Raw genomic sequence first — 84970 nt, 5'->3', positions numbered from 1 at the left:
ACCATCACCATGACTGTCAGCGATGTCCCGAGACATATGTGTCAACGATGTCCCGAGACACCACAGTTCGCTGAGCGCTCCAAAACGCGCCGAAATCGCGGTCAGGGGAGGACGGGGAGCAGTAGCCGCGACGACGAGTGCACGGTGTTCAGGCTGCTGGTGCCGACGCTGGCGTGTCGAAAGTTCATGATCGCAGGCACGTCGGGGTTCTGGTCGTCGCTCGTGATCATCAACTGGATGCGGTGTCCCTTGGCGAAGCGGCGGGCGTTGGGCACCAACGGGATTCTGTACTCCACGTCCTCGCCGATCGGCACGGCAGTCGCCGTCCGGCACGGCAGCACGGGGTCGCCGGGGGTGCTGGCATCCTCGTCGACCTCGCGCAGAGTGGCGCGCAGCCAGCCCGCCGTCACCTCGGTGATCTCGCCGTCGGGAGTGACGTCCTGCAGCGTCACGATCCACGCGGTGTCGGCGGCGGTGGCCGCGGCGATCAGCCGCACCTCGATCGCACCGACGACGTCGAGATCCGCATCCAGCGGGGGACCGGTCCAGGTGAGCATCGCGGGCGGGTCGATCGAACTGGCGCCTGCGCGATTGAGGCCCGCGCCCAGCACCATGTAGTCACGCGCGCCCGGCTCTCCCTCGTCATCGTCGAGTACGCCGTCGGCGCGCAATGCGAGTTCGCGATGGGTTGCCGCGGGCGGCCACGTCGCGCTGGTGTGCCACTCCTCGGCGCCGGGCAGTGCATACCGGATCGGGTCGCCGTCGGTGATACCGGTGTCGCGCCCCTTGAGCCAGTGGTCGAACCACGCGAGCGCCTCAGTGTGCAGGCTCTCCCACGGCCACGTCATGCCGTATTTGTCGAGCAAGCCCATGCGCACGTTGGGGTTGTGCGCCAACGCCTTCCACGCGATGAACGTCGACGGTAGGTGCAGCGGGACGTTCTCCCAGCCGCAACCGAGGTACACCGGGATGTCGATGTTCTTCAGCAGCGGCGTGAGATCCCTGTCGTCCCACCACTCGTCGCGGGTGGGGTGCTTCACGGCGACGTCGAGCCAGAGATCGTCCCAGGGGTGCGGATCATGGGGGAGCTTGAGCAGTTGCCGCATCATCGTGAGCGAGGCCTCGCCGTTCATCGTGGCGAACTTGCGGTGCAGCGGCGGTGCCTGCAGCACCTTGCGGGCCAGCTCCAGCGGACGGCTGCGCCAGAAACCGTCGCTGCGTGCGGCCGTCAGGCCGACCATCGAGAGAAACGGCGTGATGAACGAAGAACTCACCAGCCCGTGGTGGGTGGCCGCCTCATAGAGGTCGGCGGTGGCCGCCACCGGGAAGATCGCCTTGAGGTGCGGTGGTCGCTCGACGGCGGCCTCCAGCTGGGTCATGGCGAAGTAGCTGATGCCGATCATGCCGACGGTGCCGTCGCACCAGGGCTGCGCGGCGGCCCATTCGACCAGGTCGTACATGTCCTGGCGCTCCTGGGCGTCGAAGAACCCGAAGGTGCCGCCCGAGCCGCCGGTGCCCCGCACGTTGGCGATGACGTGGCCGTAGCCGCGTGGCACCCAGTAGTCGGTGACGCCGGCCTCGATGAAGCCCATCGGGGCGCCGAGGTCCTGGATCTGGCGGGGGTAGGGCGAGGCGGCGATCAGGGCGGGGAAGCGACCGCTCGCGTCTGGGCGGTGGACGTCGGCCATGAGCGAGACGCCGTCACGCACGGGAACCGCGACGTTGATGTCGTGTCGGACGCCGTGCTCCGGCGCGCTGAGATTGCGGTACTCGCGGCCGGTGGTCTGAGGCCCGTTCAGGATGTTCCGCGACATGAGTCTCACGGTAGGTTGAAACTAGTCTCAACGCAACGTGAGACTTCTGCTAGGGTCTGCACATGCCGAAGAGGTCGCCTCCCGGTCCGCGTGACGAACGCGGCGTGCTGTCGGCGCGCATCCTCACCTCGGCGCGAAGCGAGTTTGCCCACCATGGCTGGGCCGGCACGACGATTCGGGCGATCGCGCGCGGCGCCGGCGTTGACCCCGCGCTCGTCTACCACTACTTCGGGTCGAAGGAAGCGTTGCTCGACGCCGCGACCGAGCCACCGCAGCGGTGGCTCGACAGTGTCGCTGCGACCTGGTCGACCCCGCAAGGCGAGTTGGGTGCGGCACTGCTGCGACTCATGTTGGGCGCCTGGGCCGATGAGGAGATCGGGCCCGTCCTGCGGTCGGTGCTGCTGACCGCGGCGCATGACGAGTCGACGCGGGGGAAGCTCCGTCGCATCGTCGAGGCCGGCTTGATGGGTGTCTCGGAGCTCGGTGTGGACGAGCGGGACCGATTGGTTCGCAGCGGGCTGATCTCGTCGCAGATCATGGGCCTGGCGATGATGCGCTATGTGTGGGCAATCGAGCCAATCGCGTCGATGAGCGACGACGAACTCGTTGCAGCGGTCGCGCCGAACCTGCAGCGCTACGTCGAGGGCGACCTTGGCTGAGCATTCCGACACTGTCGATCGCCGAGGTACTGCGGGTGCAGCGCGAACGCCCACGTAGACTCGACGCTCTGACTTCGCAGTAGACAAGAAGAGGTATCAACTGCATGAGCGGCCATTCCAAGTGGGCGACCACCAAGCACCAGAAGGCCGTCAAGGATGCGCGACGCGGCAAGGAATTCGCCCGACTGATCAAGAACATCGAGGTGGCGGCGCGTACCGGCGGCGGCGACCCGACGGGCAACCCCACGCTGTACGACGCCATTCAGAAGGCCAAGAAGACGTCGGTGCCCAACGACAACATCGAGCGCGCCCGCAAACGCGGTGCCGGTGAAGAGGCTGGCGGCGCGGACTGGCAGACCATCACATACGAGGGTTACGGCCCCAACGGCGTCGCGATCCTCGTCGAGTGCCTCACCGATAACCGCAACCGCGCAGCCGGTGAGGTCCGCGTGGCGATGACCCGCAACGGCGGCAACATGGCCGACCCGGGATCGGTGGCCTACCTGTTCACCCGCAAGGGCGTCGTGACGCTGCAGAAGAACGGCCTGACCGAGGATGACGTGCTCACCGCGGTCCTCGAGGCCGGCGCCGAGGACGTCAACGATCTCGGCGAGGCCTTCGAGATCATCTCCGAGCCCACCGATCTGGTGGCGGTGCGAACTGCGCTGCAGGACGCCGGTATCGACTATGACTCCGCCGACGCCAGCTTCCAGCCCTCGGTCACTGTGCCCGTCGATCTCGAGGGCGCCCGCAAGGTGCTCAAGCTGATCGACGCGCTCGAGGACAGCGATGATGTGCAGGACGTCTTCTCCAACGTAGACATCCCCGACGACGTCGCCGCTCAACTCGACGAGGACTGAACTTCCCGCAGGGTCACCGGTGACCGCCCATGTGGTGCAGCAGAACCGGGCCGCCGAACAGGAACGAAAACTGCGGTGCGTAGGACACCTTCGGTGGTGTCGCCGTCAACTGCGTTTGGTTCAGCGTTGCGAACCGGCTCATGGGTTATCTCACGTTGCGAGAGGCCGCTTTTCACGTGACGCGGTCAGGAATGCGCCGATCTCGCGGGCGGTCTGCTCGGGCTGATCGAGCATGATCAGCACCTTCGCGTCGTCGACATAGCGCAGCGTCCCGCCGGTGAGATCCGCCAGCCGAGACGCGTGTGCCTGCGGCATCACCCGATTGTGGCTCCACAACACGAGCACGTCACCGTCGAAGTCGGCGAGCCTCTCGGTCGCGCGGATGAGGTCGTGCTTCACGATCTTCGTGCGTGAGTACTTCAGCAGGTCGCGCCGGATCCGCACGTCGGCGATGCCAGGTGCCGTCCACGCCTCCATCACGTCCTGGGGGATCGGCTTGGCCGCCATCATGCCCCACATGAAGAACCGGTTGCGCAGCCAGCCGATGCGCATCTGCCCCAACGCCAGCCTCACGGTGCCCGTGGTCCGGGTGCCCACCCAGACGACCTTGCCGGGGAGGCCCGGCGGGAAGTTGTCGAATGCCTCCGACGGGCAGATCACCATTCGGCCGACGCGGTCGTCGCGGCCGAGGTCGGTGAGGAATATCGGGCCACCCCAGTCCGTCACCACCAGAGTGACATCGGTGAGGTCGAGGGCATCGAGGAAGTCGGCCAGGATGTGAACCATGCCGGGCATCGTCAGGTCGGCGTCATCGTTCATCGGCATTCGATGACCGCCAATCGGCAGCACCGGGAGCACGTAGCGGAACCCCTCCGGTAACAGCGGCAGCGCTCGGCTCCACTGCGACTCATTCATCAGCAGGCCGTGCAGCAGGACCACCGGCGGGCCAGCCGAATCGCCCGCCTCGAAATACTCAACCGGGCCTGCCGCGACATCGACGGATCTCATCTAACCTCCATTAGAACCAGTATTCTAGAACGTATGCTCTAGTGTGTCTTCAGGAGGCGACGATGGCAAGGTCCACCAGGGAAGCGATCCTGACCGCGACGGCGGAACTGATGCGTCACCGTGGTTACGCGGCCGTCGGCATGAAGGACGTCGTTGCGGCGGCCGGTGCCCCGATCGGCTCGCTCTATCACCACTTTCCCGGTGGCAAGCTCCAGATCGCGCGCGAAGCGCTGATCAACGCGGGTGTGGCGTACGGACTGCTGATCCCCACGCTCGTCGACCCACACGACGATCTCGGTGAGGCGATCGACGCCGTCTTCGTCCAGGCCGCCGAGGACATGTCGACGACGGGCTACGCCAACATGTGTCCGGTGGCCAGCGTCGCGGCCGAGATCGCCGACACCGTCGAGGAACTGCGGGCCGCCTCGGCGGGAATCTTCACGGCATGGCTCGACGGCGGCACCGAGTACTTCGTCGCCCGGGGTCTCGACCGTGATATGGCTCGGCAGGTCACGGTCGCGCTGGTGAGCGGCCTGGAGGGCGCTTTCGTGCTGGCGCGCACCCTGCGCGACACCGAACCACTGCTGGCTGTCGGGCGCACGCTTGCCGTGCCGTACCGCGGCGTCGCACTGGGTGCCCGTGCCTCGGCGCCGGTTGGCGGCTGACGTCAGCCGCGCCCGTTGGACCTGACCAGGTCGTCCTCGACGTCATCGGCGTGCTCATCGAACGCCTTCGCGCGCTCGTCGGCCTCGGGGCTTCCGGAGAACAGGCTCGAGCCAACGCGTTTCGTCTCGCCAACGCGTTTCGTCTCACCGCCGTTGCGCCGGATCTGTGGCTCGGCCGCCGGTGTCGAGGGTTCGATGCGCTGCGTGGGCACGACGCCGCCCGTGCGCTGCACCCAATCGACCATGCCCTCACGCACCTCGCATCGAAGATCGAACAACGCGCCCGCGTTCGGGGCGCTGACCACGATCCGCACGCGCACCACACCGCCGACGGCGTCGGTCACCTGCAGCACGCCGCGCCGGCCGTCCCACTGGTCGCTCGAGGCAAGCAGTCGGTCGAGTTCGGCGCGCATATCGTGGAAAGGGACCGAGAAGTCGACATCGAACTCGACGGTGCCCATGATCTCGGTGGCGCTGCGCGTCCAGTTCTCGAACGGTGTGGTGGTGAAGTAGGTGCACGGGAGGACCAGTCGCCGCTCATCCCACAGCCTGACGACGACGTAGGTCAGCGTGATCTCCTCGATGCGGCCCCACCAGCGGCCCTCCTCGAGTTCGACGACATCGCCCACCCGGATCGCGCCCGAGAACGCGATCTGCATGCCGGCGAACACCGCTCCGAGCGAGGTCTGCGCGGCAAGGCCGGCAACCACTGACAACACACCGGCTGAGGCGAACAGCGTGGTGCCGATATCGGAGAAAGCCGGGAACGTCATGAAGATCGCCGCAATGCCGAGCACCACCACGATGGCGGTGGCAAGACGTCGCAGCACCGTCACCTGGGTCCGCAGCCGTCGCCACTGGCGGTCGGCGTCGGTGATCTCGGCGTTGTCACCGCCGCCGTATCGGGTGATGATCCGGCGCTCGGCGACCTCGACCAGGCTGATCAGCAGCCAGGTCATGGTCGCGATGAGGAGGATCAGCAGGCTGTGATCCACCCATCCGCGCCAGCTATCCACCGGGTCGGAGGTGCGCTGAACGGCAATCGTGGCGGCGAACACCATGAGCGCGGCGCGCAGCGGTCTGCGCGTCAGCTCTGCGATATCGCGTACCAGCGCGCTGCGGCGCCCGAGGCGGATGAGCACCCAGGTGACAATCAGTCCCAGCAGGTAGGCGGCCGCCGCGGCACCGCAGACCCAGGCCAGCGTGACGGCGAGATTCGTTGCGGACTCGAGATCGGTCTCGGCGGGCATCGAGTGAGTTCAGCTCCAGGGATCGGGGTCGGGTCCCCATCGACGGTAGCCGCGTCCGCAGCCGACGTCACATCGGCACGGTGGTGGCGTGTCCCTGCCCGGCACCGTCGCCCCCGACGGTTACGCTATCGAACAGCTGTTCTAGAGACGGAGGAGATCGCGTGCGTGTGATGGGCGTCGACCCGGGCCTGACCCGTTGCGGGCTGTCCGTCATCGAGAGTGGGCGCGGGCGACAGGTCACCGCTCTCGACGTCGACGTGGTCCGCACTCCATCCGATCAGCCGCTGCACAAGCGCCTGCTCACCATCAGCGACACCGTCGAGCACTGGATGGACACCCACCTGCCCGACGTCGTCGCTATTGAGCGGGTTTTCGCGAACCAGAACGCGCCCACTGCGATGGGTACCGCGCAGGCCGGGGGAGTGATCGCGCTCGCCGCCGCCAAGCGGGATATCGACGTGCACTTCCACACGCCGAGCGAGGTGAAGGCCGCGGTTACCGGCAACGGGCGGGCTGACAAGGATCAGGTCACCACGATGGTGACGAGAATCCTTGCGCTACAGAGCAAACCGACACCGGCCGACGCTGCCGACGCGCTGGCGCTGGCGATCTGTCACTGTTGGAGGGCGCCGATGATCGCGCGGATGGCGGCGGCGGAGGCCATGGCCGCCGAGCAGAAACGCAAGTACAAGGCCAAGCTCAAGGCCGCTCCCGCGCGGATGTCAGGGAGCGCGACGTGATCGCCTCGGTGCGTGGTGAGGTCGTTGACATCGCCCTCGACCACGCGGTGATCGAGGCCGCGGGCGTCGGCTACAAGGTCATGGCGACACCGTCCACACTGGCCACGCTGCGGCGTGGAACCGAGGCCAGGCTCATCATCGCGATGATCGTGCGCGAGGACTCGATGACGCTGTACGGCTTCGCGGACGGCGATGCCCGGGACCTGTTCAGCACACTTCTCGGCGTGTCCGGGGTGGGGCCGAAGATCGCGCTGGCGACGCTGGCGGTCTACGACGCGCAGGCCCTGCGGCAAGCCCTCGCCGATGGCGATGTCACGGCACTGACGCGGGTTCCGGGGATAGGCAAGCGCGGCGCCGAGCGCATGGTATTGGAGCTTCGCGACAAGATCGGCCCGGTGACGCCCGGTGGTGTCGCGCTGGCCGGGGGACGCGCCATTCGTGGTCCCGTTGTGGACGCGCTCATCGGGCTCGGCTTCGCCGCCAAGCAGGCCGAGGAGGCCACGGACAAGGTGCTGGCCGGTGATCCCGATGCGACGACCCAGAGCGCGCTGCGCGCCGCGCTATCGATGTTGGGCAGGAAATGAGTCGGTTCGACGGTGACGACGACGGCGCGACCGAGGATCTCGAGCGCGACGTCTCACCCGCGCTCACAGTGGGCGAGGGGGATATCGACGCGAGCCTGCGGCCCCGCTCACTGAATGAGTTCATCGGCCAGCCGCGCGTCCGCGAGCAGCTGCAACTCGTCCTTGAGGGCGCCAAGAATCGTGGTGGCACACCGGATCACATCCTGTTGTCGGGACCGCCGGGGCTGGGCAAGACATCGCTGGCGATGATCATCGCCGCCGAGTTGGGCACCGCCCTGCGCGTGACGTCGGGTCCGGCGCTGGAACGCGCAGGAGATCTGGCCGCGATGCTGTCCAACCTCGTCGAGCACGACGTCCTGTTCATCGACGAGATTCACCGCATCGCGCGCCCCGCCGAGGAAATGCTGTACCTCGCGATGGAGGACTTCCGTGTCGACGTCGTCGTCGGCAAGGGTCCGGGGGCGACGTCGATCCCGCTCGAGGTCGCCCCGTTCACACTCGTTGGCGCAACCACCCGCTCTGGCGCACTGACCGGTCCGCTGCGTGACCGGTTCGGATTCACCGCCCACATGGACTTCTATGAGCCAGTCGAACTCGAACGAGTGCTGCTGCGGTCGGCGGGCATCCTCGGCATCGAACTGGGTGCCGAGGCGGGTTCGGAGATCGCCCGACGCTCGCGGGGGACGCCGCGTATCGCCAACCGGCTGCTGCGCCGTGTCCGTGACTACGCCGAGGTACGTGCCGATGGCGTCATCACAACCGATATCGCGAAGTTGGCGCTCGAGGTGTACGACGTCGACGATCTCGGCCTGGACCGCCTGGACCGCGCAGTGCTGTCCGCCCTGATTCGCAGCTTCGGTGGCGGCCCGGTCGGGGTGTCGACCCTCGCGGTCGCCGTGGGCGAAGAGGCCACGACCGTCGAGGAGGTGTGCGAACCTTTCCTGGTGCGCGCCGGGATGATTGCTCGCACACCGCGCGGACGGGTCGCCACCAGCCAGGCCTGGCGGCACCTGGGACTGACACCGCCGAGCGGGGTCGGCGGGCTGGGGCAACCCGGTCTCTTCGAGTAGTCGGTCCCTTCGAGCGGTCGGCCGCTTCGAACACTAGGGAGTACCGGAATGGGTCTTGGGGCAATGGTTATCGCGGCGCTGGTGTTCGCATCGCTGGCGGCGGTGCTGCACGTCTATATCTTTGTGTTGGAGTCGTTCCGATGGACGGCGCCAAGCACCCGCGCGACGTTCGGCACCACAGTGGAGGAAGCCGAGACCACCAAACTCCTGGCGTTCAACCAGGGGTTCTACAACCTCTTCCTGGCGGTCGTCATCGGAGTGGGCGTGGGGTTCATGATCTCCGGCGGTATCCCGGTTGGCGCCGCCTTGGTCTTCGCGGGTGCCGGGTCGATGTTGGCAGCAGCACTCGTGCTGTTGGTGTCGGCACCCGACAAGCTGCGAGCCGTGATCGTCCAGGGGACATTTCCGTTGTTGGCCGTGGCACTCCTGGCCGTCGGGTTGTCCACGTAGGCGTCCTCGAGGTACGCATCGCGGTCCTGTCCGGCGACGCAAACCTGGTCGCCTCCAGCGCGTTTGGCGGTGTACATCGCTCGGTCCGCCGACTCGACGAGGCCCTGGATGAAGGCACGGACTCCGCCCTCGGGAACCCGGCGCGGGGCGGCTGTCGCCACACCGACGCTCGCCGTGACGTTCCAGGGCGTCTGCGCGATCTCGCGCCGCATTCGCTCGGCGAGACCCGATGCGGTCTGCGGACCGCCGATCAGGCCCACGACGAATTCCTCGCCACCGATGCGGCCGATGACGGAGTCTCCGCGGCGGGTTCGGCGGAGGATGTCGGCGACGGCGATCAGGGTCTGGTCACCGGCCGCGTGGCCCGCGGTGTCGTTCACCCGCTTGAAGGCGTCCAGGTCGATCATCACGACGCCCAGCACCGATGATCGGTTGTTCATCGACTCGCCGGCCAGCACCCTCATCGACCTGTAGAAGCCACGGCGGTTGGGTAGCTCTGTCAGCGGATCGGTGTCGGATTTCAGTGCGTCGCTGCCAAGGAAATGTACGAGAACTTGCGCAGAGTAAGGCACGGCCAAAAGGCCGACGGCAAGCACCAGCAATTTGCTGATCGCTCCGAACGGGTCCCAGTCGGCACCGATCTGGACGGCGCATATCGTGGCAGTCCCCAATGCCAGGACCAACGTGAACGCCAGTGCCCGACTGGTGTGAAAGAACGCTGCGTATCCGGCGAGCGCGGCGAACGCAGTGCATATCTGCAAACCGGAACTTGGCGAGGATTGGGCGAGACTCGAAACTGCGACGCAGACACTCGCCGTGGCGATGAACACGATGGACTGGCGCCGGGTGGGCCACTGGGTCGTCCACAGGACCGCCGTGATGGCGCACATCGCGGCCACGACTATTGACACAATCCGGGTCGTCGCATTCTGCGGGCCGGAAGGGCTCCACAGCATCAAGGTGGGTACGGCGCCGAGTGCCAGCACGCAGCCAGCCACCAAGAATTGGGTGAAGCGTTGCAGATCGCGAGCCGCGAGATAACCGGACAGCCATTCATGGTGGTCGGGTTGCCGCCACCAACGGCTAATCCATTCCACGTGATGTGCTCGCTCTTCGTTGATCGTCGACCCGACCGCTTCGGCGTGGCGGGCGAAAAACCCTGACCCCCGCAATGACATGACACAACGACACGAGGAGCCCCCTCCCGATAGTACAAAACGCCAAGTCTATTTGCTGGTCATCCTTGGAATTCAGCGGATGACAGGCAACACGCAACTGGGTGTTACGCGACCTGCCAATATCTCCACCGCCGCGGTCGGATCGGGTATGGCGATCAGCACGTCGCGCGTCGCCTCGACTGCCCCCGTCGACGGTCCGACACCTCCGACGGCGTCCACCAGGTCGAGCAGGTGCACGGTTGACTCCACCAGCGCGACATCGGCCACGGCCGCCAGGGTCGCGCTGCCGACCACGGGATAGGAGATCGTCGACTGACCGGGCAGCGTCATCGCCCGCGCGGCGCGGGCGCAGTCGTTGAATCTCGTGATGGCGTCCGCCGGGCGAAGCGTGACGGCCTCAGAGAGGGCCGTCTGCGCCAGATCGCCTGCAGTTGTGTGTGCGGCTCCGCCGGGGGCGTTGAAAGTCCGCAGCATCGAGGCGGCGTCGCTGACGGCCGCGTCGGCGTCGAGAAGATTGCGGTCGAGCAGGTCGAACAGGCTCAGGGCGGGGCAGACGTGTGCGACGAGTGCGTGGACGTCCCATGGCGCGCATCGGGTGGGTGTAGACCACTGCTCGGCGGTGAGTTCGGAGCATCGCTGTGCCCAGCGTTCCCAGCTATCGGCGAGGAGGTCTCGTGTCGTGTCGTTGATGGCGCGCACATTCTCAACGCTACCCACCAGCCCCGTAGCTGCCGCGCACCAAATCTGGTGGCAGGTTAGCGGTGCGCAGTGGATGGGTATGCCTTCGGAGACCAAGGAGGACCCATGAACGACCTCGACACGCCCCATCGGGGTGGACGTTTGCGGATGCGGCGTAGCCGCGGTGCGGTGAGTGGACTGCTGCTGATCGCTTTGGGAGCGTGGGGTGCGGCTGTGCCGTTCGTCGGCCCGACGTTCAACTTCTCCTACAGCCTCGGCCAGGACTGGACCGCGGGCCGAGGGTGGCTGCAGGTGCTACCGGGTGTGGTCGCCGCCATCGGTGGCGCGCTGCTTCTCGCGTCGCGCAACCGGGCCACCGCCATGCTCGGCGGGTGGCTGGCGGTCGTGGCAGGCGCGTGGCTCGTCGTCGGACGGGCGTTTGCGGGACCGCTTGGCCTCGGTGACGTGGGCACGCCCGTCGCCGCGACGGACACGCAACGGGTGTGGATGGAGCTGACGTGCTTCTACGGGCTGGGTGCGTTGATCGTCTTCCTTGGTGGACTTGCGCTGGGCCGGTTGTCGATTCAATCGGTACGCGACGTCGAGTACGGACGTCGGCCCATCGCAACCGCCGGCCGGACAGATGAGGCCAGCGATGTGCCGACCGACACCACCGGACCCCTCACCCGTGAGCCTTCTGAACGACCTGCCTCGGGGTGGCGTGCTCGCCTCGGCGGCCATCGCAGGCACCGGACGACAGCGGTCTAACTGCGGGCCTGCTCGGGGTCGAGTTCGTCGAGGAGTTCCTGCATCGTCGCGCACATGTGGGCGAAGTCTTGGGGACCCGTGACGGCGGCCCAGCGGCGTTCAATGTCGGCGACCCGGTCGCCGGCAGCGCCGAGCAGTGATCGGCCGCGGGCTGTCAGATCGATGAGCTTGGCTCGCCCGTCCGCAGGGTCGGGCCGTCGCGTCAGATAGTCCAGCGACTCGAGGTCGTTGACTAGTTCCGAGGTGGCGGCCAGGCTCAGCTGCGCGCGCGAAGCCAGCTCAGTCAGCCGGATTCCCCCCATCCGAATGTTGCCGAAGATTTGGTAGTGCGGCTCGCGGATATCGGAGTAGCCCTGCTGCGCTGCGGGAGCTGCGAGGTCGTCGCGGAATAGGCGTAGCAGGCGGACCAGAAGCTGCCCGATCGCGAGTCGGCCCGCGGGCAGATCACTTGACGTCGCCATGGCGCCGAAGGATACTACGGTTACCGAAGTTTCGGTTGCCGAAGTAAATTAGGGGGTCGGTCGACATGGCCGTTGCGTTCGTTGACACAGCCCTGGGGCGACTGCAAATCCGCCGCGCCGGCACCGGGTCGCCGGTCGTGCTGTGGCACAGCCTCTTCCTGGATTCGCGGTCGTGGTGTGGGCTGCCGGCGCATCTGGCCGAGCACCGCACCGTCATCGCTATCGACGGCCCGTCGCACGGGGGAAGCCAACCCGTCACCCGCGATTTCACCTTCGCCGAGTGCCTCGCGGCTGCGGAGCGGGTGCTCGACGAGTTGGGTCTTCGCGAACCTGTCGACTGGGTGGGTAACGCGTGGGGCGGCCACGTCGGAATCCAGCTTGCCGCGCACCGGCCCGAGCGCATACGCACGTTGACCACCATCGGCACCCCCGCGCACGGGTTGCGGCCGGGGGAGCGCTGGGCCAAGGTGTGGCCGCTGGTGCAGCTGTACCGGTTCACTGGACCCAACCGGCTGCTGCTCAAACCGCTGGCCGACGCCCTGGTCGGACCCGAATCGATTGCTGCACAGCCGGATTTGTCAGCAGAGGTAATGAGCGCCTTCACCGCGGCTCACCGCCGGGCGATGTTTCACGCCATGAGGTCGATGATGCTTCGACGGCCCGAGATGGCCACCGACATGGCGGCCATCACGACGCCGACGCTGGTCATCGCCGGCCGCGACGACTCGACGGGATGGCGGCCCTCGGATGCCCGGGCTGTGGCCGCGGGCATGCGTGATGCCCGCGTGGTCGCCGCCGCCGGCTCCGGGCACTCCTCACCGCTGATCGTCGACCTCGCGACCGTCGAGCGTGCGTTGGCGGAATTCTGGGAAGAGGTCCCTATCCCGTATAGACCATGACGTGCTTGATCCGGGTGTAGTCCTCGAGCCCGTACATCGACAGGTCCTTACCGTGGCCCGAGGACTTGAAGCCGCCGTGTGGCATCTCGGCGACAAGCGGGATGTGGGTGTTGATCCAGACGCAGCCGAAGTCCAGTGCGTTGGACATCCGGATCGCCCGTGACACGTCCTTGGTCCACACCGAGGACGCCAGGCCGTACTCGACACCGTTAGCCCACGTGAGTGCCTCGTCCTCATCGCTGAACGCCTGCACGGTGATGACCGGGCCAAAGATCTCGTTCTGAATCATCCGGTCGTCCTGGCGCAGACCGCCGACGACCGTCGGTTCGACGTAGAAACCCTTGTCGCCCTGACGGTTTCCACCGGCCGCCACCGTCGCATGCGCCGGTACGTCGGTGAAGAACGACAGGACGCGATCCAGCTGGTTGGCGTTGTTCACCGGCGGCACCCACGCGTCCTCGTCATCGGCTGCCCTGCCGAACGTCGTGGTCGCGCCCCTGGCCTGCTCGGCCAGCGCGGCGGTCAGGTCACCGACGATCGACGCGTGCGCGAGCACCCGGGTCGCCGCGGTGCAGTCCTGCCCGGCGTTGAAGTAGCCCGCGGTCGCGATGCCCTCGGCGGCCGAGGCGATATCGGCGTCGGCGAACACGACCACCGGGGCCTTACCGCCGAGTTCCAGATGTGTGCGCTTCAGGTGCCCGCCGGCACTGACCGCGACCGCCCGACCCGCCGCCACCGAACCGGTGATCGACACCATCTCCGGTGTGGGGTGCGCGACGACGGCCGCGCCCGTGACGCGGTCACCCGCCACGACGTTGAGCACGCCGGGCGGCAGGTGCCTGCCTGCGAGTTCGGCCAGCATCACCGTGGTGACCGGCGTCGTGTCGCTGGGCTTGATCACGACGGTGTTGCCTGCGGCGATGGCGGGACAGAACTTCCAGATCGCCATCATCATCGGGTAGTTCCACGGGGCCACCTGGCCGACCACGCCGACCGGTTCGCGCCGGATCCACGAGGTGTGGTCTGTCATGTACTCGCCGGCCGACTTGCCCTCGAGAACCCTTGCGGCACCGGCAAAGAAGCGGATCTGGTCGACCATAGGCGGGAGTTCCTCGGCCATGGTGACGTGATTGGGCTTGCCGGTGTTGCGGCCCTCGGCGGCGACGAGGTCGGCGGCGGCAGCCTCGACGTCGTCGGCGAAGGCGAGTAGCGCTTTCTGACGGGCGGCCGGGGTGGTGCGCTTCCAGTCCTTGAACGCCGTCGCCGCGGCCTCATAGGCGTTGTCGACATCCTGTGCGTTCGACACCGGTGCGGTGCCGTACGTCTCGCCGGTGGTCGGGTCGACAAGAGGCATCGTGGCTCCGCTGACGGAGTCGACGAGGTTCCCGCCGATGAAGTTCTGCACGGTGGTCATGAGATGTGAATCCCCTTCCGGGTGGGGTGATCAGAGATCGGACAGCAGCTGCGCCAAGATGTCGAGACCCTCGTTGAGAAGGTCGTCGCTGATGGCCAGCGGCGGGAGGAATCGCAGGACGTTTCCGTAGGTGCCGCACGACAGCACGATCACGCCCGCCGCGTGCGCGCCGGCGCACAACGCCTTGGTCAGCTCGGCGTCGGGTTCGAGGGTGCCCGGCTTGACCAGTTCGACGGCGATCATCGCGCCCCGACCGCGTACGTCACCGATCCGGTCGTCGTCGGCCTGCAGGGCATCGAGCCGGCCCTTCATGAGGGTCTCAATCTCCTTGGCGCGAGCGACCAACCCGTCGGACTCGATGGTCGCGATGGTCGCCAATGCCGCGGCACACGCGATGGGGTTGCCGCCGTAGGTGCCGCCGAGGCCACTGACATGCGGGGCGTCCATGATCTCGGCGCGACCGGTGACAGCCGACAATGGCAGGCCGTCGGCGATGCCCTTCGCGGTGACGATGAGATCCGGGTCGATGCCCTCGTGCTCGCAGGCGAACATCGCGCCCGTGCGGGCGAAACCGGTCTGCACCTCGTCGGCGATGAAGACAACGTCGTTGGCGCGACACCACTGCAGCAGGGTGGACAGGAAGCCCTCGGCGGGAACGATGAAGCCGCCCTCGCCCTGGATCGGCTCGATGATCAGCGCGGCCAGGTTGTCGGCGCCGACCTGCTTGTCGATGATGCTCAGGGCCCGGCGCGCGGCGAGTTCACCGTCGGTGGCCAGTTCCTTGCCGAACTCGGCGTCGCGGAACGGATAGGACAGCGGAGCCCGGTAGATCTCGGGCGCGAACGGGCCGAAGCCGTGCTTGTAGGGCATCGACTTAGCCGTCAGCGCCATGGTCAGGTTGGTGCGCCCGTGATACGCGTGATCGAACGACACCACGGCCTGCTTATGGGTGTACGCGCGGGCGATCTTGACCGCGTTCTCGACGGCCTCCGAGCCGGAGTTGAACAGCGCCGAACGCTTCTCGCCGGTCACCGGGGTCAGCCTGTTGAGGTGTTCGCAGACCGCGACGTACTCCTCATACGGCGTGACCATGAAGCAGGTGTGGGTGAAGTCGGCCGCCTGGGCGGAGACGGCTTCGACCACTCGGGGGGAGGCGTTGCCGATGGTGGTGACCGCGATCCCCGAGCCCAGATCGATCAATCGGTTGCCATCGACGTCCTCGACGATTCCGCCACCCGCACGCGCGGCGTAGACCGGCATCGTGGTGCCGACGCCCCTGGCAACGGCGGCGCCCTTGCGTTGGATGAGGGCGGAGGATTTCGGGCCGGGGATTGCGGTGGCGAGGTGACGGCTCTGTTGGACGGTGCTCACGTCTGATACTCCAGTTCGCAGTGCTCTTGCGAGGGGGGATTACGGGGAACGGTCGGTGCGCGGCCAAGGCGGCGGGCGCCCCGCGACGTCCGTGTGCCAGCCTAGTCGGCCAACCGCGATGCACAACCGTAATAGTCGTCATGAGTCGTCATCGGGTGCGGATCCGGTATCGAATCGCGTCGATCACCACGCATTCGGTTGTCGTGACGCGGCGAGGGGAGCGGGACCGGCGTGCGCGATTCTCTCCGGTGGTGTCGGATTCCGCTGGGATCTGCGGTGATGGCACACTAGAAGTTCAAGCGGGCCTGTGACTGTCTGTCAGGGCGCGACACGCATGACTGACACGAAAGACAATTCTGAGATGGACCTCGTCGTCTTCCTTCCGCTGCTCATCATCCTTGGCGCATTCATGTTCTTCGCCTCGCGCCGCCAGAAGAAGGCGATGCAGGCGACGATCGACCTGCACGAGTCGCTGACCGTGGGCGACCGCGTCCACACCACGTCTGGCCTGCAGGCCACCATCATCGATGTCTCCGACGACACCGTCGATCTCGAGATCGCGCCGGGTGTTGTGACCACCTGGATGAAGCTCGCCGTGCGCGACCGTATCGAGGCCGATGATGAGTACGACGAGGACGACACCGAGACCGATGAGTACGCCGATGACGTCGCAGATGTGACCACCGGCACCGAGGCCACGGCCGATCCGAATCAGATCAAGAAAGACTGACAGCGGAGCACTCAGCCCCACCACGTACCCTTTGCGGTGCTGACGCACGACCTGAGGAGATTCAAGCAACGTGGCATCGACTTCTTCGCCGGTGCACCCGTACCGCTACCTGACGCTCTTCCTGGTCCTTCTGATCGGTGCTTTCTCGCTGGTGTTCTTCACCGGTGACAAGCAGGCCAAGCCAAAGCTCGGCATCGATCTGCAGGGCGGGACCCGTGTCACGCTGACGGCGCGTACACCCGACGGCTCACCGCCCACTCGTGAGGCGCTGACCCAGGCCCAACAGATCATCGGCGACCGCGTCGACGGTCTGGGCGTCTCGGGTTCCGAGGTGGTTATCGACGGCGAGAACCTGGTCATCACCGTGCCCGGTGACGACAGCAGCGAGGCGCGCAACCTCGGACAGACGGCACGGCTCTACATTCGGCCCGTCATTCACGTGATCCCGGCGCAGGCGCAGGGTCCCACCCCTCCGCCCGCGGAGGCACCAGCCGGCGGAATCCCGGGTATGCCCGGAACCCCAGGCATGCCGGGAGCACCGGGAATGCCCGGTGCGCCGGGGGCGCCGCCGCTGTTCGCGCCGGCCGAACCGGAGGCACCGATCGTGCCGCCGCGACCAGGCGAACCGGTGCTGCCGGGCGCCGCTGAGGCGCCAGCACCCGCACCAGCACCAGCACCAGCACCGCAGCCGCGGCCTTTCCCCCAGGAGCCGGCGCCGACCCCGCCGCCGACACCAGCACCCGATGCCCCGCCGGCTGAGGCCCCGCCTGCCGGCAGCACGCCGCCTCCGGCAGCACCACCGGCACCACCTGCACCCGCACCGGGCTCACGGGAGGCGAAGGCGCAGCAGATCTCCGACGAGAAGGCGCTGCGTCAGAGCACCGAACAGCAGATCCAGCTGTTGGCGCTGCAGTTCCAGGCCACCCGGTGCAACGACGAGGATGTGCTGGCAGGCAACGACGATCCCAACCTGCCGCTGGTCACATGCTCGGAGGACCACACCCAGGTCTATCTCCTGGACAAGTCGATCATCAGCGGTGAGGGCATCAAGAACGCGAGTTCCGGCCTGGACACGCAGCGCGGCGAGTACGTCGTCGACCTCGAGTTCAAGAGTGACGCCGCCAACGTGTGGGCCGACTTCACCGCAGCCAACGTCGGCACCCAGACGGCGTTCACGCTCGACTCGCAGGTGGTCAGTGCACCCGCGATCAACGAGCCCATCCCCGGTGGCAACACCCAGATCACCGGCCAGTTCACCCAGGACTCGGCACGCGAACTCGCCAACGTCCTCAAGTACGGCTCGCTGCCGCTGTCATTCGAGTCCTCGGAGGCCGAAACCGTCTCCGCCACGCTCGGTTTGACGTCGCTGCGGGCTGGCCTGATCGCGGGTGCGATCGGCCTCGCGCTGGTGCTGGTGTACTCGTTGCTCTATTACCGAGTACTGGGCCTGCTCACGGCGTTGTCGCTCATCGCCGCAGGCGCGATGGTCTTCGCCATCCTGGTTCTGCTCGGCCGCTACATCAACTACACGCTGGACCTCGCGGGCATCGCGGGTCTGATCATCGGCATCGGCACCACCGCGGACTCGTTCGTGGTGTTCTTCGAGCGCATCAAGGACGAGATCCGAGAGGGTCGCTCCTACCGGTCGGCAGTGCCACGCGGTTGGGCACGCGCTCGCAAGACGATCCTTTCAGGCAACGCGGTGACCTTCATCGCCGCCGCGGTGCTCTACGTCCTGGCCGTCGGACAGGTGAAGGGCTTCGCGTTCACACTCGGCCTGACCACCATCCTCGACGTTGTCGTGGTGTTCCTGGTGACCTGGCCGCTGGTGTACCTGTCCTCGAAGACGGCGCTGCTCGCCAAGCCGTCGATGAACGGCCTTGGCGCGGTCCAAGTGATCGCGCGCGAACGACGGGCCGCGGCGGCATCGACGGGAGAGCGGTAACGACATGGCCAAACACGAGCAACCCCTGGACACGGACGCCGACGTCGTCTCGACGGGTGAGGAGCTGACGGCCGCGACGTCGACAGCGCCCCAGCACGGTTTCTTCGTCCGGCTCTACACCGGCACAGGCGCATTCGACGTCATCGGCAAGCGCAAGATGTGGTACGCGATAAGCGGCGCGATCATGGCCATCGCGCTCATCAGCATCGTGGTGCGCGGCTTCACCTTCGGCATCGACTTCGAGGGCGGCACCAAGGTGTCGATGCCCGCGCAGGGCGCACAAGGACCGGTGTCGACCGAACAGGTCGAGACCGTGTTCAGCAAGGCGATCGGCAACCCTCCCGAGTCGGTGGTCACCGTTGGCACTGGTGAATCCGCGACGGTGCAGATCCGTTCCGAGACGCTCACCAACGACCAGACCGAGGACCTGAGGACGGCATTATTCGACGCCTTCCAGCCCAAGGGAGCCGACGGACAGCCCAGCAAGCAGTCGATCAGCGACTCCGCGGTGTCGGAGACGTGGGGTGGCCAGATCACACAGAAGGCGCTCATCGCGCTGGTGGTCTTCCTGGCGATCGTCACGGTCTACATCACGCTGCGCTACGAGCGCTACATGGCGGCCGCAGCGATGGGGTCACTGGTCTTCGACCTCGTCGTCACGGCGGGCGTGTACTCGTTGGTCGGGTTCGAGGTCACGCCGGCCACGGTGATTGGGCTGTTGACCATCCTCGGCTTCTCGCTGTATGACACCGTCATCGTGTTCGACAAGGTGGAGGAGAACACCCACGGCTTCGAGCACACCACCAGGCGTACGTTCGCCGAGCACACCAACCTGGCGATCAACCAGACCTTCATGCGGTCGATCAACACCAGCGTTATCTCGGTGCTGCCGATCGTGGCACTCATGGTCGTCGCGGTCTGGCTGCTGGGCGTGGGGACCCTGCAGGACCTCGCCCTGGTGCAGTTGGTTGGTGTTGTCGTCGGAGCGTACTCGTCGATCTTCCTCGCGACGCCGCTCCTGGTGACGCTGCGTGAGCGGACCGAGCTGGTGCGCAACCACAATCGCAAGGTGATGAACCGGCGCAAGGGAGTGTCGGCGAAGGCCGCCGCCGCCGAGGAAAGCGGATCGCCGGAAGCGGTCACGGTGACGGCGTCCGCCCCCGCGGCCATTGCACCCGACAAGCCCGCACCCGGAGCCAAGCCGATCCGCCCCACCGGTCGACCGTCGGGTAAGCGGACTCCCAGGCAGTAGATCGCTATGACTGCCCGGTTCCGGCGACCCGCGATCCTGGCGGCAACGCTGTCGCTCGTCGCCGGACTGGCGCTGTCCGCGTGCTCGGGTAGTGCCGCAGAGGACATCGACTACGCCGTGGACGGCGCGCTGTCCACCTACAACACCAACACGGTTGTCGGAGCGGCATCGGGCGGCTCGCAGGCCTTCGCGCGGGCGCTCACCGGGTTCAACTATCACGGGCCGGACGGGCAGATCGTCGGCGATCGTGACTTCGGTTCGATCGCCGTGGTCGGGCGGTCCCCGCTGGTGCTCGACTACCAGATCAACGACAGTGCCGTGTACTCCGACGGCAAGCCGATCACCTGTGACGACATGGTGTTGGCCTGGGCCGCACAGTCGGGCCGCTTCCCGGCGTTCGACGCCGCCAACCGGGCCGGCTACATCGACATCGCGACCATCGACTGCGCACCTGGCCAGAAACGGGCCCGGGTGGCGTTCGCCCAGGACCGCGCCTTCGTCGACTTCGGGCAGCTGTTCTCGGCGACGTCGATGATGCCGTCGCACGTGCTGGCCGACGAGCTCGGCCTCGGCGACGGTGGAGTGACCAAAGCGCTGCAGACCGGCGATGCGCCGACCGTCGAACGCATCGCCGCGGCGTGGAATCAGACGTGGAACCTGGCCCCCGGTGTGGATCTGAAGAAGTTCCCGTCATCGGGCCCCTACAAGCTCGAAGAGGTGACAGATGCGGGCGCGGTCGTCCTGGTCGCCAACGACCGCTGGTGGGGCGCGAAGCCCGTCACCGCCAGGGTCACGGTGTGGCCCCGCGGCGCCGATATCCAGGATCGGGTCAACGAGGGCTTCTACGACGTCGTGGACATCGCCGCGGGATCGTCGGGCACGCTGACGCTGCCCAACGAGTACGTGCGCACGGACACCTCGTCGGCGGGTATCGAGCAGATCATCTTCGCCGCCGCTGGCCCACTGGCCGATCCGGCTGCCCGTCGTGCGGTGGCGCTGTGCACGCCGCGTGACGTCATCGCGCGCAACGCCGAGACGCCGATCGTCAACAACCGGCTCAACCCGGCGTCGGAGGACTCGCTCACCGCCTCTGAGAGCGGGCTGGACGCTGACCGATACAGCGTCGCCAACCCAGACGCCGCCCGCGATGCGATAGATGGCCGGCCACTGGCCGTGCGAATCGGGTATCAGAGTCCCAACGCGCGCCTGGCCGCCGTCGTGGGCACGATCGCGAAGTCCTGTGCCGCGGCGGGGATCACCGTGGTCGATGCCGCCGGTGCCGACGTCGGCCCACAATCCCTGCGCGACAACCAGATCGACGCGTTGGTCGCAAGCACCGGCGGGGCGACGGGTAGTGGTTCCACCGGGTCGTCCGCAATGGACGCCTACGACCTGCACAGCGGTAACGGCAACAATCTGTCGGGCTACTCCAATGAGCAGATCGACGGCATCATCGCCGCCCTCGCGGTGACGGCGGACCCCAAGGAGACCGCCCGGTTGTTGCGCGACGGCGCTCCGGTGCTGTGGGCCGATATGCCGACGCTGCCGCTGTACCGTCAGCAGCGGATCCTGCTGACCTCATCGAAGATGTTCGCTGTCAGCAGCAATCCGACACGCTGGGGTGCCGGCTGGAACATGGACAGGTGGGTACTGGAGACGTGACGGACGACGGCGGTACCTCCGAGGTTGCGCGCGTGATCTCGGCGCTGACGCGAAACGTCGCGGACTTCCCGGAACCGGGGATCCAGTTCAAGGACCTGACGCCGGTGCTGGCCGATGCCGTCGGGCTGGCCACCGTCACCAAGGCGTTGGCCGAGATCGCCGTGGGTTCCGACCTGGTCGCGGGTATCGACGCCCGCGGCTTCCTGCTGGGCGGGGCGGTCGCGACGCTGCTGGGCACCGGGGTGCTCGCAGTCCGCAAGGGAGGCAAGTTGCCGCCGCCGGTGTTTGGGGAGAGTTACGCCCTCGAGTACGGCGAGGCGATCCTCGAGATACCAGCCGACGGCATCGATATCGCAGGCCGTCGCGTCTTCCTCATCGACGATGTGCTGGCCACCGGAGGCACGCTGGCAGCGGCCGCGCGGCTGCTGGAGCGTGGCGGTGCCATCGTCACCGCAGCGGCGGTGGTTCTCGAACTGAGTGCTCTGGGCGGACGCGAACGGGTCCAACCGCTACCGGTCACGAGCCTCACTGTGGTGTGAGGGATATCCTCGACGGAGTGAGACGGTCAGGAGGTGGTGGGAATGGCTGACGATCATGCCCTGACCCAGACTCAGCCCCTGCCCGTCGTGCCCGCCGACGCGGTGACCCCCGAGGCACCGGCCGTCCCGGAGACGACGAAGACCACCTCGAGCGCATCGAGGCGGGTACGGGCCAGGCTGGCGCGCCGTATGACATCGCAGCGCAGCACTGTGAACCCGGTTCTCGAGCCGCTGGTCGCCGTGCACCGCGAGGTCTACCCCAAGGCTGACCTGGCTACCCTGCAGCGCGCATTCGACGTGGCCGAGAAGCGTCACGCCGATCAGCTGCGCCGCTCCGGTGACCCCTACATCACCCATCCGTTGGCAGTGGCCAACATCCTGGCCGAACTGGGCATGGACACCACCACGCTCGTCGCGGCGCTTCTGCATGACACAGTCGAGGACACCGGGTACACCCTGGAGGCCTTGATCACCGAGTTCGGCAGCGAGGTTGGCCACCTGGTCGACGGCGTCACCAAACTCGACAAGGTGGTCCTTGGCACCGCCGCCGAGGCCGAGACCATCCGCAAGATGATCACCGCGATGGCCCGGGACCCGCGGGTTTTGGTGATCAAGGTCGCCGACCGCCTGCACAATATGCGCACCATGCGTTTCCTGCCGCCGGAGAAGCAGGCGCGTAAGGCTCGCGAAACGCTGGAAGTCATTGCCCCACTTGCGCATCGGCTGGGCATGGCGACCGTGAAGTGGGAGCTGGAGGATCTGTCCTTCGCGATCCTGCACCCCAAGAAGTACGAGGAGATCGTGCGCCTGGTGGCCGACCGGGCGCCGTCCCGCGACACCTATCTGGCCAAGGTGCGCGCCGAGATCAACGCCTCACTCGCCGCGATGAAGATCAGCGCCGTCGTCGAGGGCAGACCAAAGCACTACTGGTCGATCTATCAGAAGATGATCGTCAAGGGCCGCGACTTCGACGATATCCATGACCTGGTTGGCGTGCGGATCCTGTGCGATGAGATCCGGGACTGCTACGCGGCCGTCGGCGTCGTTCACTCGTTGTGGCAGCCGATCGCCGGGCGGTTCAAGGACTACATCGCCCAACCGCGGTACGGCGTGTACCAGTCCCTGCACACCACGGTGGTGGGACCGGAGGGCAAGCCGCTCGAGGTGCAGATCCGCACCCGCGACATGCACAAGACCGCCGAGTACGGCATCGCGGCGCACTGGCGCTACAAGGAGGCCAAGGGCCGCAACGGCGTCCCCGCCGGCCACGCCACCGCCGAGATCGACGACATGGCGTGGATGCGCCAGCTGCTCGACTGGCAGCGGGAGGCCGCCGACCCCGGAGAGTTCCTGGAGTCGTTGCGTTACGACCTTGCGGTGCAGGAGATCTTCGTCTTCACCCCGAAGGGTGACGTCATCACCCTGCCGACCGGATCAACGCCCGTCGACTTCGCCTACGCGGTGCACACCGAGGTCGGCCACCGCTGTATCGGCGCGCGGGTGAACGGTCGACTCGTGGCTCTCGAACGCAAGCTCGAGAACGGCGAAGTGGTCGAGGTGTTCACGTCCAAGGCTCCCAACGCGGGGCCGTCGCGCGACTGGCAGACGTTCGTGGTGTCGCCGAGGGCGAAGGCCAAGATTCGGCAGTGGTTCGCCAAGGAGCGCCGCGAGGAGGCACTGGAGTCCGGTAAGGACTCGATTGCCCGCGAGGTGCGACGTGGTGGACTTCCGTTGCAGCGCTTGATGAGTGCGGACTCGATGGCCGCTCTCGCTCGCGAGCTTCGCTACCTCGACGTGTCAGCCCTTTACACCGCCGTGGGGGAGGGACACGTCTCCGCCCGGCACGTGGTGCAGCGGTTGCTCGCCCAGTTGGGTGGGGATGACGAGGCCGAGGACGAGATCGCCGAGCGGTCCACGCCTGCGACCATGCCGGTCCGCCAGCGCACCAGCGATGATGTCGGGGTCTCGGTGCCCGGCGCCGCGGGGGTGCTGACCAAGCTGGCCAAGTGCTGCACCCCGGTGCCCGGTGACAACATCATGGGCTTCGTCACCCGTGGCGGCGGGGTCAGTGTGCACCGCACCGACTGCACCAATGCCGAGTCGCTGCAACAACAATCGGAACGCATCATAGACGTCAAGTGGGCGCCGTCGCCGTCATCGGTGTTCCTGGTGGCAATCCAGGTCGAGGCTCTGGATCGGCACAGGTTGCTCTCCGATGTCACCCGAGTGCTCGCCGACGAGAAGGTGAACATCCTGTCGGCCTCGGTCACGACGTCCAACGACCGTGTTGCGATCAGCCGCTTCACATTCGAGATGGGCGACCCCAAGCATCTGGGTCACGTGCTCAACGTGGTGCGCAACGTCGAGGGCGTCTACGACGTCTACCGTGTGACATCGGCGGCGTGAGGCCTGCGCGGCTCACTCCGATGCGTGGACGGCGCGCCGTGTGTTGATGGCGCCGACCAGGGCTGCGGCCAGGCAGGCGGCGGCAACGGCCCCCGCGAACCAGGGGAAAACCGAACTCAGCGGCCATTGGGTGGCTGCCCACCCCGCGATGAGTGTGGGCACCGCCATCGCGGTGTAGGCCAGGAGGTAGTACGCCGACATCGTCGCGCCGCGGCGATCGGCGGGAACCACGTTCGACAGGTGCCGCAGTGAACCTCCGAAGCCCAGTCCGAACGTCGCGCCGAGAAGAGCGGCGGCAACCAGCACCAACGGCCAACTGTGCGTCATCAGAGCGGGGATCGTGAGGAGAAGGACGACGGCCATGCCGATGTCACCGATGATGGCCGCTCGCCGGGCGGGCACGCGGGCCCCGAACCACTGCGCCACCGCAGCCGCGAATGCCGTCGTTCCGACCACCGCGCCGCCGAACACCACGTTGTGGATCCCGGCCTGCTGTGCGGCAAGGGTGGGGTAGAGCGACAGCAGCACACCGAGAACCGACCACGATGCCATCACGCCCAGCCCGGAGAACCAGAAGTCGGAACGAATCTGTTGCGGGACAGACGGTCTGACGATCCGGATGCGGCCCGGTGACCGTGCGGTATGCGGTTCGCGCAGCGCGACGACACCGACGCCCACGATGGCGCAGACCACCGCAACGGCCGCATACGGCGTGCGCATCGGATGTGGCGCGTACTGGGCTAGCAGCGAGGAACCCACGATCGCAATCGTCAGCCCGATGTTGAAGCTGACACCGCTGAGCTGGCCGGTGCGCACGCCGCGCTCGGGACGCAGATCCAGCAGTGCCGCGGCGCCCGCGACGACGATCGAACCCACCGCCGCGCCGTGGATCGCGCGAGCCACGATCAGCAACAGCATGTTGTCCGCGATGAGGAAGACACCGAGGCCGACGATCATCGCCGCCAGCGCGCCCAGGAGCACCGGCTTGCGTCCGATGACGTCGGAGATCTGGCCTGCGACCAGCACTGCACCCAGGGCGGCGATGGCGTACACCGCGAAAACGATGGTGGTGGACAGGGGCGAGAGATGCCAGACCTCTTCGTACATTCGGTACAGCGGTGCAGGCAGACCGGAGACCCCAAGGGCGACACCCGACAGGACGAGCAGCAGCGAGTAGGCCCCACGCTGCGCATTGCCAGTCGATCGGCCGACCGCGAGCACCGTCACTGTCCCTCCAAAGCGTATTCAGGTTTGACGAACATCGAACTCGATCGAGGGTACGCTCGGGTTTGATGAGCATCAAACCGATTTCGGGGGAGTGTGGGCCGTGACACTGCGTCACGCTGACGGTGTCGGCACCGTCGACCAGGTCGAGGCCGTGGCCGTTGCCGGTGTGCATCAGATCCTCGCGGCCCTCGCCGATCCGGTTCGGTTGGAGATGATTCGCAGGCTGATGAACGCGGGCAGGCCGACGCAGTGCGCATTGCTCTACGACGGCATCAACAAGTCGACCGCGACGCATCATTTCAAGATCCTGCGAGAAGCAGGCCTCACCGAGCGGCTGGCGATCGACGGTCAGATACACCAGCGACTTCGGGTAGATGATGTCGAGGCCGCGGTGCCAGGCCTGCTGAAGTCCGTTGTGGGGAAGGCGAACCGCGAGGTCGCCGGCTGACCGAGCCGGCTCAGTCCAGACGCACCGATTCGATGGTCACCGCATTCGACGGCGGCCCGTCGTCGGTGCCGTTCGCGACTGCCGCGGCGGCGACATCGTCCACCACCGCCAGCCCCGTCTCGTCGATGGTGCCGAACACGGTGTACGTCGGCGGGAGCGCCGAGTCCTGGTAGACGAGGAAGAACTGGCTGCCGTTGGTGCCCGAGCCCGCGTTGGCCATCGCAAGTGTGCCGCGCGGGTACAGCATCGCCTGTTGCAGAGCTGGATCGCTCATCCGGTACTGGTTCGTCGGGTACTCGTTGGGGAAGCGGTAGCCGGGGCCGCCCGTGCCCTTGCCGGTGGGGTCGCCGCACTGCAGAACGCCCAGCATCTCCGACGTGGTCAGGCGGTGACAGGGGGTGTCATCGAAGTACCCCTGTTGCGCGAGGCTGACGAAGCTGTTGACCGTGCACGGTGATTTGGCGTTGTCCAGCTGCAGGCCGATCGTGCCGTCACTGGTGACAATGGTGGCGTCGACCGTCGCCGGGGTGGTTGGAACCTTGCCGGCGCGGGGCGGCTTTGTCGGCTTGCTGGCCGCCTCGGTTGTGGCGGGGTACTGACAGTTCGCGCCCAGCGTCGCCGGCGGGGCGAACGACGGCAGGGGCGTCTCCGGCAGCGGTGCCGCGGCGCCCGACGGGTAGTTAATGAAGAAATCGCCCGAATCTCCTGCGAGGCGAATCGCTAGCGCGGCCAGCACGACCACCACCACCATCGCGATGGCTGCGAACGCCGTGATCAGGTAGCTGATCACCAGCCCGGCGACCGCGAGACCATGGCCTCCCTCGGGACGGCCACCCTCGCCGCTGCGCCTGATCTGCGACAGCGAGATGTGGCCGAACAGAATGCCCAGCGGCGCAAACAGAAACGCGAAGACCATCGAGGCGATCGCCAGGCCGTTTGTCGGCTGGGGCCCTCCGTAGCCGCCGCCCGCCCCGTAGTGGGGCGGGGGCGGCGGGTAGTACTCGCCCGATGACGGCAGCGACGGGTACTCCTCGGGTGCCTGCGGCACCGTCATGTCAGCGTCATGTCAGTGGTTCGCCGCAGAAGTCGATCAGTCCAGCGCCACGGACTTGATCTGCACCGGCTGCGCAGGCGCGCCGTCGCCGGCACCGCCTTCGACACCGGCCGCGGCGATCTTGTCGAGGGTCGCCAGCCCGGTCTCGTCGATCGTGCCGAAGACCGTGTAGTTCGGCGGCAACTGCGAGTCCTGGTAGACCAGGAAGAACTGGCTGCCGTTGGTGCCTGGTCCGGCGTTGGCCATCGCCAACGTCCCGCGCGGATAGATCACGGGTTGCGACAGCGCTGGGTTGTCGGGCTGGTACTGGTTCGTCGGGTACTCGTTGGCGAACTCGTAGCCCGGGCCGCCGGTGCCCTTACCTGTCGGGTCACCGCACTGCAGGACGGCCAGACCGCCGGTGGTCAGGCGGTGGCACGGGGTGTCGTTGAAGTAGTTCTGCTGCGCGAGGCTGGCGAAGCTGTTGACCGTGCACGGGGCCTTGGCGTTGTCCAGCTGCAGGCCGATGTTGCCCTGATCGGTGGTCATGCTGGCGCTGACCTGTGCAGGATCGGTCGGGACCTTGCCGGTGCGCGGAGGGTTGACCTCCCTGCTCGCGGGCTCGGCGGCGGGGTACTGGCAGTCGGCGCCGAGGTCGGCGGGTGCGGCGAACGGGGGCAGCGGGGCAATCCCAGGGGGTGTGTCGGTCGCCGATGACGTCGCCGGGGTTGTGGTGGACGCTGACGCAGTGGTGCTGTCGGAGTCGCGATTGGTGACGATCACGGTCGCGACCACCGCCACGACCACCAGGATCGCGCCTACCGCCGAACCGACGATGGTGAAGAGACGCTTGCGCTTCTCCAGGGCCGCTCGGCGCTCCAGCTGCCGGTCGAGCTTGCGCTTTGCCGTCGCTCTCCGCTGTTCGTTGGTCGGCACCGCCGCACTCCATTCTCGTGGTGGTCATTCTCGTGTTGGCCTAGTCGCCGGTACGGCGACAGTGCTGAACCCGCCGTGTCGGCGACATCAGCGCATAGTCGGCACCGAGTGTGCCAGCAGATGCTGAGTGCGGGTGGCGCGACTCGCAAAAACAGGAGGTGGGAAACTGGGGATGTGTTTGTCACGGGTTTCCCGGCGGGGTGGTTGCAGTGCAACTGCTACGTGCTGGCGCCCGGCCAGGGGGCCGACGCGATCATCGTCGACCCCGGCCAGCGGGCGATGCCGCGGTTGCGCAAGATTCTCGACGACAACCGGCTGACCCCCGCGGCCGTACTGCTGACGCACGGACACATCGACCACATCTGGTCGGCGCAGAAGGTCGCGGACACCTACGGGTGCCCGGCCTTCATTCATCCCGAGGATCGGGCCATGCTGACCGACCCGATAAAGGGATTTGGTCCGCGGCTGGCGCAGTTCGCCGTCGGCTCGCTCTTCGGCGAGCCGCGTCAGGTGGTCGAACTCGACCGCGACGGCGACAAGGTCGAACTTGGCGGGATGACCGTCACCGTCGACCACACGCCGGGTCACACCAGGGGATCGGTGTGCTTCCGGGTGACGGACGGGCCCGTTGACCTGACGTTCACGGGTGACACGCTGTTCAAGGAGTCCATCGGCCGCACCGATCTCGACGGCGGCAGCGGCCGCGACCTCATCACCTCGATCGTCGAGAAACTGTTGGTGCTCGACGATGCCACCGTGGTACTACCGGGACACGGCCCGAAGACGACCATCGGCGCCGAACGCCGTTTGAACCCATTCCTCGAAGGTTTGTCCTAGATGACACAGTTTCAGGCGCCCAAGGGCGTTCCCGATTACCTGCCGCCCGAGTCCGCGCAGTTCGTGGCCGTGCGCGACGGTCTGCTCGACGCCGCCCGACTCGCGGGCTACGGCTACATCGAACTACCGATCTTCGAGGACACGGCGCTTTTCGCACGCGGTGTCGGCGAGTCCACCGACGTCGTCTCCAAGGAGATGTACACCTTCGCCGACCGCGGCGACCGGTCGGTGACGCTGCGGCCCGAGGGCACGGCCGGGGTGATGCGGGCGGTTATCGAGCACGGCGTGGACCGTGGCGCGCTGCCGGCCAAGCTCTGCTACTCGGGTCCCTTCTTCCGCTACGAACGGCCGCAGGCCGGGCGGTACCGCCAACTTCAGCAAGTGGGTGTCGAGGCCATCGGCGTTGACGATCCGGCTCTGGATGCCGAGGTTATCGCCATTGCGGACAGCGGATTTCGGTCGTTGGGGCTCGACGGTTTCCGGCTCGAGATCACCTCCCTGGGCGATGACACCTGCCGGCCGCAGTACCGGGAACTGTTGCAGGAGTTCCTGTTCACCCTCGATCTGGACGAGGACACTCGCAGGCGGGCCGAGATCAACCCGCTGCGGGTGCTCGACGACAAGCGTCCCCACGTGCGGGAGATGACCGCGAACGCGCCGTTGATGCTCGATCACCTGTCAGAGGTGGCCAAGGCGCACTTCGACACCGTGCTCGCACATCTCGACGCGCTCGGGGTGGCATATGTCATCAACCCGCGGATGGTGCGGGGGTTGGACTACTACACCAAGACCACATTCGAGTTCGTGCACGACGGGCTGGGCGCGCAGTCGGGCATCGGTGGCGGCGGTCGCTACGACGGGCTGATGAAGCAGCTGGGCGGACAGGATCTGTCGGGCATCGGATTCGGGCTGGGCGTCGACCGCACGGTGCTGGCGCTGAAGGCCGAGGGCAAGGTCGTCGGTGAGACGGCGCGCGTCGACGTGTTCGCGGTACCACTCGGATCCGCCGCCAAGCTCGAACTGGCCAAGCTGGCCGCACAACTGCGTGCGGCGGGTGTGCGGGTCGACCTCGCCTACGGTGACCGCGGGCTCAAGGGTGCGATGCGTGCCGCAGACCGTTCGGGTGCGTCGCTGGCGCTGGTGGCGGGGGACCGTGACATCGAGGCCGGCACCGTGGGCGTGAAGGATCTCACCAACGGTGAGCAGGTGGACGTCGCGACCGATGCTGCCGTCAGTGCCGTGCTGTCCCGGCTGGGAATGGTCCGCCTGGTCTAGGACGCGGTCCGGCCCTCTCTACTCGCCGAACGTTGGTTACCGCCACGCTCGAGCGAGGTTTCGCGTGACACAAGCCGACACTCGGCGAGTGTCGTGCTGTCCTTTTGAGCCTCGGTGGCCCAACTGAGCCTGTGCTCCGCCGCAGATGAATGGGTCACTCATTCCCGAATTCGACTCGGCTGACATAGGACTCTTGCATATCTAGGAATGCGGTCGCATTCAGTGGTACTCTACTGGGGTGCTGAGAGAGGGGGAGTCCATGGACCAGATTGAACTGCCAGGAAAGAAGCCAATCGCCGACGAGTTGTACGAATATCTCCGTCTGGCCATCATGCGAGGTGAGTTCGCAGCGGGAGAGCGGGTGGTTGAGGAGATCGTTGCCGCGCGGGCCGGTGTGAGCAGGACGCCTGCGGGGCAGGCGCTGCGCCGCCTCCAGTCGGTCGACCTTCTCCGCGCCTCGCCCCAGGGGCTGGTGGTCAACGAGCTTTCGATCGACGAGCTAGCCGAGGCATGCACGGTCCGCGACGCACTGGAGGCTCTTGCAGCACAATTGGCGGCCTCCTCGCGTTCCGAACTCGATCTCGGTCTGCTTGACGAACTCAACCGCCAATTCGAGTCGGCCATAGGTGGCGACATCGAGTACGTGCTCGAGCTGAATCACGCGTTCCACGACGCGGTATGGGATGCCGCCCGCAACAACTTCCTGAAGCGCAACCTGCTCCACACGCGGTCGATCATCGAGCGCCTGGACTCGACAACGCTTCGCACCGTCGAACGGCAGCGGGAGGCGCTCGCCGAGCACCAGGCGATTGCCGCGGCCATCGCTAGCAGGGACCCAGATGCCGCACACACGGCGGCGTTCGACCACTTCCGCAAGGCGACGTCGATTCGCATCATCTCCCAGCGCACATCCGTGTACCGCTCACGCGGCCAAAACTGAACCGGAGAACCACATGTCTGATCCCGCATCATCATCCACTGTCGTCGACGTCATCGTCGTCGGCACGGGCAACGCAGGATTTTGCGCCGCCCATGCTGCGGCCGAGGCCGGCGCCACCGTCCTGATGCTGGAGAAGGCGCCGGAAGCGCAGATCGGCGGTAACACGTACTACACGGCGGGCGCCATTCGCACCACTCATGCCGGTCCTGAGGATCTTGCCGCATTGATCGATGACGACCAGGGTTGTGGCCCAGTGGAAATCGAGCCGTACCCCGCGAGTGCATTCGCCGAGGACATGCGTAAGACGACACACGGGCGATGCGACAGCGAGCTGGTTGACGTGCTGGTGTCGCAGATCGCCGACACGCTGCGCTGGATGCGTGGACTGGGCATGCGGTTCTGCCTGCAGTACGAGCGTCAGTCCTACGAGATCGAAGGGCGACACCGCTTTTGGGGCAACCTCCCCCTGGCTGCACTTGGGGGTGGAAAGGCCATGGTCGCGACGCATCGCGCGATCGCCGAGCGGCTTGGCGTCCGTATCCAGTTCGAGACTCCGGTCGATCGCCTGATGCAGGACGAATCGGGCCGCGTGGTTGGGGTTGGCTCGGGAAATCGGGAGTTCCTTTCACGCGCCGTGGTTCTGGCCTCGGGCGGCTTTCAGAGCAGTGCCAATCTGCGCGCGCAGTTTCTCGGCAAGAACTGGGACCTCGCCAAGGTCCGGGGGACGCCCCACAACACCGGCACTGCACTGATGGCGGCCGTGGCGGCCGGCGCTGCACCCGTGGGCCACTGGAGTGGCGCGCACGCCGTCGCATGGGATGCGAACGCGCCCGAGACCGGGGACCCTGAGTTGACGAATCGCTATACGAAGCAGTCGTATCCGCTGAGCATCGTGGTGAATGTGGAAGGTAAGAGGTTCCTTGATGAGGGTGCGGATCTCCGGAATTACACGTACGCCAAGTACGGTGCGGAGATCCTGCAGCAGCCCTCGGCGCGTGCGTTCCAGATCTTCGACGCCAAGACGACGCCACTGCTGCAGCGAGCCGAGTATGAGGTCCCCGGCGTGACGAAGTTCGAGGCGAGTTCAATCGCTGAGCTCGCCAGGCGGATGGGCGTCGACGAGCACGCGCTGGTCGAGACGGTAGAGACATACAACGCGGCTGTGCGACCGGGCGCTTTTGACCCCTCGATCAAAGACGGCGTCAGTACCGACGGAATCGTGCCCCCCAAGAGCAACTGGGCACAGTCGATCGACGTGCCACCTTTCCACGCCTACGGCGTTACGTGCGGGATTACCTTCACGTTTGGCGGTGTGCGCATCGATCCATCCGGGCAAGTCCGGATGGAGGACGGTGAGCCGATGGCCGGGCTATTCGCGGCGGGCGAGACCGTCGGCGGGTTGTTCTATCACAACTACCCGGGTGGCAGCGGTCTGGCTGCCGGTGCTGTGTTCGGCCGGCAGGCGGGCCTAGCGGCGGCTCGAACTGCGGTGCTGGCCGCGCCGGTGAGCGCGTAAACGCGTCGCACTCAGTAGATCTCAGGGCTCAGGCCCCGCCTCACGGCGGGGCCTGAGCCTTTTTCGGTGCAGCACTTAACAATTGCGAATAATCGACAAACGTCAGCCATTGCATTGTTGTATTCGGCCGCATACGATTGCCGTCTATGACATGCAACACAGTGCAGCGAATCGTCGACGCACTCCACGCCGAAGAGGTCACGACAGTTTTCGCGCTGATGGGTGACGGCAACCTCGATCTGGTCAGCGAGCTGGAGCAGTCCGCGAGAATCCAGGTCGTCCACAGCTGCCATGAGCAGGGGGCGGTGGCGATGGCCGACGGGTACGCAAGGTTCTCCGGCACCCCGGGCGTCGTGACCGTGACCCATGGACCCGGAGTCACCAACACGGGCACCTCAGTGGTCACGGCGGTCAAGGCCGGCTCGCCGCTGGTGTTCATCGCACCGGACACCCCGAACGGCGACTTGGGACACCCGCAGGCGTTTGAGCAGTTTGCCTTCCTGCGGTCGACCGGCGCCCGAGTCACGGAGCTGGCCTCCCCCGACGAGGTGAACGACAGCGTGCGTGACCTGTTCGAGCACGTGCGGTCGGGCAGGGGTCCCGCCGTCCTCAACGCGCCGACCAATGTGCTTCTGACACAGGGCTCCGACGACCTCCCGGCTTACTCAAGGGCCGCTGTCGGCTCACCAGTCCCCGCGCCGAGCGCCCCAGAGGTCGACTCGGCGGTGCAGGCCCTGCGCTCGGCCGAACGGCCGGCCCTTCTCGTCGGCCGCGGCCTAGCGTTCTCGGATACCGCCGGGGTCGTCGGTGAGCTGGCCCGAGTACTCGGCGCCCCGATCGTGACGAGCCTGAAGGCGAAGGGATTCCTCGCCGACCACGACCACCACGTCGGCGTCGCCGGTGGGCTCGGCGTAGTCGCTGCGACCCAGGCGCTCGCGCAGGCGGACTGCATCTTGGTTCTTGGCGCCTCCGTCAATCAGTGGACGACCGACGGCGGCGCCGCCCTGCGCCAAACTCAGGTCATCCGAATCGATGTCGACGACCGTGTGATCGCTGCTCACGACGGGGTCGGGATCGTGGGCGACGCCCGTGCCGTGGCAGAGCGGATAGCCGCGGCCCAGAAGCAGCTCTCGACTCCTGAGCGCGCACCTTGGTTCCGTGCCGAGGAGTATCCCGAGCCGCCTCTCGACACGTATCGAGAAGACGCTGACCGGGTCCACCCCGCACGGGCGGTTGCCGCGCTCGAACAGGCGTTGCCCGAGGGGCGAATTCTCGTCGTGGACGCTGGGCACTTCGGTTCGTTTGCTCAGCAAGGGCTTTCGGTCCACTCGCCGCGTGACTACGCGTTCAGCCATGACTTCGGCGCAATCGGCCAGGGGATCGGCATCGCGATCGGCGCCGCTGTGGCGCGGCCCCGGGACCGCGTGACGGTGGTGCTCGGTGACGGTTGCTTCGTGATGAGCCTCAACGAGCTGGCCACAGCGGTCCGCTACGGCCTCGCCATCACATTCTTCGTCCTGGACGACGGAGGGTACGGCCAGGAACGCCATGCGATGACCGTCAAAGGCATGCCGAGCGGGCCGTCGGATCACCCATGGCCCGATATTGCCACCATTGCAACAGGTTTCGGCATCCCATCACTCGATGTGCGCTTCGATTCTCAACTCGCCGACCTCGCGGACTGGCTACAGGTCCAGCGAGGTCCAGCGCTCGTCAATGTCCACATCGACCCGGACGTGCAGAACCGCGCGTTTGCCGACATCGCCGATCGGCTCCGACGCGGTAGCCGGCCGAGTGCAACTGGATGAGACGGGAGCACCGCGTGCCCACCGATGGGCGACTTCACCCGACCGACGCCACCCACCACTATGAGAGAGAGCGCATCGTGCCCCTGGACGACGCATCGACCAAGGCGACACTCGTTGCCGAGACAGCTGCCCCTCCGGACATCGCCGAGGCGAAGAAGGTCGCCAAGGCAGCGTTCATCGGCACCACCATCGAGTGGTTCGACTTCTACCTGTACGCGAGTGCCGCAACGCTGGTCTTCCCGGAGAAATTCTTCCCAGGACTGGGCTCCGCCGGCGGCACGTTGGCCTCCTTCGGCACGATCGCCGTGGCGTTCATCGCGCGTCCGCTCGGCGGCCTGATATTTGCCCACTATGGAGACAAGGCGGGCCGCAAGGCCACGTTGGTGGCCTCACTACTCCTGATGGGTGTCAGCACGTGTCTCGTCGGGTTTCTGCCGACCTACGAGACGATCGGAGCCCTCGCTCCTGTGCTCCTCGTGCTCCTCAGGTTCGTCCAGGGTGCGGCTGTGGGTGGCGAGTGGGGCGGCGCGATCCTGATGGCAACCGAGTTCGCACCGCCCGACCGCCGAGCGCGGCTATCTGTCTGGCCGCAACAGGGAGTCACGGCGGGGCTCATTCTGTCCACGGCGGTCCTGCTCATCGTCTCGACCGTGATCCCGAAGGACACCTACCTCGACTGGGGTTGGCGAGTGCCGTTCATCGGCAGCATCCTGTTGATCGTGGTCGGACTCATCCTTCGCCTGCGTGTACGCGAGTCTCCGGTGTTCGTTGCCGAACTCAAGAAGCGAAGCTCCGTGGACACGCACAGCGGGCTCCCACTCCTGCGGGTGTTCCGTGAACATTCCCGCACCACCGTGCTGACCACGCTGACATACGTCGCCGTCAGCACGACGTTCTACGTGGCCTTCGTGTTCCTGTTGTCGCACGCGACGAAGGTGCTCGGCATCAGCCAGCCGGCGGCGCTGCTGGGCATCCTGGTCGCGGCGAGCGTCTATTGCGTCGGCATGCTTGTCTCGGCACGAATCGCCGACCTGTGTGGCCGCCGCCCCGCACTCCTGATCGGCCTGGTGGGCGCGCTCGTCACGACCTTCCCGATGCTGGCCATGGTGCAGACCGGCCGACCCGAGCTCTACACGGCGGGCCTGGCGCTCTTCGCTTTCATGGTCGGTATGAGCTACGCACCCATCGGCGTCTACTTCGCCGAGCTGTTCCCGACGCAGGTCCGATACTCGGGCATCACTGCCGCCAATCAAGCCGGATCCCTGCTCGGCGCCGCGGTGGCTCCGTTCATCGCCGTCGCGCTGTACCAGGCCTTCGGCATGACGGCCGTCGGGCTGTACCTCGTCGCGGTGATCGCGCTGAGCTCGGCGGCGGTGCTGTCGCTTCGCGAAACCAAGGGGTCGGAGCTCAGCAGATGATCACAGGCCACGCGATCGACGAGGTGTGTCGGAGCATCAGTTCGCTCGACGTCGACCGCCTTTCTCGAGCGACAGTCGAACGGGCCCAGACGACGCTCGCCGACACCGTCGCGGTGGCCGTGGCGGGACATCGAACTTCCGCGATGAGCAAGCTCGTCGAGACGGATCTGTCGGGCGGACTGGTAAGTCGCGGTTCCGCCGGGCTCACCGGACACGTTGCTTCAGTGTGGGGTGTCGGCAGTGCGCATCCACTGCACGCCGCCTGGCTCAACGCCACAGCAGGAACATTCCTCGAGCTGGATGAGGGGATGCGGCCCACAGGACACCCGGCGATGCACGTGGCGCCGGCGGTGATCGCCGCGGCCGAACGGCACGGTTCGTCGGGACATGCCCTGCTGCGGGCCTTCGTGGTGGGCTACGAGGTCGCCGCGCGACTGTTCCGATCGGTGCGTACCCGTCCGACAGTGCACCCGCACGGACACATCGGCGGAATCGGTGCCGCTGTTGGCGTCGCCCTCCTGTCCGATGTGGACCCGGTCAAAGCGGCCCGTGTCGCGGGAACCACGCCGATCGCTGCGACCTGGCAGGCCTGCTACGACGGCGCGACAGCGCGCAACGCGTACACCGGACACTCCGCCGCCACCGGCATTCGCGCTACGGACATGGCTCGCGCCGGCTTCCGCGGGTCCTCGAACGCACTGGCGCTTGTACTGGAGGAGTTCTTCGGCATGATCGGCAAGCCCTCGCCTGACCTCGACTTGACCCTCGATCACGACAGGCTCGCGATCATGGACAACTACTTCAAGGTGCACAGCGCGTGCGCACTCACGCACACCGGTCTGGAGGCGGCGCTCGGCCTGGCTGGCGACGGTCTCGACCCGGCCGACGTCGACCATGTCCTGGTGGAGACGGTCGAGGTTGGTCAGAAGGTCAACGTGGGTATGGCGACCGACGAGCTATCGGGCCGGTTCTCCCTGGCGTACGCCGTGGCGACCGCACTCATCACTGGACGCACCGACGTCGACGCGTTCGAGTTCAAGCCCGAGGTCGCGGAATTCGCTCGGCGGGTCGACGTTCGCGTCGACCCGGACTTGGAACGTCAGTGGCCGGAGAAGGCTACGACGCGCGTCACTGTGACGACGTTGGCAGGCACCTCCAGTTACCACGTCGAGAACGCCAAGGGGCATCCAAGCCGTCCACTCAGCGCCGCGGAGCACCGTGCCAAGTTCGTCGCTCTCATCGGAGACGACGCCACCGCCGCATCGTGGTGGGAACGATTCGCGAACTTGACAGAGCTTGACGACTGCCGTCACCTACTGACGGAGCGCTGAAGTGGCCACACCCGTGATCAGCGTCCTCGGCGTCGGCGGCACAATCGCCAACCGTCCAACGCCGGACGGGCCACGGCCCGTAGCGGGCGCCCGCGAACTCCTGGCGGTCGTCGGTGTCCAAGATGTCGAGTTCAGAGTTCGCGATGTCTTTACCCGATCATCCCGCGACGTTGGGTCCCAGGAGATTTGGCAGATCGCCATGGCGGTCCGGACCGAGATCGAGGAGGGCGCCGACGGCGTCGTCATCACGCATGGGACCGACACACTCGAGGAAACCGCGTATGGGTTGGCGCTGCTCGTCGACACCACAGCGCCGGTCGTCCTGACTGGAGCCATGCGAGCGGCGCACCTACACGGCGACGACGGTCCGGCGAACCTCCGGGCGGCGATTGCGGTGGCGCGCTGCGCTCAGGTCGCCGCCTACGGCCCCGTCGTAGTGATGCACGACGAGATTCACCTCGCCACCCTGGTGACCAAGCAGCACAGTGCGAGAGTCGCCGCCTTCACCTCACCGAGCGCCGGGCCGGTCGGCTTCGTGTTGGAGGACGAACCCGTGCTCGTGTTGGGCCCGTCGCCGCTGCTCACCCGTTTGCCGACCACGGCGCCGCCCAGCGCCACGGTGGCGATCGTCTCCGTGGTCGGCGGTGCCGGCAGGGACGAGATCGACGCCCTCGCCGAAGTCGCCAACGGTCTGGTCGTCGCAGCAGCCGGTGGCGGGCACGTGTCCCACGGGGCAGCCGAAGCCCTGGTGGAACTCGCCGCCGCTGGTAAACCGATCGTCCTTGCTAGCCGGTGTTCCGACGGTCCAGTGCTCGCGAAGACCTATGCCGGGCCAGGCTCGGAGACAGAGCTGCTCGCCGCGGGCGCCGTACGTTCGATCGTGCTCGATCCGATCAAGGCCCGCCTGCGGCTCCTGTTCGGTCTGTCGGCTGGTCTAACGCCTTCTGCGCTGTTCCCGCCCGGCGTCCGCGAACTGTCCATGATGAGGAGGGAGTGACCGATGACAGAACGGAATTTTGTCGGATACGGGGCCTGCCCACCCGATTTCACCTGGCCGAACGGTTCCAGGCTGGCCGTCAACTTCGTCTTGAACTACGAGGAGGGCGCGGAGCGCAACGTGCTCGATGGTGATCTTGACCGCGAGATACTGGTCGAGGCGAGCTACTCCGTGCCTGACGGCGATCGGGAGCTGTTCGCCGAGTCGACGTTCGAGTATGGCAGCCGCGTCGGCGTCTGGAGGGTCCTCGACGCACTCGGCGATCACGATGTGGTTCCAACGGTCTTCGCGTCGGCGCTTGCGCTGCAACGCAATCCGGATGCGACCTCCGCGTTATGCAATTTGGGGTGTGACTTTGTCGGGCACGGGTACCGGTGGATCCCTCACACGTCATTGACGGTCGAGCAGCAGCGCGAGGACATCAAGTCTTGCGTCGGGGCGCTGCGCGAGGTGACCGGACGGGCAGTCAATGGATGGTTCACGCGGCCACCGAACACCGTGCACACACGCCGACTGTTGGCGGAGGCGGGACTCTGGTACGACTCGGGCTCGGTGAGCGACGACCTTCCCTACTACGAACCCGTCGAAGGCAAGCCGTTCTTGGTAGTTCCATACTCGCTCGATGTCAATGACACCAAGTTCTATAAGGGGCAGTTCTTCACCAGCCGCGATTTCTCGACATATGCGATCGACGGGTTCGACGTGATGCTCAGGCAGAGCACCGCCCGGCCGGCCGTGATGTCGATCGGCCTTCATTCCCGAATCATCGGCCGGCCGTCCCGGCTCAAAGGTCTGCTGGATCTGCTCAGCCACGTGGGCGCTCACCGTGATCAGGTGTGGATCACGGGGCGTGATGCGATCGCCGAGTTCTGGCGTCGTGAGTTCCCCGCGGTGGTGTGAGGGGCGGTCGCGAGGGTGCGTGTCTGGCACCTGGACGCCGGTCAAACCCGCGTCAACGACTTCCACCACCCGAACGCATGCTGCGCCCACGTGAGGATGGCGAGGGTTCCTAGCGCACGGTGTTAACGCGCAGGGCCGAACACTGCAGCGGTCAGAACCGATCCGGGGTTCGACCGGTGCAGTCATGACCGGAGTGTGCCACCATCGGCGTCCATGCGGGTACTGGTGCAACGGGTCAGCTCAGCTCGGGTTTCAGTCGGTGGCGAGGTGGTAGGGGAAATCGCGCCACTGGGCCAGGGTCTGCTCGCACTCGTCGGCGTCACCCATACCGACGATGTCGACATCGCGGTCCGGATGGCCGAAAAGCTCTGGCGGCTGAGGATTCTCGACGACGAGCGCAGTGCCGCAGACCTTGACGCCCCGATCCTGGTGATCAGTCAGTTCACGCTGTACGCAGATACAGCCAAGGGGCGACGGCCGTCCTGGAACGCCGCGGCTCCCGGGGCGGTGGCCGAGCCGCTGGTGGACTCGTTCTCCGACGCGTTGCGGGCACTGGGCGCCCACGTGCAGACGGGCGTGTTCGGCGCGGATATGGCGGTGGAACTGGTCAATGACGGACCGGTGACGGTGCTACTGGAGCTGTGAGGTTCTAGGCTCGACCCATGAGGATCACTGTCGGCCTGCTCGCGGGGGCGTTGGTGCTCGCCGGCTGCGCAGCTGGGACCTCGATCAAGTCCCTTGAAGAGGTGGACCTCGAGTCGTGGCGTGCCGACATCGTGACATGGCCTTCCGCGTCCAGCGACCCGGATATGGCCGACGTCTACCGAGCGGCCGTCGATGATTGTGACGGCACCGTCGACGACCTCGCCGTCAAGATGGTCGATCCGGCCGTCGACCCCACGCTGCTCCTCGTCGGAGTCAGCTATGTGTGCCCGGAACAACAACCGAAAGTGATTGAGGCCATGCGGGAGATGCAGCACGGCCAGCCGGCCCCCTGATGCCGCGGGGCTAACCGCTCGGGGGTCTAGATGGCCATCGCGGCACGCACGTCGGCCTCCGATGCTGAACCGCCCGTGCCACTGGAGGTCACACGTCCGGACTCGAGGATGTAGTACCGCTGCGATGACTCCAGGGCGAATCCGATGTGCTGTTCGACGAGCAGCACCCCGAGGTTGCCGCGAGCGGTCAATGTCGTGATGGCGGACTCGATCTCGGCGACGACCGAGGGCTGGATGCCCTCGGTCGGCTCGTCGAGGATCAGGCACGTGGGTGTCGTGATGAGCGCCCGCGCGATCGCGAGCTGTTGGCGCTGACCGCCCGACAGCAGACCCGCGCGCCGGGTGAGCAGTTCCCTCAACGCAGGAAACAGATCAAGCTGCTCATCGATGAGCTGCTTGCCGTTCTTGCGGCCGTCGGCGACCACCTGCAGGTTCTCGGCGGTGGTCAGCTGACCGAAGGACTGCTGGCCCTGCGGAACGTAGGCCAACCCGCGCGTCACGCGGGCGCTCGGCCGCAGTTTGGTGATGTCCTCACCATCGAACTTCACTCTGCCGCCGGAGCACTTCAGCAGCCCGACCGCCGCCCGCAGCAGGGTCGTCTTCCCCGCCCCGTTGTGGCCCATGACAGCGGCCACGCCATCTGAGGGCACCTCGAGGTTCACCCCGTGGATCACCTCGGAACGACCGTAGCCGGTCCGAACGTCGATGAGTTCGAGCATCAGCCCTCCTCGAGCAGTTCTTCGGGCACGCCCTCTGTTCCAGCGGCAGCGGTACCCAGGTACACCTCCTGGACCTTCGGGTTGGCCTGCACCTCGGCCACCGAACCCTCCGCGATGACCTGCCCGCGAGCCAACACCGTGACCGACGTCGCGAAGGCCCGCATGAAGTCCATGTCATGCTCGACCACCACGACCGTGCGTTCACCGCCGATGCGCCGCAACAGGTTTCCCGTCTCCTCGCGTTCCTCGTGGCTCATGCCCGCCACCGGCTCGTCGAGCAGCAGCACGTCGGCGTTCTGCACCAGCAGCATGCCGATCTCCAACCACTGCTTCTGCCCGTGCGCCAGCACACCCGCCGGCTTCTCGGCGAGGTCGGCGAGGCCGGTGATCTCGAGCGCCTCCTCAATGGCAGGCAGTACGCCCGACCGACGGCGAAGCAGTGTCCACGCGGATCGTCCTGCGCCCGCAGCGATGTCGAGGTTCTGCAGCACCGTCAACTGCTCGAAGACGCTGGCCGTCTGGAAGGTTCGCCCGACGCCGAGTCGGGCGATCTGATGCACCTTCTTGCCGAGTAGTTCCACTCCAGACTTGTTGACCGACCCGGTGCCGGACACCAGGCCGGTGATCGCGTCGATCACCGTCGTCTTACCCGCACCATTTGGTCCGATGAGGAAGCGCAGGTCACCCTGGAACAGCGTCAGGTCGACGCCGCTGACGGCCTTGAAACCGTCGAAGTCGACGGTCAAGCCCCGGACTTCGAGGTACTGCGTCCCCATCCCGACGTTGCCGCCGGCAGCGGGTTGGGGAGGTGCTTCGATCTGATGTGTCATGCGTTGACTCCGGCCTTCTCGGGCTCCGGTTCCGGGTCGGGATCGGGCACAGCGACCGGTTCAGGATCATCGTCGGGTTTGTTCTTTTGACGGCGGCGCAGGAACACGCCCAGCCCGGCGAGACCCGCGGGGAAGAACCCGACAACCACGATGAACAGTAGCCCCTGGGCGTAGGTCCACTCGGACGGAAAACGTTCGGATAACAGGGTTTGCGCCCATGCCACGCCGATCGCTCCGAGCACCGGACCGAGCAACGTGGTGCGGCCGCCGATGGCGACACCGATCAGGAAGGCGATCGACGGCAGGATGCCCACCTGCGATGGCGCGATGAAACCGACTATTGGTGCGAAGAGTGCACCGGCGATGCTGGCGAACAGTGCGGCGACGACGTAGGCGACGACCTTGATGTTGGCCGGGTCATAGCCCAGGAACCGCACCCGCTCCTCGCCGTCGCGGACCGCGACGAGCAGTTCCCCGTATCGGCTCTGCATGAGCTGACGCGCCACCGCCACCGACAGCAGCAGGATGGCTGCGGCGATGAAATACAGCATCTGCTTGTTGACCGGGTCCTTCAGCGAGAAGCCGAAGAATGTCCGGAAGTTGTTGAGCCCGTTGCTGCCACCGATGCTGGTCTGGCCGATCAGCAGGATCGCCAGTGCTGCCGCCAGCGCCTGCGACAGGATGGCGAAGTAGGCGCCCTTGACGCGGCGCTTGAACACACCGAGGCCGAGAAGTGCCGCCAGCGCGGTGGGCACCAGCAGGACGGCCAGCAGCGTCACCAGCGGCGACTCGAACGGCTGCCAGTACGCGGGCAACTGCTTCACCCCGGCGATCTGCATGAAGTCCGGGACGGCCTGTTTGGCCAGCGCCGCATCGGAGATCTTCAGATGCATGCCCATGATGTAGCCGCCGAGCCCAAAGAACACGCCCTGGCCCAGCACCAGCATTCCGCCACGGCCCCATGCCAATCCGATGCCGACGGCGACAATAGCGAAGCACAGGAACTTCGCCAGCAGGCCGAGCCGGAAGTCCGACAACACCGCCGGAGCGATACCGAACAGTGCGATGGCGCCGACGGCGAAACCGGCCCACGTCTGCCAGCGACCGATCAGGCTTCTCATACCAGACTCCTCGTCCGAACCGTGAAGAGTCCCTGCGGGCGGACCTGCAGGAAGAACACGATGATCACGAACAGAATCACCTTGGCCAGCGATGCCGTGGTGTTGTACTCGATGAACGAGTTCAGGAACCCGATACCGAGCGCGGCGATGACGGTGCCCTTGATCTGGCCCAGCCCACCGACCACGACGACCAGGAACGCGTCGATCAGGTAACTCTGACCGGTGGTCGGACTCGTCGAACCGATGAGCGTCAATGCCACGCCCGCGACGCCGGCAAGTCCGGAGCCTATGAAGAATGTCGTGATATCGGTCCTGCGTGACGAGATACCGCTGGTCTCCGCCAGATCGCGGTTCTGCACCACGGCCCGGATTCGGCGACCCATCGGACTGGTCTTCAAGGCGGTGGCCAGGACCACCACGGCGACCGCGGCCAGGATCAGGATGAAGATGCGAGTCTTCGGAACAACCGCTCCGAAGATCTGCACCCCACCCGAGAGCCATTCGGGGGCAACCACGTTGACGGCCGGAGCGCCAAAGACGTCACGGGCAATCTGCTGCAGGATCAAGCCGACACCGAATGTGACCAGGAGCGTGTCCAGCGGTCTGTCATACATTCGCTGAATCAGTGTGACCTCCAACAGCACACCCATGGCGCCGCCGACGAAGAAGCCGACCACCAACGAGATCAGCAGTGAAGCACCCGTATTGGAGACCACCTGCTGAACGACGTAGGCGGTGTAGCAGCCAGCCATGATGAACTCGCCGTGCGCCATGTTGATGACGCCCATCTGCCCGAAGGTCAATGACAGGCCCAGTGCAGCCAGCAACAGGATTGAGCCGAGACTCAATCCTGTTGCCAGCTGTCCGATCAGGACATCCATGTGTTAACCGGAGAGCCCGGCGGCCCAGGGGTAGGACTTCAGGTACGGGTCCGGCTCGATGGGGCCGGGGGACTCCCAGATGGTGTAGATCAAGCCGTCGGGACGGATCTCGCCGATGCGAGCAGTCTTGGTGATGTGGTTGTTCTCGCCGTCGATGGTCACCAGACCCTCGGGCGCCTCGAACGTCACGCCACCGGCGTTGTCCTGGATTGCCTTGACATCGAACGACTTCGCCTTCTCGACAGTGTTCTTCCACAGGTAGACCGAGACGTAGGCCGCCTCCATCGGGTCTGATGTGGGCTTGTCGGCGCCGTAGGCCTTCTTGTAGGCCTCGACGAACTTCTTGTTCACCGGGGTGTCGATGGTCTGGTAGTAGTTCCAGGCGGTCAGCTGTCCGGTGATGTTCTGCACGCCGATGCCGCCGACCTCTTCCTCGGCGATCGAGACCGACACCACGGGCATCGTCTCTGGGGTCATGCCCACGTTCTTGTACTCGCGGAAGAACGCGACGTTCGAGTCTCCGTTGAGCGTGTTGAACACGGCGTCGGCGTCGGCGGTGCGGACCTTGTTGACGATCGTCGAGAAGTCCGTCGAGCCCAGCGGCGTGTAGTCCTCGCCCTTGATCTCGATGCCGTTGGCGCTGGCGTACGCCTTGATGATCCGGTTCGCGGTCTGGGGGAAGACGTAATCGCTACCGACCAGGTAGAGGGACTTGACGCCCTTCTCCTTGAGGTAGTCCAGCGCGGGAACGATCTGCTGGTTGGTGGTGGCACCGGTGTAGAAGATGTTCTTGCTCGACTCCAGGCCCTCGTACTGCACCGGGTAGTAGAGCAGCGAGTTGTTGCTCTCGAAGACCGGCAGCATGGCCTTGCGGCTCGACGAGGTCCAGCCACCGAACACCGCGGCCACGCAGTCGCTGCTGATGAGCTTCTCGGCCTTCTCCGCGAACACGGTGGGCTCGGATGCGCCATCCTCACCGACGATCTGAATCTGCTTGTCCATTACGCCGCCGGAGGCGTTGATCTCGTCGACCGCGAGCTTGATCGCATCACGCACGGTGACCTCGGAAATCGCCATCGTGCCCGACAGCGAGTTGAGCGAACCGACCTTGATGGTCGAGCCCGCGGTGTCCACGCACGACTCGGCGCTGGCGCCCTCGGTGTCACTGGCCTTGCTGCCACAGCCCGCCAACAGCAGGCTTGACGTGGCGATCAAACTTCCCGCGACCAGCGCCGATCTGCTCACCCTTGCGCGGGTGATGCGCCCCTCGAACAACCCCATGAACAACCTTTCGTCGAACCGGCAGGACTCCCGCACCGATGCGTGTCGGTGTGCGAGCGCAGGAGTTTGCGACGCCGTGAGGCGTCGAATCGGGACGTTAGAGAGGCTTTGTTTCTGTGGAATTTCTGTACGTCACGAACAAATTAACGACGAGTTCCCGGGGTGTTCGCCGCGTGTTTGTGGGATTCCACGGCATTGGGCGGCATTGAGCGGCTTCGAGCCGCCCCGGACAACACGGATGGCCGACGAATGTAACGTTCCGGTACCGTGCGCCGATGTGAGGATCATGCGTACAGCGACAACCAAGATATTGGCGGCCTGCGGTTCGATCGTGATGATGGGCGCGGGGGCACTGGCCATAGGCCAGGGCACCGCCACCGCCGAGCCCGCGGAGCACCAGGTCAAGTACACGCTGACATCGGTGGGTCCGGGAGACTTCAATCTCTACTACGCGTTCGCGGCGCCCCCGAGCCTGGAGGCCTACCACGCCGACCCGAACGCGTTCGTCAAGAGCGAGAAGGTCAACCTGGCGCCCGGAGCACCGTGGGTCTTCGAAACCACGCTGGGTGACTCGCAGTGGGCGTTCGTCTCCGCGAGCGGCGCCGCCCACGCGATGCAGGCCGACCCGAACGTGCGCTGCGAGATCACGGTCGACGGTCAGGTGGTCGTGGAGCAGACCGGACCGTTCGCCACGCAGTGCCAGCTGCGCTCCTGGAACTGACACATCAGTCACGCACCCGCCCGCGGGATTGACCGCGGCGCGGGCGCGCTGACACCTCGCTCCTAGGATCGCCAGGGTGGAGCGACGGAGCCCGGTGCCCGCGATCGCCGCACCCGTCGGCCTCGGGCTGTTCTCCCTGGGCCTGGCGTTCGGGCTCGTCGTCGTGCACGCCGGTCTGCCCTGGTGGTGGGCGACGGTCTTCACGGCGGTGGTCTACGCCGGCTCGCTGGAGTTCCTCCTGGTTCCGCTCGCGGTGGCGGCGGCACCGCTGGCCGTGGTGGCCTCAACGACCCTCATCGTCAACCTGCGCCACGTCTTCTATGCGCTGTCCTTCCCACTCGACCGCGTTAACGGACGGCTCGCGAAGGTCTACAGCACGTACGCACTGACCGACGAGGCCTATGCGGTCACCTCCGCTGAGCCGGCGGGCTGGACGTCCAGGCGCATCCTGCTCGTGCAGTTCATATTCCAGGTCGCCTGGGTGCTCGGGGCGACCATCGGCGCATTGGCCGGCTCGGCACTCCCGATCGAACGGGTGCAGGGCCTGGACTTCGCGCTGACCGCGTTGTTCGTGGTGCTCGCCATCGACGCCTACCGGGTCAGGCCGGAGGTGTTGCTCGCGGTGTGCGCGGCCGGCTGCGCGATCGTGGCGTGGCTCGTCGCGCCCGAGTGGATGCTGGTGAGCGCGTTCGCCGGGTACACCGCCATCGTGGTCGGCCGGTTGGCGCTGGCGAAGTGGCGACGTGGCCATGGCTGACCCGGCACACATCGCGGCCATGGTGGCGGTCAGCGCCGCGATCACGTGGGCGCTGCGCGCGCTGCCGTTCGCGGCACTCGCCCCGCTGCGACGCTCGGTGGTGGTGCGCTATCTGAGCCTGCACATGCCGCTCGGGGTCATGGTGATCCTCGCGTTTTACACGCTGCGTGAGATTCCGACGGCCGAGGGACTGCAGCGGTGGGCCGCGCTGGCGGCACTGGCGGTGACTGTCGGGCTTCACCTCTGGCGGCGAAATCTCCTGCTGTCGATAGTCGGTGGAACGCTTACCAACGTCCTGATCGCCTCACTGCTGTGACCTGACGCTTGACAATTGATCGAACAGGCGTTCGAATTAGGTGTGCGGTGGGATGGTCAGGGTGTCGATGTCGATGACGGTGCGCTACCGGGACTGCAGCGCCTCGGCTTCGTCCGCACGGTCCGCTCACCGCAGTTCGAGGGCATGGCCTTCCACGAGATTCTGTGCAAGTCGGCCCTGAACAAGGTGCCCGACTCTGCGAACCTGCCGTTTCGATTCACCGTCAATGCCTACCGCGGATGCAGTCACGCGTGTCGGTACTGCTTCGCCCGGCCGACCCACGAGTACCTGGACTTCGATTCCGGTGCTGACTTCGACACGCAGGTAGTCGTCAAGACCAACGTCGCCGAGGTGCTGGCCCGGGAGGTTCGGCGTCGGTCGTGGACACGCGAGACGGTGGCGCTGGGCACCAACACCGATCCCTATCAGCGGGCGGAGGGGCGGTACGCGCTGATGCCGGGAATTCTTGGTGCGCTGGCTGATTCGGGCACCGGATTCTCGATTCTCACCAAGGGCACACTGCTGCAACGTGACCTGCCGCTGATTGCCGAGGCGGGCCGTCGCGTCGACGTGAGCGTGGCGGTCTCACTGGCGGTCGGGGATCTCGATCTGCACCGGCAGGTGGAGCCCGGGACGCCGACGCCGCGGGCCAGGCTAGGGCTGATCCGCGCCATCCGCGAAGCGGGCCTGGACCCTCACGTGATGGTCGCGCCGGTACTGCCGATGCTCACCGATTCCGCTGAGCAACTCGACGCACTGCTCTCCGACATCGCCGCCGCCGGCGCCACCGGTGTGACGATATTCGGGTTGCATCTGCGGGGGTCGACGCGGGGATGGTTCATGTCGTGGCTCGCCCGAGACTACCCGCGGCTCGTCCGGCCCTACCGCGAGTTGTACGGCCGGGGAGCGTATCTCCCGCAGAGTTACCGCGACATGTTGCGTGAGCGGGCCGCGCCACTGGTGCGTCGACACCGCCTCGCCGGAGACCAGCGATCCTTCCGCGCGCCACCTGTTGCTCCGGTCGTGGGGCCGGAGCTGCAACCGACCCTGTTCTGACGGGCGTAGGTTGCCTGTCGTGCGGCAGTCGCGACGATGGAGGTTTCGATGACGGTGGTCCTGGTCCATGGCGTACCCGAGACGGCGGAGGTGTGGGACCCATTCGTCGCCGAACTGGCCCAGCTCGGGGAGACCGATGTCGTCCGCCTGTCGCCACCCGGATTCGGTGCGCCGGTGCCCGACGGGTTCGACGCGACGATGGACGGCTACCACGCCTGGCTGGTCGGCGAACTCGAGAGGATCGGTGCGCCGGTCGACCTGTTCGGCCACGACTGGGGCGGCGGGCACGTGCTCAACGTCGCGATGACGCGACCGGACCTCGTTCGCACGTGGGTGTCGGATGTGCTCGGCGTTTTCGACGCCGACTACGTCTGGCATGACATGGCGCAGCAGTGGCAGACCCCCGAGGTGGGAGAGGCTGTGGTCGCGGGTCTGGCCGGCGCCGCCGTCGCGGACCGCACAGCGTTCCTCACCGCTGCCGGGATGGCCGGCGACGTGGCGGAGCGGGTCGCGCCGGGTATGGACGAGGCGATGGGCCGCTGCATCCTGACGCTGTACCGCTCGGCCGCCCAGCCCATCGTCGCCGACCGTGCGGGTGAGCATCTGCACAAGGCCGCAGCACGGCCAGGTCTGGCCCTGCTGCCCGCCGAGGACACCTACGTCGGCACCGAGGACCAGCGGCGTCGTGCCGCGGGCAGGGCCGGTGCCGGAGTCGTGGTGTTCGACGGGCTCGGGCACTGGTGGATGACGCAGGATCCAGCGCGGACCGCCAAGGTGGTCGTGGACTTCTGGCGGGAGCATCGCTGACGGGGGGTTGTGCCCCCCCGGTACTGAGGCGTACCGTCGCAGTTCGAACTGAGTGCCGACTCTGGAGGCACTGAGTACCGACTCTGGAGGTTTCGACGTGGGCGGGGCGACCACTGATCCAGTACGGCTTCCACCGAGCACGCGTATACCGAAGCTGGTGCAGGGCATCGCGTTCCTGGCCAACCGGGACAAGGCGGTCGCGGCGGTGGCCAGGCGCTATGGATCGGAGTTCACGCTCAACCTGCCGATCTTCGGGCCCACCGTCGTCATCAGCGACCCCGCACTCGTCAAGGAACTGTTCACGATGAACAGCGACCTGATCGCCCGTGCGGGCACGCTCGGCGAGGTCTTCGGTCCCGGTTCGACGTTCAGCCTGGACGGCACCGCGCATCGCCAGCGTCGCAAATTGCTGGTTCCGGCGTTCCACGGCAAGCGCATGCAGGGCTACGAGCACATCATCTCCGAAGAGGTGCAGCGGGAGATCGCCTCCTGGCCAGAAGGGCAGGAGTTCGAAACGCTGCCGTCGATGATGCGGATCACGCTCAACGCAATCCTTCGCGCGGTGTTCGGCGCGGACGGCGCGGCCCTTGAGGAACTGAGAGACCTGTTGCCCACGATGGTGTTGAAGGCGTCGCGGCTCGCGGTGATGCCGCCCGCCTTCCGCCGCGACCACGGTCCGTTGAGCCCGTGGCGGCGGGTGGAGAAGCTTCGTCGCCGCTACGACGCGATCGTCGCGACGCTCATCGCCGACGCGCGTCGAGATCCGTCATTCGAGGAACGCGGCGACGTACTGGCGCTGATGCTGCAGGCGCGGTACGAGGATGGCTCGCCGATCACCGATGACCACGTCGCCGATGAGCTGCTGACCCTGCTCGCCGCGGGTCACGAGACCACGGCCACCACTCTGGCGTGGGCAGTCGAGCGGATCCGCAGGCACCCTCGGCTTTGCAATCGCCTCGCCGATGAGGTCGACGCCGGCGGATCGGACCTGTTGCAGGCCACCATCTTCGAGGTGCAGCGCACCCGCCCTGTGATCAACGGAACCGCCCGGATGAGCAAACAGCGGATCAGGCTGGGGGAGTGGGTGATTCCGGAGCGGCACGTCATGCTCGTCAGCATCTCGTTGGCACACGCAGGAGAGCGCAGCTTCGCCGACGCCGAGACGTTCAACCCGGACCGGTTCGTCGGGAACCCGCCCGACACGCATGCCTGGATTCCGTACGGAGGCGGCATCCGCAGGTGTATCGGCGCCGCGTTCGCCAACATGGAGATGATGGTGACGCTGCGGACCCTGTTGCAGGAGTTCGAGTTCGGTACCACCTACGCCGCCGGCGAGCCCCCTCATTCACGGGGTGTCGCGACGGCGCCCGGCCATGGCGGGCGTGCGGTCGTCTACCGTCGCGTGGTCTCGCCACCCGTCGCGTCGGCCGCCAGCTCGGCGGGCAAGGTCAGGGCGTGACGGACGCCGAGGCCGTCGTACCCGTCGGCCGCGGTATCGAACTGTGCCATGACGCGTTCGGCGACCCGAACCACGAAACGGTCGTGCTCATCGCCGGACTCGGCCAGCAGAAGCACACCTGGCCGGCCGAACTCGCCGCAGGCATCGCGTCCCGCGGCTACCGGGTCATCCGCTTCGACAATCGGGACGTCGGCCGTTCGACGCACATGGACTTCCCGGCACCCAGCACGTTGGCCGTGCTGCGGGGACGCAACCACGAACGCCAGTACCACCTCGGGGACATGGCGCGAGACACCGTCGGTCTGCTGGACGCGCTCGGCCACCGCGATGCCCACCTCGTCGGCGTCTCGATGGGCGGCATGATCGCCCAGACCGTCGCCGCCCACTACCCAGGTCGGGTCCGCACGCTGACCTCGATCATGTCGACCACCGGCGCGGCACGCATCGGACGGCCCGCAGCCACGACGTGGTGGCGCATGGCGACTGCGAAACCCGCCCGCACCCGTGCCGAGGCCGTCGACACGGCGGTGCGGATGTTCGGCCACATCGGTTCGCACGGATACCCGTTCGACGAGGAGTGGGTGCGCGATAAGGCAGGTACCGCCTGGGACCGCGACCCCACCACCGACGGTGTCACCCGCCAGCTCGCCGCCATCTTCGCCTCTGGCGATCGCACCGCCGAACTCCGGCAGATTAATGTCCCAACTCTGGTCATACACGGCGACCGCGACCGTATGGTGAACCCCACCGGCGGCGCGGCCACCGCACGCGCCATACCTGGCGCGCAGCTGAGGACCGTCGTCGGTATGGGCCACGATTTACCGACGGGCGCCTGGGGTCAGCTTCGGGACCTGATTATCGACCACGTCCGCAGTTCAGTACCCGACATCGCAGAGGAGCGACTATGAGCCAGTCACCGGCACATGTCATCAGTGGCAGAACGGTCGTCATCACCGGCGCGGGATCCGGAATCGGCCGGGCGCTGGCACAGCGGCTCTCGTCGAACGGTTGTCCCGTGGCACTTGCCGATGTCAATGAGCAAGCGCTGAAGGAGACCGAGGCGAGCCTCACCGGGCCGACACTGACCCGGGTGCTCGACGTCCGCGACGCCGCGGCGCAACTTGACTTCGCCAAGGAGGTCGGGGAATGGGCGCCAGCGCCGCTGGGCGCGGTGTTCAACAATGCCGGCGTGTCCGTGTCGTCAAGTGTGCTGGACAGTGTCGTCGAGGACGACCAGTGGTTGTGGGATATCAACTTTCACGGTGTGGTCAACGGCACCAGAGCATTCCTGCCGTTCCTGGTCGCCCAGGACTCCGGCGCCATCGTCAACACCTCCAGCGTTTTCGGCCTGGTCGGCATGCCCCACCAGAGTGCCTACTGCGCAGCCAAGTTCGCCGTCCGCGGCTTCACTGACTCGCTGCGTCAGGAACTCCGCGGCACCGGCGTGCGCGCCATCAACGTGCATCCGGGCGGGATCAACACCAATATCGTGGCCAATGCCCGGTTCCGCAAGGATCCGGAGGGCCGCGGACGCAGCCACCAGCAGATGGTCACCGAGTTCGCCGCGCTGACGCTGACCCAGCCCGATAAGGCCGCCGAGGTGATTCATCGCGGGGTGGAGCGGGGCAAGGCGCGCATCCTGGTCGGACCCGACGCCTACGTGTTCGACTTCCTGGGCCGGATCGCGCCCACTCACTACTACGGCATCGTCAGTCGCTTCACATCAGCCGTGAGCAAGTCGGATCGCTCGGGGGCGGGCCAGGACTCACCGTCCTGATCCCGCTCCGCCCTACTGCGTTTCACCTGCCATTGCCGTTCGCCAGAAGTCGACACTCTCGCGGACGTCGGCCACCACGTCGCTGTCGCGATGCTCGTGCGCATGGATGATCTCGAAGAACAGCGGAACATCGCCGTGCCAGGACTCCGCGATCGCGCCGAGCACGGCCTTCGCGTCGACGGTCCCGGCGATGTTGGCCGCGGCGGTGAACGGGCCGTGGTGATCGGCACCGCGGGGCGACTGCTGGAGCTGGACCACGGGCGTGGTGCGCCAGGTCTCGGTGACCCAGTTGACCGCGTGCCCGCTGGGAGTGCTTTCGTCGAGCGCCGCTGGATGTCCGAGATCCAGGCATAGCCGCCACGGTACGGCGGTGTCCGCTAGAGCATCTTCGATGGCGTGAGCCTCGCTGATGGAGTGGCCGTATTCGCGTGGTACGGCCAGGTTCTCGAACTGAAGATGGTCCAGCCCGGATGCCTTTGCCGCATCGGCGAGACGCCGCATCTGCGACAGTTCGTCCTCGATGAGCGCCGCGCGCCGGGCCGGGTCGGCGGCCGCGGGCACTGACAGTGCACCAAGGTGTCCGCCGAGTCCGCGGGCGCCGGCCTCGGCCGTCACCTCGATCATGCGCTCGTACCATCCGTATGCCGCGGCGCGGTCGTCTGCGTCGTCGGAGAGCAGCAGCCCGGACGAGTAGACGCCCAGGCCGGTGAAGACGCTGTGGATCTCGATGCCGAACTCCTCGGCGGCCTTCTTGGCGCGCCGCGCATAACCGAGTGCTGCCGCGGTGTCGAAACCGACCGGCAACAGGTCGAGGCTCAGCTGCACGACGTCCAGACCGAGGTCTTCTTTGACGATGCGGGCCCAGTCGTACGGTTCAGGCCACCGCTTGACGGCGAAACAGGTGTTGACACCGAGAATTGGGCGGGCGGGCAGTGCAGCGGTGCTGGTCATTCGATTCGCTTTCCGGATTCGTGGTCGAAGTAGTGCGCGGAGCCAGGGCGGACGGTCAGTGCGACGGGCGCTCCGGGCTCGATGCCGCTCAGACGGCTCACCTCGGCGACGGCCGTCAGTTCGGTTTCGCCGACGCTGATCGTGACGATCGCGCGGGGACCGAGCAGTTCCACGAGGGTCACGGTTGCGTTCGACCCGGCCTGCGGAGTCAGCAGCAGATCGTCGGGCCGCACGCCGAGCACCACCGGCCCGCGAACCGGAGGTGTGGCGTCCAACTCGGCACCGGATTCGGCCCGGAACACCCCGTTCTCGACAGCCCCCGTGATCAGGTTCATCTTCGGGCTGCCGACGAAGGTCGCGACGAACGTGTCGACGGGTTTGGAGTACACGTCGTAGGGTGTGCCAGCTTGAGCGACGCCGCCTGCCCGCATCACCACGATGCGGTCGGACATCGTCATCGCCTCCTCCTGGTCGTGTGTGACGTAGAACGAGGTGATTCCAAGCCTGCGCTGGATGTGCAGCAGTTCGGTGCGTGTCTCGATGCGCAGCTTCGCGTCGAGGTTGCTCAGCGGCTCATCGAACAGGAAGATCGCCGGTGCACGGACGATCGCGCGCGCGATCGCCACGCGTTGTTGCTGTCCGCCGCTGAGATCCTTGGGCCGCCGGCCCAGTAGTTCGCCGAGCCCCACTGACGTGGCGACCTCGGTCGCCTTGCGATGCGCGTCGGCCTTCTTCATCTTCTTGGCGCGCAACGGGAATGCGACGTTACCCAGCACGTCGAGATGGGGATACAGCGCGTAGTTCTGAAACACCATCGCGATATCGCGATCGCGGGTGTCGACGTGGGTGACGTTGCGGTCGCCGATGAAGATGTCGCCCGAGCTGACGCTCTCCAGTCCCGCCAGCATGCGCAGTGACGTCGACTTGCCGCAGCCAGACGGCCCGACCAGGACCGTCATCGAGCCGTCGGGCAGGTCCAGGTTCAGGTTGTCGACGACATGGGTTTGGCCGTATGACTTGCTGACGTTGCGAAAAGTGATGGTGGCCATGAATTCTCTCTGTTTGCTCAGGTTCTCAGAACTTGACGGCTCCGCCGCCCAGACCCTGAATGAGCCGGCGCTGCACGAAGAAGGCGGCGATGATCACGGGGACGACGGAGATGATGATCGCGGCGCTCATGGTGCCGAGGTCGACTCCGCGAAAGGTGTTGAACGACGATATCGCTACCGGAAGTAACTGATTCTTGTTGGGCGCCAGGATCAGTCCGTAGAACATGTCGTTCCATGACAGCGTGAACCCGAAGATGGCTGATGCGCCGAGGCCCGGAAGCACCTGCGGCACCATTACTTTTCGGAAGGCGCCGAATCGGGTCAGCCCGTCGACCAGGGCCTGCTCCTCGAGTGAGGCAGGCACCGATTCCCAGAGCCCGATCATGAACCACGTGACGAACGGCAGCACGAAGCTGATGTGCGCCAGCATCACCGGGATCAAGGTACCGCTCAAGCGCAGTGAGTACGCCATCGTGAGGAACGGGAAAACCAGCACGGCAGGCGGGAGAACCTGGGCGGCGAGCATTCCGAACTTGGTCGCAGAACCACCAGCTCGGTACCGGCTGATCGCGTAGGAGGCCATACAGCCCACCACGATGCTGACGCTCACCGAGATCAGTGCGACCAGCGCGCTGCGGCTGACGGCGCTGACGATGCCGCTGTTGACCACCTGTGACCAGTTGTCGGTGGTGGGGCTGAACAACATCAGGCCCGGGTCGTTGATCTGTGACGGGGACTTGAAGCTGGCCAACGTGATCCAGCCCAGGGGGAGGGCGACGACCAGGACGGCAAGGATCAGCAGCGCAACGCGGCCTGCGTTGAAGGCACGTGGGGAGCTCATGAGGCCACCTTCTCCATCCGGCGGTAGACGATGATGACGATGGCCAGCACCAGCGCCAGCATCATGCAGGCGATCGCGCTCGCCTCGCCGAGCCGGAAGAACTGAATTCCGGTCTGGTACATGAGGTATTGCAGCGTCTCGGTCTGTGTGCCGGGACCGCCGCGGGTCGTCGCGTATACGTACTCGAACACCTTGAGGGCGTCGAGGGCACGCAGCATGATCGCGACGGTCAGCACGGGGGACAGCAGCGGAAGCGTCACGCGGAACAGCGTGTAAATGCTCGACGCACCGTCCACCCTGGCCGCCTCCAGCGGCTGCTTGGGCATCGATTCGAGGCCGGCGAGGATGAGCAGCACCAGGAACGGAGTCCACTGCCACACGTCGATGGCGACGAGCGTGTACAGCGCCACACCGGATCCGAAGAAGTCAATGTCGATGCCAAACATCGAAAGAGTGTGCGGCACTGGGCCGAGCTGGCTGTTGAGCAGGAACCGGAATACCAGCGCGACCGCGATCGGGGTGATGAACATGGGGATCAACAACACCGACCGGGTGAGATCCTTCATCCACCGCTGGCGTTGCAGCGCCAGCGCGATCATGAGCGCGAGCACGAACTCGACTGCGACCGCGATGACGACGTAGATCGAGGTGGTGCCCAGGGAGGACAGGAAGTGGCCGCCCAGCGCTGTCGTGTAGTTGTCGGCGCCCACGAAGCTCGGGGGCTTCTGCGATGTGAGCTTTCGGTCCGTGACGCTCAGGTACAGCGCGTACAACAGCGGGAAGCCGATGGCGATGACGAACACCGCGGCGAACGGCGCCAGCATGCCGTAACGGAAGGTCTTCATGTACGAGTGTCCCTGTGTAGGTGTGTCCTCCGGGGCCGGCGTGAGGGGGGAGGGGTGCGCCGGCCCCGGAGAACCGGGCCGCTACTTGCGACCCGAGATTTCCTCGGCAGCAGTCTGTGCGTCGGCCAGAGCCTGATCGATGCTCTTCGCTCCGATGACTGCTTCGTTGAGCTGGGTTCCGACTTCCTGGATCAGCTGTTCGGCGTTTGCTCCCTGCGCGATTGGCTCGGAGTTCGCGAGGATTTCGTTGAGGGCCGTGAAGTAGCCCTCGCCAAGTCCCTTGCTACGCACCTCGGGATCGTTGACCGCACTCTGGCGGATCGGTGCGCCGCCGGCGATCACGCGCTCCTTCTCGACGTCCTTGGAGGTCACCCAGGAGGTGAACGCCCACGCGGCGTCCGAGTCGCCCGAGTTGGCCGGGATGGCCCACGACCACAGTCCCAGCGAGCTGCGTCCGCCCGGCATCGGGGCCAGTGCGAACTTGCCGCGCAGCGCGCCGTCGTCGGTCTTGTTCAGGCTCGACAGCAGCCAGTTGTAGCCCACGATCGAGGCCGAGCCACCGGTGGACAGTGAGCGAATGGTCTCGTCCTGGGCCCAGTTGGAGCTGTTGGGCGGCGAGTTCTTCTTCAGAGTCTCGATGTAGACCTCGAGTGCGCGATGCGCCTCTGGCGTGTTGATGGTGGGCTTGCCGTCCTTGTCGAACATGTGCCCGCCGGCCGCCAGCAGCCAGTTCGACCACTCTTCGAGGATCTTGTAGCCCCGCTGCGGGCTGTGCGCGATCCCGGCGTGTTCAGGCGTCGTTAGCTTGTCGACTGTGGTGACGAGTTCGTCCAGTGTGGTGGGAACCGCCAGGCCGGTCTGCTGCAGGAGGTCATCTCGGTAGATGTACCCCATGCCGTAGTTGTACATCGGCACGCCATAGGCGACCCCGTCTACCTCGGTGATGTCGCGCATCGACTGGTAGAAGTCGTCGTAGTCGTAGTTCGTTGTCGTGTTGATGCGGTCCTGAAGGGGTTGCAGGAAGCCGGCATCGACGAAGTCGTCCATCCACGGGTTGTCGACCATGATCAGGTCGTAGGTCGGCTGCGGCGACTGGAACGACGCCACCAGCTTGTCGCGCATCGAGTCGTAGGCGAGCTTCTCGATGTCGAGATTGATGTTGGGATAGGCCTTCTTGAAACCGTCGAGCAGGCCTTCGACGACCTCGGTGTCGTGCTCGTCCTCCATGAGGATCCGCACGGTGCCGTTGGTGTCGGACGGGATGTCTCCGGCGCCGGTGCCGCTGTTGCTCTCGCTGGGGCTCGAGCAGCCGGCGAGCGTCAACACCACCGTCCCCAACAGGGCTGAGGCAACGACGCCCCACCTCTTGATCGACATAGCAGATTCCAATCTGTTAGTTGTTGTGTGACGGACCTGACGGCGTCAGTCCATGAACGCGCCGCCGTTGACGGCGAGAGCCTCTCCGGTGATGAACCCGGCGTCGTCGGAGACCAGGAACGCCACGGCCTTGGCGATGTCCTCGGGCAGTTCGAGGCGTCCGAGCGGTGTGGCGGCGATCCACATCTGCTTTACCTCCTCGGGTGTGCATCCGCGCAGCGAGGCCTCCCACTCGAGTTCGCGTTCCTGCATGGGCGTCGCGACGAAGCCGGGACAGATGCTGTTGACCGTGATGCCGTGGGCGGCAAGCTCATGGGCCATGGCCTGGGTCAGGCCGATGACCCCGAACTTCGATGCGACGTAGTCGGCGAGGTAGGGCACGTTGCCCGCCTTACCGGCCATCGACGCGGTGTTGACGATCGCGCCCTTCTTTCCGGTGCGCACCATGGCCCGCGCGGCGGCCTGCCCACAGACGAACACGCCCTTGAGGTTGACCTCGAATGTGCGGTCGACGCGGTCCAGCGGCATGTCCAGAAATGACTGCATGAACGAGATTCCGGCGTTGCTGACCCAGGCGTCGAGCCCGAGCCGGTCGGCGACGTCCTCTGCGACCCGAGCGGCGTCCTCGGGACTCGTGACATCGAGCTTGGCGTGTTCGTGTTCCTGGCCGGTGCTGCGGTCGAGGCTCGCGCAACTGTCCCGGGCCGCGTCGGGGTCCACATCGGTGACCACCACACGCCAGTCGCGCTTGGCCAGTTCGGTCACCATCGCCTTGCCGATACCTGACCCGGCTCCGGTGACTACTACGGTTTTCGTCATTGCCTTCCTCTACTTGGTTGGTGGTGTGCGCGTACACGGCCGGCGATGGTCAACAGAGCACGACCTCGACGCCCTGCTGACGTGCGGCCTCCAGCACGGGATGATCGGAGGGCCCGTCGGTGACGATGGTGTGAGCCGCTGCCAGCGGTGCGATGTTCACCAACTGAACGCGGCCGAGCTTGAGGGAGTCGACCACGAGGATCACCCGGTCCGCCGACTCCATCGCGGTGCGCTTCACGTTGCTTTCCTCGCCGTGATAGTCGGTCAGCCCGCGCTTGGCGTCCACGCCAGCCACGCCCATCACGTAGGTGTCGCAGTTGTAGCGCCGGTAGGTCGCCTCGGCGTCTGCGCCGATGAGGCTCAACTCTCCCGGGCGGAGACGACCGCCGGTCAGGTAGATCGTGGTGTTCGGCTCGTCGACGAGTTCGAGCGCGGCCAGCATGCTCGGTGTGATGACCGTTAGGCCGAGGTCGCGTCCCCGGATGACCCGGGCGACGGCCAGCGCCGTACTGCCGCTGTCGAGGATGACGGTCTCGTGGCGCCCCAGCAGGGTCACCGCGGCTTTGGCGATATGGGCCTTCTCGTGTGCGGCCTGTTCGACGCGGGCCTCGAAGGCCGGTTCCTCGGATTTGCCGTTGAACGAGATCGCGCCGCCGATGACCCGGCGAACCACACCCTGGGACTCCAGCACTTCGATGTCGCGACGGATCGTCATCTCCGACACGTCGAGCATCGTGGCCAGGGTTGCGTAGTCGACTTCACCCTCGGAGATCAGGCGCTGTTGGATGCGCGCTCGCCGCTCCTCGACGTTCATGACTGCGGACCTGATTCAGCCATCAAGGTGTGATCCGTTAACACAAAGAGGCCCCTTAACTGTCCGATAGTGTGCCAAGCCACCGCATCTGTTGTTAATGTCTAACACACACCCGCCGACCGATGGAAGAAGTTATGGCAACGAATTTGGAATCCTTGGACATCGCCGAGCTGTTGGATGTCGCGTTGGCGGCGGCGCGCGCGGGCGCGGCGGTGCTGGAGGACGGGGCACGGGGCGCGCTACGGGTGGACGTCAAGGGCGAACAGGGCAACCTGGTCACCGACGTCGATGTGGCGGCAGAACGTGCCGTGCGTGACGTGCTTCTGGCACGACGACCTGCAGATCAGGTGACCGGTGAGGAGCTTCCCGAGTTCGACGGTGGTGGTGCGCTAGTGCGTTGGTCGATTGATCCGTTGGACGGCACCACGAACTTCACCCGGCGGATTCCCTACTACGCCACGTCGGTGGGTGCCGTCGGCGCCGACGGCACCTGGCTCGTCGGCGCGGTGGTGGCTCCCGCCCTGGACAAGACCTATTTCGGCTCAGTTGGTGGTGGGGCATGGCTGGCCGATTCGGACGGTGTCCGCAGGCTGACCGGCCCGACGGGCGAGACCGGGGCGAGGCTGCTCGGGATGGGCTACTCATACTCGGAGGAGACCCGGGCGTCGCAATTCGCGATGACGGCGGACCTGATGGTGGGTTACACCGATTCGCGGGCGCTGGGGTCGGCTGCGCTGGCGGTGTGCGCGGTTGCCGAAGGTGCACTTGACGGCTATATCGAGACCGATCTGGCGGAATACGACTGGGCCGCCGGGGCCGTCATCGCCGAGCAGGCCGGACTCCGGGTAACTCGACCGACAGCAAACTCTTCGGCGCTCCGCATCGAGACCTGACCCGGAGTGAAAATGTGAATACTCGACAAATCGACTGTGATTAAATAACATTCAAGTCGATCGACGCGGTGGTCGTCGCCATGGGGGCCACCAGGAGCAAGCGGAGGGCAGTGCATTGCCGCGCACGTACTACATCGGGGTGGATGTCGGCTCGACCGGCACCAAGACCGTCATCTTGGAGCGCACCGACGGGATCGTGGCTCAGGCCAATTTCGAATCCCCGATGTTCTCCGAGGGCCCGGCGTATGCCGAGGCGGATGCCGAGGTGTGGCTTCGGAACACCGTCAGCGGTATCAAGCAGGTTCTCGCCGACTCCGGCGTCGACCCCGCCGCGGTGGCTGCCATTGCCACCACGGGGATGGTTCCGGCCGTGGTGTGCCTGGACTCCGAGCTAGTGCCGGTGCGACGGCCGATTCTTCAGAACGACGCCCGTGCGACCGACGAAATTGTGGAACTGTCAGCGGTTCTCGACGGTTCGGACATGCTGACCCGGACGGGTTCGGCCCTCACGCAGCAGTCGGTGGCTCCGACCCTGATGTGGCTGAGTCGGCACGAGCCCGAAGTCTTCTCTCGGACAAAGCATGTCGTTGGCTCTTATGACTACCTGCTGATTGCGCTTGGCGCGCCGGTTCATGTTGAGCAGAACTGGGCGCTGGAATCCGGCCTGTTCACCATCGACGGTGAGCCCTACGACGCGGGAATCGACGCCGCGAAACTGAACCGCGAGCTACTCAGCAATCCGGTGCGACCGGGTACCAAGGTCGGAACCATCTCCGGGAAATTCGCAGCCGAAACCGGTTTGGACCCTCGAACGGCGCTGGTGGTCGGCGGTGCGGACCACGTGCTGTCGGCGTACGCCGCGGGCGTGGACAGTCCGGGCGACTGGCTGATCAAGCTCGGTGGCGCCGGCGACATCCTGACGGCCTGCGACACCCCGGTCGTCGATGAGCGGCTCTACCTCGACGCGCATCCGCGGCCCGGTGTGTGGCTGCCCAACGGGTGCATGGCCACCAGCGGCAGCCTGATCCGCTGGTTCCAAACACTTATCGGCGGCACAGCGCTCGCCGAACTCGATGAGGAGGCCGCCGGTCGCCGCCCCGCGTCACTGCTGTGTCTGCCCTACTTCCTTGGCGAGAAATCGCCGATTCACGACCCGGAACTTCGCGGCGCGTTCGTCGGCCTCGAACTCCAACACACTCGGGCTGACATGTACCGAGCCGTGCTGGAGGCCATAGCCTTCGGATTCCGGCACAACGTCGAGGCGATGACCGGCGCAGGCATCACCCTGAATGCGCAGGCCAGCGTCACCAACGGCGGCAGCAAGTCGACACTGTGGAAACAGATCCACGCCGATGTGCTCAACACCGAGTTACTGCCCGTGCGTGACCATCCCGGAGCGTCGCTCGGTGCGGCGATCCTGGCCGGCGTGGGGGTTGGGGACCTGACCGTCGACGATTCCTCACGCTTCCTGAGCATCGACCCCACGTTCACCCCGGATCCGCAACGAGTGGGCGTCTACGACGAGGCGTACCGGTTGTGGCGGCAGACGGGTGACGCTCTGGCTCCGGTGTCGCATGCGCTGGCTCAACGTCGACCGGTCGGCTGAATCCGCAATCCGATCCCACTGGAAGAGAGGGAAATGCGCATACGAGACGAGTACCGGGTGGCCGTTGTTGACGGTGCCTGGCGCATGGTGGACCTCGGTCTCACCACAGGCTTGGATTCTGGCGACATCTCGGTCTTCGACCGTGAGAACGGGCTGATCTACGCGTTGCCGTCGCCCTCGGCACGGCTGCCGATCAGGACGTGGAAGGACGTCCGGTACGAGGACATCGCGATCGTGGATGAACACGGCAACCTGCAGCCCGAGTCGATGACGGATCCGACTGTAGAACTGCCGATGCACCTGTCGATCTATCGCGCGCGCCCCGAAGTGAACGCCATCGTGCACACCCACGCTGAGGATTCGCAGGTGTTCGCTGCGGTGGAACGCGATATTCCCACGGCCACAATCGATTCCTACACGCGAGCCGGCTTTGGTCCGATTCGCTGCGGCAAGTTCGGCATCGTGGCGTCAGACGAGCTCGGCGACAACATGGTGGCGGCGCTGGGTGCGCAGAGCAAGGCCGCGCTGATGTCGCGGCACGGTGCTGTTGCCCTCGGTGTGGATATCGCGGATGCCCTGTTCACCGCGACCGTCATCGAGAAGGCCGCACGCCAGGCGATGAAGGTGATCGCACTTGGCCACGAACCCGAGCAACTCACCCTTTACCACATTTTCGATCGTGAGACGGCCGGTGACATTGAGGCAGGTCGCGTGCATCTCGACACGCAGACCGTCACCGTCCAGCAACTCGCCTAATCAAGGAGGAACACCAAAATGCAGTGGTTGAACGAGCTGTTCGGCGTCAGCAAGCCCATCATCGCGATGCTGCACCTGGGGGCGCTGCCCGGCGACCCCGCGTACGACACCGCGAGTGGGATGCGCAAGATCGTCGACGACGCCCGTCGCGATCTGGATGCGCTGCAGTCGGGTGGTGTTGACGCAGTCCTGATCTCCAACGAGTTCAGCCTGCCGTACCTCACCAAGACCGAGCCCATCACCGCGATCGCCATGGCGCGGGTGATCGGTGAGATACATGACGACATCCGAGTGCCGTACGGGGCCAACGTCCTCTGGGACGGCATTGCGTCCATCGACCTCGCTTCGGCCACCGGGGCCTCGTTCGTCCGCGAGATCTTCACGGGTGTGTACGCGAGCGATTTCGGTATGTGGGACACCAACGTGGGTGCGGCGGCACGCCACCGGCGGCGCGTGGACGCAACCGGAGTTCGCTTGCTGTTCAATGTGGTTCCCGAGGCGACGGCCTATGTCGCCGACCGCGACCTGGCCTCGATCACCCGGTCGACGGTGTTCAATGCCCGGCCCGACGCGCTGGTGGTCTCCGGGTTGACGGCAGGTGCCCCGACCGACAGCTCGGCGCTGTCGACGGTCAAGGCCAACGCCGGCGACGTCCCGGTTTTCGTGAACACCGGTATGCGCGTCGACACCGCGGAGCAACAGCTCGCGATCGCCGACGGAGCCGTCGTGGGAACAGCTTTCAAGAAGGATGGCATCTTCGAGAACAGTGCGGACCAGAAGCGGGTCGCCGACCTCATGGCCGTGGTCAAGGACTACCGGAGCAGTCTCGCCGCGCAACCGTCCGCTGTAACGGGCTAGGTGTACGGGTCCGGGCCGCTTCGCAACCCTCGCGCACAGCGGGATATGCGAGGCCGCCCGGATCCTCGCGCGCTACCGCTGGCCTGCCCCGCGTTTCACCTGGTTGAACGGCACACCACGGTCGGCTGCGGGCTCTCGCGGGAAGCCCAGGATGCGTTCGCCGATGATGTTGCGCGCGATCTCGTTGGTGCCGCCACCGAGTGAGGCGGCCTGACGCGACAGGTACCGGTCGCCGTAGCTGGACAACCCGGTGCCGTCGTCGACGACACCGCGGCTACCGGAAATGGCCAGCGCGGTGTCCATCTCGAACTGAATGGTCTCGGCGTGCGTGATGCGGATGATCGACCCCGCCGCTGGAGGCAGCGAACCGTCGAGGACGCCGTGGTAGACGTGGTCGACCAGCTGCTCCTGCACGGTGCGGCGCACCAGCGCGCGCCCGGCGTCCGCGCGGACCCGGTTGTCGTCGGTGTGGCCGGTGGCCGCCAGCAGAGAGACGTAGTCGATGGGCTGATCGCTTGAGCCCTCCGGGCCTATACCGCTGGCGAACTCCGAACCACCGCCGACCGCGCGCCGCTCGTGGAACATCTGCCGCGAGGCCACTTCCCAGCCCTTGTTCACCTCACCGACGACGGCGTCGGCGGGGAGCTCGAGGTCGTCGAAGAACTCCTCACAGAACTCATTGCCGCCGTCGACCTGCTTGATCCGGCGCATGGTGATACCGGGGCTGTCGATGGGTACCAGGAACATCGTCAGTCCCTCGTGCTTGGGCACGGTCCAGTCAGTGCGCGCGAGCAGCAGGCCGTAGTCGGCGGCGAAGGCACTGGTGCTCCAGGTCTTGGCGCCGTTGATGATCCACTTGTCATTGCGTCGGTCGGCGCGTGTGATCACACCTGCCAGATCTGATCCGCCACTCGGTTCGCTCAGCAGCTGAACCAGAACCTCGTCACCCCGGATCGCCGCGCCGATGCGGTCGCGCTTCTGTTCCTCGGTTCCGGTGTCGAGGATGGTGGCCGCACAGATGGTGAACGTCGGGGTGTTGAGGATGATCGGAAGCTCATAGCCGCGGGACTCGACGTCGAATGCCCGCTGATAGGCCAGCGGCAGACCCAGCCCGCCGTACTCGCGGGGGAAGCAGATGCCGGCGAAACCGCCTTCGTGGAGCCGCTTCTGGAGTTCGCGAGCACGCTGCCACGGAGCCTCCTCGCCGCGGTCGGCGAACGGAGGGTTCTCCGGGTCGATGCGTGGCATGTGCTCGGCCAGCCAAGTCCGAGCACGAGCGGCGAATTCAGCGACGGACTCAGCGGCCTCGGCGGGCGCGGTGGTGGCTGATGCGGTGTCGGTCATGACGCGGACTCCAACTCCTCGTGCAGCGCGTAGACACGCAGGTTGTGCTCCTCGGGCGTGCCGAACATCGAGCGGTTCAAGGTGACTCGGCGCAAATACAGATGCAGGTCGTGTTCCCACGTCACGCCAATCCCGCCGTGCAGTTGGACGCAGAGTTGCAGCATGGGCGCTGCGTGTTCGCCGATGTAGGACTTGGCGACGCTCACCAGGAACTCCGCGTTGTCGGCACGTGCACCCACCGCGGCTACCGCTGCGCGGGTGGTGGCACGCGTGGCCTCCAGCCAGATCTTCATGTCCGCGTACTTGTGCTTGAGCGCCTGATAGGACGCCAGTGGTCTACCGAACGAGTGCCGGTCCTGTGCCCACTGGACGGTGAAGTCGAAAACCGTCTCGAGGATCCCGAGTACCTCGGCGCACTGCAGAAGCTGCGCGATCTGAGCCTGACGGGTGATCAGGCCCATCGTCTCCTGCGCTGTACCGACGACCGCGTCCGCACCGACCTCGACGCCGTCGAAGGTCACCTTGGCGTGGCGCTTCACCAGGTCGAGGGACTTCTGCACCTCGACGCTCACCCCCGCAGCATCCGCGGGGACCAGGAACTGTCGGAGCGCACCATCAGACTGCGCGGTGACCAGGAAGACGCCGCTCTCGGAGCCGGCCTCGACACGGTCCTTGACTCCGTCGATCCGATATCCGGACTCGGTGCGGGAGGCGGTCACATCGGCCACCAGCGGTGCCCAGGCCCGCCTGGGTTCGTAGACCGCCCAGGACGCGACGAACTCACCGGACACCAGGGATTCGATGGTGGCCGAATGGGTTTGCGCATTGCTCGCATCGGCCAGGCCGGCGAGCACAGTGCTCACCGGATGCAGCGGACCCTGCGCCACGGTCCGGCCGACCAGTTCCGCGACAAGCGCGAGATCGGCCACGCCGTCACCGGAGACGCTGCCACCCCCGAGCTCCTCGGGGACGAGCAGGCTGGCCCAGCCGAGTTCGGCTGCCTTAAGCCACCACTCGGCATCGAATGACGCGCCGTCTGCGTGCAGCGCGCGTACGTGAGACAGCGAGGCGCTCGACTGCAGGAACTCCTGAGCCGTTGACGCGAAGAGCAGTTGTTCCGGCGAGTCGGCCGTGGCGGTCATTCGATTGGTCCAGCCTCTTCAGGGTTGGGATGTGATCAGTTCAGGACGAGCGCGGGCACGTCGGGCTTGTGCACGATCTTGTTCGGCACCTTGAACAGGTCGATCATGTTTGCGCCCATGACCTTTCGGACGCCCTCCTCGTCGAGACCGTGCGCCTCGAGGTCATCGACCAGGTTGATCGGGTCGGCCAGGCCCTCGGGGTGCGGCCAGTCCGAACCGAAGATGACGCGGTCGATACCGCACAGATCGGCCATCTGCTTGAAGTCGTCCTCCCAGAACGGCGCGACGTACACGCAGCGCTTGAACGCCTGGATCGGGTCCTCGGGGAACGAGTCCGGCATCTTCGAGTAGACGTCCTTGAACTGATAGTGCAGGTAAGGCACCCAGGAGGCGCCGTTCTCGACGGACAGGATGCGCAGATCCGGATTGCGGGTCAGCGCGCCGTGGCAGACCAGCGCGGCCATGGTGTCCTCGATGGGACGCTTGCCCATCGCGACCATCCGGAACGAGGTGGGGGAGAACGGCTTGAACTCTGTGGCCGGTTCCCAGTCGTTGAGGTAGTTGGAGTACCCGCTGTCCGAGGCGTGCATCGACACGGGAATGCCGGCCTTGACGCAGGCGTCCCAGAATGGGTCGAACTCCTCGACCCCCATGGAGCGGCTGCCGCGGTAACCGGGCACCGGCGCCGGCCGGATCAGGACGGTCTTGGCGCCGCGTTCCAGGCACCACTCCAGTTCTTCCAGGGCGCGATCGACATTGCCCAGATTGATGACTGGGGTGGAGAAGATGCGGTCCTCGTAGTTGAACTGCCAGGTCTCATACATCCACTCGTTGAGGGCGTGCACGATGTCGAGGATCAGGTCCGGGTCATCCTTGAGCCGCTCCTCGACCAGGCTGGCCAGCGTCGGGAACATCAGGGTGTAGTCCAGGCCGAGGCTGTCGAGAACCTCAAGGCGGGCCTCGGGATTGCGGAAGGCGGGTATGGCCTTCATCGGCTTGCCCATCACCTCGCGGTAGGACTTGCCGCCGCTGCCGTGCCGGAAGTAGTCCTCCTGCGCGCCGGGCCGGGCGACGACCTCGAACGTCGGGTTCGGGATGTAGTCGCTGACCACATTGCGGACCATGATCTTGGTCCGGCCGCGGACGTCGATGTAGTCGATGACGCCCTTGCGGTGATCCGGCAGGAACTGGGTCAGGGCTTCCTTGGGCTCATAGAAGTGGTTATCGGCGTCGAAAACCGGATAGGACAGTTCACGTGATGGCATATCCGCCTCCTGGAAGTCTCATTATCGCTACTGGTAATGACGTTACCACGGCTGGAGCAGGGAAAGCAGAGGAGTGCTCGGAGTGAGTTTGGCGGGTGCTCAGCGCCCAGGTCAGATGACGTTTCGACGTGCGCTGACGGTCTGGCTGGAGAGCGCGCTGGCTGGAGAAGCGCGCTATCTGGAGATCGCGCGGAGGCAGAAGTCGTAGATGTGCTTGCCCTCGAGCGGTGTCCCGTTGAGTTCGGCGCCGAGGACGCGAAGGCGCATCGCGCCCATCGCCGACTGCATGATGAGCGTAGCGGCCGGGTCGACGTCGATCTCCGGATCGAATGTGCCGTCGGTGATTCCGGCGACGATGATGTCGTTGATGAGCAGCTTCACCGGGGACAGCACCCTGGCGTACTCCGCGGGCATGGTCTCGGCGAGGTGGTCGTTGTAGAACGTCAGGCCGCGGTTGATGCTGTCCTGTGTCGTGGAGGACGCCGGCGCAGCGACGCGCTCGATCAGCACGCGCAGGGCCTCGGGGGGAGCGAGGCTCGCGGTCTCGGCGCGCCAGCGCAGTGTGGACTCCGCCATGATCTTCTCGATCAGGGCCAGAAGGAGTTCATCCTTACTGGAGAAGTGCTGGTAGAAGGACCTCAGCGAGGTCTTGGAGCGTTCGACGACCTCAAGCACGGTGAAGTCGGCTCGACCCGTCTCGCCCAGGATGGCGAGCGCCGATTTCATGAACCGTGTGGCGCGTGAATCATCCTCAACGGGGCCGGCAACGGTCGACGCGGCCGAGGAGCGTTCGGTCGACTTCGCCATGAGAATGACGTTACCGTTTTTGCACAGTCTGTGGTGTGCTTGCAGCCGAGAATTCGCGACGGCAACAGAATTCGCCACCACGAGAAGGGTGTCTGCCATGACCACACAGTCCGAACAATCCGAGTGGACCCTCGCTCGGCTGCTCGACCTCTTCGATGTCGAGCCCGACGGCACGGATCGCTTCGTGGGCCAGACGGGTATCGCAGGCGCCGACGAGCGACAGGTGGTCGAGGGGAGTCAGGTTCTCGCGCAGGCGATCGTGGCGGTGGCCAAGCGGTTCCCGGAGAAGTCGGTGCGCTCGGCGTCAGCGGTCTTCTCCCGGGCAGTTCTGGTCGGACCGCCGGTCGAGTTGACCGTCGACGTCATCGCGGAGGGTCGAACCACGGCGACCGCGGTGGTGTCGGTGAGTCAGAACGGCAAGCGCTGCATCACGGTCACGGTGTTCACCGATGTCCCATCGGGTGACGTCATCCGCCACCACCTGCCGCGACCCGACGTTGCCGCACCCGCCGACGCCAACGTGTCGGACATGCCGATGGTCGGTCGGCAGCTGCGCCTTGTCGACGTCGTGGACGTCAACAGCCCCGATGAGGTCGGTCCGCCCGAACTGCACGCGTGGCTGCACTACGACCCGGTGCCGACACGTGATGACCTCGCGAAGGCGCTCATCGCGTACTTCACTGGCCACCTTGGTATTTCGACGACGATGCGCGCCCATGAAGGTATCGGCACCAGTCAGGCACACCTCACGGTGTCGACCGCGCCGATGACCATCGGCGTCAGCTTCCACGAACCGTTTCACTGGTCGGACTGGATCCTCTACACCCACGAGAGCACGCAGGTCGGCGCGGGAATGTCCTACATCCGCGGCACGATCCACACCGAGGCAGGCGATCTCATCGCGTCGTTCACACAGGACGCCATGATTCGCCCGTTGCGCACCACCGATACCTCGATCGACGCGTCCACACGGTTCTAGGCGCGACGATGAGTCTGGTCGCAGGCAGCGGTCCGCTCAGCTCGCATCGGCTGGGACGGCTGGCGCCGCCGGTGACAGGCTCCATCGTGTTCGTCGAGCCTCACCTCCGACGGGTGCAGGCATTGCAAGCGGGTCGGATTGTCATCGACACCGAACGCGCACTGCTGGTGCACCGCGAGGGCAGTCCACTGAGTTTCGCGTTTCCCGCTGACGATGTGGGCGACCTGCCCCGACGTCCCGAACCCGAGGCCCCCGGCTACGTCGTGGTGCCATGGGATGCGGTGGACACGTGGATCGAGGAGGGTCGTGTGCTGGTGCACTACCCGCCCAACCCGTATCACCGGGTCGACTGCAGGCCGACCAGGCGGCGGTTGCGCGTCGAGGTTGCTGGCCAGATGCTCGTCGACACCGATGACACCGTCATCGTGTTCGAGACATCCCTGGCACCAAGGCTTTACGTCGACCCCAAGCATGTCCGGACCGACCTGCTGCGCGTCACCGACACCTCGAGCTACTGCAACTACAAGGGTGTGGCCACCTACTGGGCGGCGGTGGTCGGCGACACCGTGGTGCCGGACGTCGGGTGGAGCTACGCGGATCCGCTACCGGAGTCCGAGCCCATTCGCGGGTTCCTGAGTTTCGAGGGACCAGACGTGGTGCTCGACGCGGAGTTACCCGCTGGCTGATCTCCGCTCAGATCTTGAGATAGCCCTTGTCTGCGGGGATCTGGGCGGCGGTGATCAACGACGAGGCGTCGCTGGCCAACCAGAGGACGATGTCGGAGATGAGGTCGGGCGCGGCGAGTGAGTCAGTCGGCAGCGCGCCGGGGGAGAAGCTGTGGATGTAGGTCTGGTGGTCGGCGAGCATCTGATACATCGACACGTCATTACCCATCGGGGTGTCCGTGCCGTACGGGTGAACGGAGTTGACGCGGATTCCGAACTCGCCCAGTTCGATTGCCAGCGAGTTCGTCAGCCCGACGACGCCGAACTTCGAGGCGCAGTAGTGTCCGCAACCCGGGACGGCCTTGATTCCCGCTGCCGAGCTGATGGTGATGATCGAACCCCCGTTGCCCGCGGCGATCATCGGGGGCACGACGGCGCGGATGGTGTTCCACACCCCGGTGAGGTTGGTGTCGATGGTCTCCTGCCACTGCTGCGGCGAGATCTCCCACAGCCGACCCCAGTTCAACACCCCGGCATTGGCCACGACGATGTCGAGTCGGCCGAACTGCTCGACGGCCTCGGCGACGACCCGTAACTGGCCATCGGCATCCCGGACGTCGACCTCCTTGGCAAGGATCTTTCGGCCCTCGTTCTCGACCAGTCGCACCGTCTCCGCGAGGTCCTCCGGGCTGGCCGCGGCATAGCCATTGCTCTCGGCCACCGGACCGCACGCATCGATCGCGACGACGTCGGCGCCGGCTCGCGCCAGCCGCACACAGTGCGAACGGCCTTGGCCCCGAGCGGCTCCCGTGACGTAGGCAACGCGTCCGGCCAGTGGTTGGTGGGTGTCGGTCATGCCGATTGCTCCTTCGGTAGCGGTTGTGCCGTCGCCGCGGCAGATCGTCGGGTGTACGCGTAGTCGGTGAGTGGGCCTCGTCGGGCGAACCAACGCGACGCGGTGATGGTCTGGGGCCGGTGGTAGACGGTCTCGCGGCGGGAGTTCACGAAGTAGGTGTTGAGCGTCGGATTGCACTCGGTGAAGTACAGGTGAGCGGTCTTACCGCGGCGGGTCATCAGTTCGTTCCACCGGTTGAAGGCATCCTGGCTCACGGCGGCCACCTGCCGGTCGCGGCTACGCGTCTCGGCGATGACGCGCACGGCGTGGGCGGCCGTGGTCTCGACGAAGTCGCACCAGGCGAATCCAACGTAGCCGAGCGGCCCGACGATCTCCCACCGATTGGGCAGCCGTGGGTGTGCCGTGCCGGCATAGCTCTGCATACCGTGGGCGCGGTAGTACTCGGCGAGGTCGAATCCTCCTGCGCCGACGATGGTTCCCGGACGATAGGTCTCCGGATCAGTCCAGAGTTCATACCCGGTGGCCAGCACCAGAAGATCGGCGGGATGGTCCACGCCGTCGGCGGTGCGCACGCCGTCGCGCGTGATCCGTTCGATGGGTGTCGTGATCAGTCGCGTGTCCGGATCGTTGAGCGCCGACAGGAACGCGCTGGAGATGACGGGACGCTTCGCCATGATCCCGTACCGGGGTACCAGGGCGCTCCGCGTCGCTGGATCACGCACCGTCGCCCGCAGCAGCAGCCGGTACAGCCCGCGGCAGTAGGCGTCGTAGAACGGGATGAGCCGGACGAGGAGTCGGTCCGGCAGCCGTGAGAACACGTGCACGATCGGGGCGATCATGGCAGCGTCCATGAGCAGGCGTCCGAACGCGTTGACGGCGGGAAAGACCCCGGGAATCCGCAGGATTCGGCGCATCGCAGGCGGGAGATCGAAGTCGATCTTCGGCAGTACCCAGGCCGGGGTGCGCTGGTAGACGTCGAGGCTCGCGGCGTCCGCAGACACTGCCCCCGCGATCTGGACACCGCTGGAGCCGGTGCCGATCACCGCGATCCGCTTGCCCTCGGTGGCATAGGTGTCGTCCCAGGCGTTGGGCCGCAGGACGGTTCCGGCGAAGTCCTCCAACCCGTCGATGTCGACGGAGTTCTTGGCGTTGACGTACCCGCCGACCGAGCTGATCACGAACCTGGCGGTCACGACTCGCTGGTCTTCGATGCTTAGGTGCCAGAGGCCACTGGCGTCGTCCCACCGTTGTTGGACAACCGGGGCATTCGCCATGAGGTGGTCGTAGAGGCCCATCTGGGCGGCGGTGTCACGCAGGTACCGGTACAGCTCGGGTCCGGGTGCGAACAGCCGCGACCAGTCCGGGTTCGGGGCGAACGACAGTTGGTACCACAGGCTCGGAATGTCAACGGCGAGACCGGGGTAGTGGTTGTCGCGCCACGACCCACCGAAGTCGTCGGCCCGCTCGATGATGACGAAGTCCGTTATGCTCCGCTGTCGCAACGAGTGAGCCGCGGCGATTCCGCCCGGCCCCGCCCCGATGATGGCGACTTCATAGTCGGGCTCGGTCATCGATGTCCTCCGTTTGTTCCAGTCAATCCGGCAACCGTGAACTCGGTGACGAATCTTTTGACAGCGCGTGGGCTGTCGAGGTTCACGCCCATTGGTGGCAGCAGCTCGAAGCTGAACAGAACGCGCACGATCCATTCGGCTGCGCGCGCGGGATCGACGCCGGAGCCGATCTCACCGCGACTCTGAGCAGCCTTGATCAGTGGCTTCCACAGATCGATCGCGCGCCTGACCAGATCGTCACCGATGTTGCGCAGTAGCAGGACAACGATGCTCTCGTTGACTCCGCCGGGTGCGACGTGGTCAGACCTCTGGCGGTGGGCGCAGGTGAGAATCGCTGCGGCGCTGACCTGATCGACAAGTGTGTCGGATCGTTCGACCTCGGCTGCCATGGTCTCGACGAAGGCTGCCGCGAGATGGTCGAGCGCGGTCCTTATCGCATAGTCGCGGCTGCCGAACGCGTTGTGCACCGTGCCTCGCGAGACGCCGGCCGCCTCGGCCACGGCGGTGAGGCTGAACCGGCGAGGGCCCAGCCTGCGCAACGTCTCCCCGGCGGCGGCGAGCAGTGCAGGCGACACTGCCCGTCGGGGCTGGTCGGCAGGCGGCATTTGCACACATTAGCGATAACTGTTCAATGTGGTCAATGGGTGCCAGCGCGTCGAGACAGCACGACGGGCGCCACCGAAAGGGTGACGCCCGTCGTGAGCCGCGGTGTGATCACCGCAGTGTGACTACCGCACAGTGCTTTACGGCGTGCCGCCACCGGTGACCTGGCCGACCGCGTTGTTGATCGCGGTGCCGGTCTGCGAGATGGCATTCGTGCCCGCGGTGCCGACTTGGTTGAGTGCGTTGTTGCCCGCGGTGCCGGTCTGGCTGAGTGCGTTGTTGCCCGCTGTACCGACCTGGCTGAGTGCGTTGTTGCCCGCGGTACCGGTCTGCGAGATGGCGTTATTGCCGGCCGTGCCGACCTGGGTGATCGCGTTGGTGCCCACCGTGCCCAGGTTGTTCAGGAAGCCGCCGAGTCCGCCGAAGAGGCCGCCGCTGCCGTTGTTGTTGGTGACTCCGGCGGTGACCTTGCCCGGGGTGACCTTGTTGCCGGTGTTCTTGACGACGTTCTGATCGGCCTGCGCCATCCCGGCGCTGCCGAGTGCCATCGCGCTGGCGAGTGCGGCGGTACCGGTAGCCATGGCGGCAGCGGTGATGATCTTCCGTACGATGCGGTGACCCATGAGTGACTCCTTCAGCAACTGTTATTCCGACCACAGCAAAGTTACCACGGTGCGCGGCAACCGGGTGCAATCGGAGTTCTTACGAGTTGTTGACCAACGGCCCGGTGGCGCTCCCGTGCGGCCAGCCGCCTACTTTCTTCGATTTGCTGTCCGAGCTCGCTGTGCGCGGGTGTGCTCGCCTCTGGTGGCAGCGCGCGGGTTTGTATGATGCCTTGAACCCGTCTGTTGCTGGATCATGCGAGGTGAACGACACATCGCTAGCTGCCGTACGGAGTATTGATAGATTTGCCACCAGTGGGTCGATTCGGATCGGCGATTCTTCTAATCTCTCATCCCGTCAATTCTCAACGACGTTTCCTGGCTCCGTCTGCTGGCAATTCGATCGGACTTTGACATGCGGTCAGCAACTCTGTTAGTGAACGAATCTGACTGGTTTGAATTCGCGTTGGACGTGGCGAACAGCTAGGTGCACTATGTAGCCGAAGCTGTGGCGCGCGCGGGCCAAACGGCGCGCGAGCGCTTCGCGTGGCGTCGAACCGGTGCCACGGCGTGAGCTGTTCGTCAGCTTTGCGGATCGACGTCCCAGGCGTGGTGGACGATGTCGTGCAGGTGATAGAGCGCAATAGAGCTGACGGTGAATTCGCTTCCATTGCTACGGAATCCGCGTCGCGACCATCCGTCGTCGGACACCGTGTCGTAGGTATTGGCGACGGTGCTCGCCGCCTCGAGCAGCTCACCTGCGACGACGTCTGGCGATTGCGAAGCGTAGTCGTCAGCAATGGCCGTCTCGTTCTGGTCCCAGTTGGGGAACGACGGGTCGTCCTTCGTGAGCATCAGCCGCACACGCTGATCGAAGATGCGGTGCACGTCCCGGACGTGGCAGCCGTATTCGAGGACCGACCACACATCGGGTGCGGGACGCGTGGTCGCCGAGGGGACGATAAGACGACCCGGCCAGGCCTGCGCGTCTGCGCGAATGCGCATGGACACCTCCGCCGGCTCGACGGTCAGCGCATCGAAACCGCAATCGGGGCAGGGCTCCCGAGTCACCCAGGTCCAGTCCTTGGTGTCGGGCTCGATGTCTCCCACGATCCGGGCCCTAGGCCTCAGCCCTGCTGCAGATCCCGAGCCGAGAAGGTGTCGCACTTGTTCGGGTCGCCCGTCTGATACCCGACCGTGAACCAATGCTGACGGCCCTCGGACGAACCGTGGGTCCACGACTCCGGGTTGACCCGGCCCGTCGCCGTCTCCTGAATGCGGTCGTCACCGACCGAGGCCGCCGCTGAGAGGGCATCGGCGATGTCCTTGTCGGTCAACGGTTCCAGGAACGTCTCGCCCGTGCTCTCCTGCTTGGTGATCGCGGCGTAGTGGGCCCAGACGCCGGCATAGCAGTCGGCCTGCAGTTCGGTCCGGACGCCGTTGCCCTCTGCGCCCGCGGGTCCCTGCTGTGCCCGGCCGAGAACGCCCGCAAGGTTCTGGACATGGTGGCCGAACTCGTGGGCGACGACATACTCCTGCGCCAACGGGCCGCCGCTGGAACCGAAGTCCCGGACGAGAACGTCGAAGAACGAGGTGTCGAAGTACGCCGTTTGATCGGCGGGGCAGTAGAACGGCCCGACGTCGGCCGTGGCCGGACCGCAGTTCGTCTGCACCTGGCCGTCGAAGAGTTGGACCCGCGGGCGGGTGTAGCCCCGCAACAGCTGCGACCACACTCCGTCGACCGAGTTGCCCGTGGCGACCACGCGGCACTGTGTGATGGAGTTCGCGTCCTTGCCGGTCTTGCACTGGCTGAGGTCGAAGCCCGGGGACTCCACACCCTGCGTGTCGTATTCAGTGGTGCCGCCCTGAGGGAGCACGGTGCCCGGGTCCACGCCGAGGAACAGGGCGAGGACCACGACGAGCAGGCCGCCGATGCCGCCGCCGATCGCGACGCGACGACCGCCGCCTCCGCCCCCGCTGCTCGACGTCGTGCTGGTGTCGATCTGCATACCCTCGTTGAAGGTCATCACACGCTCCGTTCGCGTCAATCGACACCGTGCCAGGGGGCTGGTGGCCAGCCGCGTTCAGCTTCCCACACTACGATTCTGGCGTGGCTGATCAGCGCGAAACTACGGAGATCTCGACCGTGGCGCACACCAGCTCCGGCATGCTCCGGGGGACCGTGGAGGGCGGCGTCAACGTGTGGCGAGGCGTCGCGTACGCCGAGCAGCCCGTCGGACCCCGACGGTTCCTCGCACCCGCGCCGCCACAGCCGTGGTCGGGTATTCGCGACGCGGTGGAGCACGGGCCGTTGCCGCCGCAGGGCCGGTCGTTCGTCGGAGGTGGGCGTGACGACCCGAAGGTCCGCGACGAGGCCTGCCTGACGGTGACGGTGTGGTCACCCGATCCGCATGGCGAGCTGCCGGTGATGGTGTGGATTCCCGGCGGCGCGTTCGTGTACGGGGCGGGGCAGCTGCAGCTCTACAACGGCTCACGGCTGGCGGCCAACGGTGGCGTCGTCGTGGTCAACGTGACGTATCGGCTCGGTGTGTTCGGTGGCTTCGAACTCGGCGACCTCGGTGACGGTTTCGACGACAACCTCTGTCTGCGGGACCAACTCGCGGCACTGGAGTGGGTGCGCGACAACATCGCCGCATTCGGCGGGGATCCCGCCCGTGTCACGGTGTTCGGTGAATCCGCCGGAGCGACATCGGTGTTGGCGCTGTTGGCCAGCCCCGCCAGTCGCGGCCTGTTCTCCCGGGCGATCGCACAGAGCCCGGCATTGCCGCTGATCGCCGATCGTGAGACCCGTGCCGTCCGGGCTCGACGGTTCCTGGATCGACTCGGGGTCGGCGTCGATGAGGTCAAGGACCTGCCGCAGCGCCAGTTGCGGCGCGCGGCGGGGGAGTTGCAGGCCGAGAGCGTCGCCGACACACCGGCTCTGGCCTACGGCCTGACCCACGGTGTCGAGCTGCTTCCCCGGCATCCGATTGACGCGGCCAGGGCGGGGGCGGTGTCGGGAGTGCCGCTGATCATCGGCACCAACAGCCACGAGGCGTCGATGTTCGCGTGGGGCAAGCCGCCGATGCTGCCCACCACGGCACCGAGTATCGACGCCTACTTCGAGCGCACCGCGCCCGATGCCAGGGACGGCGTACTGGCGGCCTATCCGGTCTACCCTCGGCGCAGCGCCCTGATCGCCATCGGGTCGGACGCCATGTTCGGGGCGCCCACGTGGGCGTTCGCCGACGCGTACAGCGCCCACGCGCCGACCTACGTGTACCGCTTCGACCACACCGCCTGGACGCTACGGGCACTGGGACTCGGCGCCACGCACGGCAGCGAGATCGTCCACATCCAACACAGCTACGCGTCGTACCTGGGCCGCAAGATCCATCCGCTGGGCCGGCATGTGCAGCCCGCGGTCGGCAGGCGTATGCAGCGCACCTGGCTGGACTTCGCGACGCGCGAACTGGGACACGACTGGCCCCGCTATGACTCGGAGGAGCGTCGGACCCGCGTCATCCGGTCCACTCGCGATGACACCGTGGCCGACCCCGACCGGGTCAGGCGCTCGGCGTGGGAGGGCCTGGTCTAGCCGTACCGCTCGTCGGTGTTCAATGCTCTTCGCGCAAGCGCTCATCGGTGTAGCGCCGGAGGTTGTGCAGGAAGCGCTGGAACAACCACGCCATGACCGGCTGCCCCAGCGTCAGGCCGAGCCTGCCCGCCAGACCGTTTGGCTTGATGGCCATCACCCACGTCAGGTGGCAGCCGTCCTCGGTCTGCACCACCCGATAGTCCTCGGCGAACGCGGATATGGCGTTCGATGTGCTCTGATTGAAGCGGAATGCCATGTGGGAGAACGGCTCCCACGCGATGAACTCCTCGTCGCCGACGATATTGCCGCGCATGCTGACGGTCCTGGTGGTGCCGACGCCGCGGGGCTCGGGACTGGTCCACTCCACGTTGGTGATCACCGTCGCCCAGTGCGGCCACGACTGCGCGTCGCCGAGCACCTCGAACAGCTGCTCAGGGGTGATCGCCAGATCGACGGTGCTGACGAACCGGAACGGTGCGCTGTCGATGAAGTCGAGCGAGACGTGTTCACACGGGTAGACCCTGGCCATGGGTAGACACTCTAGGGCGCAGTGTCTACCCGGTGCTATCAGCCCGGGCCCTCGCTGGCGGCGGCGAGCAACGGCACCAGCACATCGCTGATCGGCGTGGCGAGCCCGTGCGCCGCACCCTTGCGGGCGATGACACCGTTGCGGATGTCCCACTCCAGCGGCCTGCCCTGCTCGCGGTCGGTCAGCATCGAGGTCGTCATGTCCTCGGGCACCTCGGTGAACAGGCGCACCGTCTGTTCGATCACCCCGTCGTCGAGCGCGGCGCCCTCGGCACGCGCGACGGTGATGCACTCCGCCAGGTACCGGCGCGCGAGCCCCGCCACGTCGTCACGGCGGAACATGCCGGACTTGCGGCCGGTCAGGACCATCAGTCCGGCCACCGCATTGACGAGCAGCTTGTGCCACGTCGCTGTGATGAAGTCGGGATCGGCGTCGACCGATAACCGCGGCCCACTCAGCGTCTGCGCCAGCAGGCCCGCGGCGGGCACGTCGGGCAGCACCAACCGCACAGGCGTGCGCAGCCGAACCCAGCCGTCGGGCTGCGTCTCGGCCGAGAACCAGACGACGCACGGCACCACCGTCGACTCGGGGCAGTGCCTGCCCACCCGGTCAACCTGCTCGACACCGTTCTGCAGTGCCAGGACCACGGTGTTCGCGTCGCACAGCCGGGCCAGCCAGGCGGCAGCCCCATCGTTCTGGGTGTCCTTCACCGCGAGCAGCACGATGTCGACGGGCCCGTCGATCGAGTCCGGGTCGGTGCGCACGGGTCCCGGCACGACGATGGGATCGCCGTCATCGGGCCTCAGCTCGATCGACTCCCGCGGTGTGCGCCCGCAGAGGATCACCGGATGGCCTTCGGCGTGGACCAGTGCGGCCATCGTGGAGCCGATGGCGCCGGGGCCGACGAGTGCGATGCTGGTGTCCACCATCGCCAAGCTACCGGTGGGAATTACCTGTGGATCGTCACCTCTAGACTGATCAGTCGGCCCACCCCACCATTCGAGGAGCTATTCGTGTTGCGCAGTCATGCCGCCGGTTCGTTGCGGTCCACCGACGCTGGGCAGACGGTGACGTTGGCCGGATGGGTGGCACGCCGCCGCGATCACGGTGGCGTCATCTTCATCGATCTGCGTGACTCCTCCGGTGTGGCCCAGGTGGTGTTCCGCGACGCCGCCGTTCTTGAGCAGGCCCACCGGCTGCGCGCCGAGTTCTGCGTCACGGTCACCGGTGTTGTGGAGGTTCGCCCCGAGGGCAACGCCAACACGGATATCGCGACGGGTGACATCGAGGTCAACGCCACGACGCTGACGGTGCTGAGCGAGAGTGCGCCACTGCCGTTCCAGCTCGACGAGACCGCCGGCGAGGAAGCCCGCCTGAAGTACCGCTACCTCGATCTGCGCCGTGAGGGCCCCGGTAACGCAATCCGGTTGCGCTCGAAGGTGAATGCCGCCGCTCGCGGTGTGCTGGCCGACCACGACTTCGTCGAGATCGAGACCCCGACGCTGACTCGCTCCACCCCGGAGGGCGCCCGCGACTTCCTGGTGCCCGCGCGTCTGCAGCCCGGCTCGTTCTACGCGCTGCCGCAGAGCCCGCAGCTGTTCAAGCAGTTGCTGATGGTCGCGGGTATGGAGCGGTACTACCAGATCGCGCGCTGCTACCGCGATGAGGACTTCCGCGCCGACCGGCAGCCCGAGTTCACCCAGCTCGACGTCGAGATGAGCTTCGTCGACCAGGACGACGTCATCGCGCTGGCCGAGGAGGTTCTCACCGCGCTGTGGCGTCTGGTCGGCCACGAGATCGTCACCCCGATCCCGCGCATGACCTACGCCGAGGCGATGCGCCGCTACGGCTCGGACAAGCCGGACCTGCGTTTCGGCCTCGAGCTGGTCGAGTGCACCGAGTACTTCGCGGACACCACATTCCGCGTCTTCCAGGCCGAGTACGTCGGCGCCGTCGTCATGCCCGGTGGGGCCAGCCAGCCGCGCCGCCAGTTCGACGCCTGGCAGGAGTGGGCCAAGCAGCGCGGGGCCAAGGGCTTGGCCTACGTCACGGTCGCCGAGGACGGCACGCTGGCCGGTCCGGTCGCCAAGAACCTCACCGACACCGAACGCGACGGGCTGGCCGCGCACGTCGGTGCCGCGCCCGGGGACTGCATATTCTTCGCGGCCGGCGCGACCAAGCCGATGCGCGCGCTGCTCGGCGCCGCGCGCGGCGAGATCGCCCGCAAACAGGACCTCATTGATCCCACCGCGTGGGCGTTCGTGTGGATCGTCGACGCCCCGATGTTCGAGCCCACAGGCGACGCCGTCGCCAGCGGCGACGTCGCGCTCGGTTACTCGGCCTGGACTGCGGTGCACCACGCGTTCACCTCGCCCAAGCCGGAGTTCCTCGACACCTTCGACACCGACCCCGGTTCTGCGCTGGCGTATGCCTACGACATCGTCTGCAACGGCAACGAGATCGGCGGCGGCAGCATCCGCATCCACCGCAAGGACATTCAGGAGCGGGTGTTCGCCGTGATGGGCATCGGTGAGGAGGAGGCGCAGGAGAAGTTCGGCTTCCTGCTCGACGCGTTCTCCTATGGCGCCCCGCCGCACGGCGGCTTCGCGATGGGCTGGGACCGCATCACGGCTCTCCTCGCCGGCGCGGACTCGATCCGAGAGGTCATCGCGTTCCCGAAGTCGGGTGGTGGCGTCGACCCACTCACCGACGCCCCGGCGCCGATCACCGCGCAGCAGCGCAAGGAATCGGGAATAGATGCCAAGCCGAAGAAGTCGGAAGAGGCATGACCGAAATAGATAAGGGAAAGCTCGTGGCCGACACCGCCGCGCTCGATGACTTCAACCGCAACATCGTCGAGGAGTTCCGGGCGAATGCCGGCATCGTCGGCGGACCGTTCGAGGGTGGCACCCTTCTGCTGCTGCACACCACGGGAGCCAAGTCGGGTCAGCCGCGGCTGTCCCCGCTGGCCTACCTGACGGTCGACGGCAAGATGCTGATCGTCGGCTCCTACGCCGGCGCGCCCAAGGATCCGGCCTGGGTGCACAACCTGCGCGCCAATCCGCGGGCGCGTATCGAGGTGGGAACCGACGAGTACGACGTCGACGTCCGGGAGCTGTCGGCCGCCGAGCGCGATGCCGCCTACCCGAAGGTCGTTGAGGTCGCGCCGGTGTTCGCCGACTACCAGGCCAACACGACGCGGGCGATCCCGCTATTCGAGCTGACCCGCGCCCCCAACTGAGCCGAGATCACAAGGGCGCTGGAGTTGTGGCCAACCGGCGCACCGCGGCGGCGAACTCCTGACGCACCGGCGCTCCTGAGACCACCAGGTCGACCATGGTCAGCGAGCAGTGCGTGTGACCGCGCGCGCGGATGTGCTCGGTGGGCACGCCCGCTGCGACCAGTGCATCGGCGTAGGCGGTGCCCGCGTCACGCAGGACGTCGAATTCGCAGGTGACGACCACCGCCGGTGGCAGCCCCGTCAGGTCCGTCGCACGCAACGGGGCAATGCGCGCGTCGGCACGCTCGGATGGTTCCGAATACTGGTCGAGAAACCACTGCATCAGCGAGGTGTCCAGGTCGTATCCGTGACCGTTCTCGGTGTATGACGCACGTCCGGTGTCGGCGTCGGTCACGGGTGCCAGCAGGGCCTGGCCGATGATGGCTGGCGCAGCGGCGTTGCGCGCCAGTTGGCAGACCACGGCGGCGATCCCGGCACCTGCGCTCCAGCCGCCGACCATCAGGCTGCCTGGCGCGCAGCCCAGCGGCTCAGCGTTGTCGGCGACCCAGCGCACGGCTGCGAAGCCGTCCTCGATCGCGGCCGGGAAGGGGTGCTCGGGCGCGTGACGGTAGTCGACGGAGATGATGACCGAGTCGGTGCGCACGCACAGGTCCCGGCACAGCGGATCGTCGGACCGCGCGTCGCCGAGAACCCATCCGCCGCCGTGGAAGTAGACCAGGACCGGATGCGGACCGGGACTAGGCGGCCGGTACAGCCGGTAGCCCAGGTTGTCGGTTGCGCCGGGGTACAGACCGTCGACGATCTCGCCGACGTCGGGGCCCGGCGGACGCACCGTGGCGGCCTCGGCGACCGCGCCGCGCGCCTGCGCTGGGGTCAGCGTTTCCAGTGCCGGTGGATTCAGCGCCGCCAGTTCGAACAGAACCATTTGAACGTCGGGCTGCAAACGCCGGATCACGCCGTCCGCGCAGTTCTGCCCGGCAGGTCCTAATCGACTGAAGCCCAGGCAGTCTCGGGCCAGAACCTCATCGCAGGCGGTGCGATAGAAGTCGACGCCTGCGGCGTACGGCAGGAAGGCGCGCGGTTTGCCGGGGATGTTCGCACCCATGTACCAGGAGTCGGCGCGGGGAAACAGCGTGATGTCCGCGCAGTCCTGAACATGCTGCATCCATCCTGCCTCGGCGGTTCCGGTCGGTTCAATGGAGTCGAAGCCATCGGCGCGCAGGCCCGTGAGCAGTTCGGCGACCAGATCCACGTGCTGCTCGATGGACACCATCATGTTGGACAACACCGACGGGCTGCCGGGGCCGGTGATCATGAACAGGTTCGGAAAGCCGGTGGTGGTCAGCCCCAGGTAGGTCGACGGCCCGGAGGCCCACTTGTCCCTCAGGGTCTGACCGTCCCGCCCGGTGATGTCCACCGCGACGATCGCGCCCGTCACCGCATCGAACCCGGTGGCGAACACGATGGTGTCGAACCCGAAAGATCCTCCTGCCGTGTCGATTCCGTCTGCGGTGAGACCGCGTAGTGGATGCTCGCGAAGGTCGACGAGCGTGACGTTGGGTCGGTTGAACGTGGCGTAGTAGTCGGTGTCGAGGCACATCCGTTTCGCGCCGACCGGGTACGTCGTCGGGCATAGCAGCTCGGCGATCTTCGGGTCGTCGACGGTGGCCCGGATCTTGTTCCGGAAGAACTCGGCCAGCTCGTGATTGGCGGCCGGGTCACTCATCACGTCGGCGTATACGTTGATCGTCTCGAGCAGTTCGCCGATCTGCCAGGCGCGCTCATAGCGTTGCACGCGCTCCTTCGCCGATACGCTGAAAGTCGGAGTGATACTGCGTTCCTGGGGCACACCGCCGCGCGAGAACCGGGCCGCTTCGCGGTAGGCCGCCTCGTCGGCGACGAGTTGGCCGAGCTTCTCCTGCGCCAGCGGACCGTTGTGCGCGGGTATCGAGAAGTTGGGTGTGCGCTGAAACACGACCAATTCGCGGGCCTGCGCCGCGATGTGCGGGATCGTCTGGACCCCTGAGGAACCGGTGCCGATGACCGCCACCCGTTTGTCGGTGAAGTCGACCTCGTCGTGTGGCCATCGATTGGTGAACAGGACCTCACCCTGGAATCGGTCGATGCCCTCGATATCGGGTTGCTTCGGGATTGACAGGCATCCCGTCGCCATCAGCAGGAAACGGCAGGAGATGCTGCCGCGGTCGGTGTGCACGTGCCACAGCGCGGTCCGCTCATCCCAGTGCGCGCCCTCCACGCGGGTGTTGAACTGCAGGTCGCGGCGGAGATCGAACTTCTCGGCGACGTGATTGAGGTACCGCAGGATCTCGGGTTGGGTGGCGTACTTCTCCGACCACTGCCAGTCGCTATGCCAATCCGGGTCGAAGCTGTACATGTAGTCCACGCTCGGGATGTCGACCCTCGCGCCCGGATAGCGATTCCAGTACCAGGTGCCGCCGATGTCGTCGGCCGACTCGAGGACCCGTACGGAGAACCCGGAGCGCCGGAGCCTCTGCACCGCATACAGTCCGGCGGCGCCGGCCCCCACGACGACGGCGTCCACATCGGGTGATCCCGACATGGACGCCGATTCGGTTTCCTGCTGTGTCGGTGACGATCTCATCGGTTCCCCCGAACCCCGATCCAGTGTGTCGAACTCAGTATCGACCCGGGGATCAGCCGACCGAGCGATTTCGGCGCGCAAACCATCGCCGAGCGACGGTTTGCGCGCCGAAATCGCGAGCGGGTGCGGTTAGCCGAGACGCTCGATGATGGTCGCGTTGGCCATGCCGCCGCCCTCGCACATCGTCTGCAGCGCGTAGCGGCCATCGCGCTGTTCCAGGGCGTTGACCAGCGTGGTCATGATGCGAGCGCCGCTGGCGCCCAATGGATGTCCGATCGCGATCGCACCGCCGTTGACGTTGGTCTTGGCCAGATCGGCACCGGTGTCGCGGGCCCACGACAGCACGACAGGCGCGAACGCCTCGTTGACCTCGAAAAGGTCGATGTCGGACAGCGCCAGCCCCGAGCGGGCCAGCACCTTCTCCGTCGCGGGAATGACACCGGTCAGCATGTACAGCGGATCCGAACCCACCACCGTCATGGTGTGGATGCGGGCCAGCGGGCGAAGGCCCAGCTTGCGGGCGGCCGCACCACTGGTGATCATCACCGCGGCGCTGCCGTCGGACAGCGGTGAGCTGTTCCCAGGAGTGATCTCCCAGTTGACCTGGGGGAAGCGCACCGCATACGCCTCGTTGTAGAACGCGGGCCGCAGGCCGGCAAGAGTCTCAACGGTGGTGCCGGGGCGGATGATCTCGTCGGTCGAGAGGCCCGCAATGGGGGCGAGTTCGTTGTCGAAGAGGCCGTCCTTGGTGGCGCGGGCCGCCTTCTCGTGGCTGCTTGCGGAGAACTCGTCGAGTTCGGTGCGCGACAGTCCCCACTTGGCGGCGATCAGTTCGGCGCTGATGCCCTGCGGGACCAGCCCGTCGGGGTAGCGCGCCCCCATGCCGGTGCCGAACGGGTCGCTGCCGGGCAGCACACTCGAGCCCATCGGGACACGCGACATCGACTCGACACCCGAGGCGATGACGATGTCATAGGAGCCCGCGAGGACTCCCTGCGCGGCGAAACTGATTGCCTGCTGGCTACTTCCGCACTGGCGGTCCACGGTTGTGCCGGGCACGCTCTCGGGGAATCCCGCGCCCAGCAGTGCGTTGCGGGCGATGTTCACCGATTGGTCGCCGACCTGGGTGACCGCGCCGGCGATCACGTCATCGATCTGGGCGGGATCGATCCCGGCACGTTCGACGACCGCGCGCAGGCTGTGTGCCAGGAGATCCACCGGCAGAATGTCGTGCAGTGCGCCGCTGGCCTTGCCCTTGCCGACGGGGGTGCGTACGGCGCTGACGATGACGGCGTCGCGGTCGGAGTATTGGGTGCTCGAAACGGACATGAGGTGCTCCTGAACTCGTCGCTGAGTGCTGCTCTCTATACTTAGGTGTAACACCTAGGTATTGTTGCGACAACCCAGCCACGGAGTGATGTACATGACAGTCCTTCAGGGACCACTCACCGACCGCGACAAGTGGTCGGCCGTCGGGCAGTGCCCGATCGAGAAGACGATGGCCATCGCGGGCACGAAGTCGGCGATGCTGATCATGCGCGAGGCGTACTACGGCACCACCCGGTTCGACGACTTTGCGCGACGCGTAGGCATCACCAAGGCCGCCACGTCCGCGCGGCTCACCGAACTCGTCGAGGCCGGCCTGCTGACAAAGCAGCCGTATCGGGAGCCCGGCCAGCGCAGCCGCGACGAGTACGTCCTCACTGAGGCCGGCACCGAGTTCATGCCGGTGGTGTGGGCCATGTTCGAGTGGGGGCGCAAGCACCTCGACGACAGTCGGCTGCGGTTAACCCATCTCGACTGTGGTGCGGAGGCGAGTGTGGAGATCCGCTGTGCGGCCGGCCACGATGTGCCGCCCGACGAACTCGGCATGCGACTGGTCAGCCGTCCTCGGTCAGGTACTTCTTGAGCAGTGACGCCGGTGCCTGAGCCAGCCACGCCTCCCGCGCGGCGCTGCACGATGTCGTCTCTGCGGACTCCGCTTGCGGTTACCGTCTCGGGGTGTTGCATTTACGGGTGATCGCGCCGGAAGACCTGCGCGACGAGGTGATCGACGTACTCCGCAGTGAGGTGGGCGTCGCGAATCTGGTGCTCCATCCCGGTGTCGCGCTGGACCCGCCGGGCGACGAGATCACCGCCGACCTCGCCCGCGAGTGCGCGAACAACGTGATCAGGGAACTCAAGGCGCTCGATGTGCAGCACCGCGGTGCGATAACCCTCGAGGTTCTCGACACCGTGCTGTCGAGCAAGGCTCACAAGGCCGAGGACGACGCCGAGGGCGACGCGGCCGACGCCGTGGTGTGGGACGAACTCATCGGACGCACGCGGGAGGAGGCAACGCTTTCCGTCACCTTCGTTATGTTCCTCACGCTGGCCTGCCTGCTCGCCGCGATTGGCGCGGTGACCGACTCCACGGTCACCGTCGTGGGCGCGATGGTGCTCGGCCCAGAGTTCGGGCCTCTGGCCGCACTGAGCGTGGCGATCGTGCGACGACGAGCCGACCTGGCTCGCCGCGCAGCCCTCGCGCTGCTGGTCGGATTTCCC

General features: G+C 66.3%; 83 protein-coding genes and 1 pseudogene (1 of these 84 cut by a window edge). 46 read left to right on the top strand and 38 right to left on the bottom strand.

Features of this window, described 5'->3' with window-relative positions; genetic code table 11:
- Window positions 1–101: 101 nt before the first annotated feature.
- On the bottom strand, window positions 102–1814 hold the full coding sequence (locus ACZY0X_RS15365; protein WP_463771551.1) for a CocE/NonD family hydrolase: 1713 nt from the start codon (window positions 1812–1814) through the stop codon (window positions 102–104).
- Window positions 1815–1876: 62 nt separating this feature from the next.
- Between ACZY0X_RS15365 and ACZY0X_RS15360 the strand changes: the two genes are divergently transcribed.
- Together ACZY0X_RS15360 and ACZY0X_RS15355 are read left to right on the top strand one after the other, a co-directional pair.
- Entirely contained in the window at window positions 1877–2473 is a 597-nt protein-coding gene (locus ACZY0X_RS15360; protein ID WP_463771550.1) for a TetR/AcrR family transcriptional regulator, read from the top strand.
- Window positions 2474–2577: 104 nt separating this feature from the next.
- Window positions 2578–3333 carry a YebC/PmpR family DNA-binding transcriptional regulator gene (locus ACZY0X_RS15355; protein WP_463771549.1) on the top strand — a complete coding sequence of 252 codons (756 nt, stop codon included), beginning with the start codon at window positions 2578–2580 and terminating at the stop codon, window positions 3331–3333.
- A gap of 13 nt (window positions 3334–3346) precedes the next feature.
- On the opposite strand, the gene ACZY0X_RS15350 is transcribed toward ACZY0X_RS15355, so the two are convergent.
- Complete coding sequence (locus ACZY0X_RS15350) at window positions 3347–3475, bottom strand: hypothetical protein (RefSeq protein WP_463771548.1); 129 nt, start codon at window positions 3473–3475, stop codon at window positions 3347–3349.
- A gap of 8 nt (window positions 3476–3483) precedes the next feature.
- On the bottom strand, window positions 3484–4341 hold the full coding sequence (locus tag ACZY0X_RS15345) for an alpha/beta fold hydrolase (RefSeq protein WP_463771546.1): 858 nt from the start codon (window positions 4339–4341) through the stop codon (window positions 3484–3486).
- 62 nt (window positions 4342–4403) lie between these two features.
- Here ACZY0X_RS15345 and ACZY0X_RS15340 point away from each other — a divergent pair, with 62 nt between their 5' ends.
- Window positions 4404–5006 (top strand): TetR/AcrR family transcriptional regulator, encoded by a 603-nt coding sequence (locus tag ACZY0X_RS15340; RefSeq protein ID WP_463771544.1) that lies wholly within the window; start codon window positions 4404–4406, stop codon window positions 5004–5006.
- A 2-nt stretch (window positions 5007–5008) separates the two neighbouring features.
- Here ACZY0X_RS15340 and ACZY0X_RS15335 read toward each other — a convergent pair whose 3' ends face one another.
- On the bottom strand, window positions 5009–6256 hold the full coding sequence (locus tag ACZY0X_RS15335; protein ID WP_463771543.1) for a mechanosensitive ion channel family protein: 1248 nt from the start codon (window positions 6254–6256) through the stop codon (window positions 5009–5011).
- A 161-nt stretch (window positions 6257–6417) separates the two neighbouring features.
- On the opposite strand from ACZY0X_RS15335, the gene ruvC reads away from it, so the two are divergent.
- From ruvC to ACZY0X_RS15315, 4 genes are all read left to right on the top strand, one after another.
- Window positions 6418–6996 carry a crossover junction endodeoxyribonuclease RuvC gene (gene ruvC, locus ACZY0X_RS15330; RefSeq protein WP_463771541.1) on the top strand — a complete coding sequence of 193 codons (579 nt, stop codon included), beginning with the start codon at window positions 6418–6420 and terminating at the stop codon, window positions 6994–6996.
- Window positions 6993–7580, top strand: a complete 588-nt coding sequence (gene ruvA, locus ACZY0X_RS15325) for a Holliday junction branch migration protein RuvA (protein ID WP_463771540.1) — start codon at window positions 6993–6995, stop codon at window positions 7578–7580. Before ruvC ends, ruvA begins: the two co-directional genes overlap by 4 nt.
- Entirely contained in the window at window positions 7577–8650 is a 1074-nt protein-coding gene (gene ruvB / locus ACZY0X_RS15320; protein ID WP_463771538.1) for a Holliday junction branch migration DNA helicase RuvB, read from the top strand. Before ruvA ends, ruvB begins: the two co-directional genes overlap by 4 nt.
- 63 nt (window positions 8651–8713) lie before the next feature.
- Window positions 8714–9100: a DUF1304 domain-containing protein gene (locus ACZY0X_RS15315; protein ID WP_463771620.1), complete on the top strand. Its 387-nt coding sequence runs from the start codon at window positions 8714–8716 to the stop codon at window positions 9098–9100.
- Between the two features lie 47 nt (window positions 9101–9147).
- Here ACZY0X_RS15315 and ACZY0X_RS15310 read toward each other — a convergent pair.
- Together ACZY0X_RS15310 and ACZY0X_RS15305 are read right to left on the bottom strand one after the other, a co-directional pair.
- A pseudogene (locus tag ACZY0X_RS15310) lies at window positions 9148–9990 on the bottom strand (GGDEF domain-containing protein); the annotation flags it as partial.
- A 360-nt stretch (window positions 9991–10350) separates the two neighbouring features.
- Complete coding sequence (locus tag ACZY0X_RS15305) at window positions 10351–10977, bottom strand: maleylpyruvate isomerase N-terminal domain-containing protein (RefSeq protein ID WP_463771537.1); 627 nt, start codon at window positions 10975–10977, stop codon at window positions 10351–10353.
- A 105-nt stretch (window positions 10978–11082) separates the two neighbouring features.
- Here ACZY0X_RS15305 and ACZY0X_RS15300 point away from each other — a divergent pair, with 105 nt between their 5' ends.
- Complete coding sequence (locus ACZY0X_RS15300) at window positions 11083–11724, top strand: hypothetical protein (RefSeq protein WP_463771536.1); 642 nt, start codon at window positions 11083–11085, stop codon at window positions 11722–11724.
- Here ACZY0X_RS15300 and ACZY0X_RS15295 read toward each other — a convergent pair.
- A complete protein-coding gene (locus tag ACZY0X_RS15295) occupies window positions 11721–12185 on the bottom strand; it encodes a MarR family winged helix-turn-helix transcriptional regulator (RefSeq protein ID WP_463771534.1) in 465 nt (154 codons plus the stop codon). The genes ACZY0X_RS15300 and ACZY0X_RS15295 overlap by 4 nt on opposite strands.
- Before the next feature lie 65 nt (window positions 12186–12250).
- On the opposite strand from ACZY0X_RS15295, the gene ACZY0X_RS15290 reads away from it, so the two are divergent.
- Window positions 12251–13084 (top strand): alpha/beta fold hydrolase, encoded by an 834-nt coding sequence (locus ACZY0X_RS15290; RefSeq protein WP_463771533.1) that lies wholly within the window; start codon window positions 12251–12253, stop codon window positions 13082–13084.
- Here the strand turns inward: ACZY0X_RS15290 and ACZY0X_RS15285 are convergent.
- Complete coding sequence (locus ACZY0X_RS15285) at window positions 13065–14498, bottom strand: gamma-aminobutyraldehyde dehydrogenase (RefSeq protein ID WP_463771531.1); 1434 nt, start codon at window positions 14496–14498, stop codon at window positions 13065–13067. The genes ACZY0X_RS15290 and ACZY0X_RS15285 overlap by 20 nt on opposite strands.
- Before the next feature lie 30 nt (window positions 14499–14528).
- Window positions 14529–15869: a 4-aminobutyrate--2-oxoglutarate transaminase gene (gabT, locus tag ACZY0X_RS15280; protein ID WP_463771529.1), complete on the bottom strand. Its 1341-nt coding sequence runs from the start codon at window positions 15867–15869 to the stop codon at window positions 14529–14531.
- A gap of 361 nt (window positions 15870–16230) precedes the next feature.
- Between gabT and yajC the strand changes: the two genes are divergently transcribed.
- The 6 genes from yajC (at window position 16231) to ACZY0X_RS15250 (ending at window position 24403) form a co-directional block, all read left to right on the top strand.
- A complete protein-coding gene (gene yajC / locus ACZY0X_RS15275; RefSeq protein ID WP_463771618.1) occupies window positions 16231–16599 on the top strand; it encodes a preprotein translocase subunit YajC in 369 nt (122 codons plus the stop codon).
- A 70-nt stretch (window positions 16600–16669) separates the two neighbouring features.
- Window positions 16670–18544, top strand: a complete 1875-nt coding sequence (secD, locus tag ACZY0X_RS15270; RefSeq protein WP_463771527.1) for a protein translocase subunit SecD — start codon at window positions 16670–16672, stop codon at window positions 18542–18544.
- 4 nt (window positions 18545–18548) lie between these two features.
- Entirely contained in the window at window positions 18549–19796 is a 1248-nt protein-coding gene (gene secF / locus ACZY0X_RS15265; RefSeq protein WP_463771525.1) for a protein translocase subunit SecF, read from the top strand.
- A gap of 6 nt (window positions 19797–19802) precedes the next feature.
- Window positions 19803–21458: an ABC transporter substrate-binding protein gene (locus ACZY0X_RS15260; protein WP_463771524.1), complete on the top strand. Its 1656-nt coding sequence runs from the start codon at window positions 19803–19805 to the stop codon at window positions 21456–21458.
- A 32-nt stretch (window positions 21459–21490) separates the two neighbouring features.
- A complete protein-coding gene (locus ACZY0X_RS15255; RefSeq protein WP_463771617.1) occupies window positions 21491–21997 on the top strand; it encodes an adenine phosphoribosyltransferase in 507 nt (168 codons plus the stop codon).
- Window positions 21998–22039: 42 nt separating this feature from the next.
- On the top strand, window positions 22040–24403 hold the full coding sequence (locus ACZY0X_RS15250) for a RelA/SpoT family protein (protein ID WP_463771522.1): 2364 nt from the start codon (window positions 22040–22042) through the stop codon (window positions 24401–24403).
- A 12-nt stretch (window positions 24404–24415) separates the two neighbouring features.
- On the opposite strand, the gene ACZY0X_RS15245 is transcribed toward ACZY0X_RS15250, so the two are convergent.
- Window positions 24416–25624: an MFS transporter gene (locus ACZY0X_RS15245; protein ID WP_463771616.1), complete on the bottom strand. Its 1209-nt coding sequence runs from the start codon at window positions 25622–25624 to the stop codon at window positions 24416–24418.
- Window positions 25625–25736: 112 nt separating this feature from the next.
- On the opposite strand from ACZY0X_RS15245, the gene ACZY0X_RS15240 reads away from it, so the two are divergent.
- Window positions 25737–26078 (top strand): ArsR/SmtB family transcription factor, encoded by a 342-nt coding sequence (locus ACZY0X_RS15240; protein WP_463771614.1) that lies wholly within the window; start codon window positions 25737–25739, stop codon window positions 26076–26078.
- A 10-nt stretch (window positions 26079–26088) separates the two neighbouring features.
- Here the strand turns inward: ACZY0X_RS15240 and ACZY0X_RS15235 are convergent, their stop codons facing one another.
- Together ACZY0X_RS15235 and ACZY0X_RS15230 are read right to left on the bottom strand one after the other, a co-directional pair.
- Window positions 26089–27132 (bottom strand): peptidylprolyl isomerase, encoded by a 1044-nt coding sequence (locus ACZY0X_RS15235; RefSeq protein WP_463771520.1) that lies wholly within the window; start codon window positions 27130–27132, stop codon window positions 26089–26091.
- A 36-nt stretch (window positions 27133–27168) separates the two neighbouring features.
- Window positions 27169–28047 carry a peptidylprolyl isomerase gene (locus tag ACZY0X_RS15230; protein WP_463771519.1) on the bottom strand — a complete coding sequence of 293 codons (879 nt, stop codon included), beginning with the start codon at window positions 28045–28047 and terminating at the stop codon, window positions 27169–27171.
- A gap of 174 nt (window positions 28048–28221) precedes the next feature.
- Here ACZY0X_RS15230 and ACZY0X_RS15225 point away from each other — a divergent pair, with 174 nt between their 5' ends.
- The 11 genes from ACZY0X_RS15225 (at window position 28222) to ACZY0X_RS15175 (ending at window position 40067) form a co-directional block, all read left to right on the top strand.
- Entirely contained in the window at window positions 28222–28884 is a 663-nt protein-coding gene (locus ACZY0X_RS15225; RefSeq protein ID WP_241399343.1) for an MBL fold metallo-hydrolase, read from the top strand.
- Window positions 28885–30159: a histidine--tRNA ligase gene (gene hisS / locus ACZY0X_RS15220; RefSeq protein ID WP_463771517.1), complete on the top strand. Its 1275-nt coding sequence runs from the start codon at window positions 28885–28887 to the stop codon at window positions 30157–30159.
- A gap of 259 nt (window positions 30160–30418) precedes the next feature.
- Window positions 30419–31099, top strand: coding sequence for a GntR family transcriptional regulator (locus ACZY0X_RS15215; RefSeq protein WP_463771516.1), 681 nt, complete (start codon window positions 30419–30421; stop codon window positions 31097–31099).
- Between the two features lie 13 nt (window positions 31100–31112).
- On the top strand, window positions 31113–32615 hold the full coding sequence (tcuA, locus tag ACZY0X_RS15210) for an FAD-dependent tricarballylate dehydrogenase TcuA (protein ID WP_463771514.1): 1503 nt from the start codon (window positions 31113–31115) through the stop codon (window positions 32613–32615).
- 146 nt (window positions 32616–32761) lie between these two features.
- Entirely contained in the window at window positions 32762–34423 is a 1662-nt protein-coding gene (locus tag ACZY0X_RS15205; RefSeq protein WP_463771512.1) for a thiamine pyrophosphate-binding protein, read from the top strand.
- Window positions 34424–34437: 14 nt separating this feature from the next.
- Entirely contained in the window at window positions 34438–35841 is a 1404-nt protein-coding gene (locus ACZY0X_RS15200; RefSeq protein WP_463771510.1) for an MFS transporter, read from the top strand.
- Window positions 35838–37172: an MmgE/PrpD family protein gene (locus ACZY0X_RS15195; protein ID WP_463771508.1), complete on the top strand. Its 1335-nt coding sequence runs from the start codon at window positions 35838–35840 to the stop codon at window positions 37170–37172. Before ACZY0X_RS15200 ends, ACZY0X_RS15195 begins: the two co-directional genes overlap by 4 nt.
- Before the next feature lies 1 nt (window position 37173).
- Entirely contained in the window at window positions 37174–38169 is a 996-nt protein-coding gene (locus ACZY0X_RS15190) for an asparaginase (RefSeq protein ID WP_463771507.1), read from the top strand.
- 3 nt (window positions 38170–38172) lie between these two features.
- Entirely contained in the window at window positions 38173–39069 is an 897-nt protein-coding gene (locus ACZY0X_RS15185; protein ID WP_463771505.1) for a polysaccharide deacetylase family protein, read from the top strand.
- Window positions 39070–39282: 213 nt separating this feature from the next.
- On the top strand, window positions 39283–39714 hold the full coding sequence (dtd, locus tag ACZY0X_RS15180) for a D-aminoacyl-tRNA deacylase (protein ID WP_463771503.1): 432 nt from the start codon (window positions 39283–39285) through the stop codon (window positions 39712–39714).
- Between the two features lie 17 nt (window positions 39715–39731).
- A complete protein-coding gene (locus ACZY0X_RS15175; RefSeq protein ID WP_463771502.1) occupies window positions 39732–40067 on the top strand; it encodes a hypothetical protein in 336 nt (111 codons plus the stop codon).
- A gap of 26 nt (window positions 40068–40093) precedes the next feature.
- Here the strand turns inward: ACZY0X_RS15175 and urtE are convergent, their stop codons facing one another.
- The 5 genes from urtE to urtA are packed head-to-tail and all read right to left on the bottom strand — an operon-like array spanning window position 40094 to window position 44899.
- Window positions 40094–40786 (bottom strand): urea ABC transporter ATP-binding subunit UrtE, encoded by a 693-nt coding sequence (gene urtE / locus ACZY0X_RS15170; RefSeq protein WP_463771501.1) that lies wholly within the window; start codon window positions 40784–40786, stop codon window positions 40094–40096.
- Entirely contained in the window at window positions 40786–41616 is an 831-nt protein-coding gene (urtD, locus tag ACZY0X_RS15165) for an urea ABC transporter ATP-binding protein UrtD (protein ID WP_463771499.1), read from the bottom strand. The genes urtE and urtD overlap by 1 nt, the downstream gene beginning before the upstream one ends.
- Window positions 41613–42737, bottom strand: coding sequence for an urea ABC transporter permease subunit UrtC (urtC, locus tag ACZY0X_RS15160; RefSeq protein ID WP_463771497.1), 1125 nt, complete (start codon window positions 42735–42737; stop codon window positions 41613–41615). The genes urtD and urtC overlap by 4 nt, the downstream gene beginning before the upstream one ends.
- A complete protein-coding gene (gene urtB, locus ACZY0X_RS15155) occupies window positions 42734–43618 on the bottom strand; it encodes an urea ABC transporter permease subunit UrtB (RefSeq protein ID WP_463771496.1) in 885 nt (294 codons plus the stop codon). The genes urtC and urtB overlap by 4 nt, the downstream gene beginning before the upstream one ends.
- 3 nt (window positions 43619–43621) lie before the next feature.
- Window positions 43622–44899: an urea ABC transporter substrate-binding protein gene (gene urtA / locus ACZY0X_RS15150; protein ID WP_241399334.1), complete on the bottom strand. Its 1278-nt coding sequence runs from the start codon at window positions 44897–44899 to the stop codon at window positions 43622–43624.
- 286 nt (window positions 44900–45185) lie between these two features.
- Here urtA and ACZY0X_RS15145 point away from each other — a divergent pair, with 286 nt between their 5' ends.
- From ACZY0X_RS15145 to ACZY0X_RS15110, 8 genes are all read left to right on the top strand, one after another.
- Entirely contained in the window at window positions 45186–45620 is a 435-nt protein-coding gene (locus ACZY0X_RS15145) for a hypothetical protein (protein WP_463771495.1), read from the top strand.
- Window positions 45621–45696: 76 nt separating this feature from the next.
- Window positions 45697–46377, top strand: coding sequence for an AzlC family ABC transporter permease (locus ACZY0X_RS15140; protein WP_463771493.1), 681 nt, complete (start codon window positions 45697–45699; stop codon window positions 46375–46377).
- Window positions 46370–46693: a branched-chain amino acid transporter permease gene (locus ACZY0X_RS15135; protein ID WP_463771492.1), complete on the top strand. Its 324-nt coding sequence runs from the start codon at window positions 46370–46372 to the stop codon at window positions 46691–46693. The genes ACZY0X_RS15140 and ACZY0X_RS15135 overlap by 8 nt, the downstream gene beginning before the upstream one ends.
- Window positions 46694–46735: 42 nt before the next feature.
- Window positions 46736–47749 (top strand): Rv2578c family radical SAM protein, encoded by a 1014-nt coding sequence (locus ACZY0X_RS15130; protein ID WP_463771613.1) that lies wholly within the window; start codon window positions 46736–46738, stop codon window positions 47747–47749.
- A gap of 48 nt (window positions 47750–47797) precedes the next feature.
- Window positions 47798–48556 (top strand): alpha/beta fold hydrolase, encoded by a 759-nt coding sequence (locus tag ACZY0X_RS15125; RefSeq protein WP_463771491.1) that lies wholly within the window; start codon window positions 47798–47800, stop codon window positions 48554–48556.
- A gap of 97 nt (window positions 48557–48653) precedes the next feature.
- Window positions 48654–50015, top strand: coding sequence for a cytochrome P450 (locus ACZY0X_RS15120; protein WP_463771489.1), 1362 nt, complete (start codon window positions 48654–48656; stop codon window positions 50013–50015).
- Window positions 50012–50923 carry an alpha/beta fold hydrolase gene (locus ACZY0X_RS15115; RefSeq protein WP_463771488.1) on the top strand — a complete coding sequence of 304 codons (912 nt, stop codon included), beginning with the start codon at window positions 50012–50014 and terminating at the stop codon, window positions 50921–50923. The genes ACZY0X_RS15120 and ACZY0X_RS15115 overlap by 4 nt, the downstream gene beginning before the upstream one ends.
- Window positions 50920–51792, top strand: a complete 873-nt coding sequence (locus tag ACZY0X_RS15110) for an SDR family NAD(P)-dependent oxidoreductase (RefSeq protein WP_463771487.1) — start codon at window positions 50920–50922, stop codon at window positions 51790–51792. Before ACZY0X_RS15115 ends, ACZY0X_RS15110 begins: the two co-directional genes overlap by 4 nt.
- Window positions 51793–51804: 12 nt before the next feature.
- Here the strand turns inward: ACZY0X_RS15110 and ACZY0X_RS15105 are convergent, their stop codons facing one another.
- The 7 genes from ACZY0X_RS15105 to ACZY0X_RS15075 form a co-directional block, all read right to left on the bottom strand.
- Window positions 51805–52743, bottom strand: coding sequence for a TIM barrel protein (locus tag ACZY0X_RS15105; RefSeq protein WP_463771485.1), 939 nt, complete (start codon window positions 52741–52743; stop codon window positions 51805–51807).
- Window positions 52740–53792 (bottom strand): ABC transporter ATP-binding protein, encoded by a 1053-nt coding sequence (locus ACZY0X_RS15100; protein WP_463771484.1) that lies wholly within the window; start codon window positions 53790–53792, stop codon window positions 52740–52742. Before ACZY0X_RS15100 ends, ACZY0X_RS15105 begins: the two co-directional genes overlap by 4 nt.
- Before the next feature lie 25 nt (window positions 53793–53817).
- Window positions 53818–54633: a carbohydrate ABC transporter permease gene (locus ACZY0X_RS15095; RefSeq protein ID WP_463771482.1), complete on the bottom strand. Its 816-nt coding sequence runs from the start codon at window positions 54631–54633 to the stop codon at window positions 53818–53820.
- Complete coding sequence (locus ACZY0X_RS15090) at window positions 54630–55478, bottom strand: carbohydrate ABC transporter permease (RefSeq protein ID WP_463771480.1); 849 nt, start codon at window positions 55476–55478, stop codon at window positions 54630–54632. Before ACZY0X_RS15090 ends, ACZY0X_RS15095 begins: the two co-directional genes overlap by 4 nt.
- Before the next feature lie 81 nt (window positions 55479–55559).
- A complete protein-coding gene (locus tag ACZY0X_RS15085) occupies window positions 55560–56855 on the bottom strand; it encodes an ABC transporter substrate-binding protein (RefSeq protein WP_463771479.1) in 1296 nt (431 codons plus the stop codon).
- A gap of 45 nt (window positions 56856–56900) precedes the next feature.
- A complete protein-coding gene (locus ACZY0X_RS15080; RefSeq protein WP_463771477.1) occupies window positions 56901–57674 on the bottom strand; it encodes an SDR family NAD(P)-dependent oxidoreductase in 774 nt (257 codons plus the stop codon).
- A 49-nt stretch (window positions 57675–57723) separates the two neighbouring features.
- Window positions 57724–58488, bottom strand: a complete 765-nt coding sequence (locus ACZY0X_RS15075; protein ID WP_241399319.1) for a DeoR/GlpR family DNA-binding transcription regulator — start codon at window positions 58486–58488, stop codon at window positions 57724–57726.
- A gap of 134 nt (window positions 58489–58622) precedes the next feature.
- Here ACZY0X_RS15075 and ACZY0X_RS15070 point away from each other — a divergent pair, with 134 nt between their 5' ends.
- The 4 genes from ACZY0X_RS15070 to ACZY0X_RS15055 all read left to right on the top strand — a co-directional run bounded on the left by ACZY0X_RS15070 (window position 58623) and on the right by ACZY0X_RS15055 (window position 62601).
- On the top strand, window positions 58623–59381 hold the full coding sequence (locus tag ACZY0X_RS15070) for an inositol monophosphatase family protein (RefSeq protein ID WP_463771476.1): 759 nt from the start codon (window positions 58623–58625) through the stop codon (window positions 59379–59381).
- A 115-nt stretch (window positions 59382–59496) separates the two neighbouring features.
- Entirely contained in the window at window positions 59497–60987 is a 1491-nt protein-coding gene (locus ACZY0X_RS15065) for an FGGY-family carbohydrate kinase (RefSeq protein ID WP_463771475.1), read from the top strand.
- Between the two features lie 33 nt (window positions 60988–61020).
- A complete protein-coding gene (locus ACZY0X_RS15060) occupies window positions 61021–61743 on the top strand; it encodes a class II aldolase/adducin family protein (protein ID WP_463771473.1) in 723 nt (240 codons plus the stop codon).
- 18 nt (window positions 61744–61761) lie between these two features.
- Window positions 61762–62601 carry a BtpA/SgcQ family protein gene (locus ACZY0X_RS15055; protein ID WP_463771472.1) on the top strand — a complete coding sequence of 280 codons (840 nt, stop codon included), beginning with the start codon at window positions 61762–61764 and terminating at the stop codon, window positions 62599–62601.
- Window positions 62602–62673: 72 nt separating this feature from the next.
- Here ACZY0X_RS15055 and ACZY0X_RS15050 read toward each other — a convergent pair whose 3' ends face one another.
- From ACZY0X_RS15050 to ACZY0X_RS15035, 4 genes are all read right to left on the bottom strand, one after another.
- Window positions 62674–63945, bottom strand: a complete 1272-nt coding sequence (locus ACZY0X_RS15050) for an acyl-CoA dehydrogenase family protein (RefSeq protein ID WP_463771471.1) — start codon at window positions 63943–63945, stop codon at window positions 62674–62676.
- Window positions 63942–65087 (bottom strand): acyl-CoA dehydrogenase family protein, encoded by a 1146-nt coding sequence (locus ACZY0X_RS15045; RefSeq protein ID WP_463771469.1) that lies wholly within the window; start codon window positions 65085–65087, stop codon window positions 63942–63944. Before ACZY0X_RS15045 ends, ACZY0X_RS15050 begins: the two co-directional genes overlap by 4 nt.
- A gap of 35 nt (window positions 65088–65122) precedes the next feature.
- The gene (locus tag ACZY0X_RS15040; protein ID WP_463771467.1) at window positions 65123–66352 is read right to left on the bottom strand and encodes an amidohydrolase family protein; all 1230 of its coding nucleotides are present in this window, start codon (window positions 66350–66352) and stop codon (window positions 65123–65125) included.
- A 174-nt stretch (window positions 66353–66526) separates the two neighbouring features.
- Entirely contained in the window at window positions 66527–67159 is a 633-nt protein-coding gene (locus tag ACZY0X_RS15035) for a TetR/AcrR family transcriptional regulator (RefSeq protein ID WP_463771466.1), read from the bottom strand.
- A gap of 97 nt (window positions 67160–67256) precedes the next feature.
- Here ACZY0X_RS15035 and ACZY0X_RS15030 point away from each other — a divergent pair, with 97 nt between their 5' ends.
- Together ACZY0X_RS15030 and ACZY0X_RS15025 are read left to right on the top strand one after the other, a co-directional pair.
- Window positions 67257–68138, top strand: coding sequence for an acyl-CoA thioesterase (locus ACZY0X_RS15030; protein ID WP_463771464.1), 882 nt, complete (start codon window positions 67257–67259; stop codon window positions 68136–68138).
- Between the two features lie 8 nt (window positions 68139–68146).
- Window positions 68147–68824 (top strand): DUF427 domain-containing protein, encoded by a 678-nt coding sequence (locus ACZY0X_RS15025; protein ID WP_463771462.1) that lies wholly within the window; start codon window positions 68147–68149, stop codon window positions 68822–68824.
- Between the two features lie 7 nt (window positions 68825–68831).
- Here ACZY0X_RS15025 and ACZY0X_RS15020 read toward each other — a convergent pair whose 3' ends face one another.
- From ACZY0X_RS15020 to ypfJ, 6 genes are all read right to left on the bottom strand, one after another.
- Window positions 68832–69659: a mycofactocin-coupled SDR family oxidoreductase gene (locus ACZY0X_RS15020; protein WP_463771461.1), complete on the bottom strand. Its 828-nt coding sequence runs from the start codon at window positions 69657–69659 to the stop codon at window positions 68832–68834.
- Entirely contained in the window at window positions 69656–71230 is a 1575-nt protein-coding gene (locus tag ACZY0X_RS15015) for a flavin-containing monooxygenase (RefSeq protein ID WP_463771459.1), read from the bottom strand. The genes ACZY0X_RS15020 and ACZY0X_RS15015 overlap by 4 nt, the downstream gene beginning before the upstream one ends.
- Window positions 71227–71835 (bottom strand): TetR/AcrR family transcriptional regulator, encoded by a 609-nt coding sequence (locus ACZY0X_RS15010; RefSeq protein ID WP_463771458.1) that lies wholly within the window; start codon window positions 71833–71835, stop codon window positions 71227–71229. The genes ACZY0X_RS15015 and ACZY0X_RS15010 overlap by 4 nt, the downstream gene beginning before the upstream one ends.
- Window positions 71836–71973: 138 nt before the next feature.
- A complete protein-coding gene (locus ACZY0X_RS15005) occupies window positions 71974–72456 on the bottom strand; it encodes a hypothetical protein (RefSeq protein ID WP_354524187.1) in 483 nt (160 codons plus the stop codon).
- 561 nt (window positions 72457–73017) lie between these two features.
- Complete coding sequence (locus ACZY0X_RS15000; RefSeq protein WP_463771456.1) at window positions 73018–73545, bottom strand: DinB family protein; 528 nt, start codon at window positions 73543–73545, stop codon at window positions 73018–73020.
- A 17-nt stretch (window positions 73546–73562) separates the two neighbouring features.
- Complete coding sequence (gene ypfJ, locus ACZY0X_RS14995) at window positions 73563–74462, bottom strand: KPN_02809 family neutral zinc metallopeptidase (RefSeq protein WP_241399304.1); 900 nt, start codon at window positions 74460–74462, stop codon at window positions 73563–73565.
- 140 nt (window positions 74463–74602) lie between these two features.
- Between ypfJ and ACZY0X_RS14990 the strand changes: the two genes are divergently transcribed.
- Window positions 74603–76033, top strand: a complete 1431-nt coding sequence (locus tag ACZY0X_RS14990; RefSeq protein WP_463771611.1) for a carboxylesterase/lipase family protein — start codon at window positions 74603–74605, stop codon at window positions 76031–76033.
- 19 nt (window positions 76034–76052) lie between these two features.
- Here the strand turns inward: ACZY0X_RS14990 and ACZY0X_RS14985 are convergent, their stop codons facing one another.
- Both ACZY0X_RS14985 and ACZY0X_RS14980 read right to left on the bottom strand, forming a co-directional pair.
- Window positions 76053–76562, bottom strand: coding sequence for an SRPBCC family protein (locus ACZY0X_RS14985; protein WP_463771454.1), 510 nt, complete (start codon window positions 76560–76562; stop codon window positions 76053–76055).
- Between the two features lie 38 nt (window positions 76563–76600).
- Window positions 76601–77491 (bottom strand): oxidoreductase, encoded by an 891-nt coding sequence (locus ACZY0X_RS14980; protein WP_463771452.1) that lies wholly within the window; start codon window positions 77489–77491, stop codon window positions 76601–76603.
- A gap of 48 nt (window positions 77492–77539) precedes the next feature.
- Here ACZY0X_RS14980 and aspS point away from each other — a divergent pair, with 48 nt between their 5' ends.
- Both aspS and ACZY0X_RS14970 read left to right on the top strand, forming a co-directional pair.
- A complete protein-coding gene (gene aspS, locus ACZY0X_RS14975) occupies window positions 77540–79351 on the top strand; it encodes an aspartate--tRNA ligase (protein ID WP_463771610.1) in 1812 nt (603 codons plus the stop codon).
- On the top strand, window positions 79348–79803 hold the full coding sequence (locus ACZY0X_RS14970) for a nitroreductase family deazaflavin-dependent oxidoreductase (RefSeq protein ID WP_463771451.1): 456 nt from the start codon (window positions 79348–79350) through the stop codon (window positions 79801–79803). The genes aspS and ACZY0X_RS14970 overlap by 4 nt, the downstream gene beginning before the upstream one ends.
- Before the next feature lie 7 nt (window positions 79804–79810).
- Here the strand turns inward: ACZY0X_RS14970 and ACZY0X_RS14965 are convergent, their stop codons facing one another.
- A complete protein-coding gene (locus ACZY0X_RS14965) occupies window positions 79811–82426 on the bottom strand; it encodes a flavin-containing monooxygenase (RefSeq protein WP_463771449.1) in 2616 nt (871 codons plus the stop codon).
- A gap of 129 nt (window positions 82427–82555) precedes the next feature.
- Window positions 82556–83755, bottom strand: a complete 1200-nt coding sequence (locus ACZY0X_RS14960; protein WP_463771448.1) for a thiolase family protein — start codon at window positions 83753–83755, stop codon at window positions 82556–82558.
- Between the two features lie 94 nt (window positions 83756–83849).
- On the opposite strand from ACZY0X_RS14960, the gene ACZY0X_RS14955 reads away from it, so the two are divergent.
- Window positions 83850–84335 carry a winged helix-turn-helix transcriptional regulator gene (locus tag ACZY0X_RS14955; protein WP_463771447.1) on the top strand — a complete coding sequence of 162 codons (486 nt, stop codon included), beginning with the start codon at window positions 83850–83852 and terminating at the stop codon, window positions 84333–84335.
- Window positions 84336–84427: 92 nt separating this feature from the next.
- A protein-coding gene (locus tag ACZY0X_RS14950) for a DUF389 domain-containing protein (RefSeq protein ID WP_463771445.1) crosses the window boundary here: on the top strand, window positions 84428–84970 show its 5' portion. 387 nt of this gene lie beyond the right edge of the window; only the first 543 of its 930 coding nucleotides appear in the window; it begins with the start codon at window positions 84428–84430; the stop codon falls past the right edge of the window.

Source organism: Mycobacterium sp. IDUB_39 (genome assembly GCF_055419205.1).
The sequence above is the reverse complement of the archived record's forward strand: the minus strand, read 5'-3'. Positions and strand labels throughout refer to the sequence as shown.

What these genes read in the sequence shown, in the direction of transcription:
- dtd (WP_463771503.1), top strand. Translation starts at nt 39,283, where the DNA reads ATGCGGGTACTGGTGCAACGGGTCAGCTCAGCTCGGGTTTCAGTCGGT.
- ruvB (WP_463771538.1), top strand. Translation starts at nt 7,577, where the DNA reads ATGAGTCGGTTCGACGGTGACGACGACGGCGCGACCGAGGATCTCGAG.
- urtB (WP_463771496.1), bottom strand. Translation starts at nt 43,618, where the DNA reads ATGGATGTCCTGATCGGACAGCTGGCAACAGGATTGAGTCTCGGCTCA.
- ACZY0X_RS15145 (WP_463771495.1), top strand. Translation starts at nt 45,186, where the DNA reads ATGCGTACAGCGACAACCAAGATATTGGCGGCCTGCGGTTCGATCGTG.
- ACZY0X_RS15030 (WP_463771464.1), top strand. Translation starts at nt 67,257, where the DNA reads ATGACCACACAGTCCGAACAATCCGAGTGGACCCTCGCTCGGCTGCTC.
- ACZY0X_RS15360 (WP_463771550.1), top strand. Translation starts at nt 1,877, where the DNA reads ATGCCGAAGAGGTCGCCTCCCGGTCCGCGTGACGAACGCGGCGTGCTG.
- ACZY0X_RS15315 (WP_463771620.1), top strand. Translation starts at nt 8,714, where the DNA reads ATGGTTATCGCGGCGCTGGTGTTCGCATCGCTGGCGGCGGTGCTGCAC.
- yajC (WP_463771618.1), top strand. Translation starts at nt 16,231, where the DNA reads ATGGACCTCGTCGTCTTCCTTCCGCTGCTCATCATCCTTGGCGCATTC.
- ACZY0X_RS15340 (WP_463771544.1), top strand. Translation starts at nt 4,404, where the DNA reads ATGGCAAGGTCCACCAGGGAAGCGATCCTGACCGCGACGGCGGAACTG.
- ACZY0X_RS15335 (WP_463771543.1), bottom strand. Translation starts at nt 6,256, where the DNA reads ATGCCCGCCGAGACCGATCTCGAGTCCGCAACGAATCTCGCCGTCACG.
- ACZY0X_RS15090 (WP_463771480.1), bottom strand. Translation starts at nt 55,478, where the DNA reads ATGAAGACCTTCCGTTACGGCATGCTGGCGCCGTTCGCCGCGGTGTTC.
- ACZY0X_RS15365 (WP_463771551.1), bottom strand. Translation starts at nt 1,814, where the DNA reads ATGTCGCGGAACATCCTGAACGGGCCTCAGACCACCGGCCGCGAGTAC.
- ACZY0X_RS15295 (WP_463771534.1), bottom strand. Translation starts at nt 12,185, where the DNA reads ATGGCGACGTCAAGTGATCTGCCCGCGGGCCGACTCGCGATCGGGCAG.
- ypfJ (WP_241399304.1), bottom strand. Translation starts at nt 74,462, where the DNA reads ATGACCTTCAACGAGGGTATGCAGATCGACACCAGCACGACGTCGAGC.
- ACZY0X_RS14955 (WP_463771447.1), top strand. Translation starts at nt 83,850, where the DNA reads ATGACAGTCCTTCAGGGACCACTCACCGACCGCGACAAGTGGTCGGCC.
- ACZY0X_RS15125 (WP_463771491.1), top strand. Translation starts at nt 47,798, where the DNA reads ATGACGGTGGTCCTGGTCCATGGCGTACCCGAGACGGCGGAGGTGTGG.
- urtC (WP_463771497.1), bottom strand. Translation starts at nt 42,737, where the DNA reads ATGAGAAGCCTGATCGGTCGCTGGCAGACGTGGGCCGGTTTCGCCGTC.
- tcuA (WP_463771514.1), top strand. Translation starts at nt 31,113, where the DNA reads ATGTCTGATCCCGCATCATCATCCACTGTCGTCGACGTCATCGTCGTC.
- ACZY0X_RS15075 (WP_241399319.1), bottom strand. Translation starts at nt 58,488, where the DNA reads ATGAACGTCGAGGAGCGGCGAGCGCGCATCCAACAGCGCCTGATCTCC.
- ACZY0X_RS15110 (WP_463771487.1), top strand. Translation starts at nt 50,920, where the DNA reads ATGAGCCAGTCACCGGCACATGTCATCAGTGGCAGAACGGTCGTCATC.
- ACZY0X_RS15260 (WP_463771524.1), top strand. Translation starts at nt 19,803, where the DNA reads ATGACTGCCCGGTTCCGGCGACCCGCGATCCTGGCGGCAACGCTGTCG.
- hisS (WP_463771517.1), top strand. Translation starts at nt 28,885, where the DNA reads ATGACACAGTTTCAGGCGCCCAAGGGCGTTCCCGATTACCTGCCGCCC.
- ACZY0X_RS15095 (WP_463771482.1), bottom strand. Translation starts at nt 54,633, where the DNA reads ATGAGCTCCCCACGTGCCTTCAACGCAGGCCGCGTTGCGCTGCTGATC.
- ACZY0X_RS15040 (WP_463771467.1), bottom strand. Translation starts at nt 66,352, where the DNA reads ATGCCATCACGTGAACTGTCCTATCCGGTTTTCGACGCCGATAACCAC.
- ACZY0X_RS15215 (WP_463771516.1), top strand. Translation starts at nt 30,419, where the DNA reads ATGGACCAGATTGAACTGCCAGGAAAGAAGCCAATCGCCGACGAGTTG.
- ACZY0X_RS15045 (WP_463771469.1), bottom strand. Translation starts at nt 65,087, where the DNA reads ATGACCGCCACGGCCGACTCGCCGGAACAACTGCTCTTCGCGTCAACG.
- ACZY0X_RS14970 (WP_463771451.1), top strand. Translation starts at nt 79,348, where the DNA reads ATGACCGAAATAGATAAGGGAAAGCTCGTGGCCGACACCGCCGCGCTC.
- urtD (WP_463771499.1), bottom strand. Translation starts at nt 41,616, where the DNA reads ATGACACATCAGATCGAAGCACCTCCCCAACCCGCTGCCGGCGGCAAC.
- ACZY0X_RS14985 (WP_463771454.1), bottom strand. Translation starts at nt 76,562, where the DNA reads ATGGCCAGGGTCTACCCGTGTGAACACGTCTCGCTCGACTTCATCGAC.
- ACZY0X_RS15050 (WP_463771471.1), bottom strand. Translation starts at nt 63,945, where the DNA reads ATGACCGACACCGCATCAGCCACCACCGCGCCCGCCGAGGCCGCTGAG.
- ACZY0X_RS15015 (WP_463771459.1), bottom strand. Translation starts at nt 71,230, where the DNA reads ATGACCGAGCCCGACTATGAAGTCGCCATCATCGGGGCGGGGCCGGGC.
- ACZY0X_RS15080 (WP_463771477.1), bottom strand. Translation starts at nt 57,674, where the DNA reads ATGACGAAAACCGTAGTAGTCACCGGAGCCGGGTCAGGTATCGGCAAG.
- ACZY0X_RS15100 (WP_463771484.1), bottom strand. Translation starts at nt 53,792, where the DNA reads ATGGCCACCATCACTTTTCGCAACGTCAGCAAGTCATACGGCCAAACC.
- ACZY0X_RS15285 (WP_463771531.1), bottom strand. Translation starts at nt 14,498, where the DNA reads ATGACCACCGTGCAGAACTTCATCGGCGGGAACCTCGTCGACTCCGTC.
- ACZY0X_RS15250 (WP_463771522.1), top strand. Translation starts at nt 22,040, where the DNA reads ATGGCTGACGATCATGCCCTGACCCAGACTCAGCCCCTGCCCGTCGTG.
- ACZY0X_RS15185 (WP_463771505.1), top strand. Translation starts at nt 38,173, where the DNA reads ATGACAGAACGGAATTTTGTCGGATACGGGGCCTGCCCACCCGATTTC.
- ACZY0X_RS15195 (WP_463771508.1), top strand. Translation starts at nt 35,838, where the DNA reads ATGATCACAGGCCACGCGATCGACGAGGTGTGTCGGAGCATCAGTTCG.
- ACZY0X_RS15350 (WP_463771548.1), bottom strand. Translation starts at nt 3,475, where the DNA reads ATGAGCCGGTTCGCAACGCTGAACCAAACGCAGTTGACGGCGACACCA.
- urtA (WP_241399334.1), bottom strand. Translation starts at nt 44,899, where the DNA reads ATGGGGTTGTTCGAGGGGCGCATCACCCGCGCAAGGGTGAGCAGATCG.
- secF (WP_463771525.1), top strand. Translation starts at nt 18,549, where the DNA reads ATGGCCAAACACGAGCAACCCCTGGACACGGACGCCGACGTCGTCTCG.
- ACZY0X_RS15355 (WP_463771549.1), top strand. Translation starts at nt 2,578, where the DNA reads ATGAGCGGCCATTCCAAGTGGGCGACCACCAAGCACCAGAAGGCCGTC.
- urtE (WP_463771501.1), bottom strand. Translation starts at nt 40,786, where the DNA reads ATGCTCGAACTCATCGACGTTCGGACCGGCTACGGTCGTTCCGAGGTG.
- ACZY0X_RS14960 (WP_463771448.1), bottom strand. Translation starts at nt 83,755, where the DNA reads ATGTCCGTTTCGAGCACCCAATACTCCGACCGCGACGCCGTCATCGTC.
- ACZY0X_RS15175 (WP_463771502.1), top strand. Translation starts at nt 39,732, where the DNA reads ATGAGGATCACTGTCGGCCTGCTCGCGGGGGCGTTGGTGCTCGCCGGC.
- ACZY0X_RS15025 (WP_463771462.1), top strand. Translation starts at nt 68,147, where the DNA reads ATGAGTCTGGTCGCAGGCAGCGGTCCGCTCAGCTCGCATCGGCTGGGA.
- ACZY0X_RS15205 (WP_463771512.1), top strand. Translation starts at nt 32,762, where the DNA reads ATGACATGCAACACAGTGCAGCGAATCGTCGACGCACTCCACGCCGAA.
- ACZY0X_RS15070 (WP_463771476.1), top strand. Translation starts at nt 58,623, where the DNA reads ATGGCAACGAATTTGGAATCCTTGGACATCGCCGAGCTGTTGGATGTC.
- ACZY0X_RS15035 (WP_463771466.1), bottom strand. Translation starts at nt 67,159, where the DNA reads ATGGCGAAGTCGACCGAACGCTCCTCGGCCGCGTCGACCGTTGCCGGC.
- ACZY0X_RS15020 (WP_463771461.1), bottom strand. Translation starts at nt 69,659, where the DNA reads ATGACCGACACCCACCAACCACTGGCCGGACGCGTTGCCTACGTCACG.
- ACZY0X_RS14990 (WP_463771611.1), top strand. Translation starts at nt 74,603, where the DNA reads ATGCTCCGGGGGACCGTGGAGGGCGGCGTCAACGTGTGGCGAGGCGTC.
- ACZY0X_RS14965 (WP_463771449.1), bottom strand. Translation starts at nt 82,426, where the DNA reads ATGAGATCGTCACCGACACAGCAGGAAACCGAATCGGCGTCCATGTCG.
- ACZY0X_RS15105 (WP_463771485.1), bottom strand. Translation starts at nt 52,743, where the DNA reads ATGACCAGCACCGCTGCACTGCCCGCCCGCCCAATTCTCGGTGTCAAC.
- ACZY0X_RS15345 (WP_463771546.1), bottom strand. Translation starts at nt 4,341, where the DNA reads ATGAGATCCGTCGATGTCGCGGCAGGCCCGGTTGAGTATTTCGAGGCG.
- ACZY0X_RS15300 (WP_463771536.1), top strand. Translation starts at nt 11,083, where the DNA reads ATGAACGACCTCGACACGCCCCATCGGGGTGGACGTTTGCGGATGCGG.
- ACZY0X_RS15005 (WP_354524187.1), bottom strand. Translation starts at nt 72,456, where the DNA reads ATGGGTCACCGCATCGTACGGAAGATCATCACCGCTGCCGCCATGGCT.
- ACZY0X_RS15290 (WP_463771533.1), top strand. Translation starts at nt 12,251, where the DNA reads ATGGCCGTTGCGTTCGTTGACACAGCCCTGGGGCGACTGCAAATCCGC.
- ACZY0X_RS15235 (WP_463771520.1), bottom strand. Translation starts at nt 27,132, where the DNA reads ATGACGGTGCCGCAGGCACCCGAGGAGTACCCGTCGCTGCCGTCATCG.
- ACZY0X_RS15060 (WP_463771473.1), top strand. Translation starts at nt 61,021, where the DNA reads ATGCGCATACGAGACGAGTACCGGGTGGCCGTTGTTGACGGTGCCTGG.
- ACZY0X_RS15135 (WP_463771492.1), top strand. Translation starts at nt 46,370, where the DNA reads ATGGCTGACCCGGCACACATCGCGGCCATGGTGGCGGTCAGCGCCGCG.
- ACZY0X_RS15055 (WP_463771472.1), top strand. Translation starts at nt 61,762, where the DNA reads ATGCAGTGGTTGAACGAGCTGTTCGGCGTCAGCAAGCCCATCATCGCG.
- ACZY0X_RS15085 (WP_463771479.1), bottom strand. Translation starts at nt 56,855, where the DNA reads ATGTCGATCAAGAGGTGGGGCGTCGTTGCCTCAGCCCTGTTGGGGACG.
- ACZY0X_RS14980 (WP_463771452.1), bottom strand. Translation starts at nt 77,491, where the DNA reads ATGGTGGACACCAGCATCGCACTCGTCGGCCCCGGCGCCATCGGCTCC.
- ACZY0X_RS15010 (WP_463771458.1), bottom strand. Translation starts at nt 71,835, where the DNA reads ATGCCGCCTGCCGACCAGCCCCGACGGGCAGTGTCGCCTGCACTGCTC.